The 97,684-nt window shown below is 72.0% G+C and carries 83 protein-coding genes and 3 tRNA genes; 36 read left to right on the plus strand and 50 right to left on the minus strand.

Features of this window, described 5'->3' with window-relative positions; translation table 11 throughout:
- Positions 1 to 109: 109 nt before the first annotated feature.
- The 4 genes from U874_RS0105150 to U874_RS0105165 all read right to left on the minus strand — a co-directional run bounded on the left by U874_RS0105150 (position 110) and on the right by U874_RS0105165 (position 2,031).
- Entirely contained in the window at positions 110 to 592 is a 483-nt protein-coding gene (locus U874_RS0105150) for a hypothetical protein (RefSeq protein ID WP_025133478.1), read from the minus strand.
- Positions 593 to 671: 79 nt separating this feature from the next.
- On the minus strand, positions 672 to 1,049 hold the full coding sequence (locus U874_RS0105155) for a hypothetical protein (protein ID WP_025133479.1): 378 nt from the start codon (positions 1,047 to 1,049) through the stop codon (positions 672 to 674).
- Entirely contained in the window at positions 1,046 to 1,522 is a 477-nt protein-coding gene (locus U874_RS0105160) for an ASCH domain-containing protein (protein ID WP_025133480.1), read from the minus strand. Before U874_RS0105160 ends, U874_RS0105155 begins: the two co-directional genes overlap by 4 nt.
- 8 nt (positions 1,523 to 1,530) lie before the next feature.
- Positions 1,531 to 2,031: an SRPBCC family protein gene (locus U874_RS0105165; RefSeq protein ID WP_025133481.1), complete on the minus strand. Its 501-nt coding sequence runs from the start codon at positions 2,029 to 2,031 to the stop codon at positions 1,531 to 1,533.
- 207 nt (positions 2,032 to 2,238) lie between these two features.
- Here U874_RS0105165 and U874_RS0105170 point away from each other — a divergent pair, with 207 nt between their 5' ends.
- Positions 2,239 to 4,179, plus strand: a complete 1,941-nt coding sequence (locus U874_RS0105170) for an ABC-F family ATP-binding cassette domain-containing protein (protein ID WP_025133482.1) — start codon at positions 2,239 to 2,241, stop codon at positions 4,177 to 4,179.
- Here U874_RS0105170 and U874_RS0105175 read toward each other — a convergent pair.
- The gene (locus U874_RS0105175) at positions 4,163 to 4,555 is read right to left on the minus strand and encodes a hypothetical protein (protein WP_025133483.1); all 393 of its coding nucleotides are present in this window, start codon (positions 4,553 to 4,555) and stop codon (positions 4,163 to 4,165) included. The two genes, U874_RS0105170 and U874_RS0105175, sit on opposite strands and share 17 nt — an antisense overlap.
- Positions 4,556 to 4,875: 320 nt before the next feature.
- Between U874_RS0105175 and U874_RS0105180 the strand changes: the two genes are divergently transcribed.
- The 3 genes from U874_RS0105180 to U874_RS0105190 are packed head-to-tail and all read left to right on the plus strand — an operon-like array spanning position 4,876 to position 6,831.
- Complete coding sequence (locus U874_RS0105180) at positions 4,876 to 5,598, plus strand: VIT1/CCC1 transporter family protein (protein ID WP_025133484.1); 723 nt, start codon at positions 4,876 to 4,878, stop codon at positions 5,596 to 5,598.
- A 55-nt stretch (positions 5,599 to 5,653) separates the two neighbouring features.
- A complete protein-coding gene (locus U874_RS0105185; protein ID WP_025133485.1) occupies positions 5,654 to 5,989 on the plus strand; it encodes an MGMT family protein in 336 nt (111 codons plus the stop codon).
- Positions 5,986 to 6,831, plus strand: coding sequence for a LysR substrate-binding domain-containing protein (locus U874_RS0105190; RefSeq protein WP_025133486.1), 846 nt, complete (start codon positions 5,986 to 5,988; stop codon positions 6,829 to 6,831). The genes U874_RS0105185 and U874_RS0105190 overlap by 4 nt, the downstream gene beginning before the upstream one ends.
- Positions 6,832 to 7,250: 419 nt before the next feature.
- On the opposite strand, the gene U874_RS0105195 is transcribed toward U874_RS0105190, so the two are convergent.
- The 5 genes from U874_RS0105195 to U874_RS14195 form a co-directional block, all read right to left on the minus strand.
- Positions 7,251 to 8,144, minus strand: coding sequence for a neutral zinc metallopeptidase (locus U874_RS0105195; protein ID WP_025133487.1), 894 nt, complete (start codon positions 8,142 to 8,144; stop codon positions 7,251 to 7,253).
- 7 nt (positions 8,145 to 8,151) lie between these two features.
- Positions 8,152 to 9,177, minus strand: coding sequence for a prolyl aminopeptidase (pip, locus tag U874_RS0105200; RefSeq protein ID WP_025133488.1), 1,026 nt, complete (start codon positions 9,175 to 9,177; stop codon positions 8,152 to 8,154).
- An 80-nt stretch (positions 9,178 to 9,257) separates the two neighbouring features.
- Positions 9,258 to 11,324 (minus strand): acyl-CoA dehydrogenase, encoded by a 2,067-nt coding sequence (locus U874_RS0105205; protein WP_025133489.1) that lies wholly within the window; start codon positions 11,322 to 11,324, stop codon positions 9,258 to 9,260.
- Between the two features lie 232 nt (positions 11,325 to 11,556).
- Positions 11,557 to 13,173 (minus strand): DEAD/DEAH box helicase, encoded by a 1,617-nt coding sequence (locus U874_RS0105210; RefSeq protein ID WP_025133490.1) that lies wholly within the window; start codon positions 13,171 to 13,173, stop codon positions 11,557 to 11,559.
- Positions 13,174 to 17,802, minus strand: coding sequence for an efflux RND transporter permease subunit (locus tag U874_RS14195; RefSeq protein WP_025133491.1), 4,629 nt, complete (start codon positions 17,800 to 17,802; stop codon positions 13,174 to 13,176).
- 106 nt (positions 17,803 to 17,908) lie between these two features.
- Here U874_RS14195 and U874_RS0105220 point away from each other — a divergent pair, with 106 nt between their 5' ends.
- Positions 17,909 to 19,204 (plus strand): DUF445 domain-containing protein, encoded by a 1,296-nt coding sequence (locus tag U874_RS0105220; RefSeq protein WP_025133492.1) that lies wholly within the window; start codon positions 17,909 to 17,911, stop codon positions 19,202 to 19,204.
- Positions 19,205 to 19,332: 128 nt separating this feature from the next.
- Here U874_RS0105220 and U874_RS0105225 read toward each other — a convergent pair whose 3' ends face one another.
- Positions 19,333 to 19,974, minus strand: coding sequence for a hypothetical protein (locus U874_RS0105225; RefSeq protein ID WP_025133493.1), 642 nt, complete (start codon positions 19,972 to 19,974; stop codon positions 19,333 to 19,335).
- Between the two features lie 129 nt (positions 19,975 to 20,103).
- On the opposite strand from U874_RS0105225, the gene U874_RS0105230 reads away from it, so the two are divergent.
- On the plus strand, positions 20,104 to 20,292 hold the full coding sequence (locus tag U874_RS0105230; protein ID WP_025133494.1) for a DUF3073 domain-containing protein: 189 nt from the start codon (positions 20,104 to 20,106) through the stop codon (positions 20,290 to 20,292).
- 312 nt (positions 20,293 to 20,604) lie between these two features.
- On the opposite strand, the gene U874_RS0105235 is transcribed toward U874_RS0105230, so the two are convergent.
- From U874_RS0105235 to U874_RS0105250, 3 genes are all read right to left on the minus strand, one after another.
- Complete coding sequence (locus tag U874_RS0105235; protein WP_025133495.1) at positions 20,605 to 21,348, minus strand: phosphoglyceromutase; 744 nt, start codon at positions 21,346 to 21,348, stop codon at positions 20,605 to 20,607.
- Between the two features lie 30 nt (positions 21,349 to 21,378).
- Positions 21,379 to 22,521 carry a folate-binding protein YgfZ gene (locus U874_RS0105240; protein WP_025133496.1) on the minus strand — a complete coding sequence of 381 codons (1,143 nt, stop codon included), beginning with the start codon at positions 22,519 to 22,521 and terminating at the stop codon, positions 21,379 to 21,381.
- A 183-nt stretch (positions 22,522 to 22,704) separates the two neighbouring features.
- Complete coding sequence (locus tag U874_RS0105250) at positions 22,705 to 23,007, minus strand: hypothetical protein (RefSeq protein ID WP_025133497.1); 303 nt, start codon at positions 23,005 to 23,007, stop codon at positions 22,705 to 22,707.
- 104 nt (positions 23,008 to 23,111) lie between these two features.
- Here U874_RS0105250 and U874_RS0105255 point away from each other — a divergent pair, with 104 nt between their 5' ends.
- The 9 genes from U874_RS0105255 (at position 23,112) to U874_RS0105295 (ending at position 34,340) form a co-directional block, all read left to right on the plus strand.
- Positions 23,112 to 23,801, plus strand: coding sequence for a response regulator transcription factor (locus U874_RS0105255; RefSeq protein WP_025133498.1), 690 nt, complete (start codon positions 23,112 to 23,114; stop codon positions 23,799 to 23,801).
- Entirely contained in the window at positions 23,785 to 24,795 is a 1,011-nt protein-coding gene (gene mshD, locus U874_RS0105260; protein WP_025133499.1) for a mycothiol synthase, read from the plus strand. Before U874_RS0105255 ends, mshD begins: the two co-directional genes overlap by 17 nt.
- Positions 24,792 to 26,918, plus strand: coding sequence for an RNA degradosome polyphosphate kinase (locus U874_RS0105265; RefSeq protein ID WP_025133500.1), 2,127 nt, complete (start codon positions 24,792 to 24,794; stop codon positions 26,916 to 26,918). The genes mshD and U874_RS0105265 overlap by 4 nt, the downstream gene beginning before the upstream one ends.
- Positions 26,915 to 27,865 carry an NUDIX domain-containing protein gene (locus U874_RS15890; RefSeq protein ID WP_025133501.1) on the plus strand — a complete coding sequence of 317 codons (951 nt, stop codon included), beginning with the start codon at positions 26,915 to 26,917 and terminating at the stop codon, positions 27,863 to 27,865. The genes U874_RS0105265 and U874_RS15890 overlap by 4 nt, the downstream gene beginning before the upstream one ends.
- 288 nt (positions 27,866 to 28,153) lie before the next feature.
- Positions 28,154 to 29,254, plus strand: a complete 1,101-nt coding sequence (gene pstS, locus U874_RS0105275) for a phosphate ABC transporter substrate-binding protein PstS (protein WP_025133502.1) — start codon at positions 28,154 to 28,156, stop codon at positions 29,252 to 29,254.
- An 81-nt stretch (positions 29,255 to 29,335) separates the two neighbouring features.
- Entirely contained in the window at positions 29,336 to 30,274 is a 939-nt protein-coding gene (gene pstC / locus U874_RS0105280) for a phosphate ABC transporter permease subunit PstC (RefSeq protein ID WP_025133503.1), read from the plus strand.
- Positions 30,274 to 31,395 (plus strand): phosphate ABC transporter permease PstA, encoded by a 1,122-nt coding sequence (pstA, locus tag U874_RS0105285; RefSeq protein WP_051582811.1) that lies wholly within the window; start codon positions 30,274 to 30,276, stop codon positions 31,393 to 31,395. The genes pstC and pstA overlap by 1 nt, the downstream gene beginning before the upstream one ends.
- A 40-nt stretch (positions 31,396 to 31,435) precedes the next feature.
- Positions 31,436 to 32,215 carry a phosphate ABC transporter ATP-binding protein PstB gene (gene pstB, locus U874_RS0105290; RefSeq protein WP_025133505.1) on the plus strand — a complete coding sequence of 260 codons (780 nt, stop codon included), beginning with the start codon at positions 31,436 to 31,438 and terminating at the stop codon, positions 32,213 to 32,215.
- A gap of 325 nt (positions 32,216 to 32,540) precedes the next feature.
- A complete protein-coding gene (locus U874_RS0105295; protein WP_025133506.1) occupies positions 32,541 to 34,340 on the plus strand; it encodes a hypothetical protein in 1,800 nt (599 codons plus the stop codon).
- A gap of 217 nt (positions 34,341 to 34,557) precedes the next feature.
- Here the strand turns inward: U874_RS0105295 and U874_RS0105300 are convergent, their stop codons facing one another.
- Positions 34,558 to 35,187: a hypothetical protein gene (locus U874_RS0105300; protein WP_025133507.1), complete on the minus strand. Its 630-nt coding sequence runs from the start codon at positions 35,185 to 35,187 to the stop codon at positions 34,558 to 34,560.
- A 165-nt stretch (positions 35,188 to 35,352) separates the two neighbouring features.
- Positions 35,353 to 35,832 (minus strand): hypothetical protein, encoded by a 480-nt coding sequence (locus U874_RS0105305; protein ID WP_025133508.1) that lies wholly within the window; start codon positions 35,830 to 35,832, stop codon positions 35,353 to 35,355.
- A 112-nt stretch (positions 35,833 to 35,944) separates the two neighbouring features.
- On the opposite strand from U874_RS0105305, the gene U874_RS0105310 reads away from it, so the two are divergent.
- Positions 35,945 to 36,017 (plus strand) — tRNA-Lys (locus U874_RS0105310).
- A gap of 9 nt (positions 36,018 to 36,026) precedes the next feature.
- Here U874_RS0105310 and U874_RS0105315 read toward each other — a convergent pair.
- The 6 genes from U874_RS0105315 to amiA form a co-directional block, all read right to left on the minus strand.
- On the minus strand, positions 36,027 to 37,784 hold the full coding sequence (locus tag U874_RS0105315) for an ABC transporter ATP-binding protein (protein WP_025133509.1): 1,758 nt from the start codon (positions 37,782 to 37,784) through the stop codon (positions 36,027 to 36,029).
- Entirely contained in the window at positions 37,781 to 39,451 is a 1,671-nt protein-coding gene (locus U874_RS0105320; protein WP_025133510.1) for an ABC transporter ATP-binding protein/permease, read from the minus strand. Before U874_RS0105320 ends, U874_RS0105315 begins: the two co-directional genes overlap by 4 nt.
- A complete protein-coding gene (locus U874_RS0105325) occupies positions 39,448 to 40,482 on the minus strand; it encodes a hypothetical protein (protein WP_025133511.1) in 1,035 nt (344 codons plus the stop codon). The genes U874_RS0105320 and U874_RS0105325 overlap by 4 nt, the downstream gene beginning before the upstream one ends.
- Before the next feature lie 8 nt (positions 40,483 to 40,490).
- A complete protein-coding gene (locus U874_RS15770) occupies positions 40,491 to 42,854 on the minus strand; it encodes a YcaO-like family protein (RefSeq protein WP_025133512.1) in 2,364 nt (787 codons plus the stop codon).
- Entirely contained in the window at positions 42,841 to 43,662 is an 822-nt protein-coding gene (locus U874_RS15775; protein WP_025133513.1) for a hypothetical protein, read from the minus strand. The genes U874_RS15770 and U874_RS15775 overlap by 14 nt, the downstream gene beginning before the upstream one ends.
- An 89-nt stretch (positions 43,663 to 43,751) precedes the next feature.
- Positions 43,752 to 43,850 (minus strand): streptamidine family RiPP, encoded by a 99-nt coding sequence (amiA, locus tag U874_RS15870; RefSeq protein ID WP_255342042.1) that lies wholly within the window; start codon positions 43,848 to 43,850, stop codon positions 43,752 to 43,754.
- Between the two features lie 111 nt (positions 43,851 to 43,961).
- Here amiA and U874_RS0105345 point away from each other — a divergent pair, with 111 nt between their 5' ends.
- The 4 genes from U874_RS0105345 to U874_RS0105360 are packed head-to-tail and all read left to right on the plus strand — an operon-like array spanning position 43,962 to position 48,621.
- A complete protein-coding gene (locus tag U874_RS0105345; protein WP_025133514.1) occupies positions 43,962 to 45,707 on the plus strand; it encodes a prolyl oligopeptidase family serine peptidase in 1,746 nt (581 codons plus the stop codon).
- Entirely contained in the window at positions 45,704 to 46,768 is a 1,065-nt protein-coding gene (locus tag U874_RS0105350) for an iron ABC transporter permease (protein WP_025133515.1), read from the plus strand. Before U874_RS0105345 ends, U874_RS0105350 begins: the two co-directional genes overlap by 4 nt.
- Positions 46,765 to 47,565: an ABC transporter ATP-binding protein gene (locus U874_RS0105355; RefSeq protein ID WP_025133516.1), complete on the plus strand. Its 801-nt coding sequence runs from the start codon at positions 46,765 to 46,767 to the stop codon at positions 47,563 to 47,565. Before U874_RS0105350 ends, U874_RS0105355 begins: the two co-directional genes overlap by 4 nt.
- A gap of 12 nt (positions 47,566 to 47,577) precedes the next feature.
- On the plus strand, positions 47,578 to 48,621 hold the full coding sequence (locus tag U874_RS0105360; RefSeq protein WP_025133517.1) for an ABC transporter substrate-binding protein: 1,044 nt from the start codon (positions 47,578 to 47,580) through the stop codon (positions 48,619 to 48,621).
- 96 nt (positions 48,622 to 48,717) lie between these two features.
- On the opposite strand, the gene U874_RS0105365 is transcribed toward U874_RS0105360, so the two are convergent.
- The 6 genes from U874_RS0105365 to U874_RS0105390 form a co-directional block, all read right to left on the minus strand.
- On the minus strand, positions 48,718 to 50,142 hold the full coding sequence (locus tag U874_RS0105365) for a PLP-dependent aminotransferase family protein (protein ID WP_025133518.1): 1,425 nt from the start codon (positions 50,140 to 50,142) through the stop codon (positions 48,718 to 48,720).
- Between the two features lie 11 nt (positions 50,143 to 50,153).
- Positions 50,154 to 50,774: a LysE family translocator gene (locus U874_RS0105370; RefSeq protein ID WP_025133519.1), complete on the minus strand. Its 621-nt coding sequence runs from the start codon at positions 50,772 to 50,774 to the stop codon at positions 50,154 to 50,156.
- A 79-nt stretch (positions 50,775 to 50,853) separates the two neighbouring features.
- A tRNA-Ala gene (locus U874_RS0105375) sits at positions 50,854 to 50,929 on the minus strand.
- A gap of 104 nt (positions 50,930 to 51,033) precedes the next feature.
- Positions 51,034 to 52,125: a hypothetical protein gene (locus U874_RS15325; RefSeq protein WP_025133520.1), complete on the minus strand. Its 1,092-nt coding sequence runs from the start codon at positions 52,123 to 52,125 to the stop codon at positions 51,034 to 51,036.
- A 79-nt stretch (positions 52,126 to 52,204) separates the two neighbouring features.
- Positions 52,205 to 52,813, minus strand: coding sequence for a GNAT family N-acetyltransferase (locus U874_RS0105385; protein ID WP_025133521.1), 609 nt, complete (start codon positions 52,811 to 52,813; stop codon positions 52,205 to 52,207).
- Positions 52,814 to 52,819: 6 nt separating this feature from the next.
- On the minus strand, positions 52,820 to 53,734 hold the full coding sequence (locus tag U874_RS0105390; protein WP_025133522.1) for a UTP--glucose-1-phosphate uridylyltransferase: 915 nt from the start codon (positions 53,732 to 53,734) through the stop codon (positions 52,820 to 52,822).
- Between the two features lie 79 nt (positions 53,735 to 53,813).
- Here U874_RS0105390 and U874_RS0105395 point away from each other — a divergent pair, with 79 nt between their 5' ends.
- Together U874_RS0105395 and U874_RS0105400 are read left to right on the plus strand one after the other, a co-directional pair.
- Complete coding sequence (locus tag U874_RS0105395) at positions 53,814 to 54,431, plus strand: 5-formyltetrahydrofolate cyclo-ligase (protein ID WP_025133523.1); 618 nt, start codon at positions 53,814 to 53,816, stop codon at positions 54,429 to 54,431.
- An 11-nt stretch (positions 54,432 to 54,442) separates the two neighbouring features.
- On the plus strand, positions 54,443 to 54,670 hold the full coding sequence (locus U874_RS0105400; protein ID WP_029987715.1) for an FmdB family zinc ribbon protein: 228 nt from the start codon (positions 54,443 to 54,445) through the stop codon (positions 54,668 to 54,670).
- A 93-nt stretch (positions 54,671 to 54,763) separates the two neighbouring features.
- Here U874_RS0105400 and U874_RS0105405 read toward each other — a convergent pair whose 3' ends face one another.
- From U874_RS0105405 to U874_RS0105440, 8 genes are all read right to left on the minus strand, one after another.
- The gene (locus U874_RS0105405; RefSeq protein WP_025133524.1) at positions 54,764 to 55,048 is read right to left on the minus strand and encodes a hypothetical protein; all 285 of its coding nucleotides are present in this window, start codon (positions 55,046 to 55,048) and stop codon (positions 54,764 to 54,766) included.
- A complete protein-coding gene (locus U874_RS0105410; protein ID WP_232755873.1) occupies positions 55,045 to 58,830 on the minus strand; it encodes an AAA family ATPase in 3,786 nt (1,261 codons plus the stop codon). The genes U874_RS0105405 and U874_RS0105410 overlap by 4 nt, the downstream gene beginning before the upstream one ends.
- Before the next feature lie 88 nt (positions 58,831 to 58,918).
- The gene (locus U874_RS0105415) at positions 58,919 to 60,283 is read right to left on the minus strand and encodes a uracil-xanthine permease family protein (RefSeq protein WP_025133526.1); all 1,365 of its coding nucleotides are present in this window, start codon (positions 60,281 to 60,283) and stop codon (positions 58,919 to 58,921) included.
- A 153-nt stretch (positions 60,284 to 60,436) separates the two neighbouring features.
- Positions 60,437 to 60,835 carry a cupin domain-containing protein gene (locus U874_RS0105420; protein WP_081809907.1) on the minus strand — a complete coding sequence of 133 codons (399 nt, stop codon included), beginning with the start codon at positions 60,833 to 60,835 and terminating at the stop codon, positions 60,437 to 60,439.
- Positions 60,832 to 62,253, minus strand: coding sequence for an FAD-binding oxidoreductase (locus tag U874_RS0105425; RefSeq protein WP_025133528.1), 1,422 nt, complete (start codon positions 62,251 to 62,253; stop codon positions 60,832 to 60,834). The genes U874_RS0105420 and U874_RS0105425 overlap by 4 nt, the downstream gene beginning before the upstream one ends.
- Before the next feature lie 108 nt (positions 62,254 to 62,361).
- Positions 62,362 to 62,592, minus strand: a complete 231-nt coding sequence (locus tag U874_RS0105430) for a hypothetical protein (protein WP_025133529.1) — start codon at positions 62,590 to 62,592, stop codon at positions 62,362 to 62,364.
- Positions 62,589 to 63,299 (minus strand): CYTH domain-containing protein, encoded by a 711-nt coding sequence (locus U874_RS0105435; protein ID WP_025133530.1) that lies wholly within the window; start codon positions 63,297 to 63,299, stop codon positions 62,589 to 62,591. The genes U874_RS0105430 and U874_RS0105435 overlap by 4 nt, the downstream gene beginning before the upstream one ends.
- A gap of 4 nt (positions 63,300 to 63,303) precedes the next feature.
- On the minus strand, positions 63,304 to 64,206 hold the full coding sequence (locus U874_RS0105440; RefSeq protein ID WP_232755874.1) for a DMT family transporter: 903 nt from the start codon (positions 64,204 to 64,206) through the stop codon (positions 63,304 to 63,306).
- 33 nt (positions 64,207 to 64,239) lie between these two features.
- Between U874_RS0105440 and U874_RS0105445 the strand changes: the two genes are divergently transcribed.
- On the plus strand, positions 64,240 to 64,797 hold the full coding sequence (locus U874_RS0105445) for a hypothetical protein (protein ID WP_025133532.1): 558 nt from the start codon (positions 64,240 to 64,242) through the stop codon (positions 64,795 to 64,797).
- A gap of 348 nt (positions 64,798 to 65,145) precedes the next feature.
- Here U874_RS0105445 and U874_RS0105450 read toward each other — a convergent pair whose 3' ends face one another.
- Entirely contained in the window at positions 65,146 to 65,673 is a 528-nt protein-coding gene (locus tag U874_RS0105450; protein ID WP_025133533.1) for a hypothetical protein, read from the minus strand.
- 141 nt (positions 65,674 to 65,814) lie between these two features.
- Between U874_RS0105450 and U874_RS0105455 the strand changes: the two genes are divergently transcribed.
- The 5 genes from U874_RS0105455 (at position 65,815) to U874_RS0105475 (ending at position 71,023) form a co-directional block, all read left to right on the plus strand.
- Positions 65,815 to 67,062 (plus strand): sensor histidine kinase, encoded by a 1,248-nt coding sequence (locus tag U874_RS0105455; protein ID WP_025133534.1) that lies wholly within the window; start codon positions 65,815 to 65,817, stop codon positions 67,060 to 67,062.
- Positions 67,059 to 67,679: a response regulator transcription factor gene (locus tag U874_RS0105460; RefSeq protein WP_025133535.1), complete on the plus strand. Its 621-nt coding sequence runs from the start codon at positions 67,059 to 67,061 to the stop codon at positions 67,677 to 67,679. The genes U874_RS0105455 and U874_RS0105460 overlap by 4 nt, the downstream gene beginning before the upstream one ends.
- Before the next feature lie 118 nt (positions 67,680 to 67,797).
- The gene (locus U874_RS0105465) at positions 67,798 to 68,265 is read left to right on the plus strand and encodes a hypothetical protein (protein WP_025133536.1); all 468 of its coding nucleotides are present in this window, start codon (positions 67,798 to 67,800) and stop codon (positions 68,263 to 68,265) included.
- Positions 68,266 to 68,393: 128 nt separating this feature from the next.
- Positions 68,394 to 69,758 carry an LCP family protein gene (locus U874_RS0105470; RefSeq protein WP_025133537.1) on the plus strand — a complete coding sequence of 455 codons (1,365 nt, stop codon included), beginning with the start codon at positions 68,394 to 68,396 and terminating at the stop codon, positions 69,756 to 69,758.
- Positions 69,759 to 69,763: 5 nt separating this feature from the next.
- On the plus strand, positions 69,764 to 71,023 hold the full coding sequence (locus U874_RS0105475; protein WP_025133538.1) for a putative peptidoglycan glycosyltransferase FtsW: 1,260 nt from the start codon (positions 69,764 to 69,766) through the stop codon (positions 71,021 to 71,023).
- 222 nt (positions 71,024 to 71,245) lie between these two features.
- On the opposite strand, the gene U874_RS0105480 is transcribed toward U874_RS0105475, so the two are convergent.
- From U874_RS0105480 to U874_RS0105495, 4 genes are all read right to left on the minus strand, one after another.
- Positions 71,246 to 71,318 (minus strand) — tRNA-Arg (locus U874_RS0105480).
- Positions 71,319 to 71,607: 289 nt separating this feature from the next.
- Complete coding sequence (locus tag U874_RS14715; RefSeq protein ID WP_157834211.1) at positions 71,608 to 72,360, minus strand: NlpC/P60 family protein; 753 nt, start codon at positions 72,358 to 72,360, stop codon at positions 71,608 to 71,610.
- 350 nt (positions 72,361 to 72,710) lie between these two features.
- Complete coding sequence (gdhA, locus tag U874_RS0105490) at positions 72,711 to 74,063, minus strand: NADP-specific glutamate dehydrogenase (RefSeq protein ID WP_025133540.1); 1,353 nt, start codon at positions 74,061 to 74,063, stop codon at positions 72,711 to 72,713.
- Positions 74,064 to 74,148: 85 nt separating this feature from the next.
- On the minus strand, positions 74,149 to 74,841 hold the full coding sequence (locus U874_RS0105495; RefSeq protein ID WP_025133541.1) for a metal-dependent transcriptional regulator: 693 nt from the start codon (positions 74,839 to 74,841) through the stop codon (positions 74,149 to 74,151).
- A gap of 85 nt (positions 74,842 to 74,926) precedes the next feature.
- Between U874_RS0105495 and serC the strand changes: the two genes are divergently transcribed.
- Positions 74,927 to 76,045, plus strand: a complete 1,119-nt coding sequence (serC, locus tag U874_RS0105500) for a phosphoserine transaminase (RefSeq protein WP_025133542.1) — start codon at positions 74,927 to 74,929, stop codon at positions 76,043 to 76,045.
- Here the strand turns inward: serC and U874_RS14210 are convergent.
- The 5 genes from U874_RS14210 to U874_RS0105525 form a co-directional block, all read right to left on the minus strand.
- The gene (locus tag U874_RS14210) at positions 76,042 to 77,064 is read right to left on the minus strand and encodes a class C sortase (RefSeq protein WP_232755875.1); all 1,023 of its coding nucleotides are present in this window, start codon (positions 77,062 to 77,064) and stop codon (positions 76,042 to 76,044) included. The genes serC and U874_RS14210 overlap by 4 nt on opposite strands.
- Positions 77,065 to 77,163: 99 nt before the next feature.
- Entirely contained in the window at positions 77,164 to 78,678 is a 1,515-nt protein-coding gene (locus U874_RS0105510) for a SpaH/EbpB family LPXTG-anchored major pilin (protein WP_025133544.1), read from the minus strand.
- Between the two features lie 110 nt (positions 78,679 to 78,788).
- Complete coding sequence (locus U874_RS14720) at positions 78,789 to 82,310, minus strand: vWA domain-containing protein (protein WP_025133545.1); 3,522 nt, start codon at positions 82,308 to 82,310, stop codon at positions 78,789 to 78,791.
- A gap of 223 nt (positions 82,311 to 82,533) precedes the next feature.
- A complete protein-coding gene (locus tag U874_RS0105520; RefSeq protein ID WP_025133546.1) occupies positions 82,534 to 83,322 on the minus strand; it encodes a DUF3027 domain-containing protein in 789 nt (262 codons plus the stop codon).
- Positions 83,315 to 83,692: a cold-shock protein gene (locus U874_RS0105525; RefSeq protein ID WP_025133547.1), complete on the minus strand. Its 378-nt coding sequence runs from the start codon at positions 83,690 to 83,692 to the stop codon at positions 83,315 to 83,317. Before U874_RS0105525 ends, U874_RS0105520 begins: the two co-directional genes overlap by 8 nt.
- A 143-nt stretch (positions 83,693 to 83,835) precedes the next feature.
- Here U874_RS0105525 and U874_RS0105530 point away from each other — a divergent pair, with 143 nt between their 5' ends.
- The 5 genes from U874_RS0105530 to U874_RS0105550 all read left to right on the plus strand — a co-directional run bounded on the left by U874_RS0105530 (position 83,836) and on the right by U874_RS0105550 (position 90,327).
- Positions 83,836 to 84,102, plus strand: coding sequence for a hypothetical protein (locus U874_RS0105530; RefSeq protein WP_025133548.1), 267 nt, complete (start codon positions 83,836 to 83,838; stop codon positions 84,100 to 84,102).
- Between the two features lie 17 nt (positions 84,103 to 84,119).
- On the plus strand, positions 84,120 to 86,015 hold the full coding sequence (locus U874_RS0105535) for a helicase-associated domain-containing protein (RefSeq protein WP_025133549.1): 1,896 nt from the start codon (positions 84,120 to 84,122) through the stop codon (positions 86,013 to 86,015).
- 50 nt (positions 86,016 to 86,065) lie between these two features.
- Positions 86,066 to 87,709 (plus strand): DNA repair helicase XPB, encoded by a 1,644-nt coding sequence (locus U874_RS0105540; protein ID WP_025133550.1) that lies wholly within the window; start codon positions 86,066 to 86,068, stop codon positions 87,707 to 87,709.
- Between the two features lie 73 nt (positions 87,710 to 87,782).
- The gene (locus U874_RS0105545; protein ID WP_025133551.1) at positions 87,783 to 88,484 is read left to right on the plus strand and encodes a response regulator transcription factor; all 702 of its coding nucleotides are present in this window, start codon (positions 87,783 to 87,785) and stop codon (positions 88,482 to 88,484) included.
- Between the two features lies 1 nt (position 88,485).
- Complete coding sequence (locus U874_RS0105550; protein ID WP_025133552.1) at positions 88,486 to 90,327, plus strand: HAMP domain-containing sensor histidine kinase; 1,842 nt, start codon at positions 88,486 to 88,488, stop codon at positions 90,325 to 90,327.
- On the opposite strand, the gene U874_RS0105555 is transcribed toward U874_RS0105550, so the two are convergent.
- The 4 genes from U874_RS0105555 to U874_RS0105570 form a co-directional block, all read right to left on the minus strand.
- Positions 90,324 to 91,238: a DUF559 domain-containing protein gene (locus U874_RS0105555; protein WP_157834212.1), complete on the minus strand. Its 915-nt coding sequence runs from the start codon at positions 91,236 to 91,238 to the stop codon at positions 90,324 to 90,326. The two genes, U874_RS0105550 and U874_RS0105555, sit on opposite strands and share 4 nt — an antisense overlap.
- A 445-nt stretch (positions 91,239 to 91,683) precedes the next feature.
- The gene (gene groL, locus U874_RS0105560; protein WP_025133554.1) at positions 91,684 to 93,306 is read right to left on the minus strand and encodes a chaperonin GroEL; all 1,623 of its coding nucleotides are present in this window, start codon (positions 93,304 to 93,306) and stop codon (positions 91,684 to 91,686) included.
- 228 nt (positions 93,307 to 93,534) lie between these two features.
- Positions 93,535 to 94,302: a LytR C-terminal domain-containing protein gene (locus U874_RS0105565; protein ID WP_025133555.1), complete on the minus strand. Its 768-nt coding sequence runs from the start codon at positions 94,300 to 94,302 to the stop codon at positions 93,535 to 93,537.
- A 138-nt stretch (positions 94,303 to 94,440) separates the two neighbouring features.
- Entirely contained in the window at positions 94,441 to 95,568 is a 1,128-nt protein-coding gene (locus U874_RS0105570; RefSeq protein ID WP_025133556.1) for a hemin ABC transporter substrate-binding protein, read from the minus strand.
- A 208-nt stretch (positions 95,569 to 95,776) separates the two neighbouring features.
- Here U874_RS0105570 and U874_RS0105575 point away from each other — a divergent pair, with 208 nt between their 5' ends.
- Complete coding sequence (locus tag U874_RS0105575; protein WP_025133557.1) at positions 95,777 to 96,844, plus strand: iron ABC transporter permease; 1,068 nt, start codon at positions 95,777 to 95,779, stop codon at positions 96,842 to 96,844.
- Entirely contained in the window at positions 96,841 to 97,656 is an 816-nt protein-coding gene (locus U874_RS0105580) for a heme ABC transporter ATP-binding protein (RefSeq protein WP_029987736.1), read from the plus strand. Before U874_RS0105575 ends, U874_RS0105580 begins: the two co-directional genes overlap by 4 nt.
- Positions 97,657 to 97,684 lie beyond the last annotated feature (28 nt).

Below are 97,684 nucleotides of genomic sequence, written 5' to 3' on the forward strand. Positions count from 1 at the left end.
GATCAAAGTCGAGCCGATTTTGGGAGCGGGGGGGGCGGGGCGGCGGCGGGGCGGGACCGGGGACTGCAGCCGGGCGGGAGCCGCGCAGCAGGCAGAGCGGGGTAAGCAGTTACCCCGGCGAGAGTAGCGAGCCCCCTGGGCTCCGCCGATACGTCCTGAAGTACGGAAACACGTCCGCGAACGTCCAGGTCTCTTCCGCGACGGCCGCGAGGAGCTTCTCGCCCGCCTCAAACCAGGGATCCGGCAGCAGGCCACCGACCTCGCAGTCCTTTACGAGCGCCGCATCCCCCGCGCTGATCCACTGATCCGTCCACGACCGCAGTGCCGACTCGAGGGACGCGCTGAGGGCGAGCTGCCCGGGCGTCACCGGGCCGTCGACGCCACTCCAGAGCGGCCACGCACTCCCCCAGGCTGGCGTGAAGCGGATGCGCTGGAGCACCCCACGACGCGCGAGCTCGGCGCGCTTCTGCGCTCCGCTCACCGTGCTGAACGGCGGATGCGGCAGTGTGGCTCCGGAGCGGTCGTCCGCGATCCGGGGCCAGCTCGCTTCGCCGGGAAACCGATAGCGGTCGATGCGGGCGGGGAGGCTCATGCATCCGCAGTCTAGATCGTTCGCTCGACGGGCGGGGAGACAGGCAAGCGGGCAGCAGGCAGCCCCGCCACCCGAGGCGCTACTCCGCCGAGGGGCGCGCCGCTCCCGCGGCGTGGAGCTCACGGCACAGGGCCTCGGCGTCCGCCACCGAGAGGGTGAGCCGGTCGAAAGGCTGCCCGCCCGCGATCCCCACGGTCAGCGCCGGGCCGCGTCCGGATACGTTCCAGTAGTGGCGCTCGCCGCCGGGGTGGAAGGTGCCCGACAGCTTGCCCCCGACGTCGAGCCCGGGGCCGCGCCACCCCGTCGGCACGCGGAGCGGTGAGGGCTCCACAGCGACCTCGGTGATGCGCTCGAGCGGTACCTCGATGCGCCGCCGGAATCCCCAGATCTTGTCCATCCCCCGCGGGATCACCACGAGAGCGCCGCGCTCGATGGAGACCGCATTGCGCGCGCTCATCGGGCACCCTCCGGCGCCCAGACGAGCCGGAAGCGCTCGCAGAGGATCGGCATGTCCTCCGCGAAGCCCCGTCCGCTCACCCCGAAGGCGCGCCAGTAGGCCTCGTGCGTGTCGCGCCAGTCGGCGAGCGTGCGGTCGCCCTCCCCCTCCGCGTGCGCATGCTCGGCGGAGACCTCAGCGAACGGCACAGTCGCGAGCGCGGTCGTCTGGATCACGGCGCGCGGCGCACCCGCCCCGTCGAGGATGACGCTGTAGTCCCCCACGCGGGGCACGGCCTCCCCGGTGGCCTCGAGATCCCACACGGCGGTCGCGGTGCCCGTCTTCGTCCCCGCCCGGACGAGCGCGAGCAGTTCGTCCGCGTGCGCGGCCGTCGCCCCGAACGGCCATGCCTCGGGCACGGCCTCGGGAAGTCCCGGCACCGCGGCGCGGCAGCGCGCCCAGAAGGCGGCGACGCGCGCCTCAGCACCCTCCACGGTCGCGGCTACTCCGGGCGCAGCGCGAGGTACGCCTCACGCAGTGCGGGGTAGTACTGGTCGAAACCGGCGCGCTCGGTGTCCTCCGTCGCAGCCACCAGGAGATCCAGGTAGTACTCCCAGCCGGGGCCGATATCCCCCACGTCCGCATCCGAGTCGAGGTGGTGCACGAAACGCAGCAGCGTGTCCTCGTCCCCGTCCTCCTCCAGGCTGAGGTCGAGCTCCCAGCTCCCGTACTCGTCGACGGTGTGCAGGGCCAGCCGATGCGGCGCCTCGCACGCGACGATCCGGGCCCGGACCGCGGGCTCGCTCTCCTCGAAGCGCATGCGGATCCGCACGCTGCCGCCCGCGCGCGCGTCGCCCTCCCACGGACCGAACCAGCGCTCCGTGCGGTCGGAGTCCGTGAGGAACGCCCACGCCTCCTCGATCGGCAGCGCGAGCGAGCGCACGAGCACGAGATCGCGCCCCCGCGGCGTCGCGATCAGGCGACCACTGGCCTCCATCGTCATGGGGTCCCCGTTTCTTCGGTGATGTCCTCCCAGCGTACTCGGGGTTGCCCCGGCCCCGGGGGCGTCGCGTACACTCGACACCGTGAAGCACTAACGCAGCCCCGTTCCGCGCCCGAGGCAGAGGAACGCAGCACCGGTTCGAGCACGCTCCCGGCCCGCTGCGCACTCACCGCCCGGCAGAGCCCACGCTCGTTCCGAAAGGCCGCCATGCCCGCGCCGCACTCCCGTCCCTCCACCCGCCCCGCCCACGGCACCCCGGATCTCGCCGCCGCCAACCGCGCAGCCGCGCGGACCGCTTCCGGCGGAGCCGCACCACGCTCCGGCCACCTCTCGGCCACCGGGATCTCCGCGGGCGCCCCCGACCGCCGCATCCTCACAGACCTCACCTTCAGCGCGGCCCCCGGCGATCGCATCGGCGTGATCGGCGAGAACGGCACCGGGAAATCCACGCTGCTCGGCATTCTCGCCGGACGGATCACGCCCACCGCCGGAGAGCTCCGACTGCCCGGAACCGCGACCCACCCCGCACGCGTCGGGCTGCTCGCCCAGGAACTCGGCGTCTCCGAAACGACGGCGATCGGGCAGGTGCTCGACTCCGCGCAGCACACCGCTCGCAGGGTGCTGGCGGAGCTCGAACGGCTCGGGGCCGAAATCGCGGAGCGCCCCGAGGACCCCCGCATCGCCGCAGCGTTCGCGAGCGCGCTCGCCGAAGCCGAGCGGAGCGACGCCTGGGCCGCGGACGCGCTCCGCGGCGAGGTCGTCGCCGGGCTCGGGCTGGGCGGGATCCCCGAAGCCCGCCCGGTCTCATCCCTCTCGGGCGGTCAGCGGATCCGCCTCGCGCTCGCCGCAGTGCTCCTGGAGGCGCCGGAGGTGCTGCTGCTCGACGAGCCGTCGAATCACCTCGACGATGCGTCCTCGGCGTACTTGGAGCGGGTGCTCCGTGCGTGGCCGGGCATCGTGATCTTCGCGAGCCACGACCGCTCGCTCCTCGACGCCGTGGCGACCCGGATCCTCGATCTGGATCCGCTGCCTCGGCCCGCGCGGGAGCTCGCCGACGCGGTGTCGGTCGAGGCGCCACCCGGAGAACCGGCCGGAGGGCAGCCCGGCGCTCAGCCGACGGGTGGGGGCGCACCGCTCGGGGCGCTCGGGACCGAAAGGCCCGGGAGCCCGGCACCCACTCCCCCGGCACCCGAGAGCGCCGCGCCCGGCACCGACGACTCGGGATCCGGCTACGGCGCACGGCTCTGGGGCGTCGGCTACTCGGAGGCCCGGGCGGAACGCCGCGCCGAGCTCGTGCGCTGGCGCGAGCGCTACGCGGCCGAGTCCGAGGAGCTCGCCGCGCTCCGGCACGAGATCGAGGTGGGCTCGCGCGAGGTGAACCGGAAACACGAGTCGAAATCGGAGAGCCGCATCACCCGGAAGTTCTACGCCGACAAGGATGCGCGGGTCACCGCGCGGCGGGCGCGGAACGCCCGGGTACGGCTCGACGCGCTCGAGCGCACGCGCGTGCGGCGCCCGCCGGAGCCGCTGCGCTTCCGCGGCTTCGGATCGGGATCCCCCGGCTCGGAGTCGGGCCCCGTGCTGAGCGCGAGGGACGTCGCGGTCAACGAGCGGCTCGCACCGGTGTCGCTGGAGCTCGCACCGCGCGGCCGGCTGCTCCTCACCGGGCCGAACGGGGCGGGCAAGTCGACGCTGCTCTCCGTGCTCGCCGGTCGGCTGCGTCCCGATGCGGGCGCCGTCGAACGCACCGCGCGGGTCGGGCTCCTGCCCCAGGAGTTCGTGTTCCCGGATCCCAGCCGCACCGTGTCCGAGGTGTGGCGCGCGGCGCTCGGCGCCGAGCTCGGGGAGACCCTCGCGCCGACCGCGAGCGGACTCGTCTCATCGCGGGATCTGGATCGCCCGCTCGGCGCGCTGAGCGTCGGCCAGCGTCGGCGCGCGGCGCTCGCGCTGCTCATCGCGGATCCGCCGCCCGTGCTCATCCTCGACGAGCCCACGAACCATCTCTCGCTCACGCTCGTCGAGGAGCTCGAGGCCGCGCTCCGGGAGTATCCGGGCGCGCTCGTGCTCGCCTCGCACGACCGGTGGCTCCGCGAACGCTGGCCGGGGGATCTACTGGCCCTCGACGCCCCGGTTAGTCGCCGAAGCTGAACGCGGCAGCGCGCGCTGCGCTGCGGCGGTGACGCACGAAGAGCACGCCGCCCGCGACCACGTACACGACACCCGCGGCGAGGAACCAGCCCGCGCCCTCGGCGCCGCCGAGCTCGGGGATGCCCGGCAGGGCGACCGCCGGTTCGGCGCTCGCGACGGGGCCCGCCGCCGAGACGGCGTCCACCCCGGTGTCCGCGCCGGCATCGCCGGTCGTGGCCGATGCGGCGCTTGCCCCGCCGAGCACCGCGCCCACGAGCACGGCGACGCCGAGCGCCGCCTGCGCGCTCCGCCGAGCGAGCCGGTGGCCGAGCGATGCCGTCGCGGACGGGTGCCCGGGTGCCGGGTGCGGCGTGGCGGGACTCGTGCGTGCGGTCATCAGGGACTCCAGGATCTGCGTGCGGGTGCGAAGGACGGGTTCCAGTCTTCCCGGGCGTGGCGCAGTACGGGCCGGATCGTGCGCGGAACACGTGTACTTCGGCCCAGAATTGCGTGTTCCCGTGCCCGAACTAGGTAGTCCACGGCCCCGCGCCCACCCGAACCCGGGTGCGCGTCCCCCCGCGCTCCCGAGTTCGGGGGGACGAACCCCGAAATCGCGCCAAATCGAAGCCCTGAGCGGGGTTCTCCCTCCCTCGCGAAGCTTGCTAGCGTGGCTCATCGAGCGCGGAATCACGCGGGAAAGCGGGGCCAGAAACGACCATGAGCGAGATCAACATCGCGCACCCTCACGAATACGATCACCGGCACGCCGACGTCTCGTCGGGATGGCTGCGGGCGACCGTCTTCGGCGCGATGGACGGCCTCGTCTCCAACGTGGGCCTCATCGCCGGCATCGCCGCCGCGGGCGCGTCCTCGGGCATGGTCGTCGTCACGGGCGTCTCGGGCCTCATCGCCGGCGCGATCTCCATGGCGCTCGGCGAGTTCACCTCCGTGCGCACCGCGAACGAGCAGCTCGACGCCGAGGTGCGCATCGAGCGCGAGGCGCACACCCGCAACCCCGCGGGCGAGCAGGCCGAGCTCGCACTGCTCTTCGAGCGCCTCGGCATGCAGGAGGAGGTGGCGCGCGTCGCCGCCGGCCAGGTGCACACGAACAGCGAGCAGGCCGTGCGCGTGCACCTCGCACACGAGCTCGGTCTCAGCCCCGAGGAGAAGCCGTCCCCGTGGGTCGCGGCCGTTTCCTCGCTGCTCTCGTTCAGCGTCGGCGCACTGATCCCGATCCTGCCGTTCCTCTTCGGATTCGGCACGCTCGGCTGGGGGCTCGCCTTCGGCGGGCTCGGGCTGCTGCTCGCGGGCGGGCTCGCCGCGCGCACCACGCGCCGCAACTGGCTGCTCGGCGCTGTGCGCCAGCTCACGTTCGGCGGCGTCGCCGTCGCTGTGACGTACACGATCGGCACGCTGCTCGGCGTCTCGGCAATCGGCTAGCCCCTCGCGCGGCGCGTGCGGGGTGCGCGGGGCACGCACGCCGTAGGCTTACTGCATGCCCAGCCCCGAGTTCGTCGACGCCGTGCTCGCCGTGGTGCGCCGGATCCCGGCCGGCCGCGTCATGACGTACGGCGATGTGGCGCTGGCGATCGGCTCATCTGCGCCCCGCGCCGTGGGCCGAGTGATGGCGCTCTACGGCCACGCGGTCGCCTGGTGGCGCGTGGTGCCCGCGAGCGGTCTGCCGCCGCAGGGGCACGCCCCGCTCGCGCTCCCCCGCTACCGGGAGGAGGGGACTCCGCTGCGCCACGCCGAATCCCCGGACTACCGCATCGCGCTCTCGGCGGCTCGGCTGCCCTACACCCACGAGATCTATTCGGAGGTCGCGCTATGAGCGAGCCCACTCCTGCCCCGAGCGACGCGACCCCCGAGGACGCGGGCCCGGCCCCGATCCGGCTCGGCTTCGCCCGCGGCATCGCCCCGAGCACCTGGGCCCAGCGCTGGGAGACCGTCACCGGGTCCTCGCTCGAACTCGTTCCCGTGAAGATCGCCTACGGCCGTTCGGCCCGCGTCGAGTGCGACGTGATGATCGAGCGCGCGCTTCCGGGCGTGCGTCCGGGTGCCGCAGCCCCGGGCTCCGGCGCAGCCGAGCCCGCACCCGCCCGGCACGCCCTCCGCCTGTACGAGGAGACGATCACCCTCGTCGTCGACACCGACCACGAGCTCGCCGAGGCCGACGCGATCGAGCTGTCGGAGCTCGCGGCGGTGCGTCTGCTGGATCACCCCGATCACCCCGCAGAGTGGCCCGCTGCCGAGCCGTGGGAGGATCCGAGCTGGATGCCCCGCAACGTGCCGGCCGCACTCGAGCTCGTCGCCACGGGCGCGGGCGCGATCCTGCTCCCCACGCTGCTCGCGCGGCACCTCGTGGACAAGCGCCGCCACCGGATGATCCCGGTGACCGGCGCGGACGCGCTGCCCCGCACGGCCGTGTGGGCCACGTGGGACGTCGCCCGAGATGGCGCCGATGTGCAGCAGCTCATGGGCGTGCTCCGCGGCCGCACGGCACGCAGTTCGCGCTCGACGCCCGACGCCGAGCCCGCGCCCCGCGCGCCCCGGCCGGCGAAGAGCGCGCAGCAGCCGCAGAAAAAGAAGAAGGCGGGGCCGAAGCCCGGCTCGCGCGGTGCGCAGCTGGCCGCGACGAAGAAGAAGCCGCCGCACGCCCGGGGCCGCCGCTAGCTGTCGGCCACGGGGAGATCACCCCTGACGTGCCTGCCCACACGACACACGTGTGCAACGTGTCGACGGCGGATCATGCGCCGCGCACAGACATGCGCCTCAGTCCAGCCCGTGGGCAGGAGCGAAAGCTCGGACCGATCCAAGCAGCAACAGTGCGGCATTCCGTACTGTTTTCTTCCCGCTACGTGGTTCCTTGCCGAGTGTCCAACCTGGTTGGGTGAGACACTCGCCGAAGCTACGCCACCACACCACCACACCAGCCAGCAAATCCGCTCGACTGTGATCCGGTATCGGGGGCGAATACCGGATCACAGTCGAAGCGATCTTTGGGGTGGGCCGGGCACGGGCACGCACGGACACGGGCACGGGCGCGGGCACGCACGCCCGCACGCACGGGCGCGAGCCCGTCCCGCGCCCCGTTAGAGCTGCGAGGCGGGCACGTCGAAGGTTGCGCAGGCCGTCGGGCCCTGCTCGTACCCCGTGCGGAACCAGCGCTGCCGCTGCTCGGACGTTCCGTGCGTGAAGCGCTCCGGGTTCACGCCGACGCCCGCTGACTCCATGATGTGGTCGTCGCCCACCGCGGCAGCCGCGCTCATTGCGTCCGCGATCTGCTCGGCCGTGACCGGCTTCAGGAAGGGGACGCCCGCGCTATCCGTGACGCTCGACGCGTTCTGCACCCAGGCGCCCGCGAAGCAGTCGGCCTGGAGCTCGAGCCGCACCGAGCCCGAAGCCGCGCCCGATTCGCGGCCCACGCTCTGCAGCGAGCCGATGAGGTTCGAGATGTGGTGGCCCCACTCGTGCGCGAGCACGTACATCTGCGCGAGCGAGCCGTCCGAGGCGCCGTAGTCACGGCTGAGCGTGTCGAAGAACGCGACATCGATGTAGATCGTCTCGTCGGCCGGGCAGTAGAACGGGCCCGTCGCCGAGGAGGCTGCGCCGCACGGCGACTGCGTCTGGCCGCTGAAGAGCACCACGGGGCCCGGCGCCCGATAGTTGCCCACCTGCGTGGCCCAATAGCGGTCGAGCGAGTCGGCGGCGCCGTTCATCGCGCACTCCACATCCTGGTTCGCGTCGGCCCCGGTCTCGCAGTTGCTCAGGGCTCCGGCGTGCTCCTCGGAGACCGCGCCACCACCGAGCAGCTGCTCCGCGGCGGGCTGGAACGGCATCAGGTTGATCCCGAGCAGCTGCGAACCGAGCGCGAGGAGCAGCGCGATGCCCACTCCGCCGCCCGCGATCATGCCGCCGCGCCGGGCGCCGCCGCTGCGCTTCGAGACCTTGCTCGGGTCGATCCGAACGTTGTCGTTGAACGTCATGGGCGTCTCACTCTCCGTGGGTTTCGGCGGCGCGGTCGTCAGCGGCGCGGTCGTCGGCGGAACCGGCCGCCGCGTCCGCGAAGCGGTCCGTCGCGCGCACGAGGGCATCGATGATTCCCGGCTCGCTCGCGGCGTGCCCGGCGTCATCGATCAGCTCGAACTCCGCCGCCGGCCAGGCGCGGTGTAGGTCCCACGCCGTGCGCGCGGGGGTGCAGACGTCGTAGCGGCCCTGGACGATGACGCCCGGGATCCCGCGCAGCTTCTCGGCGGCGTCGCGGATCAGCTGCCCCTCCTCGAACCAGCCGCCGTGGGTGAAGAAGTGGTTCTCGATGCGGGCGAACGCGACGGCCGCCGCGGTGTTCGCGCGGGCCGCGGCGATTGCCTCGGCATCGGGGATGAGGCGGATCGTGGTGTTCTCCCACACCGTCCAGGCCACGCCCGCGGGGGTGTGGATCGCGGGGTCCGGATCGCTCAGCTGGCGCGCGTAGGCGGCGATCAGCTCGCCGCGCTCGGCTTCGGGGATTGGCGCGAGGTACTCCTCCCACGCGTCCGGGAAGAGGTGGGAGGCACCGTCCTGGTAGAACCAGTCGAGCTCGGCGCGGCGCAGCGTGAAGATCCCGCGCAGCACGAGCTCCGTCACCCGTTCCGGGTGGGTCTGGGCGTAGGCGAGCGCGAGCGCCGAGCCCCACGATCCGCCGAACACCTGCCACCGGTCGATGCCGAGGTGGGTGCGGAGCCGCTCGATGTCGGCCACGAGGTGCCACGTGGTGTTCGCCGAGAGCTCGGCATCGGGCGCGCTCGCGTGCGGCACGCTCCGCCCACAGCCGCGCTGGTCGAGGAGCACGATCCGGTAGCGCGCGGGGTCGAAGTAGCGCCGGTGATCCGGGCCGCAGCCGCCGCCCGGGCCGCCGTGGAGAAACACCACAGGCTTGCCATCGGGGTTGCCGCAGGTCTCCCAGTAGATCTCGTTGCCATCGCCCACGGGCAGCATGCCGTGCGCGGTGGGTTCGATCGGTGGATAGAGCGCTCGCAGTGCCATACCGCTCACTCTAATGCCCCGCACGGGTGCCGGGGCGGGCGGCTCGATCGCGCCTCCCGCCCCGGCACCGCACGCTAGCCGCGCGCAGCCTGCTTCGCCTGCTTCCGCAGCTCCTTCTCATGGATCGGCCAGGTGCCCGCGGCGCGCTGCGCCTCCACGTAGGCGTGCGCCTCGGCCTGACGCTCGGCCTCGATTCCCGTCGCGATCTCCGCGCGGAGCAACTCCGGTCCGAGCCCGAACGCGTCGACCAGGTCAAGCGCGTGGGGCCGCAGCCGCGCGATCAGCCGGTCGATGTACGCCGTCACAGCCTCGGCGCGCTGCCCCGAGATCCGGCCCTGCACGAGGTACCAGGCCGCGTGCTCCTCGATGAGGCCGAAGCCGAAGAGGTCGCGGAGCCAGGTGAGCACCTGCTGCGATCCGGGATCCGAGATCTGCTCGAGCGCCTCCGTGAACGCCTCCCACTGGAGCAGCTCAGCGTGCGCGCGGGCCGCCTCGATGAGCTTGTGCTGCTGCGCGTTGAACGCCTCCTCGTTCGCGATGGCCTTGCCCCGCGCATCGCCCTTCGGCACGTGCTTGGTCGCCTCGCGGAGGGCGAGCGCGATCTCCGAGACCATCGTCTCCACGCGGTCGGTGAGGAGCGCCCGCTGCGCCTCGGGGGTACGCATGCTCTCGACCGAACGCGCGACCCGGCCGAGGTCGGCGATGCTCTGGCCCATCTGGCGCAGCCCGAAGCGGCTCACCCGGTCGCCGAGCTGCGAGGCCGCAGCCTTCGCGATCGCCGCCTTGTCGCCGCCCGCGAACTGCTTCGCGTAGTCGGTGAGCAGGCGCTTCCCCACGAGCTGCAGGAGCACGTTGTTGTCGCCCTCGAAGGTGACGTAGATGTCGAGGTCCGCGCGGAGGCCCACGAGCCGGTTCTTCGCGATGAAGCCGGCGCCGCCCGTGGCCTCACGCGCCTCCTGCAGGGTCTCGAGAGCAGCCCAGGTGGAGAGGGGCTTCAGGCCAGCGGCGAGGGTCTCGAGGTCCTCGCGGTTCGCGTCCGTGTCCTTCGCTCCTGAGAACACCTCGTCGAACACCGTGAGCAGGCGCTCGCTCGCGAACGCCATCGCGTACGTCTGCGCGAGCTTCGGGATCAGGCGCCGCTGGTGCTGCCCGTAGTCCATGAGGACGGTCTCGCGGCCGGAGGCGCCCGGGAACTGCCGCCGCTCGCTGCCGTAGCGGATCGCGATCGTGAGGGCCGCCATCATGGCCTTCACCGCGGAGCCGTCGAGCGAGACGCGGCCCTGCACGAGCGTGCCGATCATCGTGAAGAAGCGACGGCCGGGGCTCTCGATCGACGACGAGTAGCTGCCGTCGGCCGCGACGTCGCCGTAGCGGTTCAGCAGGTTCTCGCGCGGGATCCGCACGTGCGTGAAGTGCAGGCGACCGTTGTCGATGCCGTTCAGGCCGCCCTTCACGCCGTCGTCCTCGCTGCCGACGCCGGGGAGCAGCTCGCCCTCGGGGGTGCGGATCGGCACGAAGAACGCGTGCACGCCGTGGTTCACGCCCTTCGTGATGAGCTGCGCGAACACGACGGCGGCCTGGCCGTGCAGCGCCGCGTTGCCGAGGAACTCCTTCCACGCGCCCGTGAACGGGGTGTGGATCTCGAACTCCTCGGTCTCGGGATCGTAGCTCGCGGTCGTCCCGACCGAGGCCACGTCCGAGCCGTGGCCGATCTCCGTCATCGCGAACGCGCCGGGAAGCTTCAGGCTCATCACGTCGGGCAGCCACTTCTCGTGGTGCGTGCGCGTGCCGAGGTGCAGGATCGCGGCGCCGAACAGCCCCCACTGCACACCGCTCTTGATCTGCAGCGAGGGATCGGCGAGCACGAGCTCCTGGAACGCGGCGATGTTGCCGCCGTGGTTGTCGCCGCCGCCGAGATCGCTCGGGTACGCGCGCTGAATCGCACCGTTCTCGACGAGGATCCCGAGCTGCTCGAGCACGCGGGCACGGTGCTCGTCCATCGACTGACCGTTGATGGTGTGCAGCCGCGGGTCGGCGGCGAGGGCGCGGGATTCGAGGCGCTCCCGCTTCCACTTGCCCAGCAGGGCGTCCCCCACGACGGTGGTGTCGATGCGGGCCTCGTTCGGGATGGTGTCGCTCATCGGTGCTCCTTTGGCGTGCGCGCGTGACCGCATCGGCGGTCGTCGGTTGACCTGCTGCCAGGCTAGGCCGCTCGCCCGAGGCGGACAACCGAGCGCGCGTCACCCGACAACGGCCGCCGCGCGCGCCGCGTACGCCATTGTCGAATGGCGCCAAATCGAGCACGCCAGATCTAGAGGTTCGCGCTAAGTGCGCGGTGCTCCCCACTGCCATGAGCACGCGGGCGGAGCCCGTTCAGCGCGGGTCGACCGCTCCCTCCGGAATGAAGTCCTCGAACACCTCGGGCACGATCCCCGCGTTCTCCAGCAGTTCGCGCGTGCGCTTCTGTCGTGTGCGCGCGATCACCGTCACGACCACGCCGTCCCGGCCCGCCCGACCCGTCCGGCCGGCGCGGTGGAGGTAGGTCTTGTAGTCGTCCGGCGGATCGGCCTGCAGCACGAGGTCGACATCGTCGACATGGATGCCGCGCGCCGCCACGTCGGTCGCCACGAGCACGGAGGCCTTCCCCGTCGCGAACTTCTCGAGGTTGCGCTCGCGGCGCGACTGGCTGAGGTCGCCGTGCAGCGCTGCGACGCGCAGCCCTGCGTCGGCGAGCATCTCGGCCACCCGCTCGGCGTACGCACGGGTGCGGCAGAACACGAGCACGCGGCCCGGCGTGCGGGCGAGCTGCACGAGCGCCTGGTCCTTGTGCTCCCAGAGCACGATCTGCACCCGGTGCCGGACCGTGCCGTCCGCCGCGGCCTCGGCCTCGTGCACGGCGGGATCCCGCAGGAACTCTTCGACAAGCTCGGAGACCCCGGCGTCGAGCGTCGCGGAGAAGAGGAGGCGCTGGCCGCCCCGCACCGTCTGGCGCAGCACCTGCTGCACGGGCTCGAGGAAGCCGAGATCGCACATGTGGTCGGCCTCGTCGAGCACGGTGACGAGCACCTCGCGAAGGTCGAGCTTGCGCCGGTTGACGAGATCCTGCACGCGGCCGGGCGTACCGATCACGATGTCGACGCCCCGCTGCAGCGCGTGCACCTGGGGATCGAGCGGGACGCCGCCGACGAGCTGCGCGGTGTAGAACCCCACGGAGCGCGCGATCGGCTGGATCGTGCGGTCGATCTGCAGCGCGAGCTCACGCGTGGGAGCGAGGATCAGGGCGCGCGGATTGCGCGTGGGCTTCTGCGGGGCGCGGGCGCCCCGCTCCCCGCGCTTCGGCTGCTTCGCCCCTCGCTCCTTCGCGCCGGGGGCCGCACCGAACGCACCCTGCGTCTTCAGCAGGAGGAGACGTTCGACGAGGCCGGAGCCGAAAGCGATCGTCTTGCCGGATCCCGTGCGCGCCCGCCCGAGCACGTCGCGACCGCGCACGATATCCGGGATCGTGGCGACCTGGATCGGGAACGGGCGGTCGGCGCCGAGCTCACCGAGCACGCGCACGATGTTGCCGCCGAGGCCAAGATCGCCGAAGCTGATGCCCGCGGCGTCCTCCGCTGTGGTGATACGGGCATCGAGGCGCGCGAGCGGCTGCTCGCGCGGGGCGCGCTCGCGGGGCGCGCGCTCCCGCTCGGTGCGCTCACGCGGGGCGCGCTCGGGGGCCATCCGCTCGTTCGTCGCGCGCTCGCCCCCGGAGCGACCGCTCGCCGCGCGGCCGGTGCCCGCGCGCTCGCGCCCGCCGCGGTCCCGCTCGTCGCGCCCGGAGCGCGCAGCACGCACGCCGCCCGGAGCGTCGGAGCGCCCCTGCTGCGCGTCGTCGGCACGGCTCGTGCCCTGCGCCTGCGCCCGCCCGCCGTGGAACTTGCGCCCCTTGGGCTTGCGCCCGGGCTCGTAGTTCGCGGGGGCCTTGAAGCCGCGTCGTCCCTTCTGGGCCATCTACTTCTCGTCGCTTTCCGTCGCTTCGCGACCGGTGGTGGGCTGCTGGGGGTCGGCATCCGCCGCGGGGTTCGCAGCTCCGGGGTTCGCAGCTCCGTGGTCCGCGGCTCCGGCCACGTCAGCGCCGGGAACCTGGGCGCCGGGCTCCTCGTCGACGTCCTGCGTCGCCTGCCAAAGCAACTGCTCCCAGTTCAGCTCGCCCGTCACGGGAGGAGCGGCGCCGTCCTCGCGGAACGCCCCGCTCGGGGCGGGCTCGGCCGATGCCGGTGCCGCCGCGGCAGTCTCCACCGCGGCGGCCTCTTCCGGTGCGGGATCCTCAGCGGCGGGATCCACAGCGGCGGGGTCATCAGCGGCGGGGTCCGCCTCCACGGCGTTCTCGGCTCCCGGATCCCGCACCGGAACCGGCACAGGAATCGGGGCAGGAACGGGCGCCGGAACCAGCGCCGGGACCGGCTCCGACTCCAACTCCGGCACGAGCTCGGGCTCAGAATCGGGCTCGGTCGCCGACTCCTGCGCGGGCTCGGCCGCCTCGGGCAGCGGGTTGTCCTCGCCCGTGAAGCCCAGCTGCGCGAGGTCCATCGACATCTGCTCGGTCTCGGGGCCCATCGCGGTCGGCTCCGAAGCGCCGGGCCCCTCGCTCGGGGCCGGCGGCAGCACGACGGCGGAGGGCTCGCCGTGGGCGCCCGCGGTCTCGGGGGCCGCGAGCCCGGCGCGCAGCAGTTCGCTGAGCACGGCCTGCCGGCGCACGGCCTCCTCCGCCTCGGCGGCGGCGTTCTCCGCGGCCTCGGCCTCGAGCGCCTCGGCACGGGCCAGATCCTGCTCCGCGGCGTGGGCCGCCTCGACCTCGGCGATCCGGGCGGCCTCGGCTGCGGCGGCGTCGCGGGCTGCGCGCTCCGCCTCCGCGGCGGCCGCGCGGGTCACCTCGGCGATGCTCGCCTCCTCGGCGGCCAGGCGCTCGGCCTCGGCCTGCTCCTCCGCGAGCCGATCGGCCTCCGCCCGCTCCGCGGCGACGCGCTCGGCCGCGACGCGCTCGGATTCCGCGGCGGCGGCCTCGGCGGCGGCTGTCTCAGCGGCGGCGGCTTCGGCCTCCGCGACCGCGACGGGGTCGATGCGGGGCGCATCGGCGAGCTCGGCCTCCACGATCGCCGCGGCCTCGCTCGCCGCGACCGGGGCGGGGAGCGCGTCAGCGGAGAACTCGGGGAGCACGTCGCCCGTGTCGCTCACGTCACCCGGAACGAGGACGGCGGCTTCCGGCGTCCCGGCCGAAGCGTCTGTCGCGCTCGTCGATCCTCCGCCGGTCGCCCGCACCGGCCCTGCCGCAGCGGTGCCGATGGCGCCCGTGAGCCCGGATCCCGCGAGCACCAGAGCGCCCCCGTCCCCGTCCCCTCGGAGGCCCTTCTTCCGCGCGCGCCGCTCGGCGCCGCCCTCGCGTCGCCGCTCGACCGCGTAGTACAGCGTCGGCAGCACGACCAGTGTGAGCACGGTCGACGAGAGCAGACCGCCGATCACCACGACGGCGAGCGGCTGCGAGATGAAGCCGCCCTTGCCCGTGATGCCGATCCCCATCGGCGTGAGCGCGAGGATCGTGGCGAGCGCCGTCATCACGATCGGACGCAGTCGCTGCAGGGAGCCGTGCACGACGGCGTCGCGGAGCGGTTCGCCGCGATCCCGGTACTGGTTCACGAGGTCGATCAGCACGATCGCGTTCGTCACGACGATACCCACCAGCATGAGCACGCCGATGAGCGAGGCCACGCCGAGCGGGATCCCCGTCGCGATGAGCAGCAGGATCGCGCCCGTGGCCGCAAAGGGCACCGAGATGAGCAGCAGCAGCGGCTGCAGCAGGCTGCGGAACGTCGCGACCATCACGACGTAGACGATCAGAATCGCGACGAGCAGCGCCAGGCCGAGCTGGCCGAAGGCCTCCGCCTGCTGCGACATCACGCCGCCGATCGAGGCGCTCGCGCCCGCAGGCAGTTCGACCCGGTCGAGCGCGGCGTTCACGGCGGTGCTCGCGGTACCGAGGTCGTCGCCCTCGGGAAGCGCCGAGATCGTCACCATGCGCGAGGTGTCCTCGGTGCGGATCGTCACGGGGCCGTCGGCCACCTCGACCGTCGCGAGCGCACTCAGGGCGCGCGGGCCGGAGGCGGTCTGGATCTGCAGCGCGGCGACGCCGGCGACGTCGTTCGGCGCGTCGGCGGTGGCGAGGTACACGGCCGTGCTCGTGTCGTCGATCGCGATCTGGCCGATCTGGGTCGGCTGCATCTGCCGGGCGACCTGCCCCGCGACCGCCGCCTCGCTGAGGCCGAGGTCCGCGGCCGCCGCGCGGTTCACCGTGACCGAGAGGTACGGACGTGACTGCGCGAGATCGCTCTCAACCTGCTTCAGGCCGGGCGCATCGCGGAGCTCCGCGAGCACCGCCTCGCTCGCGGTCTCGAGCGTGTCCTGATCCGGCGCCGTGACGCCGACCTCGATCGAGCTCGACATCGTGACGCCGCCGCCCGACTGGCCGAGGGAGAACTCCCCCGCGTCGTCGAGCGCGTCGACCGCGGCGCGGATCTCGTCCTGCACGACGGCCTGATCCGCGTCGGGCGAGGTGGTGAGCGAGTAGGTGATGGCCCCGTCGCCCCCGCCGCCGAAGATGGCCGCCATACCGCCGCCCGTGCTGCCGACGGTCACCTGCACGGAGTCGATCGCGCTCACGTCCGCGAGCGCGCCCTCGACCCGCTCCACCTGGGCGAGCTGCGCATCGAGGCTCGTTCCCGGCGCGAGCGTCTGCACGAGGCCGACCGAGTTCTGCTCGTCGGAGCCCATGAAGTTGGTCTTCATCAGCGGGGTCGCCGCGATCGTCGCGCCGAACACGAGCGCAGCGACCATGAGCGTCACCGCGGGGCGCCGCAGCGTCCAATCGATCACGGGCCGGTACCAGCGCTGCAGCGCCGTCGGCTGCGCGGCCGCGCGCGCGGTCTCGGGAGCCGCGCTCGAACGGCGGGCGCCCGGGCGCCCGAAGCGGGCGGCGAGCGCGTTCGGCTTCCGCCCCTCGCGCTCGGGCGAGATGAACCAGTACGCGAGCACCGGCACGATCGTCAGCGAGACGAGGAGCGACGCGGCGAGCGCGATCGTCACCGTGAACGCGAAGGGGCGGAAGAGCTCGCCCACCATGCCCGCGACGAAGGCCATCGGCAGGAACACCGCGACCGTCGTGACCGTCGAGGCCGTGATCGCTCCCGCCACCTCGCGGACTGCGCGCACGATCGTCGCGGCGCGATCCTCCTCGGAGACGAGGTGCCGCTTGATGTTCTCGATCACCACGATCGAGTCGTCCACCACACGGCCGATCGAGATCGTGAGCGCGCCGAGCGTGAGCATGTTCAGCGTGTAGTCGGCGAAGTTCAGGCCGACGAAGGTGAGGAGCACCGAGGTGGGGATCGAGATCGCCGTGACGAGTGTCGCGCGCACCGACATCAGGAAGACGAGGATGACGAGGACCGCGAAGAGGAGGCCGAGGAGCCCCTCCGTCGTGAGCGTCTCGATCGACTGCTCGACGTACGGCGCCTGGTCGAAGATCACGCTCAGCTTCGCACCGCCGAGCTGACCCTCCAGGTCCGCGAGCGTGCTCTGCACCGCGTGCGAGACGTCGACGGTGTTGGCCGCGGACATCTTCGTCACCCCGATCGTGAGGGCCGGGGCGCCGTCCACCCGGGAGATGCTCTCCACTGGACCGGGGCCGAGCTCGACCGTCGCGACGTCCGCGATGGTCACGGCCTGCAGCGCGGGCGCCGCGTCGGCCTCGGGCAGGGCGGTGGTGCGCGTGCGATCCGCCTGCGCGAGCGCCTCCTGCTGCGCCACGAGCGCCTGCTGCTGGGCCTCGAGCTGCGCGGCGCTGATGGGGATCGGAAGTGCCGCGATCTCGTCGGCCGAGGTGACCTCGGACCCGGCCTGCACGGCGAGCGTGCGGTCCCCGTCGGCGACGGTGCCCGCGGCGACGAGCACGCCGCTCTGCTGGAGGGCATCGGTGATCGACTGCGCGCTCAGGCCGAGCGAGGCGAGCGCCGCGGTGTCGGGGGTGATCGTCACCCGGTCGGGCCGCGCGCCCGCGAGCTGCGCGTCGCGCACCCCGGGCAGATCCGAGAGCTCGGGTACCACGACCCGCGAGATCAGCTCGGCCGCGGCCTCGGGGGTCTCGCCGTCCGCGGGGGTCACCGCGATCTGGATCACCGGGAAGTCGTCGATGCTGCCCGACATCACCTGGGTGTCCGACGCCTCGGGCAGGAGCTTCGAGATCCGGCTGATCGCGCGCTCCACCTTCTGCTCGGTCGCCGCGATGTCGACGCCGTAGGTGAACTGCGCGAGCACCATCGAGGCGCCCGTGCTCGACGTGGCGGTCGAGCTTTCGAGCTGGGGCACACCGCGCAGCGCCGTCTCGATGTGCTCCGAGACGTCGGCGTTAACCACCTCGGGCGAGGCGCCCGGGTAGCTCGTGACGACCGCGATCGCGGGGAACTGGACGGAGGGCATGAGCTCTTGCTTGAGCGAACCCATGCCGATGAGGCCGAACACCGCAGCTACGACGGTCACGAGCGCGATCAGGGCACGATTCTTCAGGCTGAGCGCCGTGAGCTGGTGCATGGGCTCGATTATCCCACGCCGCGCCGATCCCGCCCAGTTCGTCCTGCGCGCGATCCCGCACGACCCCGGTCCCCGACCTGGGCCCGGAGCAGCCATAATGCTGAGTATGCCGCTGTCTCGAAGCCGACGCACCCTGGGCGCTGTGACCCCTGACGATTTCCAGCGCCTGCGCGACCTGCGGCGCATGCAGCGCATCGCGGTCGGGCTGCTCATCGGCATGGCCGTCGTCTTCGTCGTCTCCTTTGTGCTGCAGGATCGCTACCCCTGGCTCGGCTACGTCCGCGCCGCGAGCGAGGGCGGCATGGTCGGCGCGCTCGCCGACTGGTTCGCGGTGACGGCGCTCTTCCGGCACCCCCTCGGGATCAAGATCCCGCACACGAACCTCATCTCCAACAAGAAGGACGAGATCGGAGCCGGCCTCGGCTCCTTCGTCGAGGAGAACTTCCTCGCCGACGATGTGGTGCACGCAAAGCTCTCGGAGATCAGCGGCGCGCGCACGGCGGGCCGCTGGCTGTCCGAGCGGGCGAATGCCGAGCGCGCGGCCGGCATGGTGGCGAGCGCGGGGCTCGGCGCGCTCACGGTGCTGAACGACAACGATGTGCAGGACTTCGTCGAGGGGCTCGTACGCAAGCACGTGGTCGACCCCGAGTGGGGGCCGCTGCTCGGGCGCGCGGCCGACTCCTTCGTCTCGGGCGGGCACCACGAGGCGCTCCTCGACATCGCGGCGGAGCGGCTCGAGGACTGGCTCGTCGGCCACCCGGAGGCATTCGACCGCGTCGTGTCGTCGCGGCTGCCCTCGTGGATGCCGAGCGTCGTCGAGAAGTTCGTCGACAACCGCCTCCACGCCGAGGCCGTCCGCTTCGCCCAGCGCGTCGCGGCCGAGCCCGAGCACCCCTTCCGCCTCGCCGTCACGAAGTTCCTGGGCGACCTCGCGCGGGACCTGCAGGAGCAGGAGCGCCTCCAGGGGCAGCTCGAGAACTTCAAGCACGAGCTCTTCGACAGCCCCCGCGTGCGCGCTCTCGCGACGAGCACCTGGGAGACCGCGCGGGCCGCGCTCGTCGAGATGCTGGAGGACCCCGAGAGCGACCTGCGCGTCCGCATGGTGAGCGCGGCTCAGGACTTCGGGCGCAAGCTCGTGGAGGACGCCACCCTCCAGTACAAGATCGATGTCTGGGTGATGGGGATCGTGGAGCACCTCGTGCGCAACTACCGCCACGACCTCGCCGGCGTGATCACGGAGACGGTGCAGCGCTGGGACGCGCGCGAGGCGGCCGAGAAGATCGAGCTACAGGTCGGGAAGGATCTGCAGTTCATCCGGATCAACGGCACCGTGGTGGGTGCCCTCGCCGGGCTGACGATCTTCGCGGTGGCCACGCTGGTGATCGCGCCGCTCGCCTCCTAGCCCGCCGGGACTCCTCGCCCGTCCGGCGTGCTCGCGCGTCGGACGGCAGGGCCGAGCCGCTGAGTCGCTGAGCAGGATCCGGCCGCGGGGCGGCGCCCGCAGCGCGAGGATCGCTCAGCGCAGCAGGGTCACGCGGCGCGGAAGCCCACGGGCAGCAGCAGGTCCTGCACCCGGTCCCGGGCCGCGGTGTGATCGGCGCGGGTCGTGATGGCGCAGCGGCTCACCCGGCAATCGAGCCCGTCGATCGTCGCGGGAGGCACGGTCAGCGTCGCCGTGAACGTGCCCGTCGCATCGTCGTCGTAGCTCTGCGTCGCGAACGCGCGCCAGGCCCAGTCGCTCGTGATCCACGCGCTCGACAGTCCCGTCTCGGCCTGGGCGCCGCCCGTCTCCGCCCCCTCAGGGATGCCCCCGAGGCAGGGGCCGGGCTTCTCCTCAGGCGACTCGGGAATTGCGCAGATCGCGAGGTATATTCCGATGCCGGAATCAAAACCGGTGCCCGTCACGACGAGTGACTCGCCCGGAGCGATCGCGTCGAGCTCGGCCGGCTTCCCATCGTTCGTCTCGGCGGAGAGCGTGCGCGTGCGCCCGTCGGCGCCGGTCGCGCTCACCTCGGAGACGAAGTCCTGCGGCACTTCCTGGCCCGATCCGCCCGCGCTCTGGTGCGTGAGGATCGGGAGCAGCACGGCGAGCGCACCGGCCAGAACGAGCACGGCCACTGCGAGCAGCGCGATGAGCACGATCCTGACTGGGCGCGGGCGAGAAGACGTCATGTGTTCATCGTAACCGGCCGATCTTCGCGCATGCCGGTCATGCTAGAATCTGCTCCATACGTCTATTTAAATTGGTACTTGCCTCGTGGAGCATATTCCGCGGGGCCCGAATGTGTAAGGGGGTCACGCATGGGGCGCGGCCGTCAGAAGGCAAAGCACACCAAGGTCGCCCGGGAGCTGAAGTATTTCAGCCCCGACACGAACTACTCGGCGCTTGAGCGAGAGCTCGCATCTGAATCCGAGAAGCATTCGGGCGAGGACCCCTGGGCCGAGTACGCGGACAAGTACAACACGGACGAGGACTCCGACGACGATTGACGTCGCGGCGCCGCCCCTGGCGCCCACCGAGTCGTTCAGCGCAGCGGGCCGATCGGTCCGCTGCGCTGCTGCGTGAGGATCCTCCGCTCGAACGACGCTTGCAGCCCGCACCGGGATGACGTGGAACCGGTGCGGGCTGTGGCGTTCCTGCGCGCGGGTCCGGCGGCGCGCCCTGCGCCAGGGACGGCGGGATGCCGGGGTGCCGGCCTCCCGGAACCGCAACGGCCCCGCCGCACCGGAGTGCGACGGGGCCGAATGCGCGGAACCGAGTGCGCGGGGACGGCGAGCCGAGCGTCCGCCGCCTCGCAGCGACTAGTGCTTGCCCTGGGCGGCGACCGCGGCAGCGCCTGCGGCAGCGGCCTCGGGGTCGAGGTAGCGGCCGGGACCCGTGGGCGTGCCGTCCTCCGCGATGTCGTAGACGAGCGGCATGCCCGTCGGGATGTTGAGCGACGCGATGTCGCCGTCGGAGATGCCCTCGAGGTGCTTCACGAGCGCGCGCAGCGAGTTGCCGTGCGCGGTGACGAGCACCGTCTGCCCCGCGTTCAGGTCGGGCAGGATCTCACCCTCCCAGTAGGGGATGAGGCGGTCGATGACGTCCTTCAGGCACTCGGTCTGCGGGCGCACGCCGTCGATGCCCGCGTAGCGCGGATCCCGCGCCTGCGACCACTCGCTCGCGTCGTCGAGGGCGGGCGGGGGCGTGTCGAAGGAGCGTCGCCACTCCATGAACTGCTCCTCGCCGTACTTCTCGAGCGTCTCCGCCTTGTCGAGGCCCTGCAGCGCGCCGTAGTGGCGCTCGTTGAGCCGCCAGGAGCGCTTCACGGGGATCCAGAGACGATCGGCGGTGTCGAGCGCCAGGTTCGAGGTCTGGATCGCGCGGCTCAGCACGGACGTGTGGAGCACGTCGGGCAGGAGGCCCGCGGCGGCGAGCTGCTCGCCCGCGCGCGCGGCCTCGCCACGCCCCTGCTCGGTGAGGCGGACATCGACCCAGCCGGTGAACAGGTTCTTCTGGTTCCACTCGCTCTGCCCGTGGCGCAGCAAGATCAGCGTGTTCGTCATGTCCCTAGCCTATCCGGTCGCCCGGGCGGGTCAGAGCCGCTTGAGGCGCGGGATCTCGCGGGCCGCGCCGGCGTCGGCGGGCACGATGACCTCCTGGCCCGCGGCGATCACCTCGGGGATCTCCGCGGGATCGGCCTGGGCGTCGGCCGCGTGCTCACCGCCGCGCACCTCGAGTTCGGCGTCCTCCGGGACGGAGCGCTTGAGCAGCGCGAGCGCCATGCCGCCCCACTCGTAGTGGAGGGCCGCCCGGGTGATCCGGCCGACGGGCCGGGCGCCGGGCGTGCGGGCCTCGCCCGCGCGGAACACGAGCGCGCCCGGCACGGGCAGCGAGCCGCCGGATCCGTCCAGGTGCAGCAGCGCGAGCCGGCGCGGCGGGTGGCCGAGGTTGTGCACCTTGGCGATGGTCTCCTGCCCGCGGTAGCAGCCCTTCGTGAGGTGCACCGCGGTGCGCAGCCAATCGAGCTCGTGCGGGATCGCGCGCTCGTCGACGTCCGCGTGCTGCGCGGGGCGCCAAGCACGGACCTCGAGCGCATCGAGCGCGAGCAGGCCGGCCACGGCAAAGTCGCCGGCGGCGGCGCGCGCGGCGAGGCCGGGGAGCGCGGTGCGCGGGAAGACGAACTGCGCGGCGCTCCACTCGGCGCCGGCGTGCTGCTCGGTCTTCGCGTACTGCACACCGCCCGGGAGGACGCCGCGCCACGGGTCTTCCCAGATCGCGGCGGGCTCGGCTGCGCGAAGCGCGTCGGCGGCGGGGCCCGCGAAGGCGAGCACGGCGGCGTACTCGTCGGAGGCGTCGCGCACGCTCACCCGGAGGGCGAAGCGCATGCGGGTGAGGAAGGCGGCGAGCGGCTCGGCGGAGCCCTCGTCGACGAGCAGCCAGCTCCGCTCGCCGTCGTCGACGATGCGGATGGCGCGCTCGATGCGCCCATTGGGGTCGAGGAGCATCGTCTCGGTGCTCACCCCGGGGCGCAGGCCAGCGAGCTGCTGGCTCGTCATCGAGTGCAGCCAGCTCAGGCGGTCGGCACCCTCGACGATGATCACGCCGCGGTGCGACAGCTCGACGATGGCGCGGCCCTCATCGAGGGCGCGCTGCTCAGCGAGCGGCTCGCCGTAGTGGGCGGGCACGCCGAGCTCCGGGACGACGATCGCCCCGGGAAGCTCACGGAAGGCGGTCATGTGGTCACCACCCCTCCGAGTGCGGGACGCAGGCGACTAGCGCTGCCCCTTGAAGAGCTTGTAGATGACAGTGCCCGAGACCCACGCAATCGCCAGGGATGCGAGGCCCAGGAGGCCGAGAAAGAAGAGTTCGAGCGCAAGCAGCATGCGGCCAGTCTACCCGAAATCGAGCCGGGTGAGGACTCAGCCGATGAGCAGCCCGATGACGTCGATCGCCCCGATCACGAGCACCGAGCCCGCAACGCTGAACGCCACGCGAGTGATGAAGCCGACGCGCTGCGCCGTGCCGAGCTGGAGCCCGAAGGTGACGAGCGTGCTCGCCCCGATCGCGAACACGAGCCAGGCGAAGCGGTCCTCGTTCGGGACGAGGATCGTGACGAGCGCGCCGATCACTGCGGCGACGGCCCACGCGGCGATGAGTCGCGGCACGTGCCAGGAGTGCACGTCGGGCATCTCCCGAGGTTCTTCGATCTGGGACTCGGTCACGGCCACATTCTTCCACACGGCGCCGAAACCTGGGCGAAACGGAGTCGAAACGTACGCCCCCGTAGACTGGGGGTGTTCAGGGAACGAGGAAGGGAGCATCGCGCATGGAGCTGCTCTGCCTCACGGACCGGGACCCGGCCGAATCGCTTCCCGGGCTCGACCTGCTACCCCACGAGCTGCGCACCTCGCCGCTCGCGCTCCAGATCCCGGAGACGCTCGCCGCCCGCTACGACGCAATCCTCATCGACGGCACGCTCGACGCCCGCCGAGCGCGCAGCGCGTGCCTCAGCCTGACCTCGGGCGTGAGCACGCCCCGCGTGGTCATCCTCCCCGAGGTCGCGCTCACGGCGCTGACCGCGGAGTGGGGGATCGCGGAGCTGCTGCTCCCCACGGCGAGTCCCGCGGAGATCGAGCTCCGCCTGCGCCTGCTCGCACAGCAGTCCTCCGCGCAGACTCCCCCGCCCGCGGTCCAGGCCGCGGGCGTTGTCATTGACGAGTCCAATTTCACCGCGCGCCTGTTTGGCCGCCCGCTCGACCTCACCTACAAGGAGTTCGAGCTGCTGCACTTCCTCGCCGGGCACCCCGGGCGGGTGTTCACCCGCGAGCAGCTGCTCAGCGAGGTCTGGGGCACCGACTACTTCGGAGGCACCCGCACGGTCGACGTGCACGTGCGGCGGCTCCGAGCGAAGCTCGGCGATCACGAGGGGCTCATCAGCACCGTGCGCGGCGTCGGCTACGGATTCGCGCGAGCCAAGCTCGCCGGGGAGGATGAGGAACATGGCTCCGCGCACTGATCTGCTCGAGTTCACCGCAGCGGGGCGAGCGCCCGAGGCCGAGCTGCTCGCAACGGCGCGCGGGATCATCGCCGCAGCGGAGGCCACCGACGGTGTGCCTCCCGTGTCGGATCAGGCGATGCTCGCCGCCGCCCGCGGCGAGCGCGCACTCATCGTGTTCGCGGCTCCCAGCGCGACGCCCGGCACCGAGCCCGGCGCGACGCCCGGCGATGCTCCGCACGGAGCAGACGCGCTCGCGCTCGGGATCATCGGCGACGGCGAGCTCGACCTCGTGGTCCGCCCCGAGGCGCGCGGCCGCGGTGTCGGCGCCCGGGCGCTCGCTGCGCTGCTCGCCCGGCATCGGCCCGCGGACGGCCCGCTGCGCGCCTGGGCCCACGGCACGAATCCGGCCGCCGATGCCCTGCTTGAGGCAGCGGGTTTCGTCCCCGTGCGCTCGCTCTTCCGCATGGCGCTCGATCCCGCACTGCTCCCCGCGGACGGCCGCGACCCGCTCGCGCTCGCTCCCGCCGGCCTCGGGCTGCACCGCTTCGGTGCCGAGCCGGGCGACTCGGCCGCGTGGGTGCGGGTGAATGCGGCCGCCTTCGCGACGCACCCCGAGCAGGGGCGCATGACGGAGGCGGATCTCGCGCAGCTCGCCGCCGAGCCCTGGTTCGACGCGGCCGACCTGATCCTGCTCACGGATGCGCGGGGCGAGGCGATCGGCTCGACCTGGGTGAAAACGCTCCGCGACCCGGAGACGGACGCCCGAGACACCGAGCTGTACGCACTCGCCGTGCACCCGGAGCACGCGGGGCGCCGGCTCGGCAGCTTGCTCCTCGACGTCACGCTCGCGCGCATGGCCGAGCATGCGCCGCGCAGTGTGACGCTCTACGTGGACGGTGAGAACGAGCGCGCCGTGCGGCTGTACGAGCGCGCGGGGTTCACGGTCGATTCACGCAGCCGCCAGTGGGAAACGGGCGCCGGCGACGGCGCAGGTGCCAGAATGGACGCATGAGCGAAGAGACGCCCGAAGTCGCCACCGATCTCGCCCCCCTGCCCGCGGATCGCTACATCGACCGTGAGCTGAGCTGGCTGGCGTTCAACCAGCGGGTGCTCGAGCTGGCCGAGGATCCCACGATCCCGCTGCTTGAGCGCGCGAACTTCCTCGCTATCTTCGCGTCGAACCTCGACGAGTTCTTCATGGTGCGCGTCGCGGGGCTGAAGCGCCGCATCGTCACGGGGCTCGCGGTGCCGACGAACGTGGGGCGCGCCCCCACCGAGGTCCTCGCCGACATCAACCGCACGGCGTACGAGCTGCAGCTGCGGCACGCGAACTGCTTCCGCGAGCAAGTGCAGCCCGCGCTCGCCGAGGCCGGGATCAAGATCGTCGACTGGGAGCAGCTCGACGACGCGGACCGCGTGATCCTCACGGACTACTACGAGCAGCGGATCTACCCCGTGCTCATGCCGCTCGCCGTCGATCCCGCGCACCCGTTCCCCTACATCTCGGGCCGGGCCCTCAACCTCTCGATCCGGGTGCGCAACACTCGCACCGACAAGATCGAGTTCGCGCGCCTCAAGGTGCCGCAGATGATTCCGCGCTACGTGCGCGTCGACCGCCGCGAGGACGCCGAGGACATCCGGTACATCCCGCTCGAGGCGCTCATCGCGAACCAACTCGACGGTCTCTTCCCCGGCATGGAGGTCATCGACCACCACGTCTTCCGCGTGACGCGCAACGAGGACATGGAGATCGAGGAGGACGAGACCGAGAACCTCATCCAGGCGCTCGAGAAGGAGCTGCTGCGCCGTCGCTTCGGCCCGCCGATCCGGCTCGAGATCTCCGACGACATGGATCCGGCGACGCTCGAACTACTCGTCCGCGAGTTCGACATCGACGAGGAGCAGGTCTACACGCTGCCCGCGCCGCTCGACCTCTCAGGGCTGTTCGCGCTCACGGGGCTCCCCCGGCCGGACCTGAAGTTCAAGCCGCACATCCCGGTGACCCACCCGAAGTTCCGCACGAACTCGCCGAGCGAGCGCCCGGACACCTTCGCCGCCATCGCGCGCCGCGAGGTGCTCGTGCACCACCCGTACGAGTCCTTCGCGACGAGTGTCCAGGCCTTCCTCGAGCAGGCGGCGACCGATCCCGATGTGCTCGCCATTAAGCAGACGCTGTACCGCACCTCGGGCGACAGCCCCATCGTCGCCGCGCTCATCAAGGCCGCCGAGGCGGGCAAGCAGGTGCTCGCGCTCGTCGAGGTGAAGGCTCGCTTCGACGAGGAGGCGAACATCACCTGGGCCCGCAAGCTCGAGCAGGCGGGTGTGCACGTGGTCTACGGCCTCGTCGGGTTGAAGACCCACTGCAAGCTCGTTCAGGTGATCCGCGAGGAAGGCGGCAGGCTCGCCCACTACTGCCACATCGGCACGGGAAACTACAACCCGAAGACGAGCCGCATCTACGAGGACTTCGGCCTGTTCACCTCCTCGCCCGAGGTCGGCCGCGACGTGACGAAGCTCTTCAACGTGCTCTCGGGCTACGCGATCGAGACGGACTACAACCGGCTCCTCGTCGCGCCGCTCCAGCTGCGCCACGGCCTGCTCGAGCGCATCGAGCGCGAGGCCGATCACGCGCGGGCCGGGCGCCCGAGCGGCATCAAGCTCAAGGCGAACTCGATGGTCGACGAGGCCATCATCGACGCCCTCTACCGCGCGAGCCAGGCCGGTGTGCCCGTCGAGGTGTGGGTGCGCGGCATCTGCTCGATCCGCGCCGGCGTCCCGGGGCTGTCCGAGAACATCCAGGTGCGCTCCGTGCTGGGCCGCTACCTCGAGCACTCTCGCATCTACGCCTTCGAGAACGCGGGCGAGCGCGACGTCTTCATCGGCAGCGCCGACCTCATGCACCGCAACCTCGACCGCCGCATCGAGGTGCTCGTGAGCATCACCGACCGGGAGCACCTCGAGCGCATCGACCGCTTCTTCTCGTTCGCGTTCAGCGACGACGTGTCGTCGTGGCGGATGCTGCCGGATGGCAGCTGGCAGCGCCGGGTGATCAGCGAGGAGGGCGAGCTGCTCCCCGATCTCCAGGACCTCGTGATGATCGACCGGACCGAGGCGAGGGCACGGAGAACGCGGTGAGCACCGAGATCCTCGCCGCGGGCACGGTCTGCTGGCGGCGGGTGCCGACGCCGGCGGGCGAGCAGCTGCACGTGCTCCTCATCCACCGCACGAAGCAGCGCGACGTGTCGTTCCCGAAGGGGAAGCTCGACCCGGGCGAGAGCATGCCCGAGGCCGCCGTCCGCGAGACACGCGAGGAGACCGGCCTCGGCGTCACGCTCGGCGTGAACCTCGGCACGATCCACTACGAGCTGAGCGGCGGCCGCCGGAAGACCGTGCAGTACTGGGCGGCGGAGGTGACCGGCGCCGCAGCGCTCGCGTCGACGTTCACCCCGAACAACGAAGTGCAGGCGCTCGAGTGGGTGCCCGCGAGCGCGGCGCGCGCACGGCTCTCGTACCGCGCCGACCGCGAGCTCTACGACGTGTTCCTGCGGCTCGCCGAGCACGAGCTGCTCGACACCTTCTCGGTGACGCTGCTGCGCCACGCGAAAGCCGAGCCGCGCGGCGAGGGCGCTCCCGTCGACCACCTGCGCGGCCTGACCGACGCGGGCGAGCTGCAGGCGCGCACGCTCGTGCCGATCCTCGCCTGCTTCGGGCCGAAGCGGATCCGCTCGTCGAGCGCGCGCCGCTGCCTGGAGACCGTCGCCCCGCTCGCGGCGCACCTCGACAAGCGCGTCCGCGTCTCGGAGGCGCTGAGCCAGGACTTCTGGGACGCGGGGGATCTCGCCGAGACCCGGCGGCTCATGGGGAAGATCATCACACGGGGCAAGAGCACCATCGTGTGCAGCCACCGGCCCGTTCTCCCGGACCTCGCGCGCGAGCTCGTCCTCGCGACCGGCAGCGTGCCCGGAGACTACCTGAGCGAGGCGACCGCGCTGCCGCCCGGGGGATTCTCCGTGTTCCACTTCTCCCGCACCCGCCCGGGCGCCGGGATCCTCGCCGTCGAAACCTATCCGCTGAAGCACTGAGCGGGAGCCTCGCCCGGATCCGCGGCGGGCCCGCATGGGATCCGCGCCCGTTCGCGGGCCGAAGCGAGTGGCGAACCTCGGCCCGCGGCGCCCGGAATGACGGCCAGGATCTGAACTCGGGGTGACCGTCCGGGGTCGCGCCCCGGCGCCGCCGACGCACAGCCGCTCCCACTCGTTCACCCGTTGTTCACCCGCTGGCAGACCGCGCTTCACACTGCCCGCTTAGCGTGGGGATGTGGTCGAACGAGACCACCCCCAACATCCGCTCTCAGATTGGATCACACGCAAGTGAAGCTCTCAGCACTGACCAAGGTCGCGGCCATCGGCGGACTCGCCGCGCTCACGCTGACCTCCTGCGCCGCGAACGAGTCGGGCTCCACGGCCCCCACGGACGGCAACTCCTCCTCGCTCGCGGGCGAGCTCGTCGGTGCCGGCGCGTCCTCGCAGGGCTCGGCCCAGGAGGCCTGGGTCGCCGGTTTCCAGACCACCCACGCTGACGTGACCGTGAACTACGATCCCACCGGTTCGGGTGCGGGTCGCGAGACGTTCCAGCAGGGCGCGAGCGCCTTCGCCGGTTCCGACCGCGCGTTCAAGGCCGAGGAGATCTCGGCCGGCCCCTTCCAGGCCTGCGCCCCCGACACTGGGATCGTCGAATTCCCCGCGTACATCTCCCCCATCGCCCTCATCTTCAACGTCGAGGGCGTCGACTCCCTGAAGCTCGATGCGTCGACCGTGGCGAAGATCTTCTCGGGCTCGATCACCAAGTGGAACGACCCGGCGATCGCGTCGCAGAACGAGGGCGTCGCACTCCCCGACCAGAACATCACCGCCGTGCACCGCTCGGATGAGTCGGGCACCACCGGCAACTTCACCGACTACCTCGCGGCAGCGGCCCCGAACGACTGGACCGTCGGCTCGATCGAGTCGTGGCCGACCGAGTTCGGCGGCGAGGGCGCCCAGGGCACCTCGGGCGTCGTCGAGGCCGTGACCAACGGCGTCGGCACGATCGGCTACGCGGACGCCTCGCGCGCCGGCGAGCTCGGCACCGTCGAGATCAAGGTCGGCGACGAGTACGTGGCGTACACCCCCGAGGCCGCCGCCGCGATCGTCGACGCGTCGCCCCTCGAGGACGGCCGCACCGATCACGATCTCGCGATCAAGCTCGACCGTAACTCCACCGAGGCCGGCGTCTACCCGATCGTCCTCGTGAGCTACCTCGTCGGCTGCGAGCAGTACGCCGACTCGGCCAACGCCGAGCTCGTCAAGGAGTACTTCAGCTACATCGTGAGCGAAGAGGGCCAGAAGGTCGCGGCGGACGCCGCGGGCAGCGCCCCGATCTCGGCCGATCTGCGCACCAAGATCCAGCCCGCGATCGACGCGATCAGCTAATCGCTCGAGTGGGGCGCGGCGCACGCCGCGCCCCACTCGCCGTGTTCGACCCACCACACCCGTCACGAACCAGGAGCCCGAGTGACCACCGCTTCCGCCCCTTCCAAGCCGGTGCTGAGCCTCGGCGATCGCGTCTTCTCGCGGTCCGCGCTCTTCGCGGGCAGCATGATCCTCGTGACGCTCGCCGCCGTCGCGATCTTCCTGATCGTCCGCAGTCTCCCCGCGTTCGTCGCGACGAACGAGACCGCATCGCTGCTCAGCAGCAACTTCTGGGCCTACGTCGGCCCCCTCGTCTTCGGCACCGTATGGGCGGCAACGCTTGCGCTTGCGGTCGCGCTGCCGCTCGCGATCGGCATCGCGCTCTTCATCTCGCACTACGCGCCCCGCCAGCTGGCGCAGCTGCTCGGCTACATCGTCGACCTGCTGGCCGCCGTGCCGAGCGTCGTGTTCGGCCTCTGGGGCATCGGCGTGCTCGCACCCGCGGCCCAGCCCGTCTACGCCTGGCTCAACGACCACTTCGGCTGGATCCCGCTCTTCGGCGGCGTCGTCACCGGTACCGGCCGCACCATCCTCACCGCGGCCCTCGTGCTCGCCGTGATGATCCTCCCGATCATGACCGCGATCTGCCGCGAGATCTTCCTCCAGGCGCCCGTGCTCCACAAGGAGGCGGCGCTCGCGCTCGGCGCGACCCGCTGGGAGATGATCCGCCTCTCGGTGCTCCCCTTCGGCCGCCCCGGCATCATCTCCGCCGCCATGCTCGGGCTCGGCCGCGCGCTCGGCGAGACCATGGCCGTCGCAATGGTCCTCTCCGCGACCGGCGTCGTGAGCTTCAAGCTCCTCACCTCCGAGAACCCGTCCACGATCGCGGCGAACATCGCGCTCGCCTTCCCCGAGGCCTACGGCGAGAACATCAACGTGCTCATCGCGACCGGCCTCATCCTGTTCATCGTCACCTTCCTGGTGAACGCGCTGGCCCGCTGGATCATCAGCCGCCGCGCCGAGTTCTCCGCCGCCAACTGATGCTGCAGCAGACCGAACGGAAAGAAAAGAGGAGCGCACCCGTGGCACTCACCGTCCGCCCCGTCCATGCGGGATCCGCCCTCGCGGGCAACCGGCTGCCGCGCAGCACGCCCTGGATCGTGCTCGGCGCGAGCCTCGTCGGATCCTTCGCGCTCTTCGCGCTCCTCTCCGCCGCGAGCGGTTCCGAGTTCTCGCTCGTGGGCGCCGTGCTCATCGGCGTGCTCGCCTACCTCGCGGTCATCACGATCCTCTCGGGCACCGTCGAGGGCCGCCGCCAGGCCGTCGACCGCCTGGTCACCGGCCTCGTGACGGGCGCGTTCCTGCTCGCGATGGTGCCGCTCGTCTCGGTCGGCATCACCGTCGTCTCGAACGGCATCGCGCGCTTCGACGCCGAGTTCTTCACCTCCTCGATGCGCAACGTCACGGGCGAGGGCGGCGGCGCGCTCCACGCCATGGTCGGCACCCTGCTGATCACGCTCGCGGCGACCATTATCTCGGTGCCGCTCGGGCTCATGACCTCGATCTACCTCGTCGAGTACGGCCGCGGCCGCCTCGCGAAGACCATCACCTTCCTCGTGGACGTGATGACGGGCATCCCCTCGATCGTCGCCGGCCTCTTCGCCTTCGCGCTCTTCGCGGTGTTCTTCGGCCCGGGCGTCCGCATGGGCATCGTCGGCGCGGTCGCGCTGTCGGTGCTCATGATCCCGGTCGTCGTGCGCTCGAGCGAGGAGATGCTGCGGCTCGTGCCGAACGAGCTCCGCGAGGCCTCCTACGCGCTCGGCGTGCCGAAGTGGCGCACGATCCTGAAGATCGTGCTCCCCACCTCGATCGCCGGTATCACGACGGGCGTCATGCTCGCGATCGCCCGCGTGATCGGCGAGACCGCACCCCTCCTCATCACCGCGGGCTTCACCGCGTCGATGAACTACAACCTCTTCTCGGATCGCATGCAGTCGCTCCCCGTGTACGTGTACACGCAGTTCGCGAACCAGGGCAACCCGGCCTTCGCGTTCCTCGAGCGCGCGTGGGCCGCCGCCCTCCTCCTGATCCTCATCGTCATGGCTCTGAACCTCCTCGCTCGCCTCATCGCGAAGTGGTTCTCGCCCAAGTTCGGCCGCTAACGCGGCGCCCAGAGTTCGCAGCCAAAGGAAAGCACACCGAATGTCGAAGCGCATCGAGGTCTCGGACCTCAACGTCTACTACTCGAAGTTCCTCGCGGTCGAGGGGGTCACGATGAACATCGAGCCCCGCAGCGTCACCGCCTTCATCGGCCCCTCGGGCTGCGGCAAGTCGACCTTCCTCCGCACCCTCAACCGCATGCACGAGGCGATCCCCGGAGCGCGCGTCGAGGGAGAGGTGCTGCTCGACGGCGAGGACCTGTACGGTGCTGGCGTCGATCCCGTGCTCGTGCGCCGCCAGGTGGGCATGGTCTTCCAGCGCCCGAACCCGTTCCCCACCATGTCGATCCGCGAGAACGTGCTCGCCGGCGTGCGCCTCAACAACCGGAAGCTCTCGAAGAGCGACGCCGAGGACCTCGTCGAGAAGTCGCTCACAGGCGCGAACCTCTGGAACGAGGTCAAGGACCGCCTCGACAAGCCCGGCTCGGGCCTGTCGGGCGGCCAGCAGCAGCGTCTCTGCATCGCGCGCGCGATCGCCGTCTCCCCCGAGGTGCTCCTCATGGACGAGCCCTGCTCCGCGCTCGACCCGATCTCGACCCTCGCGATCGAGGACCTGATCGATCAGCTGAAGCAGGAGTACACGATCGTGATCGTGACGCACAACATGCAGCAGGCCTCCCGCGTCTCCGACCGCACCGCGTTCTTCAACATCGCGGGCACCGGCAAGCCGGGCAAGCTCATCGAGTACGACGACACCTCGACGATCTTCTCCACGCCCTCCGTGCAGGCCACCGAGGACTACGTGTCGGGCCGCTTCGGCTAGATCTCCCCGCGCTTCCCCTTCCCGATCGGGGTCGCTTGGGCAGGGTGTCGCCGCGCTGTGGCGCGCGACACCGTGCCCCAGCGGCCCCGATCGCGTGTGTGTGCCGTGGCGCTGGACACCCCGGCGGCCGCGGGCGTACTGTTACGCCGTGCACACCTCCGCATCCCGGTCCTCGCTCGAGACCGCCCCTCAGGACCTCCCCGACGCCGGGCACGGCCACCGCCTGCGCACCTGGCTCATGGCCGAGACGGCGGAGGCCCCGGGCGAGCACACCGGCCCGCACGGCCGTCCGGGCGAGCATCGCCGCACGCACTGGTTCCGCGTCATGTGCCTCACGGGCGTCGACTACTTCTCGACGCTCGGCTACCAGCCGGCGATCGCGGCACTCGCCGCCGGGGCGATCGCCCCCATCGCCACGATCGTGCTCGTGCTCGTGACGCTCGCCGGGGCGCTCCCCGTGTACCGCCGCGTGGCGCAGGAGAGCCCGCACGGCACCGGGTCGATCGCCATGCTCGCGAAGCTCCTCCCCCGCTGGAGCGGCAAGCTCGCCGTGCTCGCGCTGCTCGGCTTCGCCGCGACCGACTTCATGATCACGATGACGCTTTCCGCGGCCGACGCCACGGCGCACCTCGTCGAGAACCCGTTCGCCCCGGCGGAGCTCCGCGGCCAGGAGGTCGTCATCACGCTCGCGCTCCTCGGCGGGCTCGGGATCGTGTTCCTCCGCGGCTTCCGCGAGGCGATCCGCGTGGCCACGCTCCTCGTCGGGCTCTTCCTCGCGGCGAACCTCATCGTGATCGTCGTGGCGATCGTCCATCTCGTGGGCAACCCCGCGCCGATCGGTGACTGGTGGGGCGTACTCACCACCCAGCACGGCAACCCGCTCTTCGTCATCGGGATCGCGCTCGTCGTCTTCCCGAAGCTCGCGCTCGGCCTGTCGGGATTCGAGACGGGCGTCGCCGTCATGCCGCAGATCCGGGGCGACGCGAACGACACCGAGGCCCACCCCGCCGGACGGATCCGCGGGGCCAAGCGCCTCCTCACCACCTCGGCGCTGATCATGAGCGGCTTCCTCATCGCCTCCTCGATCACCACCGTCGCGCTGATCCCCGCCGCGGAGTTCCAGGAGGGCGGCGCGGCCAACGGGCGCGCGCTCGCCTACCTCGCCCACGAGTTCCTCGGCGAGGGCTTCGGCACCGCCTACGACCTCGTCACGATCGCGATCCTGTGGTTCGCGGGCGCCTCCGCCATGGCCGGCCTCCTGAACCTCGTGCCGCGCTACCTCCCCCGCTTCGGCATGGCCCCCGCCTGGGCGCGCGCCACGCGCCCGCTCGTGCTCGTCTTCACCGCGATCGCGTTCCTCATCACGTGGATCTTCGACGCGAGCGTGGACGCCCAGGGCGGGGCCTACGCGACCGGTGTGCTCGTGCTCATCACCTCCGCGGCAGTCGCCGTGACGCTCGCGGCACGCGCCCGCGGGGAGCGCCGAGCCACGATCGGCTTCGGCGCGATCAGCGTCGTGTTCCTGTACACGACGGCCGCGAACATCATCGAGCGCCCCGACGGGATCAGGATCGCCGCCTGCTTCATCCTCGGCATCCTGGTGGTGAGCTTCGTCTCGCGCATCGCCCGCTCGACGGAGCTGCGCGCCACGGCCGTGCGACTCGACGCCCGGGCCGCTTCCTTCGTCTCCTCGGGACACCCCGTGCACCTCATCGCGCACGAGCCCCAGGATGTGAGCCCCGAGCGCTACGCGGCGAAGCTCGCGCACGCGCGCGTGGCCCACAGCCTGAGCGACGCCGCACCGCTCTTCATCGAGGTGACCGTGACCGACAGTTCCGACTTCGAGGGAGAGCTCGAGGTGCGGGGCATCGAGCGGCACGGGTTCCGGATCCTGACGGTGGAGTCGAGCTCGATTCCGAATGCGATCGCCGCGGTCGGCCTGCACCTGCAGGAGGCCATCGGCTGCACGCCGCACATCTACTTCCGCTGGACCGAGGGGAATCCGCTGGCGCAGCTCGCGCGGTTCTTCCTGTTCGGCGACGGTGAGATCGCCCCCATGACGCGCGAGGTGCTGCGCGAGGCGGCGCCGGATCCGCGCCGACGCCCCTGGGTGCACGTGAGCTAGCGCAGATCGTCCGCGCGAAGAATAAGACCGAACCGCAGAAACGCCTCTCGGCGGAAGGCCGCTCGAAGCGGCGAAAATTGGAGCCCGGGGTTACTGCGGCCCGGCTCCCCCAGTGTACCGCAGCCCGATTCCGCGCGTCAGGGCGGGTTGCGCCCGCGCGCGCCCCGGCGCGCTTCGCCCTGGATCCCGGTCGGCCCGGCTATCCCGGCTTTCCCGGCTAGGCCAGGGTGCCGTCACGCCAGCGGCGTGCCCCGGCGTGGAGTTCCTGGCTGAGCGTGGAGTAGCGCAGCGCGCGCGTGGTCAGCTGGCCCGCGTGCGCCTCGTCGTGCGCGTCCCGGGCGTCCGCGAGATCCGCCGCCCCGAGCGCCATCACCCGGCAGTAGCTCGCCGCGCGCTCGAGCGCGGCTCCCAAATCGCCGACGAAGGCGCCGCGGAGGATCGTGTCGCAGAGCGCGACGATCGAGAGCGGCGTGACCGGCTCGGCGGCACCCGCAACGATTGGGTCGATCGTCACGGAGACGGCGGAGCCGCGCCGGAAGAGGTCTGCCGCGGCCTCAGCGTCGGCCTCGACGACGCGGCGCAGCAGGTACAGGCGCCAGAGCACCCCGGCGAGGGAGTGCGCCGTCTGACCCGCCCACAGCTCGGCGATGTCGTGCAGGCCGTCGCCGGAGGCGAGGCCGACCACTCGGTCCACCACGTCGGGGTCGGTGCCCCGGCGCACACGGTCGAGCAACGCCCAGGAGGTCTCCTGGGCCAGCCGGTGCGCGGCGCCCGCCTCGTCGGAACCAATCACCCAGTCGAATGACAGGCTCGGTTGCAGCACGGGGCGCAGGTGTTCTCGGGTCACGCATCTCCTCGCTCGGGATCGCCCGCCGCCGCTTCCCGGCACGGGACCTGGCGAGTCTACGCCGCCGAGGGGCGCCGCGCGTGGATCGGGCGTTCGGGAAGGCGCGGTAGACTGAACTGAGCGCCGGCACTCCCCGAGTCTCCGGCCGCGCCTCGCCCCGATCGCTCAGGCGTCACGCGCACGATCGATACTTCGAGCCAGGTGCGCGCTGCGCTGGGCGGCGTCGGAGACCGGTCCCGCAGCAAGACCGATCATCTCGGCCGCCTGCTCTGGGCTCACCCCCGCGTCCGGGCTTTCGGCAACGACCGCGCTCGCGAGGAGAGCCTCTCGAATCGACTCGCACGCGCGCCCGGAGGACTGCAGTAGCCGAGTGATCGCGGTCTCCTCCGCACCAGGCAGCACCACCAGGTCGAGGACATAGAGATCGAAGGTCTGCATCGCGACGCTCAGCTGCTCCCCCGGGGAGAGCGACTCGTGCCACGCGCGAATGAACGCATCGCACCACTCCGGACGAGTCTCACCTGCACCCTCGGAGAGTGTCCGCATCACCGCCGAGATCGACAGCTCTGCGGCGATCTGCACCGCCGCACCGAGGTCCTCGCGCAGTATCGCGCGTTTCAGGCTGTTGTTCCTTGACCCAACCATTGCTGACCTTTCGAGAGGTGATGGGCTCGCTGATCGGAACGTGCGCGGCCACTGAGTGGTGCACCTGCGTGGATCGGGAGAGCGGGAAAACACGATAGATTAGAGCGCGTAGGGGCCTCTAGCTCAGTTGGTAGAGCATCGGACTTTTAATCCGCGGGTCGCCGGTTCGAGCCCGGCGGGGCCTACTGCCCCAGTCACCCCGCGTCGCGCTGCGTCGCGGGGTGACCGCGTTTCGGCGCCGCGATGCGCGCCTGGGGATCAAGTGGCGTCGTGTACGTTGGGGCGTTCGCCGTCTCAATTTCGAGCACCTCGTCGAAGCGCTCCAGGGTTTCCGCGCGGTGGGAGGCGGCCAGCACGGTTCCGGGGAATCGGGCGATGACGTCGGAGATCGCGCGCTCCGATTCGGGGTCGAGGCTGGCGGTGATCTCGTCGACGATCAGCACGCGGGGGCGCCGGACCAGCGCCCGCGCCAGCCGCAGCCTCGCGTGCTGCCCGCCGGACAGCCGGACGCCCTGCTCGCCGAGTTCGTCGTCCAGCGAGATCCAGCCATCGGCTCCGACCTCGGCGAGGGCGCTGCGCAGAGCCTCGTCGCCGCACCCGTCTGTGCCCGCGCCGCGGAGCAGATTGTCCCGGACCGTCCCCGGGAAGAGGTGTCCGTCCTGCTCCACGAACCCGATGGCACGGCGGAGTTCCGCATCGGGGATCGCATCGAGCGCGTACCCGCGTCCGGTGCCGTCGACGAGCTCGACCGAACCCGAGTCCGGGTCCCAGAGGCGGCCGGCGAGGGCGAGCAGGGTGCTCTTCCCCGCGCCGGAAGCGCCCGCGAGACCGACGTGGGCACCGGGACGGACCGACGCGGACCAGCCCGAGACCACGGCGGCCCGCCCGCCGTAGGAGAACCCCACCGTTCTGAAGCGGATCCCGAGGGGGCCGCCGGGAAGCGGCGCTCCGTCCCGCGTCCCGCCGACGACGGCTGGCCGGTCGAGCCCCGCGGCGACGTTCCGCGCGCTCGCGACCAGGGGCCCGAGCTGCCCGAGGGTGGCCGCGGCATCGCTCAGCGCGGCGACACCGGCGACCGCGATCGCGATCAGCGCGGGAAGGATCGCCGTGGTCCCGGCGGGCACCGGATCGCCGCCGAGGAGTCCCGCGGCCGCGGCCCCGGCGAGGACCACCCCGATGACGACGACCGCGACGGCGAGCTCGCGGAGCCCGGAGACGGTCTGCGCGAGCATCTCCGTGCGGGCCGAGGTTCGCGCCGATCGCCGGGTCGCCGCCTCGGCGTCGGCGATCACCCGGGGTTCCAGCCCCGCCGAGAGCACCTCCCGCAGCGCTCCCAGCGCATCGACGATGCTCGTCGTCAGCTGTTCCCGTTCGCGCTGCTCGCGGACGCCGAGTGCGCGCGCCGTCCGGGCGCCGAGCAGGATCGACCCGAGCACGAGCGCCCCGCCGAGCAGCACGACCAGGGCCGCGGCGGGCAGCAGGACCGCCGACGCGACCGCGGACAGCAGGAACACCAGCGCCGAGGTCGCGAGCTGCGCGACCGTGTGCGCGTAGAAGAACTCCAGTTTCTCGATGTCCCCGAGCGCCGCCGCGGCACCCTTCGCCGAGTGCTCCCGCCGACGGGCCGGCGTGCTGCGCGCGTACGAGTCGAACAGCGACGCCCGGAGGCGGGCCAGCACCCGGTACGCGAGCGCGTGGGAGAAGTCCATCTCGTGCCAGGTGAGCACCGCACGGACGAGTACCAGCGCGAGGACCGCGGCGATCCACCAGCCCGGCGGCCACGCTCCCGTCACGAGCGCGCCGCCGACACCGCCGGCGATGAGCGCCGAGAGCACGGCGAGGCCCACCGCGCTCGCGGCGCCGGTCGCGAATCCCCGCACCATGCCTGCGCGTTCGGGCCGCAGGGCCACCAGGAGCCGGGCATAGGCGCGCAGGGCCTCCGACGTCTTCATAGGATGCCTTCCTGCGACCGGAGCCGGCCGGCGTCGAGCAGATGGATGTCCGAGACGCCGCGGAGCGTCTCGATCCGGTGGGTGATCATCAGCACGATCCGGTCCCGGGCGACCTCGTGGAGTGACCGCATCACGATCTCCGCGCTCGCCGGATCGAGCGCGCTGGTCGGCTCGTCGACGAGGAGGATCGGGCGGTCTGCGAGGAGGGCACGGGCGAGGGCAATCCGCTGCCGCTGCCCGCCGGAGAAGCTCGAGCCCGCCTCGGTCACCTCGGTGCGGAAGCCGTCGGGCAGGGCGCGGATCTCCGGCAGGATTCCGGCGCGGGCGCAGGCGTCGACGAGCTCGTCCTGCGATGCGCGCCCGTGCGGGTCGAGGTTCTCGCGCAGCGTGCCCGCGAAGAGCACGGGCCGTTGGGAGAGCACGGCGGTGTCGCCGGTCCGGAGCGGACGTCCGTCGAGTTCGATCCGGCCGGAGTCGGGGGTCAGGAAGCCGAGCACCAGATCGAACAGCGTCGATTTGCCGGCGCCCGAGGGCCCCACGACGGCGTGCAGGCGGCCGCGTTCGACGACGAGCTCGGCATCGTGCACCACGCCCTGCTCCGCCGACGGATAGCGGAACGACACGCGATCGAGTCGGAGGACCTCGCCGTGCGTGGATGCGGCGGGGGCGTCCTCGGGGCGGGGAAGCTCCTCCCGACCGGGATCCCGACCCGGATCTCCTGCCGGGAAGGCGCCCAGCTCGCGCAGGCTGGGCACCGCAGTCAGGCCGAGGAACCCGGCGTGCCAGTGCCGGGAGAGATCGCGAACCGGCCGGAACGCCTCCGACGAGAGCAGCAGCACGGCGTAGATCGCGAACGGCGCCGGGGAGCCGGAGACCGCGCTCCCGATCGCGACGAACGCTGCGGCGACGAGCCCGCCCTGCACCGCGAAGTCGGTCACCGCCGTGCCCGCGAGAGACGCCCGCATGGTTCGTTCCGTCGCCCGGCGGAGCGCGTCGGAACGGTGCGCGATGCGCTCCCGCGTGCGATCCACGTCGCCGAGCAGGCGGAGCGTCGACATGCCCCGCAGCGAGTGGAGCACCTCGCCGCTCAGGGATTCGTACTCGCCCCACTGCCCGTCGCCCCGTCGTGCCAGTGCACGCTTCCAGAGCAGCGGCCCGAGAACCGCGAGCAGGACGCCGAGGGCGACGCATCCCGCTGCGAGCGGAGAGACGGAGCAGAGAGCCAGGAGCACGAGCGGGGTGCCGACGACGAGCTGCACGGTCGCCGGAATGTACTTCGACACGTACGCATCGGTCCCCTCTACGCCGTCGACGATCGCGGCGGCCGCGGCGCCGTCGCCCGCTGCCGCGTCGTGCAGCCGTTCGGGTCGCAGCACCGAGATCAGCGCTCCGCGGCGCAGAGCGCTCCGGACGCGCCCGCCGAGCCGGGCGGACGCGGCCGCCTGCCCCAGCGCGAGCAGGATCCTGAGCACCGCACCGACGAGGATCGCGATGGCGCAGGCGATCACCTGCGAGGCATCGCCGCGGAAGAACCCCGACAGCGCCCACGCAATGGCGGTCGCCTGCAGCACGTGCGTCGCGAGGACGGCGAGCTGCAGCACCGCGGAGAGGAGGAACAGCGTCGGGTGCCTCAGGGCTTCGCGCCAGAGAACGGGCACCAGCATCATCGGTCGGACTCCTTCGATCGGGCGAGCAGCGCGGACGCGTGCAGGATCCAGGTGCCGGGTTCCGGCGAGATGCCGGACACCGGGCGGACGCCGTACGTGCCCGAGCGCAGCGCCGAGGTGAGTAGTTCGGCGGCCTCGAGGTGCGCACGCCAGAGCTCTCGGAGCAGCAGGTCGGCCGGCGGATCGGCGGGCACGGACCAGACGCGCACCACCGAGGCGCCCCGGACCCACGATTGCCCCGAGGCGAGCGCGACGCGTTCGGCCCCGGGACTCGGCGGATTTCCCTCGGCCCGGGCGAGATACTCCGAGCGCTCCGGGCTCCGCCGCTCGCGCAGCAGGCTCCGATGCGAGTCAAGCACCGCGGGGTCATCGGCGATCTCCATCGTCGCGAGCGGGAGCAGCGGCGCGAGCCCGAGCCGGAGCCAGGCATCGACGTCGTGCGCGGCGGGGAACGCCAGCAGCGCGCGGAGGTCCGCGTCGGGACCGAGCCGGACCCGGTGAGAGCCGGCCAGCACGAAGCGCGCCGCCTGCAGCGCGTACGCCGTGTCCGCGATCCACAGCGGCCAGGCCCGATGCCGATAGCGGCCGAAGCTCCGCCCCGGTTGGACGGCGAGCACCAGCCAGCTTCCCCGGGGGCGGACCCCGGAGGGCCATCCGGCGACGCGCTCCCGCGCCGGGCTTCGTCGCCACCAGCGGTCGGTATCGGGGTCGTAGGCGAAACGCCCGCCGTCGGAACCCACTAGGTGGAGCTGCACCGGGTACGCACCCCCGGCCGAGGGGATCGGGCGACGAGGGATCGAGGTCGGCTCGCCCGACGCGGTGCGGTGCGGCTCCCCCGCCCGCAGCAGCGCGTCGGCGAGCGCCCGGATCCCCGGTGCGACCTCCGCCGGTTCGGCACCCCCGTTCCACCAGGGGTTCCCGCGCGGGCCGGGAGGCACCGGAGGGCCCGGGTGCGCGCCGGAGAATGCGCGCCGGAGGAGCTCCGGAATCGGGGGCGCCGCGACGGGCGACGGGAGGATGCGCGGTCCCATCGCGCGTCTCACATGTGCGGGGGCGGGACGAGGGTGAACTCGTCCGGGCCCCCGGTCCAGCGATCGCGCCAGCCGCGTTCGAGCGCCGCCTCGCCGAAGCGCGGCATCCCGAGGTAGGCGAAGGCGGCCGGAGCATTGGGCACGAGCCCGGTGACCACGGTGCGCACGACGCGCAGCGCGGTACGGCGCACGTCGGAGGTGGTGAGATCCCGCGTCAGGACGCGATGGCCGCGCCGTTCCAGTTCGGCGTAGACCTGCGGCATGGTCGTCGGGACGAGCGCGTCGATCGAGCGGACGCCGAGCGCCGGCTCGGTGAACCGACGTGCCTCCCGGTGCACCTCGGGGTCGAGCCAGACCTGCACGTGCGCACCGAGATCGATCACCCGCTCGAACCGGGGGCCGGCGATCGCGGTGTAGTCGGCGTTCGCACGATGCTCGAGATGCAGCCCGGCGGCCATGAGTCCCCGGTCGATCGCGCGGAAGACCCAGCCGTCGGCCGCCGTGCAGCCCTGCGTGTAGACCCAGGTGTGCACCGCTTCGAGCACCGCCTTGCGCGCGGCCCGCACCGGATCGAGGTGCGCGGAGAACCCCGCGGCGTAGAGGCCGCGCCGCTCGTCGTGCACGAGCGCCGCGACCGCCGGGGCGAACTCCGACGGCATGGCCACAAGATGCACGCTCAGCTCGCCGCCGTCCAGGTCGTCGAGCAGGCCGGGAACCGTCGCCGGATCGATACCGAAGGTCGGTCCGTCGAGATGCCACCAGGTTTCGAGCGCGTCCCGTTCGATCACCTCGAGCACACCCCGATCGGCCGCGTCCTCGGCTCCCGCGCCGGTGGCGATCCCCGCGTAGTTCAGGTGGTGGGTCCTCGGTAGCCCGCGGAACCGGCGCTGACGCCAGTTCAGGTGCGTCAACGCCGCGGGGAGCCAGTGGGCTCGCCCCGTACGATCCGAGCAGCGGGCCCACAGTGCGGGGGTGTCCTCGCGGAGGGCCCGGTACGGGAAGTCCGCCCGGTCGAGCTGCCACGGTGCGAAGGACGGGAGCTCGGTCGGCGGCACGACCGTCTCCCCGTCGGCGCGCAACTGCTCGGCGGTGCCGATGCGCAGGTCCTCGGGAAGCGGATCCGCCGGGATCCAGTTGCCGCAGTAGCGTTCGATCCCCTCCCCGATCGCGGCGATGCGGGCCGCGGCCGGATCGCCGAACGAGGTGCCGAGGGAGACGCGGTCCGCGGGCCATTCGCCGAGGCGGCGCGCATCCGACACCGACGCGGTGAGGGCGAGGTACGCCGGCGGGGCGCCGGCCGGCGGTCCGACCCGCGCGATCGAGCGGATGAGGCCGCATTCCGCATCGACCAGGTCCTCGACGGGAATCGGGTCGGGCAGGTGGGACGGGTGCATGGGGATCCTCTCGTGGCGCCAGGCGCCGTCTGCGGGGCCGAAGACCGAGCGGGTCGCCGGGCCATCGGGAAGGGCGAGGGGTCTCCGTGGTCGTGGAACGGGCAGACCCTCGCGGGCGAGCCAGGCGTCGATGACCGCGCCGAGACCGCCGGCGGTTCCGAGCGCGGCCGCCTCGGCCGGGTCGAGGTCGGCGGCGAGCCGATGACCCCACGGACCGTCGACGAGGTGGGTGCGACCGGGCCAGACCGCGGCGAGACGTCCGGCATCGGCATGGAAGAAATCGGCGTCGCCGCGGATCAGGAGCAGCGGTTCCGTCCGCCCCGAGGCGCAGTCTGCGAGGTTCCGAGGTTCGGCGCCCCAGAGCTTGCGCCAGCGTTCGAGAACGTCCGCGGGCCACCCCCAGGTCTCGGCGGCACGCAGCGGACCGAGCTCGCGGGCCCGCCGCGCTCGGTCCGACAGCTCGGTCTCGGGCAGGGGCGGGGCCGAACGCGGGCCGCGCCCGTGCTCGTGCCACCATCCGATGCGGGAGCGGTACTGGGGCGCGCCGTCGACGGAACGGGCGGTCTCAGCGAGCCCGAGCGCCGGGACGAGCAGCAGCATCCCCGCCGGTGCCCCGTCCCAGGCGCGGGCGGCTTCGAGCGCGGTGTGCGCGGCGTACGAGGCCCCGTAGAGCAGGAGCGGAACCCCGGGGAACTCGCCATCGACGGCGCGGAGGGCGTCGGCACCGTCCTCCGCCTCGTGCCGATAGGGATCCCACTCGCCGTCGGAGGCGTACCGGCCACGCACGTCCTGCACGATGCAGCGGTACCCGCGCCGGTTCCAGGAGCGCGCGATCGGAGCGTGCGCACCGGCGTCGTAGGGGGTTCGGATCAGGACGGTACCGCGCGGACTCCGCGGCGACCAGATCAGCCCCCGCAGCTCGATGCCGTCCCGGGTCGAGCAGTGGTGCCGCGCGGGGACGGGCTCAGCGGACCGCACGCTCGGGCGCCTCCGGGTACGGGAGCAGCGGGTGCAGTCCGATCGATCCGGTGGGCGCCACGAGCTTCCACAGCGTGCGCCGCAGCGCGTCGAGGGTCGGTTCGTCCCGCGCCCAGGCGACCGCGAGCTCGACCACCCGGGCCACCAGCAGGGTCCGCGCCGCGTCGTCGAGCGGCTGCGGCGGCGAGCCCGCCGTGCGGATCCAGGCATCGAGCTCCTCCGGGGACGCGCTCGCCGCAACGCGACGTCCGACGACCTGGATCGCGGTCGGGTCCACCGGCGCGACGGCGAGGGGATCGACGAACACGGTGTCGCCCTCCCGATACGCCCGGATGCGGGCCGCGCTGTCGCCTGCGCGGGCCTCCCAGGCGGTCCAGGCGTCCCGCAGGCGCGCGTCCTCGGCGTAGAGGACGGTGAGTCCGGACCGTGGGACGGGGACGGGGTCCGATCCCGGATCCGCCCGGCGCACGTCGGCGCCCCACGCGCTCAGCGCGGCCTCGACGGCATCGAGCACGTCGCCGGCCGGACCGAGCAGCAGCACCTCCCGGCGATGCTCGGGCCAGCGCTCGACCCGGGCCGCGGCCTCATCGGACCGGATCTCCTCGACCAGTCGTCGGAGGTACTCGGTATCGAAGTCGGCGTCGGCACCGCGATCTTCCGGGTCGAGCAGCGATTCGAGACCGTCGGGGCGGTCCTGGATCCTGACCAATCGGCCGGAGGCCAGGTGCACGACGTCCCGTGCGGGGGCGGAGACGACGAGCTGGGCTCCGGTGCCCGGGATCGGGAGCGCCGGTTTCTGCTGTTCCATATGGTTCCTCGGTGTGGTTCTCGGGGAGAGCCCGGCCGGGCGACGAATCGCCCGACCGGGCCGGATACGGGCCGGGGATGGCCCCGATCTCACTCGAAGGGGTTCTCGACCAGGGCGTTCGAGTGGGTGGCCGAGTGGTGCGCGAGCTGCTCGGTCTCTTCGATCTCGGCGATGATTCGCTGCTCCATGGGGTGATTCCTTTCGTGTGTGCACCGCCCGAGGGTTCTCGGACGGACTCGCGGGGCGAGTGCTCACACCCTAGATGAAAATGATTCTCAATATCTACTAGACTCGCCGGCATGCCAGATTCATCGCGCCCTCAGCAGACGCGGGTCGCCGACTCGCTCGACGCCGCCCTCAGAGACTGGGAAGCGCACGAGCGCCCCGGTCTCCCCGTCGACGGTTTCGTACTCGGCCGTCGCCCGAAGCGGTACCGGACCGGGCTCTACCGCGTCGACGGCACCACCGTCATCGAGCCCGAGGGCCACCTGCTCCGCATCACGCCGGCGCCGAATCGACGCCGGATCGCGGTCGAGTGGGCGCCCCGCGCCGACGAGAACGCCGTGCTCGGGATCGTCGATGCGGAACGCGAGGAGCTTCGCCTCCACGAGCGCATCGGCGTGCGCCACGACCCGGTGCTCTGGAGCGCCGATTCCTCTCGCCTCGAGGTCGCCGCGAGCCGGGAACGCGCGATCATCGAACTGGACGTCGTATCGGGCCGGAGCACAAGGATGCCCGTCGCCGGCGTGGAACGCGTCCGGCTGCTGCCCGGAGGCGCGGAGGGCCTGCTCGCCCGGCGACCAGACGGCGGACCGACCGAACTGATCGACCGGAGCACCGGCGCATCGGTCGGCCGCTACGGCGCGGTGCACCGGACGGCGATCTGCGACGAGGGGTTCGTCGTCTGGCACGACCGTGGAATCGACCGCTTCACCGACCGCGGGGCGCATCGGTGGAGCTGGCACGAACCGGGGCTCCGGATCACCGACCTCGCCTCCTCCGGCGACGGGATCCTCGCGCTCGGGGCCAGCGACGGACGCAGCGTCGTGGTGGGTCTCTCCGACGGGGCGTCCCGCGAGATCCGCGAGATCGCCGCCGGCCACGGCCCCGCTGCCGCGACGGGGATCGCGATGACCGACCACGGGCCGGTCGTCCGCGTCGAGGCCCCGCTCGTCCCGCCCCGCGTGATCCCGCTGACCGAGGCGACCGCCCCGTTCACGGACGCCGAGCCCGCGCCGGGCACCGAGGACGGTCCCCGCACCTCGACGCTGACCGTGCGAGCCGACGACGGGACCGAGATCACGGTGATCCTCGCGCTTCCGCACGACCGCACCGGACCGATCCCCGTGATCCTCACCTGCTACGGCGGCTTCGGCGTCCCGGCCCTTCCCGAGTTCGAGCCGACCATCCCCGCCTGGGTCGACCACGGTGGCGGCTACGCGATCGCGCAGATCCGGGGCGGCGGCGAGCGCGGGAACGAGTGGTGGTGGGCGGGCAGCGGGGCCCGGAAGCAGCGCGCCGTCGACGATCTCGCCGCGGTGGCCGCGGGACTCTGCGCGGCGGGCATCAGCCGCCCCGAGCTGCTAGTGCTGGCGGGCGCGTCCCACGGCGGCTGCATCGCGGCGGCCTGCGGCCTCGAGCACCCCGGAAGCTTCTCGGGGATCGCCGTGACCGCGGCTCCGCTGGACCTGCTCGCGCTCGACGCCCACCCGCTCGGACGCCTGTGGCGCGACGAGTTCGGCGACGACGGGACCGCCGAGAGCCGCGAACGGCTGCGACGCCTCTCGCCGCTCGAACGCGCGAGGAGACTGCGGCCCGATCAGCCCGTTCCGGCGTTCCTCGGCATCGTGCTCGCGGAGGACACCCGGGTGGCGCCCGACGACACCCGGCGCGTCGTCGACGCCCTGCGCGGGCACGGCGCTCGGGCGGAGCTCTGGGAGGCCCGGGGAGCCGGCCACGGGGCCAACCACCTGGACGCCCTGCACGCCATCGGGTCCAGGATCCTCGCGTTCGCGGCGCGCACGACCGGGCTGGCCGAGGCATGACCGCCGTCCGCCCGGGTCGCGCGTTCCGCCGGGTCGCGCTGCTGAGCGCCCTCGCCTGCGGGATCCTCGTCGTCCTCGTGGTCTCGGGTTCGACCGGCACCGTGCAGGTCGGGCTCGCCGATGCCGCACGGCTCGTCATCGGACACCTGATCCCGGGGATGCCCTGGATGACCGACGGGTCCCTCACCCCGCTCCAGGATCAGGCGGTGTGGCAGTTCCGGCTGCCCCGCGCCCTGCTCGCGGGCATATCGGGAGCCGGGCTCGCGCTCGCCGGCGCGATCATGCAGGTGGTGGTGCGCAACCCGCTCGCCGAGCCCTACATCCTCGGCGTCTCCTCCGGGGCGAGCGTCGGAGCCGTACTCGTCATCGTGGGCGGCAGCGCAGCAGCCGCGGGACTCGGGCTCAGCGGTGCCGCATTCCTCGGCGCGATGCTGGCCGGGATCCTCGTGGTGTTCCTCGCCCGCCGTCGGGGCGAGCTCTCGCCCACGCGGATGATCCTCGCCGGAGTCGCGCTCGGTTCGCTGCTCAGCGCCGTCACGAGCTACCTCACGCTCACAACGGATGCGCAGAACGTCGTGAGCATCATGTTCTTCCTCCTCGGCAGTGTCTCCGCCGCGACCATGTCGTCGCTGCCGATCCCCGCCGTCGCCCTCCTCGTGTCCTGCGTCGCAGCGCTGGCGCTCACCCGCCCCATGAACGCGCTGCTCTCGGGAGACGAGTCCGCGCTCGCCGTCGGCGTGCGCACGACCCGGCTCCGCGCGGTGCTGCTCGTCATCGCCTCCCTGCTCACCGGCGTGGTGGTCGCGGTGAGCGGCGGCATCGGGTTCGTCGGCCTCGTCGTCCCCCACGTCGCCCGCATGCTCGTCGGCTCGGACCACCGGAGGATGCTGCCGGTGACCGTGCTCGCCGGAGCCCTGTTCCTCATGATCGCCGACCTGCTCGCGCGCACCGTCGCCGCTCCGACCGAGATCCCGCTCGGGATCCTCACGGCCTTCGTCGGCGCCCCGTTCTTCCTCTGGCTGATGCGCCGCGGAGGCGAGCGAGCGGGGTTCGACCGATGAGCATCGAGTTCCACGACCTCCGCGTCGACCTCGGCGGGCACCCGGTCCTCACCGGCATCGACCTGCGGATCCGGCCCGGCCGGGTCACCGCGCTGATCGGTCCGAACGGCAGCGGGAAATCGACGCTGCTGCGCACGGTCTTCGGCGCACGGCGACCGACGAGCGGCCGGGTCACCGTCGACGGCACCGACGTCGCGGCGATCCCGCCACGGAAGCTCGCCCGAACGGTCGCCGTCATGCTCCAGGACGCCCCGTCCGAGTTCGATCTGACCGTGCACGAGACCGTGATGGTCGGGCGGGCGCCGCACCAGGCCGCGTTCTCCCCCGAACGGGCGGTCGACCGTCGCGCCGTCGAGCGCGCGCTGCGCACCGTCGGCCTCGAAGCGCACGCCGGCCGGTTGCTCCGGCAGCTCTCCGGCGGGCAGCGCCAACGGGTGATGCTCGCTCGAGCACTCGCGCAGGAGGGCCGGATCCTCGTGCTCGACGAACCCACCAACCACCTCGACATCACCCATCAGCTCGAGATCATGCGCCTCGTCCGCGGCATCGGGATCACGGTCGTCGCAGCGCTCCACGACCTCTCGCTCGCCGCCGACTTCTGCGACGACGTCGCCGTGCTCCACGAGGGGCGCGTGCGCGCGTTCGGCTCCCCGGGCGATGTCCTCGGCGCACCCCTCGTCCGCGAGGTGTTCGGGGTCGATCCGCGCCCGTCGACGGAGGATGCCTCCGGCCACCGCTTCCTGAGGTTCCGGCCCATCGCCGAGCCCGCACCCACCCGCGCATCCGCGCACGAATAATCAAGGAGAACCATGCAGCAGCGCACCCTCACCACCCGACCGCGAGCGGCCCGATCCCGCATTCCGCTCGCGGTCTCGGCGTCGGCGCTCGCCCTCGCACTCGTCGGCTGCGGCTCGGCGGTCGCCGACGAGCGGCCGCAGGCGCGGACGGACGCGGGCCCCGTCGTACTCGAGAACTGCGGCCGGGAGCTCACCGTCCCGAGCACGCCGAAGGCCGTGGTCGGCCTCCACCCGTCCCAGACCGAACTGCTGCTCCGCCTGGGCGTCGCGGACCGGATGGTCGGCCAGGCCCAGACCACGTCGCTCGCCTTGCCCGACGACGTCGCGAAGCTCGCGACGAGCATCCCGGTGATCGGCGAGGCGGCCCCGCCCAGCCGCGAGGACCTGCTCGCGGTGTCGCCGGACTTCGTCTACTCGCCGACCACCTACGAGTTCACCGCGGAGAAGGGGTTCGCGAGCATCGATCAGCTGACCGCCGCGGGCGCCACGGCCTACGTCGCCACCGGCGGCTGCTTCGAGCGGCGCATGACCGGGACCGTCGACGACCTCTTCGTCGATCTGAAGAACCTGGGGCGGATCTTCGGGGCCGAGGACGAAGCGGCACGGCTCACCGACCGGGCGCAGCAGGATCTCGCCGAGGTGCAGCGGACCATCGACGGCGAGCGGAAGCCGAAGGCCGCCCAGGTCTTCGTCGACGGGACCTCGCTGTCCGCGATTGGGGCGGGTGTCGAGCACGACATCATGCGACTCGCCGGGGCCGAGAACCTCTACGGCCCGAAGGACCCCGCGTTCGCCGACTTCTTCGCCGCGCAGATCACCCCCGAGTCGCTCGCGGCCCAGCGCCCCGAGGCGCTGGTGTTCGCGGTGACTGACGACGCGCACGAGCGTGCCACGCGGGACTACCTGCGGAAGACGTTCCCCGACATGCCCGCGGTGAAGAACGACCGCCTCATCGCGATCCCCTTCAGCGACACCTTCCCGGGCACCCTGGGCAACATCGACGCGGTCCAGCGGATCGCGGCCGGGCTCTACCCGCAAACCGCGGAGTCGCAGTAAGCCGCCATGAGCATCCAGAGCAAGGGGTAGGTCCCCCTTCCCGAGCTCCGATCTCTCCTCGCTCCGCGACGCTGAGCGTCGCGGAGCGAGCGCGTCTCAGCCGAGCAGTTCGGCGATGACGTCGAGGCCGCGCGCGAGCCGCGTGGACGGCTCTGCGCCGTAGCCGACGATGAGCCCGTCGGAACCGCTCACGGATTCCGCGCTTCCCCCTCGGTAGTCCCCCACGTGATCGACGAGCACGCCGCGCGCCGCGAGCGCCGCGACGGTCGCCGCGCCGTCGCGGCCGTCGAGGGAGAGCACCACGTGGAGCCCGCCGTCGGCCCCGCGCACCGGGATCCCCCGCGCAGCCAGGCGGTCCAGGAGCAGTTGCCGCCGGTGCCCGTACTCGCGACGGGTGCGAGCCAGTTCCCGGCGGAACCCGCCACTCTCCAGGAAGGCCGCGATCGTGCGCTGTTCGAGCAGCGGGAGCGCGGCCCCGAGGTCGTCGCGCGCGGCCCGCAACTCGGCGGCGAGCTCCGCGGTGCCCCCAGCGAGCACGATCGCGGCGCAGCGCACCGATGGGGAGAGCACCTTGTTCAGCGTCGTGATGGTCGCGACGCCCGCCGCAAGCGACCCCATCGCGGGCAGCAGGGCGCCACCGTGCCGGAACTCGCTGTCGTAGTCGTCCTCGATGATGAGCGCGCCGGTCTCGCCCGCCCACTCGAGGATCCCGAGCCGCTCGGCCGCCGGGATCCGCCCGCCGAGCGGGAACTGGTGGCTCGGCGTGAGGAGCGCTGCGTCGAGCGGGCCCGATCCGGCGAGCGCACGAAGCGCAGCCGCGGTCGCCCCGTCCGGGCCGACCGGAAGTCGCACGATCTCCGTCCCCGCTCGGGCGAGCGCGCGGATCCCTTCCTTGTAGCCCGGATCCTCGACGGCGATGCGCGGCGCCCGCCCGTGCAGCTCCCGGAGCGCAAGCGCGAGGAGCAGCAGGGCCTCCGAGGTCCCGCTCGCCACCGTGATATCCCCCTCGGCGCACACGATCCCCCGGGAGCGGCGCGTGTGGGCCGCGAGGGCGGCGCGCAGTTGCGGGATCCCCCGCGGATCCGGAGCGTCCGACTCCCAGGGTGCGCGCGCCGCGGCAGTCGCTGCGCGCACCCAGTCGCGCGGCGGAAGCTCGGAGACGAACGGGCGCCCCGGCCGCAGATCGATGGGGCGCTGCTCAGGCGCACCGGGAGCCACAGCCGCGGGTGCCGCGGCGGGCGCGTGCAGCGCGGGGGCGGCGCCCACGGGGAGCTCCGGCACGACGCGGGTGCCCGCCCCCTGGCGGCTCTCGAGGAAGCCCTCGCCGACGAGCCGCTCGTACGCCGCGACGACGACCGTGCGCGAAACGCCGATCCCCGTGGCGAGCGCTCGGCTCGGCGGCAGCGCCTCACCGGGCGCCATGTCGCCCGCGAGGATCGCGGCACGGATCCGCGCGGTCAGCTGCTCGGCGAGCGGCTCGGCGAGCGTCCGATCGACGGCGAGCTGCGGAAAGACGTCCATGCGGATCCCGGTCAGTGGACGAAGAGGAGGAGCGCCGCGACCGCGATGAAGAGGACTCCGAAGATCGTGTTGAGCGTGCGCTGGCCCCGCACGGTCGAGGCGTAGCGGCGGAATGGCTTCGCCGCGCCGGCGAAGAACCCCCACATCACGACGACGTCGACGCCGACGACGGTCGCGACGAGCACGAGGTACTGCGGGAGCAGCGGCTGATCGGCCCGGATGAACTGCGGGATGAAGGCGAGGAAGAACACGACGGCCTTCGGGTTCAGCACGTTGACCCAGAAGCCGCGCCGCAGGAGCTCCCAGCGGCTCGTTGTGCCGGCGCGTTCCGCCTGTTCCTCGGGCTCCGGCCGCGCGAGGATGAGGCGCACGCCGAGGTACGCGAGGTACGCTGCACCCGCCCAGCGGATGCCCGTGAGCAGCGCGGGGGTGTTCGCCACGAGGACGCCGACGCCGGCCGCCACGATGAGGATGTGGAGCAGCAGCGCCAGCTGCTGTCCGATGACGCCCCACACCGATCGCCGCCACCCCACGGTGAGCGAGTTCGACATCGTGTTGATCGCGCCCGCCCCGGGGGTGAGGCTGATCACGATCGTCGCGGTGAGCAGAGAGATCCAGAGAGCGGGGGCCACCTGCACAGTGTAGTGCCGAGGACGGTGCCGGAAAGACGAACGGGGCCGATCCGCTTTCGCGTGATCGGCCCCGTTCCGGTGGTGGATCTGAGGGGAATCGAACCCCTGACCTTCTCATTGCGAACGAGACGCGCTACCAACTGCGCCACAGACCCTTACAGCGATCAACCTTAGCAGGCCGCGGGGGCGCAGGTAAAATCCTTCGCCCTGGACGGCGGCGTGTCGCCTCCCGGCGTGCCGGGCCCCTGAGTGGTGCGCGCTATCCGGCGTTGCGGCGGCGGCGGAGCACCGCGTCGAGATCGGGCATGCCCTCGCTCGTGTCGCCCACGACGCCCATGCCGCGCAGGCGATGCTGCGTCTCGCTCCGCTGCGCTGCCGCGCGCGACGCCGCAGCGGAGACGCGCGGCAGCGCAGGAGCCTGAGCCTGAGCCTGAGCCTGAGCCTGAGCCTGAGCCTGAGGGGAGGCTGGCGCCTGAGCCTCGGGGCGGGCCGGCGCTGCCGCCGCGGGGGCCTCAGTAACCGGCGCGCCGGCCGCGCGCTGGCGCGCCGCGTGCTCCCGGGCCACCTGCTCGCGCACTTCGCGGAGGAGGATCGAGTCGGTCTGGTTCACCTGGGCCGCGGGGCGTTCGGCACGAGCGCGTGCGAGTGCCTGGGCACGGGCGATGCGATCGGCGGCGGCGCGCTGCGCGGCCGCGTGCGCCTCTGCAGCGGCATCGCTCTCGCCGGTCGCCACGGGCTCGTCCTCGACCACGGGGAGCGGCGCGGACTCGGCCGGCACCTGCTCGGCGGGGATGGGATCCACGCGCACCCGGCCGGGCGCGAGCAGCACGAGGGCGCCCACCGAGGCGAGCGCGAGCAGCGCCGCGCACACGAGCAGGGTCGCCCCGCTGCCGGCGATCAGCAGGCCGATGCCCACGAGCGCGCCCAGGATGCCGAGCAGCGCGCCGAGCGCAGCCACAGCGCGCACCCGGCGCGCGGAGGGCCGGCGCAGCCGGGCCGCACGCTGAGCCGCGGCCTGGCGGCGCTGCATCTGCTGCGCCCGGATCTCCGCGCGGACGGACGCGGCGCGGGCCTCCGCGAGCTCGGCCTCGCGCTCGGCCTCCTGCTGCCGCTGCGCGGTGCGGAGGAGCTTCTCATGGGCGAGCGCCTCGCGCGCCGTCGCCTCGAGCCGCACTTCCTGCGGCACCTCGCTCGTCTCCGCGAGGATGCGCAGGGTGCGCTGCAACCGCAGCGCGTTGCGCTCGGCGGCGCGGAACTCGCGACGGCGGGCCCACGCGGGCACGAGCACGGCGGCCCAGAGCAGCGCCGCGATCACGAAGATCACGCCTCCTCCGAGAATGCCGCCAGTCATGAGCATCACTGTACGGCGTCGTCCGCCCGCGCGCGTCCCGGCGCGCCGCAGCGCACCCAGTTCAGCGAATTCGCCGCGTTCAGCGGCCGAGCGAGGTGAGCCGGGCCAGCATCGGCCCCTCGTCGCGCGTCGCGACGAAGCAGTCGTGATCCCGCCATGCGCCGTCGATGTGGATGTAGTCGCCGCGGCGCCCCTCGTAGCGGAGCCCCAGCTTCTGCACCACGCGCAGCGACGCCACGTTCTCGGGGCGAATGCAGATCTCGACCCGGTGCAGGCCGAGCTCGCCGAAGATGAAGTCCATCGCGAGCGCGACGGCGGTGGGTGCGATCCCGTTCCCAGCCACGTGGCGCGAGACCCAGTAGCCGATCTGGGAGGACTGGAGCGCTCCCCCGCTCAGTTCGGAGATGCTCAACTGGCCCACGACGTTGCCGTCGAAGAGGACGACGAACGGCACCCCGCTCCCCGCGCGCAGCTGCCGGCGCTGGAGGCGGATGGTGGGCCGCATCGGCACCGAGCCGGGAACGACGCTGCGGCCGCTCGGGTGCGTCGCTTCCCACGGCTGTAGCCAGTCCCGGTTCTCCCGAAGCAGGCGCTGCAGCTCACCGGCGTCGGCCGGCCGCACCACGCGGAGCCCGACCCGGCCCGCCGAGAGCGGGCCGGGATCCGGGATCGCCTGGCCGAGCGGCACGGGCGCTTAGCCCTCGCGGCGGGCGCGGAGCTGATCCGCGAAGCCGATCACCCAGTCGGTGATCTCGCCGCCGAGCTCGTCGTGGTCGACGCCGAGCAGCACGTTCGCCTTGATCCAGTCCGCGCGGTCGCCCGTGTCGTAGCGACGGCCGCGGAAGATGACGCCGTAGACGGGCGCCTCGCCCTTGCCCTCGGCGAGCTGGTGCAGCGCGTCGGTCAGCTGGATCTCGCCACCGCGCCCCGGGGGGAGCTCGTCGAGGATGTCGAAGATCTCGGGGCGCAGCACGTAGCGGCCGATCACGGCGAGGTTCGAGGGCGCCTCGGCCGCGGCGGGCTTCTCCACGAGGCCCGTGATGCGCACCACGTCGGCGTCGTCGGTCGCCTCGACGGCGGCGCAGCCGTAGAGGTGGATCGACTCCTGCGGGACCTCCATGAGCGCGATGACGGTGGCGCCGCGCGAATCGTGCTCGGCGATCATCCGGTCGAGCAGCGGATCGCGGGCGTCGATCAGATCGTCGCCGAGCAGCACGGCGAACGACTCGTAGCCCACGTGCCCGCGCGCGCGGCCGACCGCGTGGCCGAGCCCGAGCGGCTGGCCCTGGCGGAGGAAGTAGACCTCGGCGAGCTCGCTCGACTCGTGCACCTTGCCGAGCTTGCCCTCGTCGCCCTTGCGCTCGAGCGAGTACTCGAGCTCGGGGACGCTGTCGAAGTGGTTGACGAGGTTGTCCTTGTTGCGCCCCGTGATGATGAGCACGTCGCCGAGGCCAGCGGAGGCAGCCTCTTCCACGACGTACTGGATCGCCGGCTTGTCGACGATCGGGAGCATTTCCTTGGGCATCGCCTTGGTCGCCGGCAGGAAGCGGGTACCGAGGCCCGCCGCGGGGATGACGGCCTTCGTGACGGCGCGCTGCGTTTCAGTCATGCAGGCCAGCCTAATGTCGCGGTGTGCCCCCGCAAAGTCGGCCGGGCAGCGATTCGCCAGGCTGGCTATGATCCCGCGTATGAGCGCATCCCTCACACCGGACCCCCTCACGGCTCGGGCCGCGGCCAAGCGGCGCGTCCGCGCCGCCGTGCGCGCGCACCGCACCGCGCGCTCCGCTGCCGCCCGAGCGAGCGCGGCGGCGGCGCTCTCTGCGCAGCTGATCGCGCTCGTCGAGGCGAGCGGAGCGCGCCGGGTCACCTGCTATCTCGCGACCCAGGAAGAGCCGGATCCCTCGGGATTCCTCGCCTGGGCCGCCGAGCACGGCGTCGAGGTACTCCTCCCGGTCTCGCTCGCGGACCGCACGCTCGCCTGGGTGCGCGCGGGCGAGGGTGCGCCGGTGCCCGGCAGGCACGGGATCCTGGAACCGGTCGGGCCACGACTTCCGGCGAGCGCCGCGGGCTCCGCCGATCTGCTTCTGATCCCGGCCTGCGCCGTCGACCGCGCGGGCACCCGCCTCGGCTGGGGGCTCGGGTACTACGACCGGTGCCTCGCCGGGCTCGCGCAGCGCCCGCCCGTCTACGCGGTGGTCTTCGCGGAGGATCGGGTAGCCGGGCTCCCCCGGGATCCGCACGACGTTCCCGTCACGGGGGTGGTGACCCCGGCGGGCATCGGCCGATTCCCCGCGGAAACGGGGTAGGCTGACTGACTGTGCCTACCTACGCTTACCGCTGTGCCGACTGCGGCCACGCATTCGACATCTACCAGTCGTTCTCGGATGATGCGCTCACCGAGTGCCCCGAGTGCGGCGGCGCGCTGCGCAAGGTCTTCGGCTCCTCGCTGGGCGTGACCTTCAACGGCTCGGGCTTCTACCGCACCGATTCGCGGTCGAGTGGCTCGTCCGGTTCCTCCGGCTCTTCGAGCTCGTCCTCCGCATAACGCTCAGCGACGCGGAGTCCCCGCCACCACTGAATCCCCGCCACCGCGGAGTCCCCGGCACCTCAGGATCTTGGCACCGCGCGTGAAGCCCGGCTAGCCCCAGTGCGGCGGGCGATCGCGCGCGAGCCGCGCGTCGTTCCCCGGCTCGGCGGCCTGCGCCCCTGCGGGCCGGTCTCCCCAGCCCTCCGACTGATCCTCTCCGGCGCGCGCATCGAGCGCGTGCTCGGACGGACGCGGGTCGACGCCGTCGGGCGCCGGGCGCTGCGCGCGGCGCGAACCACGCCGCCCGGCGGCACCGGACGAGCCAGCCTCGTGCGCACCGGGCCGGCTCACGCCGGCACCGGTCGCGCCGGAGTCGCTCACACCGGACTCGGTCACGCCGGGTCCGCTGCGGGCTCCGCCGTCTCGAGCCCGAGGATCCGCGCGATGCGTCGCGCGGCCTCGTCAGGGTCGGAGAAGAGGTCGAAGCTCTGCACGCGGTGGTAGTGCCAGCCGAGGCGGCGGAGCACAGCGGGCCGCAGGCGCAGGGTGTCGCGCAGGCTCTCGGAGCCGTCGCCGAGGTCGACGTCGATCGCGATCGCCCGGCCGTCGTACGAGGCTGCGAGCGGGATCGCGCCACGGTAGTCGAGCGCCACGGTGAGGCCGAGCGCCTCGAGCCGGTCGGCGAGCTCGCCGATCATCGGGTCGCGCTCCGCGGGGAGCGCGGGCGGCTCGGGCGCGGGGTGCTCGAGCGCGAGGAGCTCGGCGAGCTCCACGACGCCGTGCTTGATCCGGGCCGAGTCGAGGTCCTTCGGCTTGAAGCAGCTCACGATCGTCATGGCGCGGCGCGCTCGGGTCATCGCGACCGCGAGCAGCCGCTCCCCGCCGGGCCGACCGAGGCCGCCGAAGTTCGACAGCACGCGCCCGTGCGGGGTGCGGCCATAGCCGATGGAGAAGATCACTCGGTCGCGGCTCTGCGCGGTCGCCTGTTCGAGCGTCATGACGGCGAACGGCTCCGCGCGGTCGCCGAGCAGGAACTCTCGGTACTGCGGGAACTTCGAGAACGCCTGCAGCACGGCCTGGTACACGCGCACCGCGTGGCGCTCGCTCGCCGTGATCACCATGAGCGACTCGCCAGCGCGATCGCTCGCGTGCTGCAGCACGAGCTGCACGACACGCTCCACCTCGGCGTCCGTGCTCTCGACCGCGCCGGTCTGCTGGTCAGGCAGGCCCTGACCGCCGCTCACGAACTCGTACGTGAGGCTCGAGTGCCCGAGGAAGCTGCCCGCCCACGGCAGCGTCTGGATCGCCCCGTCGTAGAAGCGGGTGTTCACGAGGTGCGTGAGGTCCTCGCCGCCGGCGCGGTAGCTGCGCGTCAGCGTGAGCGTCGGCAGCACCTCGCCGAGCTCGGCGAAGGCCGAGCGGCGGTGCAGCGCGTCGGCGTCGCCGTCGCCGTCCGTGTCGGGCACGGGGGCGCCGACGGAGAGCTCGAAGTGCGCGGGGGTCTGCGTCATCGTGTCGCCGAAGGCGACGACCTGCTCGGCGCGGCGGATCGCACCCAGGTTCTCGACGAGCGTGGTCGCTCCGGCGTCGACGAGCAGCACCGTGTCGAAGCGCATGCTGTCGGGCAGCTCGGCGACCTCGTAGGGCGACATCGTCCAGACGGGAGCGAGCACCCCGAGCAGGTGCGGAGCGCCCTGAGCCAGCTGCGCGACCGTCACATCGGGGCGGCGGAGCGCCTCGCGCATCGCGAGCGCCTCCTGCTTGTGGTCGAGCACGGCGACGCGCCACGCGTCGGCGAGGCTCGCGGCGAGCAGTGCGCCGTTCGCGCCGGCGTGCGCGTCGTCCACGAGCCGGAAGTCGGCCTCGAGTCGCTCGAGCACGCCGATGTTGGCGCTCAGCAGTGCGGGATTCGTGTGCAGCATCCGCTCGAGGGCGGACTGCCACCAGGCGAGTTCAAGCTCCGCCGCGACGTCCTCGGCGGGCACGTGGCGCGCGGAGAGGTCGTCGAGGAGCGGCTCCAGGTGCGCGGCGCGCATGCGCTCCACGATCATGGTGCGCTCCTGGATGTTCTGGAGCACCTCGGACTCGCGCGCGAGATCGGAGATGCGGCTCGCGAGGGATCCGAGCGAGCGGTTCTTCAGGCGGTCCGGATCGCTCGAGACGCCGAGCACGCGGTCGATCTCGTCGAGGTCCTGGTAGGCCGACTGGAACGCGACGACGACGTCCGAGATGCCGAGCGGCACCTCGGGGCGCGCGCCGACGACGGTCGTGTAGCGCTGCCACAGCACGCGCTGCTGCTGGATCTGCACGAGGCGCGAGTACATGTCGGTGATGTGGACGCCCGGGCGCACGTACTCGCGGGCGAGCTTGCGCAGGCGGCGCTTGTTCGCCGCGGTCATCTCCTCGCCGCCGCGCGGCGCGTGGGCCGCGATCACCTCGGTGAGCGAGCGGTCGTAGACCGAGGGAGTGAAGCGGTCGAGCGTGTCCCGGATGCCCATGAGCAGCCGCAGGTACACCCCGAGCTCGGCGATCGTCTCGTACGGCCGCATCGACGTCTGCCCGATGACCTCATTGGCCATCGAGATGAGCCGCGGCAGCTGGGCCTCGGCGAGGTCGACCGCGGTGCCGTACGCGGACCGGGCCTCCTCGGTGGTCGAGAAGCTCACGCCGTACCAGGGCGAGTCCTCCGGGCCGTACTGGAACTGCCCGAGTCGCGCGACCTCCGTGAGGTCCTCGGCCATCGCGGAGCGGTCGAGCGTGAGCTGGCCGAGCGCGTGGTCGTCGAGGCGCACGGTGGTGCGCGGCGGGCGCTCGCTCTGCGCGAGGATCGTGAGGCGGCGCAGCGCGTCGAGGGGCGAGACGCCGTAGCGGGGGTCCTGGCTCGACAGCGCGCCGCGGTAGTCGCGGAGCACTCCGCGGAGGCGGATGAGCGCGGCGTCGACCTCGCCGAGCTGCTCCGCGCGCGAATTCTCGTTGCGGCTGATCGACTCGACGAGGTTGCGGCGCACGCGGCGCGGGCCGACGGAGAGCCCCGCGAGGCCGGCTCGGGTGAGGCGGTGCGAGATGCCGTCGAGCGTCGCCCGGCGCGGCGAGACCACGAGGACGCGCTTGCCGTCGCGGACGAGGCTGCCGATGGCGTTGACCACGGTCTGCGTGCCGCCCGTTCCGGGAAGCGTGTGCACCACGACCGAGTGGCCGGCATCGATCTGCGCGAGCACATCGTCCTGCTCGGCATCGGCGTCGTAGAGGTGGCGGTCCACGTCGGGAGCGCGCTCGTCGGGGGCGGTCGCGCTCACGGGGCGGTATGCCGCAGCGAGTCGCTCGCGAGCGGGCTCGCTGCCGCACACGGCGGCGAGCACGGGCGAGTCGAGATCCTTGACCGCGTCGACCATGCCCTGCGCGACCGAGTGGAAGGAGGAGACGACGAGGCGCGGCTGCACGACGAAGCCGGAGACCCCGGCGACGGTCTGCCGCACGCGGTCGATCACGGGCTGGGGCTTGAAGACGCCCTCCGACTGCGAGAGCTCCACGAGCGCGCGGGCGTCGAGCGTGATGCCGAACTGCTCGCGGAGCGCGCGGATGAGCTCCTCGTTCACGGTGGGGAACTGCTTGAGCTTCAGCTCGAAGTCGCGGCCGTAGCGGCGGATCGCGAGCGGGCGCAGCAGCACGGGGGCGCAGAACTCCTCGCCCTCGAACGTCCACTTCGCGATGCCGACGCCGAGGTGCACGGTCTCGAGGCCGCGCACGGTGCGCATCTCGATCGCCTTGTCGGTCACGCGGCCCGCGGCGGCGCGGGCGTGGCGCAGCGCGAGGTCGTCGCGGATGAGGGCGGAGAGCAGGATCTTGTTGCCCGTGATGAACTGGGGCAGCCCGCCCGGATGCGTCGTCGAGAGCTCGATCCGGTTCGCGGGGCGGTCGTCGAAGTGCAGCAGCGGGTTGCGGCCGCCGATGCGGGCCGCGGCGCGGCGCCAGTCGGCGTGCTCGTCTGCGTACGCGTCGACGAGGGATACGGGCCCCGTGAGCTGCGCCGAGAGGTCGCGCTCGGGGGCGGTCGTGGGCGCGGGCGCAGGTGCGAGCGCGCCCTCGTCCTGGGGCGGCACCGCCTCGGCGGTGACCTCTACGGTCTCATTCTCGTCGCCACCCGAGTCGGGCCGGCGGCGTCGGTCTACACTCCACACACCGCCACCCTAGGCGCTGAAACGCCAAAACAGCGCATCCGCGGCGGAGTTTCGTCGCTGCGGATGCGCTGTACGGCGCGGGGCCCGGCTAGCGGGTCTCGTCGGCCGCGGGGCCCGTGACGACGGGATCGGCCAGCTGCATCTCACCGCCGCGCGCCTTCGCGAGCACGCGCATGAGGTGGTAGACGCCGATCGCGGCGATCGTGCCGAGCGCGATGCCGTTGAAGACGACCGAGCCGAACTGGATCGTGAAGTCCGCGATGCCGACGATGAGCGGCACGGCCGCGGAGAACTGGTTGATCGGCTTCGAGAAGTCGACCTTGTTGTCGATCCAGATCTTCACGCCGATGAGGCCGATGAGGCCGTAGAGCGCGACGGTGACGCCACCGAGGACGGCGGGCGGCACGGAGAAGATCACGGCGCCGACCTTCGGCGAGAAGCTGAGGAGCACCGCGATCGTGCCAGCGACCCAGTACGCCGCGGTCGAGTACACGCGGGTCGCGGCCATGACGCCGATGTTCTCGCCGTAGGTGGTGGTGCCCGAGCCGCCGCCGAAGCCGGCGAGCATCGTGGAGAGGCCGTCGGCGAGGAGCGCGCGTCCGGTGACGCCGTCGAGGTCGCGGTCGACCATCAGCCCGACGCTCTTCACGTGGCCGACGTTCTCCGCGATGAGCACGAGCACGACGGGGAGGAACGCGGGGAGGAGACCCCAGAGCGAGGGATCCGCGAACGGGTTGCCCACGGCGTGGAACTGGGGCAGGCCCACCCAGTCGGCGTCGGCGACGGCGTCGAAGTTCACGAGCCCGGCGAAAACCGCGATGAGGTAGCCGACGGCCATGCCGAGCACAATCGAGAGGCGGCCGATGAGCCCGCGGAAGAGGACCGTGATGAGGAGGATCGCCACGAGCGTCGCGAGCGCGACCCAGGACGAGAGCGCCTGATCGACGTCGGGGTTCGCCCCCGGGTTGCCGGTCCAGTTGTTCCGCACGGCGGGCGCGAGGTTGAAGCCGATGAGCGCGACGATGGAGCCCATGACGACGGGCGGCATGAGGGCGTTGATCCAGCCCGTGCCGAAGCGGTGCACGATCAGGCCGACGAGCGCCATGAGCACGCCGATGGCGAGGATGCCGAAGGAGGCGCGGCCCAGGTCATCGCCGCCGGCGGTCGCGGCGAGGATCGGCGCGATGAAGGCGAAGGAGGAGCCGAGGTAGCTCGGGAGCCGGTTGCCCGTGAGGAGCAGGAACAGCATCGTTCCGAGGCCCGAGAAGAAGAGGGTCGCCGTGGGGCTGAAGCCCGTGAGCAGCGGAACGAGGAAGGTCGCGCCGAACATGGCGACGACGTGCTGCGCGCCGAAGCCGATCGTGCGGCCCCAGCTCAGGCGCTCCTCGGGGAGGACGATCGCATCGTGCGCGACGTGCTTGCCGTCGCCGTGCAGTTTCCAGGGCAGCGCCATGCTGTCTCCTTCTGTGGGGCGGTCCGTTCGAAGCGTGCTGCGCGTCCGCCCCGTGGGCGCGCGACCAATCGATCATCATACAGCGAACGCTCAGGATCGGTGCGAAAAATTCACCGATCCCGAGCGTTCGGCCGAGACGCGATCAGCCCGCGATCAGCCCGCGATGTAGATCTTGCGGATGTGGTCGCCCACGGTCCAGCGCGTGCGCGTGCCCGCGACGAGCCGCATGACGTCCCCCGCAGCCACCTCGACCGTGCGCGGCTCCGCATCGGCCGCTGCGCCGGGCTCGCTCAGCAGCTCGATCGATGCCGAGCCGGAGAGCACCACGAAGAGCTCGTCGACCTCGGTGTCCGTGACGGTGCCGCCGCGGAGCTCCCAGATGCCGGTCTCCGCGCCGCCGATCGTGCCGATCTCGACGAAGCCCTGTGCGGGATCCCCCGCGACCACCTCGTCGGGCTCGACCGCCTCGAGCGAGACGGGCGCCGTTGCGGCGTGCAGCACGGCGTTCACCCCATCGGGCAGCGCGTGCGCCGCCTGCTCCGCGCCGCTCACGAGTCGAACCCGAGGCCGAGCGCGTCGAGGGTCTTGAGCAGCACGTTGCGCTTGCCCTCGTTGTGGTCCGCCCGGTCGAGCGCCCAGCGGGTGAGGTTGATGCCGATCGAGGCGGCGGGCTCGGGCGGGAACGGGAGCGGCACGTCGCGCACCATCTTGAGCTCGGTGCGCTCGGTCGTGCGGCCTTCGAGGCGGTCGACGATCACGTCGGCAGCGAAGTGGGTGGCGCCGACGCCGAGACCCGTGAAGCCGGCGACGTACTGCACGCGGCCGCCGAGCGCCTGGCCGAAGAACGCGCAGAAGCGCGTGCTCGTGTCGATGACGCCGGCCCAGCGGTGCGTGAACTTCACGCCCGCGAGCTGCGGGAAGGTAGTGAAGAAGTGGCTCGCGAGCTTCCGGTGGCTCTCCATCCGGTCCTCGTGCTCCGGCTTGATCTTGCCGCCGGCGAAGTAGACGGCGTCGTACCCGCCCCAGAGGATCCGGTTGTCCTTCGTGAGCCGCGAGTAGTGGAACTGGTTCGCCATGTCGGCGAGGCCCTCGCGCCCGTCCCACCCGATCGAGGCGAGCTGCTCGTCGCTCAGCGGCTCGGTCATGAGCACGTAGTCGTAGACGGGCACCGTGTGGAAGCGGTAGCGTTTGAGCAGCGAGGGGAACACGTTCGTGCAGAGCGCCACGCGCTCCGCCGTGACCGTGCCGCGCTCGGTGGTGAGCTGGATCGGGGTGTCGGCGCCGCCGTCGAGGCGCTTCACGGGGGTCTGCTCGTGGATCTCCACGCCGATCGACGCAGCGTGGCGCGCGAGCTCGGCCGCGAGCTTCGCGGGGTGGAGGTTCGCGTTCTCCCGGGGCGCGAACTCGCCACCGAGGAAGGTGGGCGAGGCGATGCGGGCCTGCACCTCCTCGGCGTTCAGTGTGACGACCTCGGGGTCGTGGCTCTCACCGAGCCACTCGACCTGGTGCGGCGCGTTCGCGACCGAGAGCTGGCCCGTGCGCTCGAAGTCGACGTCGAGCTGGTGCTCCGCGATGAAGCGCTCCATCGCGTCGAGGTTCTCGTAGCCGAGGCGGCTCAGCGTGCCGGTCTCCTCCGGCCACCGGGCCTCGGCGTTCGGCTCGCCGTGCGTGATGCTCGCCTCGCAGAAACCGCCGTTTCGGCCCGATGCCGCCCAGCCGACGCGCATGGCCTCGAGCAGGATCACGCGCCGCTCGGGGTGCTCGGTCTTCAGCTTGATCGCGGTCCAGAGACCCGCGTAGCCGCCACCGACCACCGCGTCGTCGACGCGGGTGTCGCCCGGGAGCGCGGGGTAGCGGGCGGCGCGATCCGCGACGTCGTCGATCCAGAAGCAGGAGAGCTTCGTCTCGGCGAGCGCGTCGTCAACGATCTTCGCCGCCGGCCGGTTCGTTTCAAAAATGGTCTGGTGCATGGGGTCCTCGTCTTCGATGTCCGAGTTGATCCTTGCACAGATCCCCGCGAATGTAAATGCCATTGACATTCGCGTTTACGACGTGTTCCCGCCTGCGGCGCGGCGCCGTTACTCGGCCGGCGGCTTCATGATGGCGCCCGTCGCGAGCCCCATCGCGAGACCGGCGGGCAGCCACAGCCAGAACTGGGTCAGCGCACCGAGGACGACGCCCATGATGGCGCCCATCACGATGCCGACGATGATCTGCTTCCGCCGCGCCTCGGGCGACGGCGCGGGGGTCTTGCCCTTCCCCGCACCGCGGTCGTTGCGCCCCGGGCCGGGCTTCGCTCGCTTGCTCATGCGTCCAGGGTACGCGCCGCAGCCTGATCGGCGGCATCGAGCTGCTCGATCGCGCGCAGCACCTCGGGAGCTGCGCCCCGCTCCCGCGCGAGGCCGAGGAGCTTGCCCGTCGCGCGGGCGATCTTCGCGGGGCTCGCGGACGGCTCGGCGCCGGCCGCGCGCAGCACGGGATCGAGCGCGTCGAGCTGCGCCTCCGTTCCCGCGGGCAGCAGTTCGGCCTCCCACTCACGCCAGGCCCGACGCACCCCGTCCGACAGGTCCGTCGCGCGCACGCGGTCGTCGGCGAGCTCGACGAGCGCGGCGCCCGCGCCATCGCGCAGCACCACGACGGTGCGCTCGGTGAGCAGTTCCGCCCGGGGCTGCACGGCACCGGCCGCGATCCCGACGCGGGCCACAAGCTCCGCGAGCAGACCGGCCGGCATCTGGGATTCGAGCGGCCAGTGCTGCTCGCGCACCCCGTCGGGCTCGCGCCGCTTCACGTGCCATCCCGCGTCGGCGCCGCCCTCGCGCACGCGCACCGCGATCCCGGCGCGCGCGAGTGCCTCGTCCGGGGTGTCGAAGTAGCGCGCGGCGAGCGCGAAGGTCTCGGGCGGATCGGCGGCGAAGCCCGCCGCGGCGAACGCCGCCGCGCCCGGCAGCGGCGCGTCGACCGCGATCTCGTACTTGCGCTCGATCTCGAGCGATTCGGTTCCCGGCTGTGTCGTCACGCGGTCAGTCTACGCGGCGCTCCCCCGCGCTCTCCGCCGCCGGCCCGTGCCCGCCCGAGAGCCAGACGATCCCCGCGCCCGCGGCGACGACGAGCAGGATCCCACCGAGCGCGACGGGGGTGAGCAGCTGGTCGAGGAGGAGCGCGCCGAGGATGGTGCCGACAACCGGGTCGAAGGCGAAGAAGACGCCGAGCACGCGGGCCGAGGTGAGACGCCCGGCGATCGTGTCGACAGTGAAGGCGAGCGCGGTGCCGAGCACGGCAGAGGCGAACAGCGGGAGCAGGTGCTCCACGCGTACGAGCGGCATCGCGGGCGCCGAGAACGGCAGCGTGAGCACCGCGGCGACGGTCACCGAGAGCGCGACGCTCGGGAGGCCGCCGTCCGACTGCCCCACGCGCGCCGCGAGAAGAGTGTAGAGCCCGAAGGCCGCCCCGGCGAGCGCGGCGAAGAATAGGCCGAGCGGGTCGAGCTCGCCGCCGAAGCCCGCGATGAGCCCCACGCCGATGAGCGCGACGACGGCGAGCATGCCCTCCCGGAGCCGCCGGGACGCGGCGAGCGCGACGAGGCACGGTCCGAGGAAGTCGATCGTCGTGGCGATGCCGAGCGGCAGGCGATCGAAGGCGAGGTACAGGAAGGCGTTCATCGCGGCCATGGCGACGCCGTAGAGCACGATGCCGCTCCACTCGCGGCGCGTGCGGCCGCGGAGCCGCGGCCGGAAGATGATGAGCAGCAGCACCGCGGCGACGACCATGCGCAGGGCGCTCGTGCCGAGCACGCCGAACACGGGGAAGAGACCGACCGCGATCACGGCGGAGAATTGCATGCCGAGGGACCCGACCAGCACGAGGAGCATGGCGCGAATCGTTGCGCTGCGGGCGGACGGGAGATGCATCGACGCTGAGCTCATCAGACCTACTCTAGTGCCGGATACACTGTGCGGGTGACAGCGGAAGCGTGGGACGAAGCGGCGGCGGCGCGGGCGGCCGCGGCGTGCGCGGAGACCGCGGCGCGGCTCGCCGCGGAGGGCGTGGAGCCCGAGCACCTCGCGGAGCTCGAACCGGCCAGGAAAGTGCTCCTCTGGACGCGTCCCGCCCGCATGCGCTCGCGAGGCCGCGTCTGGCGCATCGGCCCGCTCCTCCTCGGCGCCGACGGCGCGCTGTTCGCCGCCGGCCGCGCCACGCGCGCCGCCGAGCGCGGGCGCCCGGGCTACCAGTCCGTGTCGCGCGAGGAGCGCCGCGAGCTCGCCGCTGCGGCGCTGCGCGGGGGCTTCGCGAGCGGTGATCCCGTGAACTACGATGCGCTTGCGCTGCCGATCGCGGATCCCGCCGCGCTCCGGGCGCTCGCAGCGGACCCGGCGGTCGCGGAGCTGCCCCTCGGCCTCGCCGACGGCGAGGTGCGCGTGCGCTGGCGGGCCGGGGCACCGCTCGCGGGAGCGCAGACGCTGGCCGCGTTCCTCACGGAGCGCGCGGCGCTCATCCGCTCGCCCGAGCCGAACTGATCCGGAACGGCGCGTTCGCCGTGTCCGCTCGCCGCGGGAGAACCGCCTGTGCCGACCGCGGGGTTTGGGGGATGGGGGATGCGGCCGGCACAGGAGGGGGGATCCGTTCACGCTCCCGTGGCCTGATGGGGGATGCCAGGAGAAGCGCGCCGAACGGATCAAACAGCACAGATGGGGGATCTGCGCCCCACCGGGGGTGGTGGTGCTTTCAGCGTAGGCCGCGCGACTCCTCACCCACGCCGTCACTCGTGAAATTCCGTAGCTCCGCGACGAAAACTCCGTGCCCACCGGCCCGCCACTGGGTAGTGGAAGGGGAGAACCGTGCGCGCTCCCCGATTTCCGTCGTCGCTACTGAGTGTCGCCCTGCGGTTCGCCGCCCGGTTCGACCCGCCCGTCCCCCGCCCGCCGGAACGCGGCCCGCATGTGATCGCTCGTGAGGAAGTCCGCAATCCCGATCATGATGAGGCTGAACACGATCTGCTCGGTGATCATCCACACGGGGTAGAGGCCAGGAATGGCGGCCATGACGAGCGTGATGATCGGGAAGATCTGCGCGAAGAGCCGGAGCCGCTGGTAGGCCCAGCGCCAGCCGATCGACGCGCGCCAGGTGAAGTAGCAGAGCGTGACCGTCATGCCGAGGACGACGACCGTGCGCATCCACACCGCGAACGGCACGGAGCCGCCGCTCCCCGCGATCACGAGCGCCACGACCACCGCACCGATCCCGAGCAGCACCTCGACGCCGAGGAGCGCCCAGATCCAGGCGAACGCGCGCCGGGTGCGGGGGTGGGTGCGATCCGCGACCGCGATGCGCTCGCCGGCGGCGCGGCCCCCGGCGAGGCGATCGATCCGCAGGAGGAAGTCTTCCAGGCTCATGGCGCCAGCGTACGTCCGCCCCGGCCCCGGTGTCACGCAGCGGACCCCAGATCCGGGCGAAGATCAATCAAAAGGGGGAGCCGCGGCCGAGCACGCCTCAGCTAGTGTGGGGCCAGAACCCGCGCGAGACGGAGGAGAGGCATGAGCATCGTGAACGCGCCGCTCCCCCACACGGAGGCGCCGCGACCCGCGGTACGGGCGATGCAGATCGGCCAGCACGTGATCGCCGCGGCGCTCACCGCGATCGGCGTCGTGCGCGCGATCGGCGACGGCGTCGCCCTCCCCGTCGCGATCATCTGCGGCCTCGCGATCCTCGGCTGGCACACGGCGGGCACGCTGCTCCCGTCGCGGGCGCGCGGCACCCGCGTCGTGGCGGGCTGGCTGCTCGGCCTCGCGGTGATCTGGGTCGCCGCGGTCGCCGTCTCGGCCGAGTTCGTGTGGCTCGCGTTCCTACTGTGGCTGCTCGCGGGGCACCTGCTGCCCCTGCGCTGGGCGCTGCTCTTCTCCGCGCTCGTCTACGCGGTCGTCGTGAGCGCGCCGATCCTCCACAACGGGGCCACGAGCTACGCGAACGTGTTCGGGCCGCTCATCGGCGGCATCTTCGCGTTCGGCATCTCCCGCGGCTACCTCGAGCTCCTCCGCGACGCCGCCGAGCGTGAGCGGCTCGTCGCCTCCCTCACCCGCGCCCAGCGCGAGATGGCCGAGCTGCAGGACGAGCTCGCCCGCGCACAGCGCCACTCGGGCGCGGTCGCCGAGCGCACCCGCCTCGCCCGCGACATCCACGACACGGTCGCGCAGTCGCTCTCCTCGATCCGGTTGCTCGCGCACGCCGACCGCGACGCCACCGACGCGCACGACACCGCGCGCACCCTCGCCCGCATCGAGGATCTCGCGGGCGACAGCCTCGGCGACGTGCGCCGGATCATCGCGGCGCTGTCCCCCGCAGAGCTCGACGCGGGCGCGCTCGGCGCCGCCCTCGCCCGGCTCCTCGCAGCGTTCGGCGAGGAGGCCGGGGTGAGCACCGAGCTCCACGTCGACGACTCGCTCCCCCAGCTCGGCGCCGCCGCGGAGGTCGCCCTGCTCCGCACCGCGCAGTCCGCGCTCGCGAACATCCGGCAGCACGCCGGAGCGCAGCGCACCGTGATGAGCCTCATCGACGCGGGCGACGCCGTGCGGCTCGACATCATCGACGACGGGGCCGGCTTCGATGCGGCGAGCTGGGAGCGCACGGGCGCCGGGGCCGGATCCAGCTACGGCCTCCGCTTCATGCGTGCCCGCCTCCGCGAGCTCGGCGGCGGCCTCGACGTGGAGAGCACCCCGGGCGACGGCACGGCGCTCTCCGCCTACCTCCCGCTCGCCCCCGCACCGACCCCCGAGGAGCGCCCATGACCGTCACCGTTCTGCTCGTCGACGACCACCCCGTCGTGCGCACGGGGCTCCGCGCCGTGCTCGACGCCGATCCCCGGATCCAGGTCGTCGGCGAGGCCGCGACCGGCGAGGAGGCCCTCACGCTCGCCGGGCACCTGTCCCCCGACGTCGTGCTCTGCGACCTGCGGCTCGGCGCCGGACTCGACGGGATCGCGGTGACGGCGAGGCTGCGTGCACTCGATCCGGCGCCCTCCGTGCTCATCCTCACGACGTTCGACCGCGACGCCGAGATCCTCGGGGCGATCGAGGCGGGCGCCGCGGGCTACCTCCTGAAGGACATGCCGCCCGAGAAGATCATCGACGCGGTGCAGCGCGCCGCGAACGGCGAGACCGTGCTGGCGCCGAGCCTCGCGTCGCGCGTCGTGCAGGGCATGCGCAACCCGCTGCCGAAGCTCACGGCGCGCGAGCTCGAGGTGCTGCGTCTCCTCTCGACGGGGGCGACGAACCGCGAGATGGCGCGCGCGCTCTTCGTGACCGAGGCCACCGTGAAGAGCCACCTCGCCCACATCTTCACGAAGCTCGAGGTCGAGACCCGGGCGCGGGCGATCCACGTGGCGCAGGAGACCGGCCTCGTCTGAGCGGGCACCGGCAGCCGACCGCTGCCGCCGCCGCGCGGCGGTCCCGCACAGATTGCCCTGCTAGCATCGCTCACCGTCCGGGCGACCGCGCCGGGCGAGACCGTCGGAGAGGAGCCGCATGCGCGCACGCACGTACCTCCTGCCGCTCGCCCTGCTCCTCGCCTTCACCGTGCTGCTGCCCGCGTTCTGGATGATCGACATCGCTCAGGCGAGCGCTGCGCGCGCGCAGGATCCCGCGCAGTCCGAGGTCCTCACCGGGCCGCGCTCCGCGTCGCCCGGCCTCACCGCGCCGAGCGATCGCCCCGAGCTCATCGAGAGCAAGGACGTGACCCAGTTCACGGCTCCGCCCGTCGAGGCTGAGCAGTTCCAGGAGTCCGCGGTGCTCGCCCCGGGCGACGAGGAGCCCGTGCCCGAGGGTGCCATCCCGCACCTCGTGCCGGCGAGCCACGGCGGCGCGGCGTTCCCCGCGGCCGAGATCCGGCTCCCCGAGCTCTCCCGCGGCGCCGCCCACCGGCTGTCGCGGCTGCTGCTGCCGCTCGCCCCGGCGCTCGAGGTGCCCACCACCCCTCCGCTGCTCGCGGTCTGAGCCCCGCCCCACGGCGGCCGCGCTGACGCACCCTCCGGTGCGCGCCTGGCTCCGCCGTCGCGCGGGCGCTCCCTCCCGGGCGGCGCCGTCGTTCCGGGTCACGCAGCTCTCGCACGGACGGAACTCCCATGACCTCGATTCACCCCACCGACACCCCAGCTCCCCGCCGCCGCTGGTCCCGCCGCAGGCGCCTCCTCACCACGATCGGCGCGAGCCTCGTGCTCGTGCTCGCCGGCGGCGCCGTCGCCGTTGCGCTGACCGTGAAGAACTTCACCGACGGCATCGTCCGCTCGGACTTCACCCTCCCCCTCGTCGAGGAGCCCGAAGCCGACACGAGCGAGCAGAACATCCTCATCATGGGCATGGACTCCCGCGTCGATCAGAACGGCGAGCCGCTCCCCGACTACGTCTACGAAGCGCTCCACGCCGGGAACGCCGATGACGGCGGGTACAACGCCAACGTGCTCATGCTGCTGCACATCCCGGAGGATCGCTCGCAGACGACCGTGATCTCGATCCCGCGCGACGACTACGCCGAGATTGTGGGTGCCCCGCTCGGCGTGACGCACTCGAAGATCAAGGAGGCCTACGGGCTCGCGATGCAGGAGCGCTTCACCGAGATCGCGTACTCCGACGAGGAATACACGGAGGCCGAGGCCTACCAGGAAGCACGCAGCGCCGGGCGGCAGGCGCAGATCGAGACCGTCTCGCACTTCCTCGGGGACGTGCGCATCGACCACTTCGTCGAGATGACGATGGGCGGCTTCTTCTACGTCGCCGAGGCCGTCGCACCCGTGACGGTCTGCCTGAACCAGGCCACCGAGGACAGCTACTCCGGCGCCCAGTTCGCCGCCGGGGTGCAGGAGCTCGACGCGCAGCAGGCGATGAGCTTCGTGCGGCAGCGTCGCGACACGGGCTTCGACGGGCCCTTCCTCACCGACCTCGATCGCTCGCGCCGCCAGCAGGCCTTCCTCGCGAGCCTCGCCACGAACCTGCAGCAGCGCAGCACCCTCACGAATCCGAAGACGGTGCTCGCACTCGCGGACGTCACGCAGCACCACGTCGCCCTCGATTCGAACTTCGACGTGCTCGGCTTCGTGCGCACGGCCTTCGAGGTATCGAAGAGCGGCGCACGCTTCGTGACCCTTCCGATCCTCGATTTCGAGATGATCGACGGCGCCTCCGTGAACACGGTCGACCTCGACGAGGTGCAGGGGATCGTCGCCGCGATCTTCGACGGCAGCTACTTCACGGATCCCGGCGCTGACGGGGGCGCGGGGGATGCCGGGGACACGGGCGGCACCGGGGACCCCTCCGCCGACGGCGCCGAGCAGCCCGCGGGCGATGCCGATGCGGCGGCGCCCGAATCGGACCTGGCGAACGCCGTCCCCGCGGGCCGGCCCGGGGAGTCCGGTGCGGCGGGCGAGCCGCTCGCGGTCTACGACTCGTGGGATCAGCCGATCCTCGCGGGCTCCCTGCCCTGCGTGAACTAGCGCGCGTGGCCACCGGCTTCTCGCAGCGCGTGCGCCTGCCGAGCGGCCGGAGCCCGCGGGGACCCCTCGTTCCCGCCGGCCCCGGCCCGCTCCGCGCGCTCACGCTCACGCTCCTCGGGCTCGTCCTGTTCCTCACGGTGACCGGGATCGTCATGGTCCAGTCCGCGGGCCAGGTCACCGCCATCGCCGCGGGGCGCAGCCCGTTCTCGGGGGTGCTGCGGCAGGGCTCCTTCGCGCTCGTGGGTCTCGCGCTCATGATCGTGCTGAGCCGTGTGCCGACCGCCGTGCTGCGTCGCCGCGCCTGGTGGCTGCTCGGCGCCGGCTTCGTGCTCCAGCTGCTCGTCTACACCCCGCTCGGCTACGAGGCCGGAGGCAACCGCAACTGGCTGCGCCTCGGGCCGATCTCCGCGCAGCCCGCGGAGTTCATGAAGTTCGTCCTTCTGGTGTGGGCCTCAACGGTGCTCGCCGCGAAGCGCCAGCTCCTCGGGCGGTGGTGGCACGTCGTCGTCCCGATCCTGCCGGTCGTGGCGCTGTCGATGTTCATCAACGTGCTCGGCGGCGACCTCGGCACGCTCATGATCATCACGGCCCTCGTCTTCGGCTGCCTGTTCTTCTCCGGGATCCGGATCCGGTTCCTGGCGGGGATCGCGGCGATCGCGGCCCTCGGCATCGCCGTGATGACCCTCATCAAACCGAATCGGGTGGTGCGGATCGCGCACTTCATCGAGATCGACTGCCTGTCGAGCGCCGAGCACGCCCAGGGGGTCTGCTGGCAGTCGCTCAACGGCTTCTGGGCGCTCGCCCGGGGCGGGGTGTTCGGTGCGGGCGTCGGCAACTCGACCGCCAAGTGGTCATGGCTGCCCGAGGCCGAGACCGACTTCATCTTCGCGATCATCGGCGAGGAGCTCGGCACGATCGGCGCCGGCGTGATCCTGCTCGCGTTCGCGCTGCTCGCGGGCCTCCTGATCGTGCTCATCGGGCACTGCAGCGACCCGTTCGCGGTGTCGGTGCTGGGCGGCGCCGCGGCCTGGATCGCCGCGCAGATGACCGTAAACGTCGCCGTGGTGCTGGGCTTCATCCCCGTGCTCGGGGTGCCGCTCCCCCTCGTGTCGGCGGGCGGCACCTCGCTCGTGTCGACGCTGATGGCGATGGGTGTGGTGCTCTCCTGCCTGCGCGAGGAGGGGATGGCGCGGGCGCTGGGTTCGGGTGCAACCGCTGGGCTTGGGCGTGGGCCTGGCTCTGGGCCGGGGCTTGGCGCGGAGTAGTCCCGCTCTCGGTGAGGGTGCGGTCCGGCGCGGGCGGGTGGTTGCGACGCGAACTCGAACAAAGTTCGAGTCTGGTCCGGAATGACCCGCCCATACCGGAGCGTTCTCGAACTTAGTTCGAGTTTGGGCCGGATCAGCACCCCGCCTGGCGCCCGACCGCCCGCACAACGCGAACGCCCCGCGCCCTCGACGTGACGGCGAGCGGCTCGGGGCGGGTATCGGTGCCCTGGAGAGGAATCGAACCTCCGACACCTTCTTTAGGAGAGAAGTGCTCTATCCACTGAGCTACCAGGGCGGAGCCGCCCTCGGGCGACCTTTGGGAGTCTAGCGCACCGGGCCCCTCGCCCGGATCGCGGGATCGGCGCGCGCCGGGCGGCGGTTTCGGCGGTGGCCGCGCCACCCGCAGCGGCCAGCGCAGCACGAACCATCACCCCGGAGCGCGGAGTCCGCAGAGCGCAGAGTCCACAAAGCTCGCAACCCGCGAAGCCGGCAAGGCCCCGGAGCCTCAGCCGGGGCCCGGCCCGAATGCGCCTGGGAATAGCAGAACGGGCGGGGTCGAAACCCCGCCCGTTCTGGGAAGCTCATTAGCCGAGTCGAATGACATCCGGCGTGGCGCTCGGCGACGCGTAGCCCGCGACGACCGTCTGGTTGCCCTGCCAGCCACCGTGCACGGCCTGGCCGTTGCCGATGTAGACGGCCACGTGGGGGGCGCCCGGCCAGATCAGGATGTCGCCGGGGGCGTAGTTGCCATCGGTGACGGGGGTGCCGTAGCGGTAGAAGTCCGAGACCCCGTGGTCGTAGCCGCCCTGGTCACGACGCTCGGTGAGGCCGACGGCCGCGAGCGCGTTCTGGACAAGGTCGGTGCAGTCCTGCGAGACGCCCACCTGAGCGAGCGCCGCGGACACGAGGCCGGCCGCACCCTCACCCGCGGGGACGTCGACCGAGCTCTTGCCGGAGACCGACGCGGCAGCCGCACCGTTCACACCAGCAGCCTGATCAGCGGCGGCCTTCTTCGCGGCCTCCTCCGCCTTCTTCTCGGCGTCCTTCTCCTTGCGCTCCTGCTCGAGGATCGCAGTGCCGACCTCGCCGTCCAGGGCGACGACCGGCGACACCTGCGCATCGATCGCGGGGGTCTGGAGCTGCTGCGCGGACACGTCCGCGTCAGGCTGGCCCTCGACCTCGGGCGCGAGGGCGTAGGCGGGGAGCCCGAAGGTGCCCACCAGGCCCAGGCTCAGGACTGCCGCTCCGACCATCTGGCCGACGCGCTTGGCCCGCGCCCGCGTGGGACGGGCAGCGTTGTCCGTAACCGCGACCTCAGTACTGGGGTTGTGATTCACGAGAATAATCTGCCTTCACCTTGTGGGTTGTACATCTGGGGCGCCTCGTTCGAGACGCGACCGTTCAAGAGTAACGGATCATCACGGGAATGTCACGCTCAGGTCACGAACGGGTGACGAGTGGCGGGATTCCGCCGTTCTCGGCCGCCCGGGCAGGCGAAATTTGCTCGGCACCGAGCGAATTCTGCGCGAAGCCTGGGCGGCCGGAGCCGGGAAGGCGAAGCCGGGAAGGCGAAGCCGGGAAGGCGAAGCCGGGAAGGCGAAGCCGGGAAGGCGAAGCCGGAGAGGCTCAGGCGAGATCGCGCGGACGGGCCGGATCCGGACCCGAGCCCGGATCCGCCCCGGCTCGACTAGATGACGCCCTGCTCGAGCATTGCCTGGGCCACGCGCACGAAGGCCGCGGAGTTCGCGCCGAGCACGTAGTCGCCCGGGCGCCCGTAGCGCTCGGACGCGGCGAACGTCGCCTCGTGCACATCGCGCATGATGCCGTGGAGGCGCGATTCGCTCTTGTCCCGGTCCCAGCGCGAGCGCGCAGCGTTCTGGCTCATCTCGAGCGCCGAGGTCGCCACACCGCCCGCGTTCGCCGCCTTGCCCGGCGCGAAGAGCACGCCGGCGTTCTGGAAGTGCTCGACCGCGTCGGGGGTGGTCGGCATGTTCGCGCCCTCCGTCACCGCGCGCACGCCGTTCGCCACCAGGGTGCGCGCGTGCGCGCCGGACAGCTCGTTCTGCGTGGCGCAGGGGAACGCGAGCTCGGCGGGCACGTCCCAGACGGATCCGCCCGCGACGTAGTGCGCACCGGGTCGGCGCTCGGCGTACTCGGAGATGCGGGCGCGTTCGACGCCCTTCACCTGCTTCAGCAGTTCGAGGTCGATCCCCGCCTCGTCGACGATGTAGCCGCTCGAGTCGGAGGCGGTGATGGCCCGTCCGCCGAGCTGCTGCACCTTCTCGATGGCGTAGGTGGCGACGTTGCCCGAGCCGGAGACGAGCGCGCGGTAGCCCTCGATCCCCTGGCCGGCGCGCACCAGCATCTCGTCGGCGAAGAACACCGCACCGTAGCCCGTGGCCTCGGTGCGCACCTCGGCGCCGCCCCAGCCGACGCCCTTACCGGTGAGCACGCCGGCCTCATAACGCTGCGTGATGCGCCGGTACTGGCCGAAGAGGAAGCCGATCTCCCGCGCACCCACGCCGATGTCGCCCGCGGGGATGTCGGTGTGCTCACCGATGTGGTGCACGAGCTCCGTCATGAAGCTCTGGCAGAAGCGCATCACCTCAGCGTCGCTCTTCCCCGAGGGATCGAAGTCGGAGCCGCCCTTGCCGCCGCCGATGCGCTGCGAGGTGAGCGCGTTCTTGAAGATCTGCTCGAAGCCGAGGAACTTGATCACCGACAGGTTCACGGTCGGGTGGAAGCGGAGGCCGCCCTTGTAGGGCCCGAGCGCGGAATTGAACTGCACGCGGATGCCGCGGTTCACCTGCACGCGGTTGCGGTCGTCGGTCCACGGCACGCGGAAGATGAACTGCCGCTCGGGCTCGACGAGGCGCTCGAGGATCCCGCCCTCGATGAACTCCGGGTGCTCCGCGAGCACGGGCTCGAGCGTCTCGAGCACTTCGCGGACGGCCTGCAGGAACTCGGATTCGCCTGCGCTTCGACGCTCGACGACCGCGGTCACTTCACGCAGATGTGCTTCGGGGGTGGGCAGTGTCACCGGGAGACTCCTCTGTCTATCAACTCCATTGTGGGCAGCGTGAGGCCCGGCCACCCGAGGGGTGGCCTCCGCGGGGCGGGTGCCTCTACTGCGAGACGAAAATGTGCGCGGCGACCTCCATGGGGAGGTCGATCGCTTCATTCGATCCCTCAACCTCGACGTGGACGGTGTCGCCGCGTCGCGCGAAGGAAGCCTGGTTGCCGGGGGTCACGCCCGCGGCGGCGAGCTGCTCGAGCAGCTCGGGATCGACCTGCAGCGGCTCGGCGAGGCGGCGGATGCGCGCCGTGAGCACGAGCTCGGGGTCGATGAGGAGGTCGCCGAGGCCCGTGACGCCGGTCTGGAAGGAGCCGGCGCGGATCGAGCCGAGCTCTTCGAGTCCGGGGATCGGGTTGCCGTACGGCGACTCGGTCGGGTTGCCGAGCATGCCGAGGAGCTTGCGCTCGACGCGCTCGCTCATGACGTGCTCCCAGCGGCACGCCTCCTCGTGGACGTAGGCCCACTCGAGGCCGATCACATCGGCGAGCAGGCGCTCGGCGATGCGGTGCTTGCGCATGACCCGCACGGCCTTGGCGCGGCCGGGCTCGGTGAGCTCCAACCGGCGATCATCGGTCACGACGACGAGGCCGTCGCGCTCCATCCGGCCGACGGTCTGCGAGACAGTGGGGCCGGAGTGGCCCAGTCGCTCGGAGATCCGCGCTCGAAGGGGGACGATGCCCTCCTCTTCGAGCTCCAGAATGGTGCGAAGGTACATCTCCGTCGTGTCGATCAGATCTGTCATCGCCGTCCTCTCGTAAGCCCGGACCCCAGCTTAGGGCATGGAGTCCGTGAATCCGCGGGCACCTCCCCCCGATAGAATCATGCGCATGGCCGACATCTCGATCCCCACAGACCTCCTGCCCGCCGACGGCCGCTTCGGGTGCGGCCCCTCGAAGGTGCGCTCCGAGCAGCTCGATTTCCTCGCCTCGCTGCAGCCGCGCGTGCTCGGCACGTCGCACCGCCAGGCGCCCGTGAAGGATCTCGTCGGCAGCGTCCGTTCGGGCCTCGCCGAGCTGTTCCGCGCCCCGGAGGGCTACGAGGTGCTCCTCGCCAACGGCGGCGCGACGACGTTCTGGGATTCGGCCGTGCACTCGCTCATCGAGCGCCGCAGCCAGCACCTCGCGTTCGGCGAGTTCGGTGCGAAGTTCGGTAAGGCCGCGGCGGCGGCGCCGTTCCTCGAGGCTCCCGACGTGCGCAGCTCGGACGCGGGCTCGCGCTCGACGTTCGCCCCGGCCGAGGGCATCGACGTGTACGCGTTCCCCCACAACGAGACGTCGACCGGCGTCATGGCCCCGGTGACCCGCGTGGCGGGCGACGCGGGCGCGCTGACCGTCGTCGACGCGACGAGCGCCGCAGGCGGCATCGACTTCGACGCGAGCGAGGCCGACGTCTACTACTTCTCCCCCCAGAAGAACTTCGCGTCGGACGGCGGCATCTGGTTCGCCCTTGTCTCGCCCGCGGCGATCGAGCGCATCGAGCGGGTCACGTCCTCGGGCCGCTACATTCCGGAGACGCTGAACCTCGCGGGAGCGATCGAGAACTCGCGCAAGAACCAGACGCTGAACACCCCCGCGCTCGCCCCGCTCGCGATGATGGACGAGCAGCTGCGCTGGATCAACGGCCAGGGCGGTCTCGCCTGGGCGGCCGCCCGCACCGCGGAGTCCTCGAACGTGCTGTACGACTGGGCCGAGCGCACCGCCGTCGCGACCCCGTTCGTGGCGGATCCGGCGCACCGCTCGCAGGTCGTCGTGACGATCGACTTCAACGATTCGGTCGACGCGAGCGCGATCTCGGCCGCGCTTCGCGCGAACGGCATCGTGGACACCGAGCCCTACCGGAAGCTGGGCCGCAACCAGCTGCGCATCGCGACGTTCACGGCGATCGAGCCCGATGACGTGCGCGCGCTCACGGGTGCGATCGACTACGTGCTCGAGCGCCTCGGCTAGTCGCTCAGCGCCGCGGCGCGGGCGCCCGGAGCGGCGTGCGCGCCGCGGCTGGATCCCGCGCCGCGGCGCGCAGCCGCCCCGCGGGGCACGCGGCAGCTCACGACGACGTAGCCCGCGACCCCGAGCACGGAGGCCGCCGCGCCGACGAGCCACCAGGGGAAGCCCGGCACGGTCGGCTCGGCGCCCGCAGCGTCGAGGTCGGCCTGCGGCGTCGGGGTGATCCGCTCGCCCGTCACGAGGATGCGGTGGGTGTTGATCCCGAGCGGCGTGCAGGTGATGAGCGTCGCGAGGTCTTTCCCGAGCACCGGGAAGAGCGACTCGGTCTCATCGGGCTGCACCACCCGAGTGTCGCTCACCCGGTAGGTGAGCACCTCGCCCCACACCTCGATCGTGAAGGTGTCGCCCGGCGTCAGGCGGTCCAGGTTGTCGAAGAGCTCAGCGCGCGCGAGGCCGCGGTGGCCCGTGAGCACGGTGTGCGTCGTGGGGCCGCCGACCGGGAGGGCCGTGCCCTCGAGGTGGCCGACGCCCTGTTCGAGGACGGCGTCGCTCGTCCCGTGGAAGATGGGCAGGTCGACGCCGATCTTCGGGATCTTGATCCGCGCCATGAGCCCCGTCGGATCGCTCGCGAGCAGCCCCGCGTACTCGGAGCCGCCTGCGGAGTCGACGGCCTGCGGGATCCGCTCCCCCGCTGCGACGACCGCGGCCCCCGTGAGTCGCTCGTTGTAGTCGCGCGCCGCGGCGAGCTCGGCGGCACGTGCCGCGGCGTTCGCGGATCCGGTGCTGCGGTTCAGCTCGATGATCTCGCGGGAGTACTCGCGCTGCGAGAACCAGGTCGCGATCCCGGGCAGCTGGAGGAGCGCGAGGCCCCCGAGCCCGAGCAGGGCGACGAGGAGGACCACCGGGCTCGGTCTCCGCCAGCGGCGGACCGAGCCCGGTGGGATCGGAGAGGGCACGGCCGGGGACCCCACGGCAGGCGGAGCGGCGGTGGTGCGCTCCTGGGGAGGGGTCGAGTGCGGCACGGTGGCTCCTTCTCCTGGGGGACGACGGGAATCGGGGAGAACCCCCGCCGCCCCGGTCTGGCGGGGCCCGGCCGGTGCCGGGCCCCGTGGGGCGGCTCGCTACTCGGAGCGGGCCGTCCGGCGGCGCGACACCAGGATCCCGGTGCCCGCGGCGGCGATGAGGAGCGCGCCTCCGGCCACCGAGAGCAGGAGCGCTCCCGAGGAACCGGTGAGCGGCAGCTCGGGCACGCGCTGCTGCACGTTCTCGACCGTGATGTCGACGCCCGCCGTCTGCCCCGTGGTCACGGCGACGGGGAAGAGCGCCGCGGCTCCCGTCGGGGTGACGTAGCCGGCCGGAGCCGTGATCTCCTTGAGCACGTAGCAGCGCTGGGCGGCGTTCTTGGTGTCGTTCTCGCTGTCGCTCACGAACAGTCCGGGGACCGTGACGCGGCCGTCGGAGCCGGTCGTGAACGTGCTCTCGCCGCTCACCTGGAGCGCGGCGCCCGTGGGGGTCGCGCTCGCGCAGTCCGCGGCGTACGGTGCGGCCGCGGCGTAGACCTCGAAGCGGGCGCCCGCGAGGGTCGCGTCGCGCGTCGCATCGACCTTCTCGACGACCAGGTCGCCCCAGTTCGAGCGGACCGTGTTCGTGGTGTAGCGCTTGCCGTTGACCGAGTCGAAGGCGGTGTTCTCAATGACGCCCGTGCCGATGCTCGTCACGGTCGCCTGGAAGGTGACCACGACCTGCTTGCCCGCGAGCGTGCTGAGCGTCGCGAGGCCCGGGGTCGGGGTGAACGCGACCGTGACGGTCTGCCCGGACGCGGAGACCGAGAAGTTCGCCGGCGCGACGGGGGTGCCGTCGACGGTGATGCTCTTCACACCCACACCGGCCCCGCTCCCCGCGGGAACGGGCGTGAGTCGCGGATCCAGCTGGTCGGCGATGTCGAAGCTCGAGAAGCTGCGCCCTGCGGCGAGCGCGGGGATCGTCACCGTGACCGGGAACTCGACGACGCTGCCGAGGCCGAGCCCCTGCTGCGCCGAGATGGTCTTCACGACGCTCGTCACGCCGTTCTTCGGGTAGACGTGGACGTCGGTGAGCCACTGGCCTTCGAAGGGGAAGGGCACCGTCACGATGAAGGGCGCCGCGCGGTCGACGACGGCGTCGGGCGCCGCGGTCTCGCAGACCACGTAGACGCCAACGTCGACGGGGATCGTCGCCGAGCCGTCACCGGCGGTCGTCACTGCGGGGAGCGCCGTACCGAGTGTGTACCCGGCGGGCGCGGTGCAGTCCGCTCCGGCCTGGAGACCATCGAGGCCGTCCCAGGCGGCGGGATCGCTGAGGTCGACGGGCTGCCCGTCCTTGAGCAGGGGGAAGGCGGTGAACTCGACCCCGCCGATCCCCGGGGTGGGGATCGCGGTGCCGCTGCCGTCCGGGTTCTGCGAGACCGGGTCGCTTCCGGTCTGGTGCTCGTGCTTGTGCACGATGATCGACCCGCTCGCGTCCGGATCGATGCCCCCGAGCGCGGGAGCGGCGAGCGCCGGCGTCGCCGCGGCGACGGTGCCGAGCAGGGCGAGGGCTGCGGCGGCGAGCGCGGCGAGCGCGCGTTTCGGGGTTCCCCCGGTGCCGTTCTGTCTCATGGTGGGTGTCCTTCCTGGGTGGTGCGTGTCGGTTCGGCTCGCGGAGCGAGCGCGGTGGGGGCGAGCCGGGTTCGGCCGGCCCCGGGTCTGCGGGCGGATCCGCCGGCGGGTCATCGGAGGCGCAATCCGCGTCGGCGGCGCACCCAGATCGCGGAGGCCGCGAGGAGCGCGATGGCGGCGAGCCCCGCGCCCGCGATGCTCAGCGCGTCGGAGCTGACCCCGCCGGTGAGGGGCACCTCAAGCGCCGGGGCGGGGACGTTGACGAAGCGGTAGACAGCGTGCTGGCCGATCCCGACCGTCACGGAGTCGCGCTCATCGACGCGCTGCCACGAGCAGCCGCCCGCCTGGGTGGCGTCCGGGAGGCACCGTTCGACGCGGTCGAGTAGGTACGCGAGCGGGGTCGCCGGGTCGTGCAGGGCCTCGGAGAGGGCGTAGCCGCGGGCCGGGACCACCGCGAAGGTGTTCGCTGCGGAGCGCGTGTTGGCACCGGAGACGGTGCGCGGCTGCCCGCCGCCGTCGGGGGTGGCGGTGAGGTCCCAGCCCGCGGAGCTCGCGGTGCCGCCGCTCACCTGCTTGAGCAGGGTGAGGGTCGAGACGCAGCGCACGGTGTTCGTGATCTGGAGGGTGTTCGCCCCGGGCACGAGCGTCGTCTGGGCGGGGAGCGCCTCGTCGACGGAGCTGCCGCCGCGCTGGGTGAGCCGCTGCGAGGTGAGCGTGCACCCGGGGAGCTTCGCCGCGTCGATCGCGGTCGTCTCGTCGACGGTCACGGATCCGCCCGACTGGTATCCGGCGCGCGGGGAGCCCCACGTCTGCGGGGTCTGCCCCGCACCGCCCGGGCCGCTCAGCGTCGCGGTCGCGCCGAGGCCGTCGGGTAGGCTGCCCTCGTCGCCGGGGATCCGGAAGCTGCCGGTCTGGGCCCCGGTCTCGTCGACCACGCGCCAGACCTTGTCCACCTGCACCGTTGCGGCGAGATCGGGGGCCCGGTTGTACACGACGCAGTTCACGGCCTCGTTCTGCGGCACGGTGACGCGGACGCCGTCCGTGACGTTCGCGACGGGGGTGACGCGCTGCTGGGTGACGAGGTTCGTGCACACGGCGTTCTGGCCGCCGACGGGAACGATCTGGTACCCGGGCTGCTGGGTCTCCGCGAGGGTCACGGCGGCGCTCGTGGTGCCGCCCGCGAAGCTGAGCGGGAAAGCGACCGTGCCGGTGCCGTCGTCCTCGGTGACGCGCGTGGCGGGAGTCGGGAGGGTGGCGCCAGCGCCCGGGTTGGAGACGGTGAACTCCCAGCCAGCCGGCGCGGGGATCGCCCCCGTGGTCTGCCCGGCGGGGGTGCCGCGCGGCACGATCATCTTCGTGACGGTGAGCTGGCCCTTGCAGGCGCCCTGCGCGAGCGCCCGGAGGGTGTTCCCCGCGTCGGCGTAGTTGCTCGTCTGGTAGTAGTCGCTCCCCGCCGTGGGGCCCGAGATCGCGCGGAGGTTCGCGGCGTTCGCGGCGCCCGAGACGCCGGCCCCCACGCCGAAGGCAATCACGCGGGTGTCCTGGGCCTTCAGGAGGTTCGCGGAGAAGATGCCGTTCTCCACCTCGGTGAAGCGGGTCGCATTGCCCGGCCCGCTCGCGTTCGGCCCCCAGAAGGTGGGCTGTCCGTCGGTGATCACGACGGCCACGTCGTAGGGATTCGTCGCGCGCTCCCGGGCCGCGGTCGCGAGGGCCTCGTCCCAGTTCGTTCCGCCATTCGCGTTCCAGCTCGCCCAGCGCGACTTGAACGCGTCGGCCTGCGCCTGCGTCGCCACCGAGGTGAGCGCCGGGTAGTTCTGGCCGGCGCTCGTGGCGGGCGAGGAGTCCGAGAAGGAGAAGAGGGACATGCGCGACGGGGTGCCGACGAGCGCGTCGGCGAAGGCGCCGGCCGCCGATTTGAGAGCGCCCACGGAGCCGGACACCGACCCCGAGAGGTCGAGGATCAGCGCGACGTCGATCCCGCAGCTCTGGGTGAGCGCCGGGTTCGCGCGCGACTGCTGCCAGATCCCGTTCGAGGCGGTGCTCGTGTCCTCGCTCGAGTTGTACATGAAATCGCTCGTGGAGCGGTAGCTCTCGCCGGACTGGAGCGCGCTCCCCGTGCGGAAGCGGTAGTCGCTGAGGCTCGCGCCGCCGTTCGGGCCGGTCCCGAGCGCGGTGTTCGTGAACCAGCCGCTCGGCACGCCGTCGCTCGGCTGCACCACCCAGAACCGGCTATTCCGGTTCGCGCCGCCCGTCTGCGTGTTCGGCACTTCGAAGACGCACTCGCCGTTCGTGTCCGAGACGCAACGCGCCCAGCCAGCGCCGGAACCGCTCACCCCGTCGGGCCGCGTGCCGCTCGGAGCGGTGGTCCCCGTGTTCAGCAGCAGCGTAACGCCCGCGAGCTTCGTGATGCCGCCGGCCGCGGTGCGATCGCCGCCCGTCGAGACGATGATCTTGGCGGGCGGGATCGGAGTGTTCACGAAATCGCCGAAGTTGTACGTCGTGCCGCCCCAGGCGCCCGTGTTCCCGGAGCCGGGGATCTCGCGCCAGGCGGTGCCCGGTCCGGCGAAGCCCGCGGGTGCGGCGGTCTGCTGCACCCGGTAGCGGCCGGTCGTCGCGACGCCGTTGCTCGTCGGGTTCGTGGCGGGGCTCAGGTACTTGACCTGGAACTCGCCCGGATCGGGATCCCGATCGAGGCCCGTACAGGGGGCGCTCGTGCAGTCGGTCACGGTCACCGTGGTGCCCCAGTTCGCACCGTTCTGGCGGGGCCCCTGGAGCGCGAAGGTCGCGCCGGGGACGAGGGCACCGCTCGGGTCGACCGCGCGCCAGTACACGTACGGCGCGGTCACGTCGGGGGCGTCGGGGCCCGCTGCGAGCGGCGCGATCGCCGCGTCCGCTCGGGCGAGCGGGGTGCTCGGCGCAGGATCGGTGGTCTCGGCTGCGGGCTGCTCCGTCGCTGGCTGCTCTGTTGCAGGCTGCTCCGTCGCGGGCGGCTCCGTTGCAGGCTGCTCCGTCGCGGGCGGCTCCGTGGCCGGAGTCTCGGTGGCGGGAGGGTCGGTGACGGGAGGGTCGGTGACGGGAGGCTCCGTCGTGCTCTCGGGCGCGACCGGCTCGGCGCGCACCGGCTGCGGAGACGCGCCGGCCGTTGCCGCGACGACCTCGGTCCACGCGCCCGCGGCCTCGCCTGCGTCGCCCGGGGCGAGGCGCACGCGCAGGACGTCGCCGCTCACGAGCGCTTCGCGCGCGCCGGATCCGCTCGCGAGCGCGCTGATCGAGAACGCGCCCGGCTCGGCATCATGATCGATCGCGGCGGGATCCGCGACCCCGGCGGCGTCGACGGCGTCCGCGACCCGGATCGTGGGGCCGAGCTCGGAGCCGTCCGCCGCGAGGCGCTGCACCTCGAACACGGCTCCGATGACCGGGGCGTCGGCGGCGTCGACCGCGAGCCAGCGTGCGGCGGGAGCCTCGGCGGTCGGCGCGGGCTCCGCGGCGAGCGCGGGGACGGCTCCGAGCAGTGCGGTGGCGAACGCCGCGGCCGCTGCGATCCCGGCCCGCCGCCTCCCGCGTCCGTTTCGCGCGGGGGTGGCGCGGTGCGCACCCCGGCGAGCTCGGCCGAGCCAGTCCGTGAACCTCATCGTTTCCCCTTCTCCCGTCCGTGGACCCCTGCCTCAGATGGCTGCAACACAGCAGCCACATGGCAGGTCCCCACCCAGGGGAAACGTTAAAAAATGGGTGGGGATTGGGGATCCGGGAGAATTACGTATTTTCCGAGACGAGGCTCGAACACACGCGTGCGGCGGCCCGGAAACCGGGCCGCCGCACGCGTTGGGGGGTGCTCTCGAGGAGCGCGGAAGCGGATCAGTAGGAGCGGTCTACGCCCTCGTCGTCGTCATCCTCGTCGTCGTCATCCTCGGCGTCATCCGCGTCATCCGCGTCGGCGAAGAGCTCCGTGTCGTCCGATTCGTCGGCGCGGTCCTCGTCCGCGCGATCATCGGTGTCGTCGTCATCGGCATCGTCATCAGCGTCGTCGTCATCAGCGTCGTCGTCACCATTGGTGTCGAGTTCGTCGACGTCGACACCGTCAAGCTCGTCATCGAAGTCGCTGAAGTCGTTCTCGAGCAGGTCCTCGTCGCCGGGGGTCTCGTCCTCGTCGCGGAGTTCGTCCGCGGCGGCCTCGGCTGCGGCGGACTCCTCCGCCGCCTGCCGCGCCTGGGTCTCTCGGTACTGCGCGAGACGCTCCGACCAGGGCACCCACTCCGGGGCGACCACGGCGCCCGCGCCGGGCAGCAGCTCGACCTCGAGCACGGTGACGGGGGCGTCCTCGTCCACCCGCGCGAGGGTCGCGGCCCAGCGCCACCCCGGGTACCCGGGAAGCCGGCACTCGAAGAACAGGGTGAGCACGTGCGCCTCCTGCACCTCGTGCCCGTCCTCAGCGCCGATCGTCGCCGCATCGGTGATCTCGAGGAGCGCCTGGCGCGCCTGCTCGCGCGCGGCGAGCAGCGCGGGATCCGCGGTGGGCAGCGCGGCCTCGACCGCTTCGGCCTGCTCGCCGGGCTCGGCCCGCTCGCTCGCGTTCAGTTCCATCGTCTCCGCAGCCATCGTCTGAGCCGTCTCCTTCATGCCGTCCGTCTCCGCCGCCTCAGACATCGAAATCATCCGCGACTCGACGCAGCATCGTGGCCACCTGGCGCGACTGCGCGCGCTCGGGGTACTGTCCGTTCTTCAGCCGGCCGCCCAGACCGTCGAGCAGCTTCACGAGGTCCTCGATGATGATCGCCATCTCGTCGGCGGACTTCCGGTTACGCTTCGCGAGCTTCGGGGTATCGAGCACGCGCACGGACAGCGCCTGCGGCCCGCGGCGCCCGTCGGCGACGCTGTACTCGACGCGGGTTCCCTGCTGCACCTCGACACCCTCGGGGAGCACCGACGCGTGTAGGTACACCTGCGCGCCATCCTCGCCCTGAATGAACCCGAAGCCCTTGGCCTCGTCGTAGAACCTGACCTTGCCGTTCGGCATGCCTCGTTCCTTTCCGTCTCGGCGGGCGCTCGCCTCCCCCGCTCGCGCACGACCGTGCCGGCGGTGCGCACCCGCATATCCACGCAAGTCTACCGCCCCAATCTCCCGCCCACGATGAGCTTGGACGCGGTAAAATGGTGCGGATGTCCACTGAATCCAGCACCCCATCGATCCTCGAGCGGATCCTCGCGTACAGCTCGCTCACGATCATCGCCGCCGCGCTGCTCTCCTTCTTCGCGACGCTGATCGTCGGGCTCAACAACCGCGAGGCCATGGCGGAGGGCCTGTGGCCCATCGTCTACGGGATCTCGCTCATCGCACTGCCGGTCGGATTCGTCCTCCTGGTGCTCCTGCTCATCGTGAGCCAGGCGCGACGCCGCCGCGAGCTCCGTCGGAACATCCCGGGCTGAGGACGAAGGCGCTTCCGATGAGTGGCACTCTCGCGCTCGCCTCCGCGCTCGCGGAGATGGATCGCGATGCCCTGCACGCGCTCGTCGCGGCCCGGCGCCCCTACGCCGCCGCCGGGATCACCGATCCGATCGGGCTCGCCGCGGAGCTCCTCCGGCCGGACTCGATCCAGCGCGCGATCCTCCCTCTCGACCGGGGCGCGCTCCACGTGCTCGCCCAGCTGGCGGAGCTCCCCGGCACGGGCGGCCCGCGCAGCGCGGAGCCCGGCACCACCGCGGCGCTCACAGCGCTCGGGCTCGTCGGCGCGCAGCGCGGTGAGCCGGTCGCGCTCCCCGAGGTCACGGAGGCGCTCCAGGCCGCCCTCGCCGAGGCGGGCGTCGCCGCTGCCGAGCTCGCCGCCGAGCCAGCCCCGCGGGAGCAGAACGCTGCGGCGGGCGATACCGGCACCTGGTACTCCCCCGCGCTCACCGCGATCGGGCAATCCGCGGAGATCCTGCGCGCTCTCGCCGCGCGCCCGCTCAAGCTCAATCGCAACGGCACCGTCGCCGTCGCGGCTGTCCGCGCCCTCGCCGATGCGACGGGGATCGACGCCGGAGTCGTCCCCCGGGCGCTCACCGCCCTCGACGCCGCGGAGCTCACCGCCGCGCAGCCTGACGCGCAGCTCCTCCTCACCACGGCCGTCGCACGCGCCTGGCTGGCGCACGATCACCGAGCACGCTGGGAGCAGCTCGCCGAGGCGCTCCTCGCCGCGCTGCCGCAGGCGCTCCGCCGCACCCTCTCGGAGGTCCCCGGCCGGCTCGCCGAAGCGAGCGAGCGGATCCCGCACCGCTTCCCCCTGCTCCCCTCCGCCGAGCGCGCCGCGGCGACCGCGTACGTCGAGGTCGCCGAGCAGTTCGGCTGCACCGTCGATGGCGTGCTCTCCCCGCCGGCGCTCGCGCTGCTCGCCGGCGACACCGCCGCCGCGCGCGAGCTCATCGCCCGGGACACCCCGGGGGTCGCACCGGGCGTCTACGTGCAGCCCGATCTGAGCGTCGTGGTGCCCGGCCCCCTCGCCCCCGCCGACGAGGCCGCGCTCGCCGCGATCTCGCGCCCCGAGCAGATCGGGGTGGCCTCCACCCGCCGTATCTCGGAGGGCAGCCTGGGCGATGCGCTCGAACAGGGCATCACCCCGGCCGCCGCGCGCGAGTTCATCGCCGGGCTCTCCCTCACCGGCGTCCCGCAGCCGCTCGAGTACCTCCTGTCGAGCCGCGCGGAGCGCGTCGGCGAGCTCGTCGTGCACGAGCACACGGGCGACGAGGGCCGCACCCGCGTTGCAGTGGCCCGCCCGGAGCTCGCGGAGACGCTCCTCGTCGATCGCGCGCTGCAGCACCTCCAGCTCATGCGTGGCCTGCCGACCGCGGACGGGGCCGCACAGCTGTTCTCCCGCCTCCGTGCAGAGCACGTCCTCTCGGCGCTCGCCGACGCCCGCTACCAGCCGAGCAGCGCCGTGGCGGGGGCTGCTCCGGACGCCGCGCCAGCGGGATCCGACCCCACCGGATCCGAGGCCGCCGGATCCGAGGCCGCCGGATCCGAGTCCACGGGCGCCGCGTCCGCGGGTGCCGCGGGATCCGATCCGCACCCGCCCACCGCGGCGACCCCTGTGGCCCCGCTCACCGAGGCGCTCATCGCCCTGGTCGACCGGGTGCACACGGCGGCGCGCTCGGAGCCTGGCACGGGCGAGTTCACCCGCCACCTGGAGCTCGCGATGCGCGACAAGCGGCCCGTCCGAGTCACCGCGGAGGCCCGCGGCCAGGTCCACGAGTTCACGCTGCTGCCGGTGTCCGTATCGGGCGGGCGCCTCCGCGCGACCGACCAGCTCGCGGGCGTGGAGCGCACGCTCCCCGTCAGCATGATCACCGCCGTCGAGCCGGTCTGACGGGCCCCCTCCCACCCGCCGCGCACGCGACGCGAGTACAGTAGATCCTTATGACTCTCGGCCCCCTCATCGTGCAGAGCGATCACACCGTCCTCCTCGAGGTCGCGCACCCCGACGCGGAGGACGCGCGCCACGAGCTCGCCGTGTTCGCGGAGCTCGAGCGCGCTCCCGAGCACATCCACACCTACCGCGTCACCCGGCTCGGGCTGTGGAACGCGCGGGCCGCGGGGCACACGGCCGAGGAGATCCTCGACACGCTGAACCGGCACGCGAAGTTCCCTGTGCCGAGCGGGGTGGCGAACGAGATCGCCGACACCATGCGCCGCTACGGGCGCCTCACGATCGAGCGGGACGACGAGGGCGCGCTCGTGCTCCGCTCGGAGGATCCCGCCGTGCTGCGCGAGGTGACGAGCGCGAAGAAGATCGCGCCGCTGCTCGGCAACAAGATCGACGACCGCACCTACCCGGTCGAGGCTTGGGCCCGCGGCGAGCTCAAGCAGCAGCTCGTGGCGCGCGGCTGGCCCGCCGAGGACCTCGCGGGGTACACCCCGGGCGAACCCTACGACATCGAGCTCGCCGAGGGCGACTGGCAGCTCCGCGACTACCAGGCCAAGGCAGTCGAGGCGTTCCAGAAGGGCGGCTCGGGCGTCGTCGTGCTCCCGTGCGGCGCGGGCAAGACGATCGTCGGCGCGGCCTCGATGGTCGCGGTCGGCGCGAAGACGCTGATCCTCGTCACAAACGCCGTGTCCGCGCGGCAGTGGCGCGACGAGCTGCTGCGCCGCACCTCGCTCACCGAGGACGAGATCGGCGAGTACTCCGGCCAGGTGAAAGAAGTGAAGCCCGTCACGATCGCCACCTACCAGATCCTCACGAGCAAGCGGAAGGGCGAGTATGCCCACCTCTCTCTGCTCGATGCCGAGGACTGGGGCGTGATCGTCTACGACGAGGTGCACCTCCTCCCCGCGCCCGTGTTCAAGCTGACCGCCGATCTGCAGGCCCGCCGCAGGCTCGGCCTCACGGCGACCCTCGTGCGCGAGGACGGCCGCGAGGGCGACGTGTTCAGCCTCATCGGGCCGAAGCGCTACGACGCCGCGTGGAAGGACATCGAGGCGCAGGGCTTCATCGCCCCGGCGGCCTGCTTCGAGGTGCGCGTCGATCTCGGCGAGGCCGAGCGCATGGAGTACGCCATCGCGGAGGACCAGGACCGCTACCGGATCGCGTCGAGCACGCCCGTGAAGGAGCGCGTCGCCCGCCGCATCATCGCGAACCATCCCGGCGAGAGCATCCTCGTGATCGGCCAGTACATCGACCAGCTCGAGTCGATGGCGGAGGCCCTCGGCGCCCCGCTCATCACGGGGCAGACCCCGGTCGACGAGCGCGAGGAGCTCTTCGGCGCCTTCCGCACGGGCGCGGAGAAGATCCTCGTCGTGTCGAAGGTCGCGAATTTCTCCGTAGATCTCCCGGATGCGTCGGTCGCGATCCAGATCTCGGGGTCCTTCGGTTCCCGCCAGGAGGAGGCGCAGCGGCTCGGCCGCCTGCTGCGCCCGAAGTCGAACGGTGCCACGGCCTCGTTCTACACGCTCATCACGCGCGACACCGTCGACCAGGACTTCGCGCAGAACCGGCAGCGCTTCCTCGCGGAGCAGGGCTACGCCTACACGATTCTCGACGAGGATCAGCTGGCCGGATCCTGACGGGTGGGCGCAGGTTCCCCACACGCCCGCGCATTTCCAGCCACTTCATAGCAAACGATCAGAGACTGGTCTCATGAACACTCAGCCCAAGGGACCCCGGATTCTGATCGTTGACGACGAGCCCAGCATTCGCGAGCTGCTCAGCACGAGCCTCCGTTTCGCAGGGTTCGGTGTGCGCGCCGTCGCCAACGGCGCACAGACCATCTCGGCCGTGCTTGAGGAGGAGCCCGATCTCATCGTGCTCGACGTCATGCTGCCGGACATGAACGGCTTCAGCGTGACCAAGCGTCTGCGCTCGGCCGGCTACACCGCGCCCATCATCTTCCTCACGGCGAAGGACGACACCGAGGACAAGATCGAGGGCCTCACGGTCGGCGGCGACGACTACGTCACGAAGCCGTTCAGCCTCGACGAGATCATCGCCCGGATCAAGGCGGTGCTGCGCCGCACGATCCAGGAGGACGAGGACTCGATCCTCTCGGTCGGCCCGATCACGATGGATCAGGACACGCACGAGGTGACCGTCGAGGGCGCCGCCGTCGAGCTCTCCCCCACCGAGTTCAAGCTGCTCCGCTACCTCATGCAGAACGCGAACCGCGTGCTCTCGAAGGCGCAGATCCTCGATCACGTCTGGGAGTACGACTTCAACGGCGACGCCGGCATCGTGGAGTCCTACATCTCCTACCTGCGTCGCAAGCTCGACCCGCTGACCGAGGAGTCGCTCATCCAGACGAAGCGCGGTTTCGGGTACATGCTCAAGACCGAAGCGAAGTAGGGTGTCGCGCCCGAGCTTCGCCGAACGCTGGGATGACATCTCACTGCGGGCGAAGATCACCGGCGTCACGGTGTTCATCCTCTTCCTCGGGCTCATCGTGGCGGGGGTCGGAACGCTCTCCGTGCTCCGCCCGATGCTGCTCGCGGACCAGACGAACACGCTGAACCAGCTGCGCAAGGATCCATCGCTCGCGCTCGGCACCGGGGCGGATCTCGCGAACCTCGAGCGCCCCGACATCCTGTACGCGAACCAGCAGTACTACGTGGCGCTCTTCGACGCGGCCGGTGCGCTGCAGTACGACAACACCCACGGCGTGGCCGAGTCGTCGGCTGTGCCTGAGCTGCTGTCGCCGCTCACGCTCGACACGCTGCTCGCCGATCCGGGGCAGTTCATCCCCATGTCGAGCCCGGATCACGGGACGTGGCGCGCGGTCGCCTCCCCGGTGCTCGTCCACGGGCAGCCGAGCGGGATCCTGCTGATCGCGTCGTCGACGGCGGCGATCAACACGGTGGTGGCCCGCTACGTGATCGTTTTCACGGGCTTCGGGATAGCGGTGATCCTGCTCGGCGCGGCGCTCACCCGCCTGCTCGTCACGACCACGTTCCTCCCGCTCGCGGAGGTGGAGCAGACCGCCCTCGAGATCGCGCGCGGCGACACCTCGAAGCGCATCATGGTGGCGAGCCCGCACACGGAGGTCGGCCACCTCGGCCAGTCGCTCAACGTGATGCTCGACCGGCTCGACGGATCGCTCGAGGACCAGGCGCGCACGATCGAGCGGATGCGGCGCTTCATCGGCGATGCCAGCCACGAGCTGCGCACGCCGCTCGTCTCGGTGCGCGGCTACGCCGAGCTGTACCGGATGGGCGCGCTGCAGGAGCAGGAGCAGGTGGGCCAGGCCATGGAGCGGATCGAGAAGGAGGCCATCCGCATGACCTCGCTCGTCGAGGATCTGCTCGCGCTCGCCCGACTCGACGAGCGCCGACCGCTCGTACTCACCTCCCTGCCTCTCAACCGCCTGGCCCAGGACGCGGCGCTCGACGCGGGCGCGCAGGCGCCGGACCGCGAGGTCACCGTGATCGAGGATCCCTCGAACCCATCCGTGATCGGTGACGACCACAAGGTGCGCCAGCTCCTCACGAACCTGATCGGCAACGCCATGCGGCACACTCCCGAGGGCAGCCCGATCGAGATCATCGTGTCGACGCCGGAGGCCGCTCCCGGTGAGCGACCCGTCGCGCGCTTCGAGATCGCCGACCACGGCGAGGGCGTGCCCGAGCAGATTCGCGACAAGATCTTCGGCCGGTTCTGGCGCGCGGACTCCTCGCGGAACCGCGAGACGGGCGGCTCGGGCCTGGGCCTCGCGATCGTGCAGTCGATCGTCGATGCGCACCACGGCCGCGTGAGCGTGCACGACACCCCGGGCGGCGGCGCCACGTTCCGCGTCGACCTCCCCGGCTCCCCGCCTGCCCCGATCACGGGCGAGACGGCGGCGATCCAGACCGCCCCGATCGAGCGCCCGGCGCAGGCCCCGGAGGCCGCGGCCCCCGGCGGCTCGGTGCCCGCCGCCGGGCCTGGTGCTGGCGAGGCTGGTGCTGGCGAGTCCGGGGCTGGCGAGGCTGGTGCCGAGTCCGGCCCCGCCGGGCCTGCTGCCGGCGAGTCCGGCGCTGGCGAAGCCGGTGCCGAATCCGGTTCCACCGGGCCTCGTGCCAGCGAGTCCGGCGCCGGGTCCGGCGCGGGCCCGACCGCGGAACCCGGTTCCTCCGAGGGGAAGTCCGCCGAGCAAGCAGCACCAGGCTCGGACCACCCGCCGGCCGAAGGCACGGGCACGCCGAACCCCGCCTAGCCCTCACGCTGCCGCACCGCGGCCTCCTCTCCCCGCGCCGCCCCCGCTTCGCGCGGAGAAATCTGGAATCTCGGAGCTTTTCCCCGTGGAGGCTCCGAGATTTCGGATTTCTCCTGCGGGATGAGAGAGGAACCCGGTCGCGCGCGGGCCCGGCTCGGGTGGACAGTGCGCGGCCTCCCCTGTGAGATGACGGTCATGATCCGACGCTGCACCTCCGGCCAGTCGCGCTCGATCTGGCGCGCGCTCACTCGAACCGTCACGAATCCGCTGGCAGCGAGCCGGGCGTCGAGCGCGTTGTCGGAGTCGCGCTGCTTGCCGATGTGATGCCCGCCGTCCACTTGCAGAACCAGCCACCCCTCGATCAAGAAGTCGAGATGCGCGCCCAATACCCACGCCTGCGCGACGATCCGAAGGCGGAGAGCGCGTATCCTGCGGAGCACGTAGCTCTCGAGGCCTGAGTCCGAGAACCTCGTGCACTCGGCGAGCAGGGCGCGCTCGGGCCCGCGGAGCGGGAGCCGCGCAAGCACGTCCCGGGTGACGTGCCCGCTCCGCAGCGCGGACTCCCACACGGCGTGCGCCGCCTCGGCGGGCTGGCACTGCGAGACGAAGACCAGAGCGTTCTCCAGCCGGTCCACGAGCTGGAACGGTGTTCGCCGCACCACCGGCACGCCCCAGTGGCACACGTGATCACCGGCCCACACCTGAGACTTCGGTGTCGGTGCCGCCACGTGCAGCTGGCTCAGTCTGCTCGGCATCCAGAGTGAGTGCCGCTCGACCACGCTCAGGCAGCTGAGCAGCACGCCATGCACGGCCGCATAGACGAGGCCCGGGTCGGCGTGCGGCAGCGCGATCCACCCGTGGCGTGGCCGCACCAGGCGTTCTGCCCGGAGAAGCCCGCGCAGCGTGTGCACGGAGTAGCCGAGGTCATGGAGCGCCGCCGCTCGCATGATGCCCCCGGCGCGTTGGAGCCTGTGTTCGAGAGTCATGCGGATGAGTGTCGCCCCGCACGGCCTCCCGCGGGGAGAGAACCGACGAATTGTGGATCGACGTCGTGCAAGCCCGGGCTGTGAGCGGCTCGCAGTACGTGGATGCCGGATTGACCCCGTCCTTCTCGGGCTGCGCGCTGCTCACCACGCGCGTCGAGGGTGATCCGCCTCCGATCCCCACGGAGAAATCCAGAATCTCGGAGATTTCGCGGGGTCAGCGTCCGAGATTCGCGATTTCTCCTGTTGGATGCGATGCGACGCAACGCAAGCACGGGCGACGCGACGCAAGCTCGGGCGTCACCCCAGCACACCCCCGAAAACGCAGCAGGGGCCGCACCCGAAGGTGCGGCCCCTGCCGAGGAAGCGGGACTTAGAAGTCCATGCCACCGGTCGGGTCACCGGCCGGAGCGGCGCCAGCCGGCTCGGGCTTGTCGGCGACGACGGCCTCGGTGGTGAGGAAGAGACCGGCGATCGACGCAGCGTTCTGCAGCGCCGAGCGGGTCACCTTGGCGGGGTCGAGGATGCCCTGCGCGGCGAGATCGCCGTACTCACCGGTCGCGGCGTTGAGGCCGTGGCCGAGGGGCAGGTTCGCGACGCGGTCGACCACGACGCCGGGCTCGAGGCCCGCGTTGAGGGCGATCTGGCGCAGCGGAGCCTCGATGGCGGCCTGGACGATCTTCGCGCCGACGGCCTCGCTCTCGGACAGCTCGAGCGTCTCGAAGACGTCCTTGCCGGCCTGGATGAGCGCGACGCCACCACCGGGGAGGACGCCCTCCTCGACGGCTGCCTTCGCGTTGCGGACGGCGTCCTCGATGCGGTGCTTGCGCTCCTTGAGCTCGACCTCGGTCGCAGCGCCAGCCTTGATGACGGCGACGCCACCGGCGAGCTTCGCGAGGCGCTCCTGGAGCTTCTCGCGGTCGTAGTCGCTGTCGGTCGCCTCGATCTCGCGGCGGATCTGGGTCACGCGGCCCTGGATCGCCTCTTCCTCGCCGCCACCCTGGACGATGGTGGTCTCGTCCTTGGTGATGATGACCTTGCGCGCGGTGCCGAGCATGTCGAGGGTCGCGTTCTCGAGCTTGAGGCCGACCTCCTCGGAGATGACCTGGCCGCCCGTGAGGATAGCGATGTCCTGGAGCATGGCCTTGCGGCGGTCGCCGAAGCCGGGAGCCTTCACGGCCGCCGACTTGAAGATGCCGCGGATCTTGTTGAGCACGAGCGTCGCGAGCGCCTCGCCCTCGACGTCCTCAGCGATGATGAGGAGCTGCTTGCCCGACTGGATCACGGGATCGACGACGGGGAGGAGGTCCTTGATGTTCGAGACCTTGCCGTTGACGATGAGGACGTAGGGATCCTCGAAGACCGCTTCCTGGCGATCGGCGTCGGTGACGAAGTAGGCCGAGAGGTAGCCCTTGTCGAAGCGCATGCCCTCGGTGAGCTCGAGCTCGGTGCCGAAGGTGTTCGACTCCTCGACGGTGACGACGCCCTCCTTGCCGACCTTGTCGATCGCCTCGGCGATGAGCTTGCCGATCTGCTCGTCGGCGGCCGAGATGGACGCGGTGGCCGCGATCTCGTCGGTGGTCTCGATCTCCTTGGCGTTCTCGAGGAGCTTCGCGGTCATGGCCGCGACGGCCTTCTCGATGCCCTTCTTGATCGCGATGGGGTCGCTTCCGGCGGCGACGTTGCGGAGGCCCTCGCGGACGAGCGCCTGCGCGAGAACGGTGGCGGTGGTCGTGCCGTCGCCCGCGACGTCGTCGGTCTTCTTCGCGACCTCCTTGACGAGCTCGGCGCCGATCTTCTCGTAGGGATCGTCGAGCTCGATCTCCTTGGCGATCGAGACGCCGTCGTTCGTGATGGTGGGGGCGCCCCACTTCTTCTCGAGCACGACGTTGCGGCCGCGCGGGCCGAGCGTCACCTTCACGGCGTCGGCGAGAGTGTTCAGGCCTCGCTCAAGCCCACGACGTGCTTCCTCATCAAACGCAATGATCTTTGCCATGTATTTCGCCCCTCCCGGACGTTCTCGTAGTGGTGAGCAGCACAGCGACGGCTGGCATCGATGCGCGGAGCTTTAGCACTCAGTCGATTCGACTGCTAAATCAATCTTGGCACTCACACGGGGGGAGTGCAAGCGGTGTCGCTCGCGCTCAGCGAACAGGGAGGGACGAGCTTCTGAACACCGGGAACCCGGGATCGAACGGCGCGGGATCGAGTCCGGGGCGCGGGATCAGGGCGCGGTCGTCGCGGGATCCTGCGGGAGCCCCGTGTCTGGGTTGATCGGGAAGCCGGTCTCGGGGTCGATCTCCCAGCCCGTCTCCGGATCGATCTCGGGATCGCTCGCGCCGGAGCTCGGCAGCCCCTCGGCGTCGGTGCTGCTCGCGCCCGCGTCGGTCATCTGCTGCGCCTCGTCGAGTCCGGGGCCCGCGTAGTCCTCGCCGATCAGCACGACGAGGTCGGCGTTGTACGAGAGGTAGTCGTCCGTCGTGTAGGTGGAAAGGCCGCCGAGCTTCGCCGCGAGCCCCGCGGCGGCGGACGCCTGGGCGGGATCGGAGTAGAAGACCGCGGAGATCTTCACGTCGGAGGCGCTCGCGCTGCCGGAGAAGAGGATCTTGCCCCACGCGTTCTCCGTGATGATCCCGTCGAGCGCGGCCGCGAGGTTCTGCGTCGGGGTGCCGTTGAGCACCGCGACGGTCGCCTCGGGGTTCAGGACGGCCTCGGGCTTCTGCGTCGCCGAGGTGTCCCCGCCGAGCGGACTGCCCGAGAGCGGGAGCTTGCCCGCGTCGCCGATGCTGTGCACCGCGAGCACGCCGACGGTCGTGAGCAGCGCGAAGCCGAGCAGACCGGCGATCAGGTACTGCCACACGTAGCGGGGGCGGGCCGTAACGCGGTGGGCGCCGACGCGGCCGCGGCCCGACGGGATGCGGTCGAAACGGTCCTCGGGGTAGTCCTGGCGAGCCCCACGGCGCGCGCCGGCGCCTTCGGTCCTTCTCGCCACGTGAGTCCCCTCGTCCTGTGCCACGGCAGTTTCTGTTGCGCAGGATTGCGCGAATTCGGATGCGCAGGATCTGCGCGATCAGCCCCTAGAGTACATCGCGAGAGCTGCCAGAACGGTGAATCGGCCCCGTTCTCCCGGCTACTGCAGGGAGTCCGGTGCGTAGAGCGCGCGGGCCAGGCCGTCGATAACATCCGGGATCCGGGTTCCCCCGGCGAAGAGCAGGGTGTCGTCGACGTCGACGATCCGGCGGTTCTTCCCCGCGGTCGTGAGCGCGATGCTCGGCTGCGCAGCGAGGAGGCCGTCCACGCCCCCGGCACTCTCGAGCCCCTTCGTCATGACAAGGATCACGTCGGGATCGATCGCGATGAGCGCCTCGTCCGTCATGGGCTTCTCCCCCGCCCAGCCGATCTCCTTGGCGACGTCGATCGCACCGACGGAGCGGATGAGGCTGTCGACGCCGCTGCCCTCGCCGAAGAGGTAGTAAATGCCCGAGGTGCCGCGCACGTACAGGAACGCGACCCGAGGTAGCTTGTCCGCGTCGGCGGGGAGGAGCTTCGCCACCTCGGCCTCCTTCGCCGCGATGGCGTCCTGCATCGTCGAGATGAGCGGCGGAGCAGCCTCGCTCACGCCGAGCGCGTCGGCCACCTGCTGCGCCGTCACGTAGGTCGTCTCGGCGTCGACGGCGCGGTCGACGGTGATCACGGGGATCCCCGCGTCGCGCATCTGCAGCACGACGTCGGTGGGGCCGATGCTCCCGTCCGTGATGATGAGCGTGGGGCTGAGCGACAGCACGCCCTCGGCGTCGATCGAGTGGCCGTCCTTCGTGACGACCGGGATGTCCTCCGAGCCGGGGAAGTTCGTCGACACGTCGCGGCCGACCATGTGGTCGGAGAGCCCGTAGGCGTGCACGAGCTCGCCGAGCGATCCGCTGAGCGAGAGGGCGAGCACGCGGGACGTGTCGGTCACCGTGACCTCGGTGTCCCCCGAGCGGTCGTGTGATGTGACCGTCACGGGCAGCTCGGGATCGGGCGTGTGCTCGAGCGGGGCGATCGTGGGGCCGCCGATCAGGGCCGTGGTCGGCCCCTCGACGGCGCTCGGATCGGCCACGGGGGTGAGGTCTGAGAGCGGGGGCAGTTCGACGCTCTCTGCCGCGTGCACACCGGATCCCGGGCCGCCAGTCTGGCAGGCGGTGAGGCCGACGCCGATGAGCGCCACCGTGGCCAGGGCGAGCGCCCGCCGGATGCGAGCACCACGTGTCGTGCGCATGAGATCCCCTCGAAGTCGCGTTCGGTGCTCGGCGGCGGCGGCGCCGCGTCTGAGCGGGCTCGGAGCTCCCCGGGCATTCCCGCGGGTTAGCCTATCCCAAGAAAGATATGATGAACATGAGAGGTTGCCGCGCCTGCGCGGCCCCCGGGAGCGCGTGCGTCCCCGCGGCCTCCCCCCAGTACTCAGACGAAAGCTGCTCCCCGCGCGCATGACTCCCTCCAGCCGAACACCCGCTTCCCGGCACGCCGCGAAGTCGACGATCCTGTTCACCGCGCTCGCGGTCGCGCTCATCGCGTCGATCCTCGTGTCCGCGGGCACCGGCCAGCTCGAGGTCCCGCCGCAGGAGGTGCTCGGCTCGCTGCTGCACCGGATCGGCATCGACTGGTTGCCGCTGCCGTCGCACCCCGCGGGCGATCAGACGCTCTGGGCGATCCGCTTCCCCCGCGTCTCGATGGCCGCGCTCGTGGGTGCGGGCCTCGCCGTCTCCGGCCTCCTGATGCAGGCGATCTTCGGCAACCCGCTCGCGGAGCCCGGCGTGATCGGCATCTCCTCGGGCGCGGCTGTCGGCGCGGGTCTCGCGATCGTGTTCGGGCTCACGCTCTTCGGCGAGTGGACCACCGCCATCCTCGCGTTCATCTTCGGTCTCGGGGCGACGCTCATCGTGTACGCGATGAGCCGCGCCGACGGCAAGACCGAGGTGGTCACCCTGGTGCTCACGGGCATCGCGGTGAACGCCGTCGGCGGCGCCGGGATCGCGCTCCTCACCTTCCTCGGCGATACCCAGTCGCGCGAGCAGATCGTCTTCTGGCAGCTCGGCAGCCTCGCGGGGAGCCGCTGGTCACAGGTGCTCGTGATCGCGCCGGTGATCGCGATCGGGCTGCTCGCCGCGTACTTCGCGGCGCACAAGCTCGACCTCCTCGCCCTCGGCGAGCGGAACGCGAGGCACCTGGGCGTCAACGTGGAGGCGCTGCGCATCACCATGATCTTCGTGGTCGCGCTGCTCGTCGGCGCCTCCGTCGCCTTCGCGGGCATCATCTCCTTCGTCGGCCTGGTGATCCCCCACCTCATGCGGATGGTGCTCGGCCCGGCCCACCTGCCGCTCGTCACGGCGAGCGCACTCGGCGGCGCACTCCTCCTGACGCTCGCGGATCTCGCGGCCCGCACGCTCGTGCCGATGGCCGACATGCCGATCGGCATGCTGACGGCGCTCGTCGGCGGCCCGTTCTTCTTCTGGCTGTTGCGACGAACGCGCAAGCGGAGCGGAGGCTGGGGATGAGCGCCAAGCACATCGCGCTGCCCACGCGCGCGGCGACCGGCGAGACGATCTGCGCGGCGGAGTCTGTGGTGCTCACCCGCGGTGGGCGCAACCTGCTCGACGGGGTCTCGCTCGAGGTCCGCGCCGGCGAGGTGCTCGCCCTGCTCGGCCCGAACGGCGCCGGCAAGTCGACCCTGCTGAGCCTCCTCTCCGGCGATGTGAAGCCCGACCGGGGCACCGTGCGCTTCGGGGGCCGGGAGATCGCGGACTGGTCGCTCGTCGACCTCTCGCGCCGCCGCTCGGTGCTGCTGCAGGACAACCAGCTCCTCTTCCCCTTCACCGTGCACCAGGTCGTCGAGATGGGGCGTGCGCCGTGGCGCCGCACCCCGTTCGAGGACGAGGACAACGAGGCGATCGCCGAGGCGATCTCGGCGGCGGACATCGCCCACCTCGGCAACCGCCGCGTGCCCTCCCTCTCCGGGGGCGAGCGGGCCCGCACCGCGTTCGCGCGGGTGATGGCGGGCCGCACGGGCGTGCTCATGCTCGACGAGCCGACGGCAGCACTGGACCTCGGGCACCAGGAGGCCGTGCTGACGCTCGCGCGCGAGCGCGCGCAGGCGGGCGACGCGGTGCTCGTGGTCCTCCACGACCTGAATCTCGCGGCCGCGTACTCGGATCGGATCGCACTGCTGCGCGACGGCAGGATCGCCGCCTGCGATGCGCCGGATCAGGTGCTCACCGCCGAGATCGTAAGCGAGGTGTACCGTACCCCGGTCGAGGTGATTCCGCACCCCGTGACCGGCCAGGGCATCGTGATGCCGAAGCGCGGATAGTTTCGTGAACGGCGGAGGCCCCGGATCC

It is taken from the genome of Leucobacter sp. PH1c (genome assembly GCF_000633415.1).
Lineage (GTDB): Bacteria > Actinomycetota > Actinomycetes > Actinomycetales > Microbacteriaceae > Leucobacter.

Bases quoted from the DNA above. Each gene is read 5' to 3' on its own strand.
- U874_RS0105150 (WP_025133478.1), bottom strand. From the start codon at position 592: ATGAGCCTCCCCGCCCGCATCGACCGCTATCGGTTTCCCGGCGAAGCG.
- U874_RS0105155 (WP_025133479.1), bottom strand. From the start codon at position 1,049: ATGAGCGCGCGCAATGCGGTCTCCATCGAGCGCGGCGCTCTCGTGGTG.
- U874_RS0105165 (WP_025133481.1), bottom strand. From the start codon at position 2,031: ATGACGATGGAGGCCAGTGGTCGCCTGATCGCGACGCCGCGGGGGCGC.
- U874_RS0105170 (WP_025133482.1), top strand. From the start codon at position 2,239: ATGCCCGCGCCGCACTCCCGTCCCTCCACCCGCCCCGCCCACGGCACC.
- U874_RS0105175 (WP_025133483.1), bottom strand. From the start codon at position 4,555: ATGACCGCACGCACGAGTCCCGCCACGCCGCACCCGGCACCCGGGCAC.
- U874_RS0105180 (WP_025133484.1), top strand. From the start codon at position 4,876: ATGAGCGAGATCAACATCGCGCACCCTCACGAATACGATCACCGGCAC.
- U874_RS0105185 (WP_025133485.1), top strand. From the start codon at position 5,654: ATGCCCAGCCCCGAGTTCGTCGACGCCGTGCTCGCCGTGGTGCGCCGG.
- U874_RS0105190 (WP_025133486.1), top strand. From the start codon at position 5,986: ATGAGCGAGCCCACTCCTGCCCCGAGCGACGCGACCCCCGAGGACGCG.
- U874_RS0105195 (WP_025133487.1), bottom strand. From the start codon at position 8,144: ATGACGTTCAACGACAACGTTCGGATCGACCCGAGCAAGGTCTCGAAG.
- U874_RS0105205 (WP_025133489.1), bottom strand. From the start codon at position 11,324: ATGAGCGACACCATCCCGAACGAGGCCCGCATCGACACCACCGTCGTG.
- U874_RS0105210 (WP_025133490.1), bottom strand. From the start codon at position 13,173: ATGGCCCAGAAGGGACGACGCGGCTTCAAGGCCCCCGCGAACTACGAG.
- U874_RS14195 (WP_025133491.1), bottom strand. From the start codon at position 17,802: ATGCACCAGCTCACGGCGCTCAGCCTGAAGAATCGTGCCCTGATCGCG.
- U874_RS0105220 (WP_025133492.1), top strand. From the start codon at position 17,909: ATGCCGCTGTCTCGAAGCCGACGCACCCTGGGCGCTGTGACCCCTGAC.
- U874_RS0105225 (WP_025133493.1), bottom strand. From the start codon at position 19,974: ATGACGTCTTCTCGCCCGCGCCCAGTCAGGATCGTGCTCATCGCGCTG.
- U874_RS0105230 (WP_025133494.1), top strand. From the start codon at position 20,104: ATGGGGCGCGGCCGTCAGAAGGCAAAGCACACCAAGGTCGCCCGGGAG.
- U874_RS0105235 (WP_025133495.1), bottom strand. From the start codon at position 21,348: ATGACGAACACGCTGATCTTGCTGCGCCACGGGCAGAGCGAGTGGAAC.
- U874_RS0105240 (WP_025133496.1), bottom strand. From the start codon at position 22,521: ATGACCGCCTTCCGTGAGCTTCCCGGGGCGATCGTCGTCCCGGAGCTC.
- U874_RS0105255 (WP_025133498.1), top strand. From the start codon at position 23,112: ATGGAGCTGCTCTGCCTCACGGACCGGGACCCGGCCGAATCGCTTCCC.
- mshD (WP_025133499.1), top strand. From the start codon at position 23,785: ATGGCTCCGCGCACTGATCTGCTCGAGTTCACCGCAGCGGGGCGAGCG.
- U874_RS0105265 (WP_025133500.1), top strand. From the start codon at position 24,792: ATGAGCGAAGAGACGCCCGAAGTCGCCACCGATCTCGCCCCCCTGCCC.
- pstA (WP_051582811.1), top strand. From the start codon at position 30,274: ATGCTGCAGCAGACCGAACGGAAAGAAAAGAGGAGCGCACCCGTGGCA.
- pstB (WP_025133505.1), top strand. From the start codon at position 31,436: ATGTCGAAGCGCATCGAGGTCTCGGACCTCAACGTCTACTACTCGAAG.
- U874_RS0105295 (WP_025133506.1), top strand. From the start codon at position 32,541: ATGTGCCTCACGGGCGTCGACTACTTCTCGACGCTCGGCTACCAGCCG.
- U874_RS0105305 (WP_025133508.1), bottom strand. From the start codon at position 35,832: ATGGTTGGGTCAAGGAACAACAGCCTGAAACGCGCGATACTGCGCGAG.
- U874_RS0105315 (WP_025133509.1), bottom strand. From the start codon at position 37,784: ATGAAGACGTCGGAGGCCCTGCGCGCCTATGCCCGGCTCCTGGTGGCC.
- U874_RS0105320 (WP_025133510.1), bottom strand. From the start codon at position 39,451: ATGATGCTGGTGCCCGTTCTCTGGCGCGAAGCCCTGAGGCACCCGACG.
- U874_RS0105325 (WP_025133511.1), bottom strand. From the start codon at position 40,482: ATGGGACCGCGCATCCTCCCGTCGCCCGTCGCGGCGCCCCCGATTCCG.
- U874_RS15775 (WP_025133513.1), bottom strand. From the start codon at position 43,662: ATGGAACAGCAGAAACCGGCGCTCCCGATCCCGGGCACCGGAGCCCAG.
- amiA (WP_255342042.1), bottom strand. From the start codon at position 43,850: ATGGAGCAGCGAATCATCGCCGAGATCGAAGAGACCGAGCAGCTCGCG.
- U874_RS0105345 (WP_025133514.1), top strand. From the start codon at position 43,962: ATGCCAGATTCATCGCGCCCTCAGCAGACGCGGGTCGCCGACTCGCTC.
- U874_RS0105350 (WP_025133515.1), top strand. From the start codon at position 45,704: ATGACCGCCGTCCGCCCGGGTCGCGCGTTCCGCCGGGTCGCGCTGCTG.
- U874_RS0105355 (WP_025133516.1), top strand. From the start codon at position 46,765: ATGAGCATCGAGTTCCACGACCTCCGCGTCGACCTCGGCGGGCACCCG.
- U874_RS0105360 (WP_025133517.1), top strand. From the start codon at position 47,578: ATGCAGCAGCGCACCCTCACCACCCGACCGCGAGCGGCCCGATCCCGC.
- U874_RS0105365 (WP_025133518.1), bottom strand. From the start codon at position 50,142: ATGGACGTCTTTCCGCAGCTCGCCGTCGATCGGACGCTCGCCGAGCCG.
- U874_RS15325 (WP_025133520.1), bottom strand. From the start codon at position 52,125: ATGACTGGCGGCATTCTCGGAGGAGGCGTGATCTTCGTGATCGCGGCG.
- U874_RS0105390 (WP_025133522.1), bottom strand. From the start codon at position 53,734: ATGACTGAAACGCAGCGCGCCGTCACGAAGGCCGTCATCCCCGCGGCG.
- U874_RS0105395 (WP_025133523.1), top strand. From the start codon at position 53,814: ATGAGCGCATCCCTCACACCGGACCCCCTCACGGCTCGGGCCGCGGCC.
- U874_RS0105415 (WP_025133526.1), bottom strand. From the start codon at position 60,283: ATGGCGCTGCCCTGGAAACTGCACGGCGACGGCAAGCACGTCGCGCAC.
- U874_RS0105425 (WP_025133528.1), bottom strand. From the start codon at position 62,253: ATGCACCAGACCATTTTTGAAACGAACCGGCCGGCGGCGAAGATCGTT.
- U874_RS0105430 (WP_025133529.1), bottom strand. From the start codon at position 62,592: ATGAGCAAGCGAGCGAAGCCCGGCCCGGGGCGCAACGACCGCGGTGCG.
- U874_RS0105440 (WP_232755874.1), bottom strand. From the start codon at position 64,206: ATGAGCTCAGCGTCGATGCATCTCCCGTCCGCCCGCAGCGCAACGATT.
- U874_RS0105450 (WP_025133533.1), bottom strand. From the start codon at position 65,673: ATGAGCCTGGAAGACTTCCTCCTGCGGATCGATCGCCTCGCCGGGGGC.
- U874_RS0105455 (WP_025133534.1), top strand. From the start codon at position 65,815: ATGAGCATCGTGAACGCGCCGCTCCCCCACACGGAGGCGCCGCGACCC.
- U874_RS0105460 (WP_025133535.1), top strand. From the start codon at position 67,059: ATGACCGTCACCGTTCTGCTCGTCGACGACCACCCCGTCGTGCGCACG.
- U874_RS0105465 (WP_025133536.1), top strand. From the start codon at position 67,798: ATGCGCGCACGCACGTACCTCCTGCCGCTCGCCCTGCTCCTCGCCTTC.
- U874_RS0105470 (WP_025133537.1), top strand. From the start codon at position 68,394: ATGACCTCGATTCACCCCACCGACACCCCAGCTCCCCGCCGCCGCTGG.
- U874_RS0105495 (WP_025133541.1), bottom strand. From the start codon at position 74,841: ATGACAGATCTGATCGACACGACGGAGATGTACCTTCGCACCATTCTG.
- serC (WP_025133542.1), top strand. From the start codon at position 74,927: ATGGCCGACATCTCGATCCCCACAGACCTCCTGCCCGCCGACGGCCGC.
- U874_RS0105510 (WP_025133544.1), bottom strand. From the start codon at position 78,678: ATGAGACAGAACGGCACCGGGGGAACCCCGAAACGCGCGCTCGCCGCG.
- U874_RS14720 (WP_025133545.1), bottom strand. From the start codon at position 82,310: ATGAGGTTCACGGACTGGCTCGGCCGAGCTCGCCGGGGTGCGCACCGC.
- U874_RS0105520 (WP_025133546.1), bottom strand. From the start codon at position 83,322: ATGTCTGAGGCGGCGGAGACGGACGGCATGAAGGAGACGGCTCAGACG.
- U874_RS0105525 (WP_025133547.1), bottom strand. From the start codon at position 83,692: ATGCCGAACGGCAAGGTCAGGTTCTACGACGAGGCCAAGGGCTTCGGG.
- U874_RS0105530 (WP_025133548.1), top strand. From the start codon at position 83,836: ATGTCCACTGAATCCAGCACCCCATCGATCCTCGAGCGGATCCTCGCG.
- U874_RS0105535 (WP_025133549.1), top strand. From the start codon at position 84,120: ATGAGTGGCACTCTCGCGCTCGCCTCCGCGCTCGCGGAGATGGATCGC.
- U874_RS0105540 (WP_025133550.1), top strand. From the start codon at position 86,066: ATGACTCTCGGCCCCCTCATCGTGCAGAGCGATCACACCGTCCTCCTC.
- U874_RS0105545 (WP_025133551.1), top strand. From the start codon at position 87,783: ATGAACACTCAGCCCAAGGGACCCCGGATTCTGATCGTTGACGACGAG.
- groL (WP_025133554.1), bottom strand. From the start codon at position 93,306: ATGGCAAAGATCATTGCGTTTGATGAGGAAGCACGTCGTGGGCTTGAG.
- U874_RS0105570 (WP_025133556.1), bottom strand. From the start codon at position 95,568: ATGCGCACGACACGTGGTGCTCGCATCCGGCGGGCGCTCGCCCTGGCC.
- U874_RS0105575 (WP_025133557.1), top strand. From the start codon at position 95,777: ATGACTCCCTCCAGCCGAACACCCGCTTCCCGGCACGCCGCGAAGTCG.
- U874_RS0105580 (WP_029987736.1), top strand. From the start codon at position 96,841: ATGAGCGCCAAGCACATCGCGCTGCCCACGCGCGCGGCGACCGGCGAG.